Raw genomic sequence first — 107,703 nt, forward strand, 5'->3', positions numbered from 1 at the left:
TATCACGAACATTACACCGTTGAACTCGGTAACGTTGCAAGTGACATTTTCAAAGCCGTTGACAGCAGAAGAAGTGAATCTTGATAATGCATCGAAGAACTTCGTGTTCGATAATGATTTGAAAATTGTGAACGTTCCTCAGTTGAAGACAGGTGCAACGCAGACATACATCGTGCCAACGACAACTCAAAAAGCAGGAACAGCTTATACGTTGAAGTATGGCGATGAAAAGGCAGTTAGCTTTGCAGGAACAGCTGAGAAAATTCAACTAAGCAGTGTTCAACAAGTAACAAACGATACCGTTCAAGTTATATCGAACCGTGCGGATGGTGTTGTTGACTATGGCTACGTCATTGCAGCTTATCGTAATGGCCGCGGTGCATTGGCGATGCAGTTGGACGAGAATAACCATGTAGATGGTGTAACGTATGAAATCATTCCATCTTTGCGCAGCCGCACAGCAACATTGACACCAAACAATGGTGGTGCAGCAATCATAGCGAACTATGTGCCATTTACACAGTCTACTGATGGACGTCAAGCACCTAAGTTCCGCCTACCGCAAGGTACGACGCTTCAGCCAGGCGTTACTTACACCATTACATCTGACTGGATGGAAGTGAAGAATGCGACGTTTACGGCTAGTGAAGTAGCACCACTTGCGTTGCAATCTGCGAAGCAAGTATCTCCAACCTCGTTGGAAGTGACATTGACAGCTGATCCACAAGACGAGTTGCTAGCAGGTCGCAGCGTGACCCTTACAGCAGCAGATGGCAGCCAACTAACAGCAACGTACAAGTTCTCTTCCCGTAAGGGTGCAACAGGTACGTTCGATATCGCTAACAACGGCCAATTGAAGTCAGGTACAACATACACAGTAACGGCTGTGAATGGCTGGGCGACAGCGAATCAAGTAATACTAGCGGTGCAATAAATACAACATAGAATTAACTGGACGAGACTACACGTATTAGATGTAACCCCTTCCTTCATCTTATAAGTGACCGTTTTATATAAAGAGGCTATAGCGTTTTCCGGATCGATTTCGGGAAGCTTATAGCCTCTTTTTGCTTGGAGTCCTATGGTATGTCACGTGTGTACGTATGCCTTGTATGAAGTGACGTTTTATAAATGTAAGGTGTATGCAGCCAGAGCAGCGAGAGAATACACTATTAATCTGTGAATGTGGATGGATTAAACAAGAGAGTATATTCATAGAAGATAAATGTTAAAAGATAAACGCTGTGAAAGTATGTCTTAGAAGGAATAGGCTGAGGATCGTGAATTGGTGTCGTAGTTGACGACGACAACTTCATTGACACCGCCGCGAGCAGTACCTTTGGAGTTGATTAGGCGCTTGGCATGAACATGATGGATATGATAGTTGCGGTATAAGTCGGTGATGAACTCGGTAGCGTGGTTGGAAAGCATGACATATACACCTTTTTGGTCTAATTCTTGGTATAGCTCGGCAAGTCTGCGTTGTTCTTCTCGTGCAAATCCACCTTTGGCATAGGACGTAAAAGATGCAGTAGGTGAGAGGGTATCATAGGGTGGGTCGAAGTAAACGAAATCCCCTGCTTTTGCTTGGCTAACCGCCGCAGCATAGTCGCCATTGCGAATCTGGATCATATTGTGGTTTAAATAACGGGAGAAGGCGCGTACTTTATGTTCCTGCACGATGTTTGCCTGTTTGTATTTTCCATACGGCACATTGAATTTGCCACGGCTGTTCACGCGATAAAGTCCATTGAAGCATGTCCGATTCAAGTAAATCGTTCGAGCGGCACGTTCCACGGAAGAGAGGGACGCATAGGTATCTTCCTCTCTGTCCCAGCTGCGGACTTCATAATAATGAGTCTCTGAGTTGACATGCTCGCTGAGGGCGGTAATTAAGGCTTCTGGATCGTATTGGATTACTCGATACACATTGATTAAATCTTCATTAATATCATTAATTACGGCAGCCTGGGGCTTTAACGAAAGGAGCATGGCCGCTCCTCCTACGAATGGCTCGTAGTAGGTACATATGGACCAATCCAATTGTGGCAGTTGAGTGTGCAGATGATGAAGTATTTGCCGTTTGCCCCCGGCCCATTTTAGGATCGGCTTGAGCACGGGTTTTCTCCTTCCATAATGGCTTATATCGAGGAGCGTCCCTTAGCACGACTGAACATGCGCCAAGGGACGGACATCTGTTTACCTATTTTAACCAAGGGACTGCAAGGAATCAAGACATCGATAGACTTAAAAAGGAGCCCACTTCAATTGTCGTGCTTTTAGATAGCGTTCGTTCACCGCAGGCCAATACACGACGTTCCACCAGTCTTTAATATAGTCAGCCCGTTTATTCTGATGTTTCAAATAGTAAGCGTGTTCCCAAACGTCGAGCACGAGCAGCGGGATGACATCCCATTGTGATAGGTTCTGATGCTTCTCCGCTTGGAGAATTTCCAAACGACGGCTGCGAGGGCTCCAGACGAGAATGGCCCAGCCGCCTCCTTCCACCTTTTCTGCTGCTTTGGAAAATTGCTGCTTGAAAGCTTGATAGCTTCCAAAGTCCTGCTCGATTTGGCGTCTTAGATCGCCTTGTGGTTCACCTCCGCCTTTTGGATTCATGACGTCCCAAAAGATCGTATGCAAATAATGTCCTGCCCCGTTGAATGCCAGATCGCGCTCTAGCGCTTTGATCTGATCGAAGTTGCCGGTGCGGCGTGCTTCGACTAAGGCCAGTTCGGTTTTGTTCAAGTCATCGACATAAGCCTTGTGGTGGATGTCGTGATGGATTTGCATGGTTTTCGTATCAATATACGGCTCTAGTGCATTGTAAGGGTAGGGAAGCGGCGGTAGGCGATGCCCGCCTGGAGGTACGTATACGTTATCTGCTGGGCGTGCCTCTTCGGGTGCCGCTTGGCGCAGCTGCGGCTCCACAGCAGGCGCCTGTGGCTCTGCTGCTGCCATTGGCGGAGCGTTTGCTGTGCCTTGTGGAGCGTAAGGCGATCCGTGCTGGCTTGCAGCGGCTAGTGGTGCATAAGGCGAGCTGTGCTGGCTTGCCACGCCCTGCGGTGCATAAGGCGGGTCATGCTGGCTAGCCGCAGCTAGCGGCGCATAGGGCGAGCCATGCTGGCTAGTCGCAGTGCTGCTTGGCGGGCGCCCGCTCTGCGGCGGTATGGCTTCGCCCGCCGCAAAAGTCTGTGACAACGGCCTGCTGCCTATGGCCGCGGTCACATCATTGGGCCTAACAGCGGCTGAAGCGTAAGCCGCAGGGTGGCCTTGTTCATACGCCGCCGCGTTCGCTTGCGCTTCGGCGAGCGGAGTGCTCGTCAGCGACTTCGTCACGCTGACGAATACGTACGATTCGCGCACGACATGGGCGCATAGAAACGGTGCGGCTGACGTGTGCCGCACCGCTTGGCTGTACTGCTTAATATGTTCCAACTGCTGAATAAAATGCTCCGATTGGTGGACGGATGCACCTAGCAGCTGATCAATTTGAGTCAGCAAGGAGTTGTCCCATCGTCTATCTGAGCTTATGCAGTTGTGCAGCCAGCCACGTGCTGTCTCTTCCGTCTTAGCAAAGACATGCTCCCATTCAGTTAGCACTTGATGGAAGCTTGGTTCTAGCTCCGGAACAACGCTTCGAATGAGCACAGCATGTTCCTTCTCTTGGTTTTTCCAGTCTTGAATCGCTTCCAATATTCGAATCGGCATGTAAGGACCGTAAATAAGCAGCATGGCATTCCTCCTCCACCACACGTGATGCGTTCATGATTATACATATGAGGAGGAAAGGTTGGACTATAACAATAATAATGTTATCGATATGCTTGGGTGTTACATAGGGGTGATGGGGGGAGTGAAAGAGCTAGTATGGAGCAGCTTCTTATTCGCGCAATCCTCAAGATGAGTTCATAAATAGTGATGGTATGGACAAAAGTACAGTTATTTTTCTCGATTAGACACTTTAAACGAGCAAGGGACCAAAATAACTGCATTTTTGACGATAATAGCTCAAAAAAGCACATTTACAGATTAAATAACTGCACATTTGCGCAATTCAAACGAAGAGCTAGTAACTAACGCATGTTTGCCGCATTATGAAATTGATTCTATTAAATAAAATAAAAAATCCCCTTCCTACTTTAGGAAAGGGACTGTATACATATCAGCCTTTGATTAGCGTTTAGCCGTAAGCTGTGTATCGCGCTCAGCAGAGGTCTCCAGAAACTGTGCTACTTTGCGCAGATACGTTTTGCTATCTTCTCGATAGATGAGCTCATGGTGAGCACCGTCTACAATCCAAGAGCTTGAGAGTGCAGGATCCTGATTGCTAGCAATTTGCTCGGCAATTGTATAAGGCGCCTTTGTATCTGCTGTTCCATGAATGAAGAAGGTTGGGATTGTATACTGATGTGCCTTTACTTCATCATATGGAATCTGCTGCAAACTTGTATCATTCAACAGCGGGAACATCATGCGCAATACATTTAGCGACGGCTCTTTTGGAAGATTTACAAACTGCTGCAAATTATGATAGAGCGTATCCGGCTCTAATAAGAACATGCTATCCAGCACCATGGCATCGATATCATCGCTAATCAAGCTCGCTTGAAGTGCAGTACCAGCTCCCATAGAGAAGCCCCATACGACGATATGTTCCGAGCCGCGCTTTTTCGCTAACTCAACTGCTCCAAGAAGCTGTTCTTTCTCCAGCCTTCCGCCCGTTGCTTTTGTCTTATGGTTTGTTGAAGCAAAGCCATAATCAAACATAATGACGTTATAGCCGAGACGTTGAGCGAAGTGGGCTAAGTCATACATAGGTACCCAGTATTCTTCTCGATTTGCTCCATAGCCATGGCTCAATATAATCGTCTTCTTGGATGTAGAGCTTGCTGGAATGTACCATCCTTCTACGAGTGTATGCTGATCACGTGCAGGGAAGGTCACATTTTCATATTGAAGTCCTTTCGCTGTCATAGGATTAGCAAACAGCGGAGGAACTTGAGGGTTAGCGAACATCCAAGCGATAAAGCCATGCAGGGCTAAAAAGATGACAACTACTGTGAACATAGCGGATAACAACAAGGCGATGAGTATATGTTTCAACTTCACGCGCTTCATTCGAGCGGGTATTGCTGGCTCAATAGGAGCAATCCAATCGGGCTGGACGTTTGGGGTTGATATCATAGGTGAACTCATGGTGGATGCCTCCTTTATTCGCGATGTTTCACGGATGAGCTTTACATGTTCGAAATGTATAAATGTGGAACTAAAGTCCTGGTCGAGTATTGTCGAACAGTATAATCTACGTGCAACGTTCTAGTTCGTAGTTATTGAGTTGAAATCGTTTTCTGTTACTACCATCGTATGCGCATAACCCTGCTAAAACAATGGTATTGCACGATTTGTAAGGCGATTGTAATGCTCGTGTAATATAGTAAACTTCATGTAAAATTAGAGCGAATTATGGGACTAAAGTCTAGCGCAGAATTCCTCTTTAAAAATAAGTACGAAGCGTACGGAGTGGGGAATGAGATCGTGTCGGGGACTACATACAAGTCATAGCAGATGCCGTTGTGAAATAGAGTATGGATAAGCATGAATCTTATCAACTGGATCAAACGCCGCTTTCTTTTCTATATTAGCAATTTAGAACAACATCTCTTTACGCAAACAAATCTCGGCGTTATACTAGATGTAACAAAGTTCCATGTAATGGAACGAAAGAAGGTGATTTACCTATGGAAGAAAGCGGAGGTAAGTTGACGGTTCGTGCGGTCGAAAGAGCGCTTGATATATTGATGTGCTTCAAGGATGCTCATGATTTGAGTTTGACCGAAATCTCAGGACGAGTAGGCTTAAATAAAAGTACTGTTCATCGTTTGTTGGCCACGCTGGAGGAGAAGGGTTTCTTGCTGCGTGACGGAGATAAGTTCAGACTCGGATACAGCGTATGGGAACTGGCAGCGAACTTGACTCAAGTGGATGATGCTGCTCAGCTGCTGCTTCCAGAAATGGAGCGTTTGCGTGACCAGCTCGGAGAAACGATAAGCTTGTATGTCCGGGACGGCAATGATCGAATTCGTATTCAAGCAGTCCAGAGCAATCAGGCCATTCGCCGTGTAGCGCCGATCGGTGTGCGATTGCCTCTATATGTAGGTGCGTCGAGTAAAGTACTTCTTGCCTTTGCTGATGAAGCAGAACGTGCAGAGACGATGCAAAGCCCATCTTGGCCAGCTTCGATTGAGACGCAGGATTTTTTACAGCAGCTAGAAGAAGTTAGAAGAAGCGGATACGCATTAAGTGTGGAAGAGCGTGAACCTGGGGCGGCAGCAGTATCTGTACCGATACTGGATCGTTCTCATCGTATTTCAGCTGCGTTGTCCGTATCTGGTCCTGTTAGCCGCATGACTCCAGATACGATGCGGACGTATGCTCCTTTGCTAATGGAAGCTGCGTCTCGTATGGAGAAGATGATTCGTACTGTTAATTTGTAACGTTCATTTGTGAGGGTTATTTTCTGGTATTACTTGCATAATTAATCCTATTCCGTTATGGTTAGTGAGGAATAAGTTAACATTTACCATGCATGAACTGCATATTGTTACTGGGGGTGCCTCCGAGTGGAGGCTGAGACAAGATCGCGCTGAAGATCTTAAACCCTTTGCACCTGATCTGGATTATACCAGCGTAGGGAAGTAATCGGCACGATAAGCACTAGTAGACAAGGATGATGATCATTCTTTGTCTCGGTGTGTGGGTATATCGACTTCAGCCGGTTCCTTTACGGGACCGGCTTTTTGTATGTTTGAATCTATCGTTGAATCACATACAGTCGATATATACGCATTACAGCTGCGCAACTGACCCTTAACCCCTCTTATTTGAAGAGACATCTTTAATGGAGGGTCCTCTGTTAGGTATAACCGATAAATTTGCACATTTGCAGTTTTCGCCATGGCATGACCAAGGAGGAAATGAACATGAAGAAACCTACAACAACTGCACTACCCCAGACTAATCTTACTTCTAATAGCGTACCTACTGAATCATCAACCATTGACCAAGCGACAACAACCGTACAAATGGATACGGAGCTATCCGCAAACTCGCAATCAGGCTCGGAACGATCTAAGCCGATGATCGAACCCTTTCCAAGCAGCCGCAAGGTATATACTGAAGGCTCGCGCCCAGATATCCTAGTACCTGAACGCGAGATTAAACTGCATGATACGGAGACACCTGACGGTATCGAGCATAATCCACCATTGCGCGTATATGACACCAGCGGTCCGTACACGGACCCAGATGTCACGATTGATATTCGGAAAGGCTTGCAGCCGCTAAAGAAAAATTGGGTACTTGAACGCAATGATGTAGAGATTTATGATGGTCGAGAAATAAAGCCAGAAGACAATGGCTTCCGCACAGAACAAGGCGTGCGGGTTGCTGGTGCTGAGCAGTTCCCAGCTGTGAATGTGCAGCCGCTGCGTGCAAAGGCAGGTCAAAATGTGACACAGATGCATTATGCACGTAAGGGCATCATTACGCCTGAAATGGAATATGCAGCTATTCGCGAAGGCTTATCACCTGAGTTTGTAAGAGATGAGATCGCTCGTGGCCGCGCCATATTGCCATGCAACATTAATCACCCTGAGTGTGAGCCGATGCTAATCGGGCGCAACTTCCACGTAAAGATTAATGCCAACATCGGTAACTCTGCCGTAGCTTCGTCAATTGAAGAGGAAGTAGAGAAGATGGCGTGGGCGATTCGGTGGGGCGCAGATACGATCATGGACTTGTCCACGGGCAAAAATATTCATACGACACGTGAGTGGATTATTCGCAATACGCCAGTTCCGGTCGGTACGGTGCCGATCTATCAGGCACTGGAGAAAGTAAATGGCAAGGCAGAGGACTTATGTTGGGAAGTGTTCCGCGACACGTTAATTGAGCAGGCGGAACAGGGAGTTGATTATTTTACGATTCATGCGGGTGTGCTGCTTCGTTACATACCGATGACGGCTAAGCGAATGACGGGAATTGTGTCACGCGGCGGTTCGATCATGGCTGCATGGTGCCTTGCTCATCATAAAGAGAATTTCTTGTATACGCACTTTGAGGATATTTGTGAGATTATGAAACGCTATGATGTTGCTTTCTCGCTTGGTGATGGCCTGCGTCCAGGCAGCATTTATGATGCAAATGATGAAGCGCAGTTTGCGGAGCTGGAGACGCTTGGTGAGCTGACAGAGATAGCGTGGAAGCATGATGTGCAGGTTATGATCGAAGGACCTGGTCATGTACCTATGAATAAAATTAAAGAGAACGTCGATATTCAGCTAGAAATATGTAAGGAAGCACCATTCTATACGCTGGGACCGCTGACGACAGATGTGGCGCCAGGCTATGATCATATTACGTCTGCTATCGGAGCGGGCATGATTGGCTGGTTCGGTACAGCTATGCTCTGCTATGTAACACCGAAGGAACATTTGGGACTACCTAATAAAAATGACGTACGTGAGGGAGTTATCGCCTACAAAATTGCAGCTCATGCATCGGATTTGGCGAAGGGACATCCACGTGCTCAGAAGCGAGATGATGCGCTGTCCAAAGCCCGCTTCGAATTCCGCTGGCGTGATCAATTCAATCTGTCCCTTGATCCGGAGCGTGCGATGGAGTACCATGACGAGACGCTCCCAGCAGAAGGGGCAAAGTCTGCTCATTTCTGTTCCATGTGCGGGCCGAAGTTCTGCAGTATGAAGATTACTCAGGATATCCGCCAGTACGCGAAGGAGAACGGACTGGAGGATAATGCAGCGATTACGGTGGGTATGGAAGAGAAGGCGGAGCAGTATCGTAGTAAGCTATCAGCGACATCCTAATATATGTTGAGCGTTTGGATGATGACTTTTGTACAATATTAGAGAAAGAACCCTTCAAGCATGTACAAACAGCAATGGACATAAAAACACAAGAGACACAAGATATTATGTTTATAGCAGTAGAAGTTATTATTGTCCATTATTGAGTCTTTGGCGTTAGATTGCATTTTCTAGCATCTGAATTTAATTTAAAAGTTCATTTTAAGTGGTGCATCGTTTATGTTCATGGCTAAAAGAGTTCATCAGCGTCATGATTTATGTACTTAACGCTATAAATAATAACGTTCATTAAGGAAGGGTCGACAACTCGTCGATCCTTCCTTTTTCGCGCTGCATCCATATCTAGTGGTTGTTTACGGATTGTCAATGCGAACAAGCGAACTTTCTTTTTTTATTTTTTTGTGAACGAGGAGGATATGTGTTGAAGCACAAACATGCTTGTCCGCCGAACCTCTCAAAGACACGGAATGTCGATATCTCCGCAAAGGCCTGCAGGTCAACAGTTGGGCATTTTGTGCAAAGGAAACAAAGATTTGGAATGTGCGTAAGTCCATTGACAAACACTATATATTGATATAAATTTGATAATGCACTCTAGATATTGTTACGGATATACATTTCAAACGTATAGACAGCAGCGTTCCTGTCAGGAACAATGATCTATGCACGATCGCTTCGAATGGAGCCTGAAACACTCCGTGAGAAGACGGAAGGAGATACGATTAAGATGTTAGTTGCCTATGATTCCAGAACCGGAAACGTACGGAGATTTATAAATAAATTGAACCTGCCTGCGGTGCAAATCGACGATAAAATGACGTTGGACGAGCCGTTTGTGCTTATTACCTATACAACAGGATTCGGAGAGGTGCCAGCTAAGGTACAATCCTTCTTGAAAAATAACTATGCTCGTTGTGTTGCTGTTGCAGCCAGCGGTAATCGCAACTGGGGCGAGTGCTTTGGTCGCAGTGCGGACATTATAGCTCGTACGTATGGTGTGCCTGTATTGAGCAAGTTTGAATTGGCAGGTACGACACAAGATGTAGAACGGTTTAAGCAAGGTGTTTCCCGTTATGCGGGCTATCAAGAGGAGGTGAGTGCAGTTGCGTCATATTGAACTAAACAACTTGTTAATGCAGCGCGGAGCTGATGGCTTCTTCCGCTTGGAGCGAGATAAGGAAGCTGTACAGGCATTTATGGAGGAAGTATACGCGAAGAGTATTTCATTCGCCAGCTCAGCAGAGAAAGTTCGTTATATGATTGACAATGATTATTACGAGGATGTTTACGCGACGTACTCGTCGGAAGTTGTAAATGAGATTTATGAAATTGCACATAGCTATAATTTTCAATTTCAATCCTACATGGCAGCATCCAAGTTTTACACAGACTATGCGGTGAAGACGAATGACCGCTCTCAATACTTAGAACATTACGCAGATCGTGTTGCAATCGTTGCTTTGCACTTGGCACGAGGCGATGAAAATATTGCTCGTGAGCTGACAAGAGCGATGATGGAGCAGCGCGTACAGCCTGCAACGCCTACATTCTTGAACGCAGGAAAGAGCCGTCGCGGTGAGATGGTATCTTGCTTCCTATTGGAAATGGACGATGCGCTTAACTCGATTAACTTCGTGCTCGGCACGTGCATGCAGCTCTCGAAAATCGGCGGTGGCGTAGCAGTTAACTTGTCGAAGCTGCGTGGACGCGGTGAGCCAATTAAAGGCGTTGAGGGAGCAGCGAAAGGCATTATGCCTGTTCTTAAGCTGATGGAGGATGCATTCTCCTATGCGGATCAGATGGGACAGCGTAAAGGCTCTGGTGCAGCGTACTACAACATCTTTGGCTGGGATCTCATGGAGTTCCTGGACAGTAAGAAGATTAATGCGGACGAGAAGACACGCTTGAAGACGTTGTCGATTGGCCTAATCGTACCGAATCAATTTTATAAGCTAGCGGAACAGAACAGACCGCTTCATCTATTTGCACCATATTCCGTGTTTAAAGCATACGGCGTTCATTTGGACGATATGGATATGGATGAGATGTATGAGCAACTGCTTGAAGACGATCGTGTTCGTAAAAAAGAAGTGATGAGCGCACGCGAAATGCTAACGAAGATTGCGATGATCCAGCTTGAATCTGGCTATCCGTATATTATGAACAAGAGCAATGCGAACCATGCTCATGCACTTAAAAATATCGGTTCCATCAAAATGTCCAACCTGTGCACAGAGATCTTCCAACTGCAGGAGACATCGGAAATTACGGATTACAACCAAGAGGATATCATTCGCAGAGATATTAGCTGCAACCTGGCTTCTTTGAACATTGTTAACGTAATGGAGCATAAGAAAATTAAGGAATCCGTACATGCAGGTATGCTTGCACTGACTTCGGTTAGTGACATGACTCGTATCGAAAATGCACCAGGTGTTGCCAAAGCAAACAGTGAGCTGCATTCCGTCGGTCTTGGCGCGATGAATTTACACGGATTTTTAGCTAAAAATAAAATCGCTTACGATAGCGCAGATGCGAAAGAATTCGCACGTACCTTCTTTATGATGTTGAATTTCTATTCCCTTGAGAAGAGTATGGAAATCGCGAAAGACAGCGGCATTACGTTCCAAGGGTTTGAGCGTTCTGACTATGCAGATGGTTCGTATTTCGAGCGTTATGAATCAACAGATTACCGTCCGACTTCGGACAAAGTGAAGCAGTTGTTTGAGGGAATGGATATTCCTAGCGCAGCAGAGTGGCAGTCGCTTAAAGAAAACGTGCAAAAGCATGGACTGTATCATGCTTACCGTTTAGCAATTGCTCCAACACAAAGTATTTCGTATATTCAAAATGCGACTTCCAGTGTTATGCCGATTGTAGAGCAGATTGAGACTCGTACGTATGCGAATTCAACAACTTACTATCCGATGCCTTATATGAATTCAGAGAATTTCTTCTACTATAAATCAGCTTATCAGATGGATCAGTTTAAAGTGCTTGATCTTATTGCTGAAATTCAAGTGCATATTGACCAGGGTATTTCTACGGTACTGCACGTGAATAGTGACGTAACGACGCGCCAATTGGCTCGCTATTATATTTATGCGGCGAAAAAAGGCTTGAAGTCGTTGTACTACACACGCACGAATCGTTTGTCTGTTGAAGAGTGCATTAGCTGCTCCGTATAATAGAACGATCATTAAACAGGCAACGAATGAGAAGGGAGCAACGGAATTGAGCGTCATGAAAGCTGTCAATTGGAATCGTCCTGATGACGATTTTACAATTACATTTTGGAATCAAAATATTATGCAATTTTGGACGGATGATGAAATTCCCTTGTCTGATGATAAAATGTCTTGGCTGACATTGAACGCGGATGAGCAGGATTTATATATGAAGGTACTTGGAGGGCTCACGCTGCTTGATACGATTCAGGGCGGCGTAGGTATGCCAAAAATTTTGGACCATGTTGAAGGCTTACAGCGTAAAGCGGTGCTCGGGTTCATGGCGATGATGGAGCAGATCCATGCTAAGTCCTACAGCAGTATCTTTACTACGCTGGCAACGACTGAAGAGATCGATGGTGTGTTCCGTTGGGTAGAGGAGAATGCTTGTCTGCAGAAGAAAGCGGAGATGGTATCCGGCTACTACACGAACATTGAGACGAGCAAAGATTTGTACTTGGCAATGTGTGCTTCGGTATTGTTGGAAAGTTACTTGTTCTATAGCGGTTTCTTCTATCCGCTGTACTTGGCTGGACAAGGCAAGATGACAAGCAGCGGTGAGATTATCGACTTGATTCTTCGTGATGAAAGTATCCACGGACTTTACGTGGGTGTGTTGGCACAGGAATTGTTCGCGGAATTGAGCCCTGAAGAGCAAGATGCGGCTACAGCTGAGTTCCAAACGCTGTTGAAGGAATTGCATGCTAATGAAGAAAAGTACACGGAAGAGCTGTACACGACGATTGGTTTGACAGAAGAAGTGAAAACATTCATCCGCTACAATGCCAATAAGGCGTTGATGAACCTCGGCATGGAGCCAATGTTCCCAGAGGAAGAGATCAACCCAATCGTGTTCAACGGAATTAGCACGCGTACGAAGCAGCATGACTTCTTCTCGAAGAAGGGTAACGGATATGTGCGTGCGATGCATGTTGAACCACTAACAGACGACGACTTCCGCTTCTAGTTAAGAAGCGATATATAGCGATATATAGAAGTGATAATAAGCAGCTGTAAATACGAATCAGTTAAATAGTAAAAGCGTTAACGAGGCCACTAGAGGCTGATCTTGTTTGTGAGACAGGGATCAGTTCCATGGCAGGGCGTTAACGCTTTTTATTTATGTGTTTATATTTGTGTTTAGACCAAATAAATAGAGCTGCATGAGTGGACAGCGCCTAGTCTGTCTAGAATCGTGGCAATTATGCAGTTATTTTATTTGAAAATGTCCATATTCGGAGGATTATCGTCAAAAATGCATGTATTTAAGCGTCTTTCCCTATTTTAAGCGCATAATCGAGAAAATAACTGCACATTTGTCCTAATCTATCGCAAAATGACGTTTTCTACATAAAATAGATGCACTTTTGTCCGTACCGTGTAAGGTTTATTAGCTCGTTTATTACCTTTTATGTGTAGGATTAAAATCCAACGGTTATTTGTTCGCGCACATTATCTTCATCCCATGTGATTGTAAAAGTAACGTTTTTCTTGAAGGAGGCTAATTTCTCATCGGCGTCAAAGGCTACAAGATATCTCAATTCAGTCTCATCGTTACTCTTCAGATGAGAGCCTTTTATCCCGATGAAAGATGCATGAAAGTAGTTTAATGGAGTAGGTTCATTGATTTTTACGTCTAAGTTGGAAGCTTGTTTGATGCCTTCATTTTTTATTCGAACGATGATATCAAGAAGCTTGATGTCGCCAACGTTCTTAGACAATACAGACGGTTCGAGTTTCATAATCTCGTCTATATCTGATACTACTCTATAGTCGGGAGATATAAACAGCTCGGCGCCTTCTTTACTTTGTTCAATCCGATCTATTATTGTAGGGTGTTTCATATCATTCTGGGTGCATGCCGCGGTAACGAGTACTATTGCTAGCATCGATCCTAGTCGTAGGTATTTTTTAATAGCCAACAACCGCTATTCCTCCTCTATTTTGAACAAATCTATCACATCATTTGATCGATATTTAATCCTAAAATGGATGGGTATCAGCTTTTTCAACTTCCTTCAACACGTTAGAGGCATCTGAGATTTTTCGGAAAATGATGATCTTCTTCCCGCTACCATACTCCGCTATCTTTTGCTCAATTGCAGGCTTACTGTTTTTTCTAAAATTCCATACCCATTTTATAAACGCCCAATCCAGCTTTTCCTCACAGCCTTCATTCATATCCGTTCTTGTTTTTCCATGAAATTGGATACGTCTCTTAATGACTCGATAAGTGTTCAAAATGGGTGGGAGATCGAAAAATACGATGATTTCCGCTTCTTTCATTCTAATATCCAGCGACCTGTTATAGTTCCCGTCTATTATCCAGTCTTCCTCCTTCACAAGATTGGTCATAAACAAATTCCACTCTTCATTAGGTGTTGCAACCCAACCAGGTCGCCAGTAATAGGTATCCAAATGATAGATAGGTACATGTGTGAGAGTACCGAGCTTTCTGGCAAATGTGGATTTCCCTGAACCGGGAGATCCGATAATCATAATTTTCATGAGTAGGGCTCATCTCCTGTTCGGAAAAGGTAAGGGGTTTATATTCTATACTAGCTTCCATGGATGAACAATGTTTGTTTTTAACCTGAATTTAAACTTCAGGTTTCTCTTATTTAACTTTGGCCATCTAAACTTACATTATGGGAAGCAGAAAGAACAATTAGAATAAGCAGATAAATGAAAGAACAAATAATCGGATGAATGAAAGAACGATAGAAACCAATGATACATAACTATGAAAAAGGTGGGAATGAGAATGAACACAACGATGATGCAAGCTAATAATTCAAACAAAGTGTGGCGTGGACGCTTAAAGGCTATGCTGCTTACGGTAACGATGACGGCAACGGTAATGACTGCTTGGCTCGGTCCAGTTAGCTCTGTGCGGGCTCAATCAGCAACTGCGGGTGCAGTTGTCGCACAACAGGGAGTGGCTTCGGCGCAGCAAGTGACTGTACAGCCAGCTGCAGCAGACAAAGCACGCACTTATCCGCAAGCAATGGCGGATTGGACATCTTGGATCAAGGATAATGCTTATGCACTAGATTCCATTGAACCAGAAAAAATGGAGTTCGGCAGCGGTACAATTGCGAAAAAAGAGTTTGATGATTTACAAATGCTGAAGCCATTGCTGCAATCGAAACGAATTGTTTACCTTGGTGAAAGTACACATGGTGCGGCACAATTTAATAGTGTGAAAACAAGACTTATTCAGTTTTTGCATCAAGAAATGGGATATAACATACTTGCTTTTGAAAGCGGCTTAGGTGATGTTGCAGCTGCGCAAGGTAAGTTAACCAGCGGCACAGTAGAAGCAGCGATGAAACAATCCATTTTTCCAGTATGGTGGACAGAAGAAACATTGCCGCTCTTTCAATATATGAAAGATACACAATCCCAAAAGCAGCCGCTTCGTATGGCAGGCTTTGATATGCAGGATTATAAATTCAAAGTAGAAGATTGGCTACATGACGAGGCTCTCGTTAAAGAATTTAATGAAGCAGAGAAGCAGCTGCGTGAAGCGGGTGACGATCTGAAAGCCTATCAGAAGGTAAAGCCTAATGCGATCAAGACCTTTGAAAAGGTGAAGCAGCAGGTGAAACCGAGTGCAGAGCGCTTGAAGAAAGCATATCCAGATGAGCCTCATATTGTTAAGTTGATGGAGCGTGCGTTGAAGGTACAGATTGACGTTATTAACGAATATAATGAGCTGAGCATTCGTGGTCAGGTAGATGCGACGCAAGGTAAATACGATACGATGCTGCAATCATTCGCATGGCGCGATAAAATGATGGCGGCGAATCTGGTGTGGCTCGCAGAAGAAGTATATCCGACAGAAAAAATCATTGTATGGGCACATAATGATCATATCCGAAAAGCTCATTCCGAAGTCGAAGGCACGCCATTCACAGTGAAGTTTATGGGAGAATTGATGCCGGAAGATTATAAGAAGTACAGCTATGTTCTTGGACTTTATATGGCTAGCGGTGAGACGGCTGATAATGGTGGCAATAAGAAGGATGTTGTCAAATTTGAGCCAGGTTCGATGGAATCGATTCTGTCTGCATCCAATCAGCCATATACGTTCGTAGATTTGCGCTATCAGCGTGAGGCACGGGGGAACTCTTGGATGTTCGAACCTGTAACTACTTACAGCTGGGGATCAATGCCGGAGAGTATGAACGTGCGTGAGCAATACGATGGGATTTTGTTAATTGATAAAGTTAAGGCACCGAAATATGTGAAATAGATGAACTAGATAATTTGATAGCATCTAGGTAAAGTAAGCGCTGAATCAGATGAGATTCAGCGCTCTTTTGTGTTTAGTAGTGGATATAACAAGGATAAATGTTAGATACCACGTGGACAAAAATATGAGATAAGAGAGAGGTAAGTTGATATTCGTTAGTTGTTTGCTTTCTGCGAAGTTTGTGGTGTGAACACGTTACCTAGAACAGGCTGTTCTTGCTCAATTGCTTCTCGCATCCGCTCCAATGCTGCTTGTGTTCCCTCGTCTAGCTGCTCCCAGTTCGTATTTGCTTTGAAATACATATACGAATACAGTCTACGATAATTCAATAGGAATGGAATCTGTTCAAGCTGCTGCTGCGTTAATGGCTGATAGGTAGTGGCATATCCTTTGCTAAATGAGTCCATAAATGATACTATCCAGTGTGCTTTTTCTGCCGGATCGGAAATACACGCGAACTGCATAGAGTGATAAAGAGTGATGGCGATATCATAGCTGTACCAATGATAGAGACAGTCGCCAAAATCGAATAAGACGAGCTCTCCTTCATGTACATAGAAGTTATGTGGATGCAGATCATGATGGACAAGACCATAGCTGTTTGGATCAGTCGGCCAGCTTTTCAGCTTGTTCACATAGGTAGTCCATTGTGAAAGAACTGCGTTGCTAACAGGGGGAGGAGAATGAATGAACGCCTCATCATACCAATCTATTCGTCTACTAGCGCCTGTTACAGTCTCCATTTCTGCTGCTGCACGATGCATATTTCCCATTGCTTCTCCTATTTTGTAGAATAGAGCATTGTTCCATGCTTCCTCTTGCTCGTCTTGGAGCAGCTTGCCTGCTGCTTTCTCGTAAACGACAGCTAAATAATCCCCCACATCCAGCTGTATTTCCTCAACCCATAGATCTTGCCGTGAGTAAATAGGCATTGTAATCCGAATTCCCTGCTGCGACAAATAGGCCATCCATGTTAGCTCACCAACTAGCTGTGAGTGATCGTTAGGAGATGTGTACGTATACAATTTTAAGATTACCGTTTCTTCATTCCGCTCAAAAGAAAATACATTGTTAGCAAATCCGCCGAGCGCCTGAATGGAAGAAGGATCGCCGCCATATCGTCGACAAGCTTCTTCTAATAAAGATGAGGACCAATTGTTTTGTTCCAATACCATCCACCTCCATGGATGAAGCGTAGCATAGATGAATGATGGATATCAAAGGGTGGCGTTGCCCCTAGTTGTTCTAAATTCAAATGATGATTCTGTAGGTAGATGTGTCTCCTAGTTATATTTTTAACCTGAATTTAAACTTGAAGTATCTCCCATTTAACTTTGGGGGTCTAAACTTACATTATACGAGCAACAAGAACAAGATAGTTGAACTAGTAGATTAACGTAATGGTAGAAAACGATTCATACATACATCACTTTTAGAAGAGGGGATTGAAGATGAGCACGATGATGATGCAAACTAACAATTCAAATAAAGCATGGCGTAGACGCCTGCAAGTAATGCTCTTAACGGTAACGATGACGGCAATGGTTATGACGACTTGGCTCGGGTCTATTAGCTCAGCTCAGGCACAAGCATCAGCAGCGCAACCAGCACAGAAATCTGAACAAGCAGCGAAACAGGGTGAGCAAGCCAAAGGACAGGTTGAGCATAAAACAGATAGTAAAGCTCGTACCTATAAGGAGTCTATCGCAGATTGGAAGAAGTATGCGAATGACCATGCTTATGCTCTGAAATCGATTCAACCGGAGAAGCGGGTGAATGGCTCGATACCGGCAAGTAATTTTGAAGACCTCGATATGTTAATTCCTTTGCTAGCAGATAAGCGCATTGTTTACTTGGGTGAAAGTACTCATGGTGCTGCAGAATTTAACTCGGCGAAGACGCGTTTGATTCAATATTTGCATCAGCAGCTTGGCTATAACATGGTTGCGTTCGAAAGTGGTCTTCCTGATGCAGCTATTGCTCAAGGGAAAATGAAGAGTAAGTCGGCTGAAGATACGATGAAACGGTCTATTTTCAAAGTGTGGTGGACGGAAGAAACACTTCCTTTGTTCCAGTATATGAAGGATACGCAAGATAGCGAGCGGCCGCTTCGGTTAGTGGGCTTCGACATTCAATGGAACGCACCTCTCCTTAAGGATGCTGTATGGTTGAAGGACAAGCAACTTCAAGAGAAAGTAATAAAGGCAGAAACTGATTTACTCGAATGGAGAAACAGTAAAGATTTAGCGGGCTATCGTAAAGTGAAGCCAGAACTACTTAATTTGTATAAAAAATTATTGACGCAAGTGGCGGCTCACGAAGGCGCATTGAAGAAAGAATATCCGAACGAACCAAAAATTGTGGTACTGATGAAACGTGCGGTCGAGGATCGGATTCGCTTTATTAACGAATATGTTGAAATTAATATTGAAGGTAATATCGTCGTTGAAAAAGGAGACATGTTGGCCGTATTTCGTGCTACAGAATGGCGTGACCGTGCTATGGCAAATAATTTGATTTGGCTTGCGACAGAGGTATATCCAACGGAGAGGTTCATTGTATGGGCTCATAATGGTCACATTAGCAAGGCACAATCTCAAATTTACACTTTTGATGGCGCTCATAAATGGATGGGCGAGCTTATGCCGAAGGTGCTGCAGCGTCAAAGCTACGTGATGGGATTGTACATGGGGAGTGGAGAGTCAGCAGATAACGAGACTAGAGAAGCGATCCCTGTAAGTCCTTTGTTACCAGGGGCGTTAGAAGATATTTTATCAGGAGCGAAGCAGCCTTACACGTTTATGGATTTGCGCTACCGTGACAATGAGCGAGGAAACTCTTGGATGTTTGAGCGTGTATTTGCCTATGATTGGGGAAATATGCCGACTTTGATTGTACCGCGTCAACATTATGATGGTATTTTGCTTATCGATAAAGTAAAGCTGCCTCGTTATATTAAATAGTTGTGCAAGACATAGACAGTTAAATAGACAGTAAGATGTGGTAACTTGAATGGATAGAAATATCCTATTTCCAAATAAGAAAGCACAAAATGTCAAGACGGTCATCTTGTATAACTGCTAGGATGTAAGCAAGAAAAAAATACCGTATTTAGGGAGTTGAACCTTATGAAACCATCGAAATCAACTCACACATCCAAGCCGTTATCTACAAGATGTCGTCGTTTTGTTTTGCTTATGCTGACAGTGGCAGTAGCGTTAACATCCGTAAGTTATGCTGTAGCACCGAGCAATATTGCTTCTGCTCAAAGTAATCCGGAATCCAAGCAGGGAAAGCACAGTGAGCAGCAAGCAGATCAAAAAGCAGACCAAAAAGCCCGCATCTATCCGGAGGCTATTGCCGATTGGAAGAAGTATGTGAGTGACCATGCCTATGCTTTGAAATCGATTCTGCCAGAGAAACGAGTAGATGGAGCAATTCCAGAAAGTAATTTTCAAGATCTTGATATGTTGATTCCCTTGCTAGCGGATAAACGTATCGTCTATTTAGGTGAGAGTAGTCATGGAGCTGCTGAATTTAACTCAGTCAAGACGCGTCTGATTCAATATTTGCATCAGCAGCTTGGTTATAATTTTGTTGCCTTCGAAAGCGGTCTGCCCGATGCAGCAATAGCGCAAGGTGAAATGAAGAGCAAAACGGCTGAAGAGACGATGAAACGCTCTATTTTCAAAGTATGGTGGACGGAAGAAACACTTCCTTTGTTCCAATATATGAAGGATACGCAGGACAGCCAGCAGCCGCTTCGTTTGCTAGGCTTCGATATTCAACTACAGACTCCGCTCCTTAAGGACGCACAGTGGTTAAAAGATAAGAAGCTCCAAGAAGAAGTTATGCAGGCAGAAGCTGATCTGTCCAAATGGAGCCGTGGTAAGGATTTAGCGGGCTACCGTAAGGTGAGGCCAGAACTTCTTACTTTGTATAAAAAATTATTAGAGCAAGTGGAATCTCATGCAGACGAGCTAAAGAAACAATATCCGGATGAGCCCAAAATTACAGTGCTGATGAAACGTGCGGTCGAGGATCGTATTCGGCTTATTAACGAGTTTGTTGAAATCAATATTAACGTTAATATTGATACTGAAAAAGGTAATATGATGGCGATGTATCGGGCAACGGAATGGCGAGATCGTGCCATGGCGAACAATTTAATTTGGCTTGCTACTGAAGCCTATCCAGAAGAAAAATTTATTGTTTGGGCTCATAATGCCCACATTAGCAAAGCGCAATCTCAGACTTATGTTCCTTTCACCCATAAGTGGATGGGCGAGCTCATGCCGAAGGAACTCCAGCATCAAAGCTACGTCATGGGACTATATATGGCAAGCGGGGAATCTGCTGATAATACAAGACAACCGATTTCGGTATTGCCTTTAATCCCGGGTTCTTTAGAGGATATTTTATCTGGAGCGAAGCAGCCTTACACGTTTATGGATTTGCGCTATCGTGATAATGAGCGTGGGAACTCTTGGATGTTTGAACGCGTAGTGTCTTATATTTGGGGAAATGGACCGTCTTTGATTGTTCCGCGTCATCATTATGACGGTGTCCTGCTTATTGATAAAGTTAAATTGCCGAAGTATTTGCCTAATTCCCCAAAGTCTTAATCAAATTTAATAGAATGATGCATTTATAAGAAAAGCGATAAGAGTTTCCGCGGATCAGCGGTTTTCTCTTATCGTTTTTTGCATGATCATTCGTATTCATATGGTGAACATAAGTATCACGATTGCTAGCAGCGTCGTGGCAATGAGCCCAATGAATACGGGAATCAGATTGCGCCGCGCGAGCTCGAAGGGGCTGACGCCGCAGATCGCAGCCGCTGGAATGAGCGCCCACGGGATAAGCGTTCCGCCGCCAACCCAAATCGCGGTGACTTGACCTAGGGCGGTCAAGGTAGCAGTGCCTCCATCGATGGCAATGCCGAATACGCTGGCAACTGATCCTGCTAGCGAAATGCCAGAGAAGCCCGAGCCGTCCAGGCCTGTAATCGTGCCAACGGCGGTCATCGTGATGGCACCAACTGCGGGATGAACAGGTACATTGTGGGCCAGTGCAACGCCCAAGTCATTGACGATGCCATGCGAGCCGACAGGCAGCACCGAACCGTACAGTTCGATCAAAGCCGCATCACCAAGATAAAAGAAGGCGGCAATGGGAATAACAGGGCCAAATACTTTAAAGCCAAACAGGAATCCATCTATAAGATGTGTTGTTGTCTGTTCTAGCCCTTTTCCACGATAAGTGAGCATGCAGATGAGTAGAAGAATAAGCACAGCGGTACCGCCGACAAGTGCGGTCGCTTCACCACCTTGAAGCTTATAGCGAAATAGAATAATGACATCGAGCGTGAAAAGAAGAACGATAAATATGGCGGATAAACGTTTTAGCAGTGGAGTGAGGGCATAAGTCCCTTTTAAAGAGGTATCGGTAACATAAGGGGCGTTAGTATCACTATTAGCATTATTAGCTTTACAAGTAATGTTAGTATTACTAGCGCTACTTGTATTTCGAGTATTATTAGCAGCATTACTTGTAGCACTAGGGCTATCAGAAGGAGGCCCAGCTTCCTGAGGAGCCGTATTATTTGAAACATTCGTATAATCTGCATCGCCTACCGTTTCGGAAGAATCTACTTCTGCATCTGTCGTACCGCTAGCAGGATGCAGCCGCCCTGATCTTATGTCTCGTCGTATTAGCCAAAAGGCGGTTCCTGTTGTCACCGCCCCCATTACCAAGACGAGCGGTAAACTAGCGCTAATGACGCTCTCCACGGGAATGCCTGCGGCATCTGCTGTCAACTTCGGAGCGCCTTGGATAATGAAGTCACCGGACAAAGCAATGCCATGTCCGAACAAGTTCATCGCCATGGCGACTGCGATTGGTGGCAGTCCAACCCGAAGCGCCGCTGGCAGCAGTACAGCGCCTACGAGTGCAACGGCAGGCGATGGCCAGAAGAAAAGGCTAATCGTCATCATGACAAGGCCGATTGTCCAAAAGGCCATGACAGGACTGCGCATAAAGCGTGTAAACGGAGACACTAGCGCTTCATGTATACCAGAAGCGAGTAGAACGCGGCTCATGCCAACGATGATAGAGATTATAAGAATCGTTGGCATAAGCTCTTTCATCGCGTATATGAAAGTAGAAAATATGCCACTGACCGCTGATCCAAGAGAGGAGGTAGCGATCCAGCCCAGCAGTAATATACCTACGATACAAACGAGTGTTGTATCGCGACGCATAATGAGACAGACAATAATAAGCATGATGAAGATGAGATAAATCCCATGCAGCCAAGTTAATTCCAACACAATACTCATACCTCCTCTAATTTGAATAGGCTTACATTTGGGTAATCCATCATATGCAAATGCCTATCTTTTGGAACGTACAGTCATTTCAAACAAAGAGGTCCTTCTAAGCAGGAAGCTGCTCGGAAGGACCTCTTTCTATTTATAAAATTCAATTAAGCATGAGTGCGCATGTTAGCGATCATTTGACGAAGAACCGTTTGCAAGATACCGCCATTGCGATAGTAGTCAACGTCAACCATGCTGTCTAGACGTACAATTGCGTTGAACTCAAATGCTGTTCCGTCTTCACGTACAGCGGTTACTTTCACTTGTTGGCCTGGTAGTACTGCATTGGACAATCCTTCGATAGAGATTACCTCACGACCAGTCAAGCCAAGAGATGCCCAGCTTTGACCCGCTTCGAATTGAAGTGGCATTACGCCCATACCTACCAAGTTGGAACGGTGGATACGCTCGAAGCTTTCAGCGATAACTGCTTTGACGCCTAGCAAGTACGTACCTTTTGCTGCCCAGTCACGGGAGCTTCCTGTACCGTACTCTTTACCTGCGATAACGACGAGATTTTTGCCTTCTGCTTGATACTTCATGGAAGCATCGTAGATTGACATTACTTCGTCAGTTGGCAAGTACTTCGTTACGCCGCCCTCTGTACCCGGTGCAACTTGGTTACGGATACGGATGTTCGCGAATGTACCGCGCATCATTACTTCATGGTTACCACGACGTGAGCCGTAGGAGTTGAAGTCTTTGCGTTGTACGCCATTGTTAATCAAATATTCGCCACCAGGGCTGTCTGCTTTGATGTTACCAGCAGGGGAGATGTGGTCCGTTGTAACGGAATCTCCAAGCAACGCCATAATGTTAGCATCTTTGATGTCGGAAATATCATCAAGATCGTCGCTCAAGTTCTCGAAGAACGGCGGGTTCTGGATGTAAGTGGACTTCGGATCCCACTCATAAGATTCGCCTTTAGGCACTTCGATTGCATTCCAACGCTCATTTTGTGTAAATACGTTCTCGTATTTATCGATGAACATTTGCGGATTGATTGCTTGAGCAACAGCTTGTTGTACTTCTTCAGAAGTAGGCCAAATATCTTTCAAGTATACAGGCTCATTGTTCTGATCGTATCCGATTGGCTCACTGGACAAATCGATATTAACCGTTCCAGCTAGCGCATAAGCAACAACGAGTGGTGGAGATGCCAAGTAGTTAGCTTTCACTTGAGCATGTACACGGCCTTCGAAGTTACGGTTACCGGAAAGTACTGCTGCTACTGTCATATCGTTATCTGCGATTGCTTGGCCTACTTCGTCTGGAAGTGGACCGGAGTTACCGATACAAGTTGCGCAGCCGTAACCAGCTACATGGAAGCCAAGCGCTTCAAGCGGCTCCAACAGGTTCGCCTTCTTCAAGTACTCTGTAACGACGAGGGAACCTGGTGTCAAGCTGCTCTTGACATATTCAGGCTTAACCAAGCCGCGCTCGACTGCTTTCTTCGCAACGAGACCTGCACCAAGCATTACGCTAGGGTTGGATGTATTCGTACAAGATGTGATTGCTGCGATAACTACCGCACCAGTTCCCATCTTGCTAACTTTATTGTTAGGATGCTGAACTGTAACTTCTTCAGCGATCTTCTCATCGGACAAGCCGTAGCCGCCTTTATCCAATGGTGTACGCAAAATGTCGTTGAACTCTTTCTTCATGTTCGTCAGTTCAACACGGTCTTGCGGACGCTTTGGTCCAGCTAAGCTTGGTACAACGGAGCTGATATCAAGCTCGATTGTGTCGGAGAAGTCCGGATCTGCCATGTCAGCTGTACGGAACATGCCTTGTGCTTTGTAGTACTCTTCAACGAGTTGTACTTGCTCTTCTTTACGACCAGTTGCGCGCAAGAAGTTCAATGTTACGTTATCAACTGGAAAGAAGCCGATTGTAGCGCCGTATTCAGGTGCCATGTTCGCAACCGTTGCACGGTCTTCCAAGCCAAGCTGCTCAAGACCAGGACCGTAGAACTCAACGAATTTACCAACAACGCCTTTTTTACGAAGCATTTGTGTAACTGTCAAAGCCAAGTCAGTTGCCGTTGCGCCTTCTGCCAATTTACCTGTTAGTTTGAAGCCGATAACCTCTGGTGTAACGAAGTAAAGTGGTTGTCCAAGCATACCAGCCTCTGCCTCGATACCGCCAACACCCCAACCAACAACACCAAGGCCGTTGATCATCGTTGTATGGGAGTCTGTACCCACTAGAGAGTCAGGGAATACTTCTGTTACGCCGTCTACTTCTTTGGTAGCTGCTACAGAAGCAAGGTACTCCAAGTTAACTTGGTGAACGATACCTGTAGCCGGCGGTACAGCGCGGAAGTTATCGAACGCCGTTTGAGCCCAACGAAGGAAGCGGTAACGTTCTTCGTTGCGTTCGAACTCAATGTTCATATTATATTCAAGAGCGTCTTTACTACCGAATGCATCTACCATGACAGAGTGGTCGATGACGAGGTCTACTGGAACGAGCGGATTGATCTTCTTTGGATCGCCGCCTGCTTTTTTAACCGTGTCACGCATTGCTGCCAAGTCAACGACAACAGGTACGCCTGTGAAGTCTTGCAATACGATACGAGCAGGGATGAACGGAATCTCTTTGTTTCCATCACGCTCTTCAGCCCAGTTCGCGATTTGCTTAACGTGTTCTTGCGTAATTGCACGACCATCGAATTGACGAATTGCTGCCTCAAGAAGAACTTTAATAGAGAACGGTAGGCGAGAAATGCTGTTGAAACCTTGTGTGTTTAGTGCATCCAAGCTGTAGTAACGATAGGACTTGCCTCCGACTGTCAGCTCGCGCTGAGCGGAATATGCATTAGTTCTTGTCATGTAAAGGACCTCCTTCATGGTTGTGATTGCAATATCTAGTTAGTGGTAATCGTTATAAACTCCTCAAATCCTCTTTATCAAATGAATGTTTCATCTAATGAAACCCCATTTCATATTTACAATACAAGTATATCGTTTCTAGTGACGCTGGTAAAGATGTTTTGCTTCAAAAATATGCCTAAATGTTTCACATCGACATGTACAAGACAAGTTGTGCATACATATGAATTTAGATGAATAGGCGATGGACAGGAGGAGGCAGGAAGATGAGGCAGGCATGGAAGACGACATTATATGCTTATGTTGAGCAACATAACCGACACGAAGTAGACGAACGCCCTCAAGCACTTCTTACGCCAATTACGGATAGAAGATATGTGCTCATGATGAGTGAACGCAGGCAGCGGCTGCGCGAATGGTATCGGAGTCGTGAACTTGAGCCAATCAAGTCCCAAACGAAGGCCAAATTGAACCGTGTGCGTGAGGCAGAGGGAGAAGTACATGTTGACTTGGAGTTCCATGTTCAACGTGTCGGCCAGCAAAAAGGAAATACATTAATAGAAGAGCGGCTGGAATCGGAAAGGGTCGTGCTTGTAAAAGAAGAAGGTGATTGGGTCATTGCTCAGATCGAGCATGCTGCTCCAGAACGTAAACCGATGTCAACGCTCATACAGGATAAAAAGCTGCTGCAGGAGCATCGTTCTACGACACGTCCATTTCTGAATCGAAATGTACTTGGACAATCAAAGCCAACCAACTTGACGCCTTATCGCCGTGAAATGGCTGTAGAATATGCAGAATTGTATTGGAATGAACCTAACCCTCAATTTTTACACTTCGAGGTTGATTGTACGAACTATGTATCACAATGTCTCTTTGCAGGTGGAGCACCCATGAACTATACTGGTAAAAGAGAATTAGGCTGGTGGTACAGAGGGATGGTAGCCGATCGAGAAGCGTGGAGCTACAGTTGGGCGGTATCCAATAGCTTAGAGAGTTATTTCACACATAATCAGTCTGGATTGCGAGCAATTGCAGTGGATCACCCAAATGAACTCAAGCTTGGAGATGTTGTCCTTTATGATTGGGACGGCAACGGACATTATCAGCATAGTTCAATCGTAACTGCATTCGATTTGAATGGAATGCCACTCGTGAACGCCCATACGACGAACAGCCGTCACCGTTATTGGGATTATCAAGATTCTTACGCATGGACGGAAGCGACAGCGTATCGCTTTTTCCACATATCAGACGTATTCTAACCGCTTGAAGTTATGAATTGCATGTTGCCGGTATTTTGGTACAGTCAGCGAAGCCTAAGGTGCGTCATGAATAGACTAACTGCGCGAAGTGCGCTATTTGGAGGGGCTTATGGATAAACAACGTAAAATGCGCGTCGGCCTTGTGTACGGCGGCAAATCCGGAGAACATGAAGTATCGTTATCAACAGCGTTCGCAGTTATGAATGCTTTTGACTTTGACAAATATGAAATTATCCCATTCTTTATTACACAAGCAGGGGAATGGCGTGTAGGCAGCTTGATGAACGCACCATTTGCGGATAAAGAGCAGCTGAAATTGCTAGATTCCAAAGGTGGAACAGTTCAAGCAATGGATATGTTGTTCCGCAGCTTGGATCGCAGTGCAAGTACAGCCTCTGAACCTGCTATCGATGTCATGTTCCCGCTTATTCATGGAACGAATGGTGAGGACGGCACGATTCAAGGCTTGTTCGAAATGGCTAATGTACCTTATGTAGGTGCAGGCGTACTGGCATCGGCTGTCGGTATGGATAAGGCGTTTATGAAGCTTGTATTCGCAGATGCAGGTTTGCCGCAAGTCCAATATGTTCATTTTATCGGAGCAGAATGGAATCGTGATCAGGAGCAAATTTTGCGTCAAACGGAAGAGGAACTCGGCTATCCTTGCTTCATTAAGCCAGCTAATCTTGGCTCATCTGTAGGCATTTCGAAGGCGCGTAATCGTGCAGAGCTAATCGCAGCTATCGAGCTTGCTCTTCAATATGATCGCAAAGTCATCATCGAAGAATTTGTAGATGCTCGTGAGGTTGAGGTAAGTGTATTGGGGAATGACGAGCCACAAGCTTCTGTAACGGGAGAAATCATTTCTTCCAATGAATTCTACGACTACAAAGCAAAATATATCGATGGAAAATCCGGCATGCAGATCCCAGCTGAGATCGATACTGAGCTGGCTGCTAGCATTCGTGAAATGGCGGTTCGTGCTTATCGTGCGATTGATGGCTCTGGATTGTCGCGTGTAGACTTCTTCGTTCGTCGTTCCGACAATCAAGTGTTTATTAATGAAGTAAACACGATGCCAGGCTTCACGCCGTACAGTATGTATCCTTTGATGTGGAAAGAAACAGGCAAGCCGTATCAGGAATTGCTGGATGACTTGATTGAACTTGCATTGAATCGTTTTGCAGCGAAACAGAAGCTTCATTATGTAAATGCGTAATCGTAAACATGCATCATCGATAACTACAGGATCGTGAATAGATAATTAAGTAGGAGCGTGCTGCTCAGCTTACTTCGTGTAAGTTGTCGGCACGCTTTTTTTTTGTGAAAGAGATGAAATTTCCGTGGACATACTGATTTCTATATAAGTATCAACGGAGGGAAATCAATATGAAACGGAAAGCTTCAAGGTTTGCTATGTTGGGTGTTATTGTTGCTGCGAATATATTTGTAGCAATACATGTAGGAGCATTTACAAATGAAGAGGTATTTACCGCCTATACGGCTCCTTCAACTGGGGAGCATGACTCCATTCAAGAGCAGCGGGAGCGGCCTATCGGAAAAGAGCATATAGGTTTGAAAATGAAGCGGCTTCAGCTTAGTGAGGTACTCGTTGAACTTGGATTGGGGGCGGATGCTTGGCACAAGGCAACTGCGGAAGGTAAGTCACTTGTTGAGTATGCACATACGAAAGGGGTAGCACGGCAGACCATTGTCCAGAAGATGAGCGCTAGGATACATGAGAAGGTAGAGCAAGAGGTGCGGGTTCGTAAGCTGCCAGCGAAAAAACGAGATCGTTTGAAGAAGATGCTGCAGCTGCGCATCGAGAGGCTTATTGATCGTAAGTTAAATGAGAAGGAATTACTTCGCATTAGCTAATTCTTTGTTAGGATGAGCTGACGAGCTGCGCCTATCTCACATTGCCATCCCGTGGGGTTTCATGCTTCAATAGAAGTATCAGATGTAGGGAGGGGCGGTTATTATGGGGTTCCAGACAGAGTTCAATTCGGTATGCAAGTTTAAAAGCGAGCAAGAGCTGTATGAATTATTAGAATATGGACGCGGGAAGATGAAGAAATCTGGCTTGCGTATTTTCCCAACGGGTCAAAAAGTAATTGCGTATACGCCAGATAATACGGCAGTTGCCATTGTCAAAATCGTTGCTTCTATCGCGGAAATTAACTTCCAGGGAGAAGAGGTAACAGAGGTTGAGATGGAGTTAGTGCGCAAGCTGACGGATGAAGAGTCACGCATACAAACAGCGCTAGCTTTTGAGATGTTCTTTGGCGAGCAGAAAGTGTAAGTCGGTTCATTTTATTACAGTAACTTTTGAGTATATCAAAGGTCATTCCTTTCGGGATGGCCTTTTTTGCATGAAATTTCGTCACTATTACATGTGAAATTGATTCGTTATGAATAAATCGAGGATAAATCATGGAGCGTTCAAAGATGGATCAAAAAGACGTCAAAGATTATCCACTTAAGAAAACAAGAGATCGCATAAGAAACTCAATTATAGCGAAATGATTTAACGCAAAAATAAGAACAGACGTTCGTAATTAATTAATGGGAACTCCATCAAGCGTTTTGTTCTAGACATGTTAAATTGATATTACGAAATCAAACGCAAACGACACACCGGTTCCACAATGGAACAAAGGCGCGGGCAGGCGCAGAACATGTGTGATTCGGTTTGCGTTTGATTTTTTTGTGCCAACATATGTGTTCGAACAGTGGGGACGTTTTTACGACATCTCTACAAGTTGGTTAAGGAGGAGGGGGGAAACGATCTACGATGTGGGAAGCAAGCTATGAGGCGTTGCAAGCTCGGATGCGTTCGCTGCTGCCAGAAGTAACGGCGTGGTATGCAGGGCATTTGCCAGCTGCACCGCAGCGACCTGCTGTGTGGGTGCAGCTCTTAAAGGCTAAAGACGAGCGTGCGAGTGCTAGAACGACAGCGTCAGAAGTGACTTGGCAAGTGGTATATGTGCCACCGTTAATCGGGGATGTGCCCGATGGGCGAGCACAGCTAACCGCAGCTGAGCGTATTCGCAGTCATTTTACTGCTTTACATCAACTGAAAGACAACAGTGGGAACGTGTTCAATAGGGTGTCTGTAAAAGGTGGCACACGAGGAGCAGACACATTTGTCCGCATTACGTTAGCGGCAGAGCTTGAGGATCCGACTGTACAGCATGATCTTATTAAAAAAGTATCTGTTCATTATTAAGGAGGAATAATCGATGGGGTTGCCTAGTGTAGTAATTGAATTCAAACAAAAAGCAGCAAGTGCTGTAGAACAAGGTGCTGTTGGTGTACTGGCACTTGTATTGAAAGATGCATCAGTAAATGAAGTGAAGGAATATACGTTGTTCGGTATCGAGGATGTACCAGCTGGATTGAGTGTTGAAAACTTAGCTTATATTCAACAAGGGATGATTGGTCTTCCTAAGGAAGTGAAGTTGGTTGTGATCCCGGCTGCGGCTGTTGATTATAGCGCTGCATTGGATCGTTTGGAGACAATTACATTCAATGTCGTTGCTTTCCCTGGTGTTAAGGATACTGAAGTTGCGGCTCTATCCACGTGGGCGAAGACGATGTTTACGAATAAAGAGCGCCGTATTCTCGCTGTGCTGCCGCATGCAGCAGCGGATCATCCTGCTGTTATTAACTTTGCTACCGACAACATTGAAGTTGGTGCGAAGACGTATACAGCTAGTCAATATACGGCTCGTATTGCTGGCTTGGTTGCTGGCTTGCCTTTGACGGTGGCACCGACATTCCAAACACTCCCTGAAGTGACGAATGTACCGAAGCTGACGAAGGCAGATGCAGATGCAGCTGTTAAGGCTGGCAAATTGATTTTGTTCCATGACGGCGAAAAAGTGAAAATTGCTCGCGGTGTTACTTCTTTCTTAACGGTTACAGAAGCACTAGGTGCAGACTGGAAGAAGATTAAAGTCGTGCGCATCCTGAACAAGACGTACCACGATATGAAAGCAACGATCGAGGATCATTACGTTGGCAAGGTGCAAAACTCTTATATGAATAAGCTGCTGCTCATTTCTGCAATTAATGCGTATTACGAAGTGTTGGAGCAAGAAGGTATTCTTGATCCAGGTAAAAATATCATTGATATCGATCTAGCTGCGCAGCGTACGTACTTGAAATCGATTCTTGGCGCTGAGGAAGTTGCTAAGATGACAGAGCAGCAGTTGAAAGAAGCGAATACACGTGATCAAGTATTCTTGGCGGCAACACAGCGTCCGTTGGATGCAATCGAAGACGTGAAGATTAGTGTTTATTTGTAAGGAAAATGTTGTTCAAATTATAACTTGTAACGATACGATTAAGGAGGAATTATAGATGGCTTTTACTGGTGAACAAGTAATATCCGGGACGTTTGGTGAGGTATGGATGGCAGGGGATTATGTAGCGGAAGCGCTATCCCTTGAAGCAAAAATCGAGATTGAAAAGGAAGATGTACCTATTACCGGTAAGTTTGCAACAGATTCCAAATTTATGGGCTATAAAGGTACAGGCACGTTGAAAATGCACAAAGCGAATTCTCGTATGATCAAATTGATCAGTGAAAAGATTAAGCGCGGCATTAATCCTCGTTTCAGCATTATCTCCAAACTTAAAGATCCATCTGTTGATGGGGTTGAGATTATTGAGATTAAGGATGCTAGCTTTAATGACCTAAGCTTAATCAACTGGGAATTGAAGAAGAAGGGCGAGATTGAGGCGCCATTTACATTTACAGACTGGGTCGTAACTGCGTCAATTTAATGGTGTGGAATCGACTATGCGGCTTAACGTTTGCTGCAAAAATGAGTCAATGACAGGCGGTGTACAACGTATGCCGTCTTTTTGCTATTTTCATACTTTCATGGAATCAGAAAAGGGGTTATCAATATGAGTAAATCTACATTTGATCTTTTGCTAGGCTTGGGGCAAGGCAAATTGAGCCGTCCTTCTAAAGAAGTAGAGCTTAAGCGTCTTAGCCAGAACGCTGGTGAGCCGGTTGTTTTCAAGTGCCAAGCGTTAACGATGGATGAGTTTGAAGAAATCCAAGAAATCTCCATGTCTGTTAGTAAAAAGGGAGAGTTGGAAAGCTTCAGCGCGAGCCAAGTTCAGCTGTTTACGTTATTGAAAGGTATCGTGGAACCTGATTTAAAAGATAAGCGCTTGCTGGATGCATATGGGGTTTCTACACCGAAACAATTGTTGGAATCTTCGAAGCTTCTTTTGCCTGGTGAAATTACACAGCTTTACAACATCATTTCTTCGCTTTCTGGCTTTGGTGAAGGTTCCTTGGAAGAGTTAAAAAACGAATAAGGTCGGATGGCTATGGCGAAATGCTCTATTACTATTGGAGCCGAAAAGGCATCCGGCCTTCTATTATACAGTCGATGTCAGCGGGCGAGCGACACCTTATCCGTGCGTTTTTTGAGATGGAATTGGAAGAGCGCCATAAGGCCGCGAAGACAGGCAATGTGTTCGTTACGATGTCCGCTTTATAGAGGGGGTGAAGAAGGATGAGTACAGGTACAGGTGGAGCAGCAGCTGGAGGTTCAGGCAGTAGTGCAGGTTCGGCGGGGGCTTCAGGAACGCCGAGTGATGGTGGTGTGAGCAGTCTAGTTGGCTCGATTAATCAGGCTAGGAAGCTGCAGCGCGAGTTCAGAAAGATGCATGAGACCGTGAAAAATATCGGCAAGACGTTGGATGAAATTTTTGATAAGACTTATAAGTTGAAGGTCGACACATCTGCAATCAATGAAGCTAACCCGGATGAGAAGAAGAGGCAAAGAACTGTTGCGGTACAGCCTGCTATAAGTAATAGTAACTGGGGGTTATTCTTCCCCATCCATCTAGGAAATAAACCAATTCAAGTACCAATGACTGCTAATGCGCAGCCAATTGCGAACCAATTATCAGGGCTAGGTAAATTAGCACAAAATGTAGGTAGAATGTTGGCTCAGGGTATAACCTCGGCAGTTGGTAGTGCGATGGATCTGGAGCATCAAATGTTGAGCATGTCACGTACCGTAGGGGATACAAAAAATGATGGATCAGCTGGGCAAAAAACAACTGCATTTGTGAATGATATCCGTGAGCAGGGAGCTAAAGGTCCGTTTTCGGCAGATGAGATGATGAAGGCTGGCATGGATGCTATCAAGATCACTGGCGGTGACACTCAAGCTGCAAAGGACATGCTGACTGCAGCCCAAAATATTGCAGCTTTAAACCCAGGAAAAACAGTAGGGGATGCAGTGAATGCTTTGCAAGAACTTCAGGGTGGCAAAGCAGATGCTTTGGCAGACTTTGGCTTTACAGCAAGCAAAGATAGTTTGAAGGCTGCAAAGGAAGGTAAGTTTTCAGAAGTTAAAAATGACAAAGATATAAGTCTCACTGATACCTTTGCAAATGGAAAAAACGACTATGCGAAAACAGGCAAAGGGATGGCTAATACGCTCAAAAATTCATTAACAGCGGGTTTGCAGGATGCTGGTTCAGGGATGCTTACAGCAATCAAGCCAGGTCTAACCCAGTTAATTACTTTGGTGCAAGGATTCCGTCCTGTGTTTCAAACACTTGGAACATTTGCAGGGGCCGGTATTAGTGCTGTGGTAAGGCATTTGACTGCTTTTGTTAGTTGGATTCAACCTAAGATGCCAGAAATCATTAATGGGATTCAAACGACGGTTGGACAAGTTAGTGCTACGATGGGGCCTATCTTTGAACAATTTATGGGGTTATTTAAAAATGTGTTCACCTGGGTGGATGCGAATATGCCTATTTTCAAAGATGCACTTGGTTCAGTGTTTGCTACCGTTGCTCCTCTTATTAGTACGGTTATGGATGTATTTCAGAGGTTATGGAAGGTATGGGAGGAAGCTTGGCCGACGATTCAAAATATTTTAACGAAGGCTTGGGAAACAATGCAGCCTATTTTCACCTTTTTACAGGATGCCTTGACTTTGGCCGCTTTTGTTATTGAGCAGACGTTCAAGCCTGCTATTGAAATGTTGTGGGGCGTATTTGAGCCGCTTCTGGATGCGATTAAAAACACGATGAGCTGGCTCGGTGATCGATTCGGCAACCTCGTGGACTGGATAACGGGCGAGACAACACCGCCGCAAGACCGTAAAGATCCGCAAGCGAAGCCGCATGCGGCAGGTTTGCGTACGGTGCCGAGAGATAATTATCCAGCCTTGCTTCATAAAAATGAGGCTGTGCTTACTGCTCAGGAAGCGAATCAATATCGCAATGGCAGATTTGGTGGACGCGGCGTTACGATCAATTTAAATCACCCAGTAGCGCGTGAAGAAGCCGACTTTGCAAAATGGGCACAAGTGCTGCGCGCTGAGCTGGAAGGAGCCGTTGTTAACATGGCTTAAAGGAGGTGAACGAGTATGATTGAATTCTGGTTGTCTTTTCGGAACGGCGAGGAGCAGCTTAGACTAGCTGTTCCACCACAAACCTTTGAAATGCAGACGGGATCAACGTTGACTCCGGTTAACATTCATCAGCTTGGAGAAGTCAATGTGATAGGCAAGCGCAGATTAAAGGCTATTTCGCTCAGTTCTTATTTTCCGATTCGAGATGATGGCCTTTGTCAGTATACACATTTCCCTACACCGGAAGTAAGTGTGAAGCGTATCGAAAAGTGGCGCGACAGTGGAGAGCCGATTCGTCTTATTATTTATGGGCAGGGTTTGAGCATTAATGAGGCAATGGCGATTGAGAACTTTAACTATTCACAAAAGCATGGGCCTGAGGATGTCTATTTCACACTTGATTTAAAAGAGTATCGTTTCTTGGATTATCGAAACCCAAGTAATCAAGAGCTGAAGCAAAGAAAACTGCAATTGCTGAAGAATGGGCCTAAATCATATGTAGTGAAAAATGGAGATACGCTGTATTGGATTGCACGTAAGCTGCTTGGTAACGGCAAGAAGTGGCGGAGTCTTGAGAAGCTTAATGCTGATTTGTATTCGAATCATAATTTAGAGCCAGGCGATAAATTTGTACTGAATTGGGGTGCGCTTCGTGAAGCTGATTTATAAATCCCGTTCAGGACATACAGAGGATATTACATCGCTGGTAACTCGTATCACATGGAGCGGCACGTTGAGCGAAGCGGCGCGCAAGCTTGAGTTCTCTGTTCTTACTTCAAAAATGGATCGCAACCTGCCTTATGTAGCTATGGAGGTAGGTGAGGTCGTCATTTTATACGGAGATGATAAGCAGGAGTTGTTTCAAGGTTATATTTTCCGAAAAGGGAAAACACTTAGTGGTTTGGAAGTGAGCTACAGTGCGTATGATCGCCTCATCTATTTGCTGAAATCAAGTGTATCGATGAAGTTTAAAGATTTGCAAGCGGAAAAGATCGTGAAGATGATATGTGCAGATTTGGGTGTGCCTGTCGGAAAGTTACCTGATTCGAAGGTGCCGCTAAGTTTTATTCATATGGGGAAAACGGCTTATGAAGCGATTATGGTAGCTTATACGTTAGTATCAAAAAAGACAAAAGGAAGGCCGTTGTTTATTCCTCGTATGGACAAAGGCAAACTTACCGTTGTTGCCTCTGGAGAAGTCGTTGCGAAAAGAACACTTTCATCTGCTTCGAATTTGCTTGATGCTAGTTACGATGAAGATATCGAGAGTATGATCAATGTTGTTCGTGTTATAGACCAAGATGGCAAGCTTTTCGACACGGTTGAGAATAAAGGTTGGAAAGATAGATACGGTAAACTTCAAGCAACGGTGCAAAAAGAAGACAAGAAAGATGTAAAGACGACGGGTACAGCTCAGCTAATGGGAATGCAAAGAACGGCTTCCGCACAAGTGCAGGGAGGCCCCGATATGATCGATATGATCACAGGACATATGATCAAGATGAATCATGGCTTGTTCGGCAGAACAGGTCTATTTTTTGTTGGTGGGGACACGCATACGTTTGAGAATGGTCAGCATTCAATTCAGTTGGATTTGCAATTCCAGAAGATGATGGATGAGCGAGTTGCCGAATAAGGAGGTGGCGGAATGTCGCAGTGGTCGTGGTTGGTGGATTATATTCGCGAGCAAGGGGCGAAGCTGAATCCGCCTACCATGTTAATTGGAGAAGTAACAGCTTCAATACCCAACTTTAAAGTAAAGGTAATGGGGCTGGAATTAGATCGAGATGAACTATGGATTGCTGATTTTCTACAAGGTCGCGAGTTGTTAGTAGGCGAAAAAGTAGCGGTCATGCCGTTAGTGGATAATCAGCAATTTGTCGTGTTATGCAGGGTGGTGAGACCGTGATGGATACGAGCTTTCCATTTATGGAAGAGACATCGGACACTGCAATAGAGCAAGTAGAAGGACTGCCTTTGTTTCAAGAGTATGCCTGGGACTATGAACAAAATGATTTTGTCTTGCGAGATGGACAGCCTGTTATTTTAGCAGGAAATGAAGCCTTGAAAGTATGGGTATACAAGGTGTTGAAAACGAAGCGCTATCGATATCCGGCATATAGTTCGGAGTATGGCAGCGAGTTTGAAACACTAATCGGCAGCGCCTATACACCTGCTATCCAGCGCAGTGAAGCTGAACGATTTATTCGGGAGGCCTTGCTAGTGAACCCATATATCTCGGACATTGAGCCGCCAGATATCCAATTGATTGGAGACGAACTACGTATACATGTAGTCGTCAATACGATTTACGGGGAGGTGACAGTCGATGTATGAACAGCAAACATGGAGGAAGCTACTTGATGAAATGCTGGAAGGTTTACAAGCTTCGCAAGTAGCCAAACGGGAAGGGACTTTTGTCTATGATGTGCTATCCCCGGCAGCTCTTCAGTTGGAGCAAGTTTATGAGCAGTTGGAAGAGGTGTTAAGGCTAGGTTTCGCTGAGACTACGAATGGTCGTTATCTCGATATGAGAGCTGACGAGCATGGTTTGCAGCGTAAAGCCCCAGAAGCTGCACAAGGCAGCGTTCGATTCAGCGGCCGTGCTGGATCTGTTATTACGAAAGGCGCCATTGTAGCTACCGCAAGTGGGACACTGTTCCAGACAATGCAAGAAGTGATATTCGCAGATACTCAGCCCGTTCGAGTTGATATCGCCGCAGTGGAGTCAGGTGTTTCTGGCAACGTGCCCGCGGGCTTGATTAACGCGGTTATTACGGAGCTGGCGGGTGTGACGTCTGTAACGAACGATAGCCCTACATATGGGGGGTATGAAGGGGAGACAGATAGCGAATTGTTGGCTCGCTTGTTGGCGAAGGTACGTAATCCTGCAACGAGCGGCAATGTGGATCATTATATGCAATGGGCCATGGACATTGCGGGTATAGGGGATGCGAAGGTATTTCCCGTGTGGAACGGCCCTGGAACCGTAAAGGTTGTTCTATTGAGTACAGAAAAAAGTGCTCCAGCTCAGGGATTGATCGATGAGGTGAAGCAGCATATCGAGAAAATGCGTCCGATTGGCGCAGAAGTTACCATTGTTGCGGCTAAGGAAGTTCCTATTCATATCGAAGTGGATGTTTCCTTGACGCAAGAGGGAACTGATCTAGCTCTTGTTCGCGCTGAGATTGAGCGCGGTACGACGGATTATTTGGGCAAGTTAGCATTCCGCGATCCTGTTGTAAGGATTGCACGCATTGCGAATGCTGTGCTGGATTCGTCTTCGGTATTGGATTACACTAGCCTGCGCTTGAACGGCGGAACTCAGAACCTTGTACTGGAAGCTGACCAAGTCGCCGTACTAGGGACGGTGAAGGTTGTATGATCGCAGGCCGTATACAAGAAGGAACTATGAAGTTTGCTTCCAATTCGAATGAAGTTGCAATTGTAAGGGAGCAAATGCGGCAGTCGGTTCCAGAATTTCTACTCGAATCGCTGTTGTATCGGGAATTGTTAGATACAGAAGCGGCTCGACTTGGAAAAGCAGCTGGGGATACGGCGGAACTGCTGCGTCAGTTCTATGTCGATACAGCTACCTTCGGACTGGATAGATGGGAACGTTTTTGCGGCATTCCTGTACAGCCGACGAAGCCACTTGATCAGCGACGAGCGGTTATCAAGTCTAAATTGAGAGGGATTGGCACGGTAACAGCCGACGTCATTCGTAGTGTAGCCGAATCGTATTCGAATGGTGAGGTTAGTGTTCAAGAGTTTGCTTCTCAATATAAGATCGTGATTACGTTCATTGGCAAGATGGGCATTCCACCGAACTTAGAAGATTTACAGGCCTCTCTGCGGGCGTTAATTCCAGCGCATTTGAGTATTGAGTACGAATATACTTACTTGTCTTGGGCCAACTTGGACAAGTTGTTGTTAAGCTGGAACGATTTCGATGATTTGAAGCTGACATGGGCTCAAACCGAAGTATTCGACTACCGCCTGCCGATCGTGCGCTCAAGTATAGGCTTAACGATGGCGGAACAGTGATTAGAAATAAATTAAGGATAAGCATTTAAGGAGGGGATATAACGATGTCATTTACATTTCCAGTAGATGCGAATAACAAGGCTGGTGCTGTGAAACCGATTGGCACAAACGGCTTCACAGTTCCTTCCCAGCAGACAGGTTATGAATCAAAGGAAGTAAAGCGAGTCAAGCTGGAGGCGGGTAAGGCTGCTGTATTGACCTTTTCAACGTTGTGCGAATCATTCGATATCCAAAACTTCGGCGTGGGCGATATCTATATTAATGTAGGTGCTCCTGCTACTGTAGATGGCGCAGATTGTATTCTAGTGCCTGAAGGCATGGGGTACACATTGAATGTACAGGCGAAGGAAATACAGGTGATCTCGGCAGCGGCACCGACCGTGCAAATTGTGGGGGTGCGCTAATGGGTTTATATCCGTTGAACGGGGGTAATCAGCCGAACAAAGAGCCCCATGCGCTGGCACTTCGCGAAGGAACACAAATCGTTGATGTGAAAGAGGCAACACCACTCACGATCGATAACGTGGAGGGACGTACGCTCGTTAATTTGATGGGGATCTCGGGAAGATGCGAGGAACCGCATTTATTTACGAAAGTGCTGCCCCTTGAGGTGTCGCTTGATACTTCTCGTAAAGTTGAAGGCAATGGCTCTTTACTACTCGTATCTACAGTGTCTAATGACTCTTACTACGGTGTTAGTAGAACCATCAATATTAACGCTGATAGTCATTACATTGCGGTTGCCATGGCACACAACATCACAGCATCTGCGCTCCGACTACAAATTCACGGCATGGGTGGAGGCTCTAAGTTCGTAACTGCTGATTCGGAGGGATATGGAGAGTTTGAGCCATTAGCCGTTCGTTTCAAGCCATCGGACTTAGTTGCTACATCTCAAGTGGAAGTTCAGCTTTGGATTAAAACGGCTAGCACGAACGCAGGTGGCAGTTTCGATGCCATTCGTGTATATGAGATTAGTAGGAACGAGTATGACGCAATTGGTAGCATGACGCCGAAACAGATTGCTGCTCGTTACCCATATACGGATACCTTGACGCATGTTATCAATCCGTATGTAGAGGTTACGGGTATGAATTTATGTCCTGATTTCACGCGCTTTGACGTTCACAGTTCAAAGACTATGCAAGTTGTATCCCCGCAAGAGACGAGGATTGTCTTACAAACCGATAATCAAAGCGCGTACTCATTTGACTCGGAGCATTTCGCGGTAGTACCTGGACAAACGTATACGCTCTCCGCTGATATTGAAGGAATCGGGGTAGTGATGGATGTTTATACCAATGTTGCGGGTCAGCCCATTTTGGATACGCCGCAGGTTGGTCGTGACGTGAGGAGCACAACATTTACCGTTCCAGTCGGAGTTCGTTCTGTGCAAGTTCGTATTATTATTGAATCCGGGGCGAAGGCAGGGACTCGGACTGTAAAAAATCCGATGCTAGTCGTTGGTATAACGCCTAAGTCGTACCAACCTCAGAAACGAAGTCTATGGGCGCCTGAGGCTAAGCTCGCATCGCATCCGGTAACGGGTGCAGATGCTGATATATTGTATACGGGAGATGATGGCTCTCCATACGTACTTGAGAAGTGGGAGAAGGTCACTCTAGATGGAAATTTAACATATCGCCATGTTGATAAAGGTGCGGGATTTAAAATATTTTACACAGAAACATTGCCTCCAACGCAGAAGGATACAGCGTTCGTTACAAAGTACGACGGTACGATACTGGGACGCAAGTTGCAGGGGGAAATGCTAACCGCGGCTGATGCTCAGGTGTTAACGGATATTACCGATCCGAATCCTAACCTTCTAGTATTCAGCGTATCAAACGCTGAAAGTGGGTGGGGAGATATGTATTCGCCAACGTCTGAAGAAATTAAAGCTTATTTCTTGGGATGGAAAATGTTCGATGTATCCACGAATGGAGCAGACGGAAACGGAGTATACAATCGCACTGACAGTAAAGAAAAAGGATGGACGCCGTTGGACAGCTATAACGGTACTCGCTACTTCGGCGCTACTGTCACAGTTCCTAATGTAGCCCCTTCACAATTGATTAATGGTAATTACGCGAAGCACAGGGATATACATCCATACCGGTTGCAATATCTAAAATCAAAGCCGAAAATTGTTCGGGTTGAGACATACGATACTGGCGCGTCGCTTGTGTCTGGTGCGAATGTAGTGACGGTTGGCTCGGGCGTCATCTTCCGTGAAAAGGCGGCAGTCCTTACTAGTAAAACGGCTGTAGCTATTGGGGATACACATAGCCCGACAAAACAAAAAATTAAGAAGGCAATTCAAGTTTATAAGGGTGCTCGTAGAGACGGAGTGTGGTATAGGTCGTATATTAACCCACACGGTTTAGAGAAATTTAGAGCGGATATTAGCAATTATGATCCAAACGAAACATATTACATTACGTATGCGGCGTTCATTCCGGCTCTTGTGGCAACTATCAACGTAAAGGCCGCGGCGAACATGCGTGGCACACTTACAGCTCTCGTCGATCAGATGGGTGATGTGAATAGCCGTCTAAGTATGGTTGAGGCGCAGCAGGCAATGGAGGGAATAGAAACCTGGGTTGCACCAACGTTGATGAATGGATGGAAACCGTATGCCGACGGCTATCAAGTACCACGTTACAGTATCGATAACAATGGTATCGTACGACTAGAGGGGCTTATGACCGGAGGGGTTACGGCGGCTAATACGACATTGTTTTATCTTCCAAAAGGATACCGTCCAAAGGGAACACAATTATTTGAGTGCACGGGTGCCGGGAGTGTTGAAAATGTAGCAATAGCTGTACGTATAGATGTAGGCTTTGATGGGCGTGTGTTTATTAATCAAAGTAGTACGAATTTACACGCTGCGTACTTATCCATAAGTGGTATCTCATTTAAAGCAGAACAATAACGTAATAAGAAAAAGAAAGAAATTAACGGAAAATAACTATCAATGAACTTAATATTTCACTTAGTAAAAAGTCCAGCTAACTTCGCAGGGCTTTTTCTTTTATAGAAGGAGGTATAGCATGGCACGGAAATTACCGAATGGCTTGAATCGCTTTGATTCAAACGACTATGTTCGAATGGAACATTTCAATGAGCAATGGGAAATAATCGATAGTACCATCGGAACATTGAAAAAAGCCGACAGTACAGCACAGACTGCGATTAATACTGCAGCCGCTGATATGGAAAATACTCTATCCAAACAAATTTCATTGATTCCTAATGTTCAGACGGTGGCTGTGAAGCGTGATACGTCCCTAACGCTGCGGGAAATGCGTGGTCGTACGTTAATCAACTTGCTTGGGCGTGGAGGTGGATTTTACACCGATGGAGACGGGAACGGAGTCGCTGACGGATGGGGGACTGACTTTGGTCGTACGAACTTCTCGATCTATACGAACTCTGACGGTAGCAAAGTACAGGTCATCAATGCGGTAGCCAATGATGATAATCAGTACGGTCGACGTGTTGACTATATGGGCCGTATTCCGTTTCAACAAGGTGAGAAATACGTATTAATTGTTGAGCAGACGGTAGAGAATGCGAGTATGCAAGGACGTATCGTCGTAGAAAATGCCAACGGGGAAGTAATGATTGAAGAAATAGGCGGCTTAAGTAAGACTGTGGTACGAACGTTTACAAATACGGTTACAGGTCGCGGAAATCTACGATTATATAACTTCTCAACGCTTGGTGCAGTCGGCTGGATGTCTTATAAACAGCCTCGCATTTATCAAATTGATGATGATGCTATCGCAATGATCACGTCTATGACACCAGAACAAGTGGCTGCGAAGTATCCGTATGTTGATGGTATGGCTTTCGTAGATAGTCCGTATATCGAAACGATAGGTGCTAATCTTGTACCACTTTTATCGGAGTGGGAACTTTCTTCAGGCACTTTAATTGGCAATAATACAGTTGAAGTATATACAGATCAGGCTTGGGCAAGAGGGGCGACGTATACCTTTGACGCGCATCCTAATCAAGTATACTCTGGAAGCGTTGAACTAGCAGGCTATGTGTCAGCGGACAAGCATCCTTATACTTCGATAGAATTTTTTGACTCCGCTGGTAAATCGTTGGGCTTCAATAATCGAGTGCCGATGGATAATGGGCGATGCACATTCCAAGCAACATCTCCAGATGGAGCCGTGAAAGGTGCTATGATTATCGCCTGCGTGGGTACAGGCTGGTTTTATTGGACGAATCCTATGCTTACTTTGGGGAGTGAGTCTAAGCCATATACACCGCAGCAGCGTGGACTATGGGCGGCAGAGTGTAGTTTGGGCTCTTTCCCACACACGGGTCGACATAACGATGAATTGTTTACAGGTACGGATGGCAAACCGTACGTAACAGAGATGTGGGAGAAACTTGCTCTCGATGATTCCTATCAATATAAACTGGATTGGCTGGGTCCTTCCTATCACACGATTGTTTTAGATGGCAAATTAATTCCGTTGATTAATGGTGTTGTATACGGAATGAAGTACGACGGAACCATTCTGCGGCCATGGCACACGACAGTAGATACTGGTGACTTTGTATGGGGATTTGGTACAGGAGATAACTTCTACTTGACTATTTCTCATGAAGATAGTGGCTGGGGGCCAAATTATCAACCAACACAGGATGAGATTAAAGCATATTTCTTAGGTTGGCGCATGTACGATAATCGTCACGGGCGAGATTCCAAATACAACGTCACGGACGGTACGGGAAATTATAAAGCATTCAGCCGAATACTAAATAAAAATATCGATAGTGGTACAATAAACATTGTTCCACAAGAGTCTTACGAGGGCTGGACACCTTACCAACTGTCATATCTTCGTAAAAATCCGGTTGCTCGTCCAGTCAAGACGTATGAAACGGGAGCGACGCTGTCAAAGGGAAATAACATCGTAAGAGTTGGCAGTGGAATGGTTATTCGTGAAAAGGTAGTTCCACGCGGCGCAGATGCAGCTGATCCGAACGTACAGATCAACCGAGTAGATTTTGGTAGTGCTTTAAAACATAAAGTGGCTAAATTTAAAGGTGTATATGTGAACAATGCTTACGATTCCACACGTTGGAAGGTCATAACAGCTAATGATGGTACGAGTTATGGGCAGGAACGTTTAGTGACTAGTAGATATAATTTTGAACCGTCTCAAGCTTACTACATCACATACACGAAGCTAGCAACTAGCGCGCCCCCTATTTCGATAATTGCTGAATATGCTGATACACTAGGTGCCTCTACAGCACGTATTGCGCAAGAAGCAGCAGATCTTGCAGCACGTGTGAGCGTATTGGAATTTAGCAAGGGAGAAGCGCCAGTAGTAACGGAGTGGGTCAAGGCTACATTAATCAACGGCTGGACACCAGGAAACGATCGTGATCCAAATTTTGCACCGATGTATCGCAGAAACGGCGATTATATCGAATTTAAAGGATCGTTACAGGGCGGCGTAATCCCACAAGTGGCATTTCATTTGCCGACAGCATTGCAACCAAGATTTTTCCGTAACACACCATTAATATCCACTGCAAACGGTAAAGATGTTGCTTCTCCAGCATCAGCGTGTTATTTAAATGTATCCAAAGAAGGCGTTGTAGTTCGTGGAACGACGGCTAATAATTTTATCCCGCTGGATGGAGTACGTGTACCTCTTTAGAAATCGAGCTTTAAAGTGAGGTAAAAACGAGTCTGACACCTTTGAGTGTTTCAGGAACGAGTAAACAAGGAGGAGACAAAATGAAAGAAGCCATAAAAGTGAATCTTGATGGATTTTACATCGAACCTACGCTTGTTGCGGACTCCGTGACAGGCGTTTTTCCTATTACAGAACTACCGGAAAAGGAATCAGCAAGTACAGACTTTTCCAATACGGAGAAGTCTAACGAGCCAGTAACGGTAGGTTATATGGTGGCAGTAGAAGTGCCAACTGGATTATATAAACCGCGATGGAATTTTGACTTGGAGGAATGGGTAGAGGGGTTAACGCAGCAAGAGATTGATGCTTTGCATCAGAAGCAGCAGGAGCCAGCTTCTACCACAGAAATGATTGGACGTCAGCTCGTTGAACTCAAGCTCCAATCGATGCAGCAGAAAAATGAGATTGACTCCTTAAAGCAGCAGCTAGCCAATGCACAAACAAGCAAATAAATAAAAAAGCTAGCGTAAATAGCTGATAAAAGATTCGCGGCTGCTCAGAATGGTTTAATGACGATTAACAGCGATAAATAGAAGGGAGATAAGGACAATGGAATTTTGGAAATATGCATTCGATATGAATTGGATCAATGCGGAGATTCTTCGTAAAGCTGTGCAAACAACGAGCAATCCATCTGGAGAGATTACACCAGAACAATACCGTGAAATTACATCCATCAATTATGTGTAACACACGTCAACTCAGCCCCCGGACAATCCGGGGGCTTTATTTGTTTATAGGAGAAAATAATATTTCAATCATAGCTGTATGGCAAAAGAGATATATGAAAAAGAACTTGAATAAGAACATCTGTTCGTATATAATAAGAGTATAGATAGTGCAGATGTGAACAAAGGCGGTGCTACGATGCTTTGTGACGTATCTTTCGACCTTCCGGACCTAGACAAGGAAGCGACTCGTAGAAACGTTGAGGCGGTACTGGAGAAATACCGTATGTATAAGCAAATTGGTTATGAAGTGAAAGAAACAAGACTGACCTCTACCTACACGGTGCGTTCTCATGGGCCGACGAACCGAGTAACGGACCAGACGGGTGATATTGCTGCAGACAATGTTGATATTCCTGAGAAGATGCGTACATATTGTGAGCGAGTGGAGAAAGCTGCACAGCGCTTGCCTGAGAAGGAACGGCAGATTATCACCGAGCGCTATTTAAAGGAAGACGGTGTCTATGACTACCAAGTGTACAGCTTTACGTTCGATCCCCCTTTATCCGAATACAGTTACTACAAGCTAAAGTGGAAAGCCATTTCCAAGTTAGCCATCTCGCTTAATGTTCAGGTGTTTGTTGACACGCCTTCTTGATCGATTTCTTCCAAAATACACGCGCGCACATAGCCGGTGGTTGTCTATTTCTCCGGCTTCGTGCAGCATATTTTGTGTTTATGTTCTCTTTATACGCTCCAATCTTCTACCGAGTTTGAGCTGTCCGCATGCCTAAATTCCGAGCTCGGTCTTAATCCAGTGTATCTCCAAATCTCCAAGTATGATCCAATCTCTTGATTGGGATGCTATACAGTAGCAAATCACACATTGGAGGCTACAACTATGCTTGTCCGCTTCGGATATGTAGCGATGTCGGTACTTGTGGAGAATTGTTCGCCTTCACGTACGATGACGTATACGAGCTACTGTAAGATTGATGACCGCGAAGCCGCGATTCGCAAGCTGGAACGGTTGTCTGAGGAGAATTTGACCAATACGCTGCGGTTGTTGAAGCATAATCGTGCTCATCATATTGAGTTGTACCGCTGCTCCAGCAAGCTAATTCCACTCGCCACACATGAAGCGCTCGCAGATTGGGATCCCTTTATCGCTTTGAAAGAACCATTTGCAGCAATTGGTGCGTATGCCAACGAACATGGGATGCGACTGAGCTTCCATCCGGACCACTTTACCGTACTGAGCACGCCTCGGGAAGATGTGCTGCACAATTCGATCCGCGACTTAGGGCATCATCTTCGCATGCTTGAGGCGATGGGATTGGATGCACGAGCAAAGAACAATATTCATATTGGCGGTGCTTATGGCAATAAGAAGGCAGCGGCAGAGCGATTCAAGGCCAATTTTAAGTTGCTGTCAGAACCTATCAAGCAGCGTTTGACACTAGAAAATGACGATAAAACCTTTACCGCTGCAGAGACGCTGGAGGTATGCGAACAGCTTCAAGTTCCGATGGTACTTGATATTCACCATCATTGGGTTAATCATGAGGGGGAGCAGCTAACTGCGCTGTGGCCAAGAATATTGAAGACATGGGATACTGCTTATGCTCAGGCGGACGTCCCTGCTGATGATCCGCTTCCGCCTAAAATTCATGTATCGAGTCCGAAGAGTGAGAAGGATATTCGAGGGCATGCCGATTATGTAGATGTGAAGCCACTGCTAGCTTTCTTAAGGGATATCGCTCCGTATACAAACAGGCTGGACGTTATGATTGAAGCGAAGAAGAAAGATGATGCGCTCTTTAAACTGATGCATGACCTTACTCAGTATGAGGGCGAAGGGGTTTCGCTCGTAAGTCCTGCATCTGTGAGCATCCAATCTTAATGATGGTCGTCACTTGAAAAGATGCGCGAAATACGTTACCTTGTACAAAGAAAGCAAACCGTTTATTTGGAGAATCTTGCACGTGCAGAAATGTACAAGCTGGAGCTTGCCAATTGTTCAACGGTGAGAGGAGGATATGTAAAAGTATGTCCCAAGTATTAGCAGGTAAAAATATCGTCGTCATGGGTGTTGCAAACGATCGTAGTATCGCGTGGGCAATCGCGCAATCGTTGGCAGCTCAAGGCGCAAGACTAGCGTTTACATATGAAAGCGAGCGTGTAGAAGCTCGTGTCCGCAAGTTGGCGGAAACGATTGAAGGTTCTGTGATTCTTCCTTGCAATGTTACAGTGGATGAAGATATCGATCAGCTTGCTGTACAATTGAAAGAGCATTTCGGCACGCTGCATGGTATTGTGCACAGTATCGCATTCGCGAAAACGGAAGAGCTAACAGGCATGTATGTGGACACGTCCCGTGCAGGCTTTGCGCTAGCGCATGATATTAGCGCGTACTCCCTCGTAGCTGTTACGCAGCGTCTACATCCGCTTATGACAGAAGGCGGAAGTGTAATGACGATGACGTATCTAGGTGCTGAGCGTGCAATGAAGAACTACAACGTTATGGGTGTAGCGAAAGCTGCGCTAGAAGCGTCTGTTCGTTACTTGGCAAATGATCTTGGCCAACACAATATCCGCGTAAACGCGATCTCCGCAGGTCCAATTCGTACATTGGCAGCGAAGGGGATTGGCGACTTCAACTCCATCTTGAGACAAGTGGAAGAGAAAGCTCCGCTTCGTCGTACGACAGATGCTGCAGAAGTAGGGGATACGGCGATGTTCTTAATGAGCCCGTGGTCCCGAGGCATTACAGGTGAGGTCATCTACGTGGATGGCGGCTACAACATCGTATCTACTTAGTTGAATGATTGACGGCGGCGATCGAGCTTGTGCGTTTGCCTACCGATTACCACGCGCCTTGCACAGGTGTCTCCTAATGAGACGTTATCCTATGCAGGGCGCTTGTTCTATGTGCCGCTAATAATATGCGGTGCAATTGCGGAAGGCCGCCACTAAGGTTGTGGTTATATTCGAGGCGCTGCGACAATAAATAGAAGCTATGGGCTTCGTTAACACGAAAGAAGGAACTTGGCATGTGGCTTGAGATCGTGCTGCTCGGATTAATTGGATTCGTTGCAGCGACATTCGGCAGTGTGGTCGGTTTAGGTGGAGGAATTATTCTCGTTCCTGGACTGGTTTTTCTTGGACCATGGCTGCTTGGGGAAGCGGTTTCATCTCAGACAGCAGTCGCAACTTCATTAGCTGTCCTCATATTTACAGCGTTATCTTCCACGCTTGCTTACTCCAAAGTAAAGCGAGTAGATTGGAGAAATGGCTTGATCTTCTTCATAACGAGCGGCCCAGGGTCGATGGTTGGTGCACAGCTCGCACAGAATTTTCAAGATAGTTCATTCCAGTTGGCATTTGGCTTTTTTATGTTGGCGATGGCTGTTTTGATGATTGTAAAAGAAAGAATGAAGCCGCTTCAGATTCAATGGCGTCGTATGCAGTTGTTTACAGATGGAACAGGTGTGACGCATGAATATGGTGTGAATATCCCGCTTATGCTGCTGATAGGATTTATGGTCGGCTTAGTTTCGGGATTGTTCGGCATTGGTGGGGGCTCCTTGTTCGTGCCATTAATGGTCTTGTTATTTCGATACCCAGCCCATATTGCAACTGCAACTTCGATGTTTGTCATCTTCCTTAGCTCGATATTGGGCACGACTGTCCATGCATGGAATGGCTCTGTGGACTGGATGCTTGTACTCATCTTGGCTCCAAGTGCGTGGATTGGCGGTAAGTTCGGTGCCGCGATAGCCAATCGAATGTCAGGCAAAGGGCTGCTGTTGCTGCTGCGGCTGACTTTGCTTGTACTTTCTCTTCGTATGATTATAAGTGGATTTATGGCCGATTAGTGGAATTTGATTGATTACGGATATTTGGATGAAACTTCGGCAAGGAGGCAGCGTATAGTTAAGGATATGACATTTTTATACAGAAAGTAGTGAGAGAGGATTGAATCAGGATAAGACACCTTACGTTGTAACGGGGAAAAGTTTTACCGCTGTGGCGATTAACTGTGCTGCAAAAGCGGGTGAATGGATCAAAAGTCGACTCGGTCAATATAAATCGTTAGAAGTGAAATCTTCCATGCACGATGTTGTAACGGAAGTGGACAAAGGTGCGGAATTAATGATCCGCAAGCTGATACAAACTCATTTCCCGCATCATAGCATTTTGGGTGAAGAGGGAGCAGGGTGTGGACAGGCGGCTTCGGAAGAAGCACTAAAAGAAGCGCTGCAATCTGAATACCTTTGGATTATTGATCCGCTGGATGGGACGACGAATTATGTGCATGGCTTCCCATTCTTCTCGGTATCGATTGCGTTGGCACATAAAGGTGAAGTAATTGTCGGTATCGTGTATGACCCGATAAGGGACGAGTTGTTCGTCGCAGAGAAAGGAAAAGGCGCTTATGTCCGCGGTCAGCGGATGCAGGTAGCAGATGAAAAGAACTTACATGGCAGTCTTATCGCTTCAGGTTTCCCTACAGACTTCACTCGGGCACTGCCAGTGAATCTGAAAGGCATTCAGGCCCTTGCACCTAAAGTGCGAAATATCCGAACGGCAGGCTCTGCAGCCCTACATATGGCGTATGTGGCAGCGGGTCGTCTAACAGGATTTTGGGAGCTGAACTTGAATGCATGGGATTTGGCCGCAGGAAGCCTTCTTATCTCTGAAGCGGGCGGAAGTATTACAGATACACATGGTCAGCCGTATCATCTTGGAGTGAGAGATGTGCTGGGTTCAAATGGCCATATTCACGCAGATTTCATTCAAGTACTCAAAGATGCGGATGCACAAGGATAATGAAGTGAATAAAGTTCTCAGAGAGCTATTTAACCGATTATCTGATGTAGACAGGTATTATGAATGCGAGCAATGAGCAATGCTTTGAACAAAGCACAAGCGTACAGCTCTTGCTATTAATAGCCGTATATAAAGAAACAACCTGCATGCAGTTGAACTGCTTGCAGGTTGTTTTTACGTTGTTGGCGGCATGATGACAATGGCCTGAGACCCCATTTGCTCCCAGCCGCGGCGGAAGGCATCTATTTTGATGCGATCGGTGCGTCCGAGTGGATCTAGGACATACATGTATTGTTTATCGTAGCCTGTAACGAGCAAGGAGTGCTCGTAATAAGTAATGCGGACAGGTCCAGTCGGTGTTTGCCATTGATGCCAAGCCTTTTCAGGGACTGCATCATACAATGTGGTGTGAATGACCCATACGGGTGTCCCTTGACCGACCGTATACTTCAAATGCTCAAAAGTCGTACCTGTAATATCCGCTACTCGACCAGGTGCATACTGTTCTGCTAATTCAGCGATTGGCTCATGATACACACCAAGCCCAGGGTTATTAATATTATACATATCGCCTACAAATCCATCATGCGGATTGCCGAAGTAGATTGTATTTCCAACCTTCTTGTAAGGGGTTGGTTCTTTTTTTATCTGTTTGGCAAGTGTCATCTTATCTACCTGAATGTCATTTGCATATAACAGCATGGCGAGCGCAGTTACCTCACAACCGCGAGGTAGTTCAGGCAGCTGCATAATAGCCTTGGCTTTCTTATGTCGTGCCGTTATAGGAGGTGGCTTAGCAGGATCCCATAACACTTGATTGCTGCCACGATAAGTCACCTTGCGACCAGCATTTTTTCTTGCATAGGCGACAGCCTCATTCCACGTCTTAAATAATGCCTGACTATGATTCGATGCTTCCACTGTGAAAGAACCAAATGCTTCATAAGCAATATAGGAAGAGAGTTCTTCACGCCAAGCGGTCATCCGGTCAGAGTCTGGCGCATCTTTAGTGCGGGTTAACAGCACAACACCATCTTCAACATGAAGGTTGCGTCCAAATGCTTCACTCGCGGCTCGGAGTGGTACATAGGTGATTCCATCTCTTACGACAGGTTTGGTTTGGAGCGTGAGTGACTTGCCTTCTACTTTAGCCTGGGCTTTATTTAATGCGTATTGAATGCTTCCTTCTTCTGAAGTGAGCGTGATATTTCCTTGTTTATTGTCGTAAGTGAGCTCGGCATCGAAGTTGTCCGCTAAGAAGCGAGCAGGAATGAGTGTTTCGCCGCTATATTGATAGGGAGCAGCATTTTTCGTTTTCGAATCGATTGGTACTAAATAAGGCCCTACAATTGCAGTGTTGCTATACAACATGAGCACAATATCATCGGTAGGCATCTCGAATGAGAAGCGTCCTTCATTGATCTTGGACGATACCAGACGTTGTAATGGAAACACGCACAAGGTGATAATAATACAGAACAGCAGCCAGCGATTCGTCTGGCGAACAAGGCGTGACACCATTGCATCCTCCTACTAGTTACGTGGACATAGTTATACTTATTTATCGGATAGGAGGGGGAGAAATGTTAGTTCAAAAGTTGATTTGAATAATAGAAAAAGCCCTTTTGCGAGGGCTTTAGAAACAAAGTAGATAATATTACATTTTATAATAATTAGTCGTAGTCGGTACGACCCTTAACTAGATACTGCTTCGTTTGAGGCGAAAGCATATCTTCTAGTAGGATAGTCTAATTATTAAATTATGAATTTTATAGTGAGTACTTGTACGAGTACTTCTATGTTATCGATTTATTTAGATTGCTTCAGCATTTCATAAACTTGTTCCACATCTTTATCTCCGCGTCCAGAAATGTTAATGATAACAACCTCATCTTGCTTCATTTGTGGGGCCAGTTTTATGGCGTGTGCGACAGCATGTGAACTTTCCAGCGCAGGGATAATGCCTTCTGTCTTAGAGAGTCGCATAAAAGCTTCGAGCACTTCTTCATTGGAAACCGTGACATATTCTGCGCGGCCTGATTGTTTCAAATAACTATGTTCCGGCCCTATTCCTGGATAATCAAGTCCAGCTGCAATCGAGTAAGTAGGAGCTGGTTCACCGTTCTCATCTAGCAGCACGAGACATTTGAAACCATGAAGAACAGCAGGTACCCCTTGTGTTAACGCTGGCGCTTGGTCAGGTTCTACTCCAATAACTCGAACGCTAGGCTCGTCCAAATAATGTGCAAATGCGCCAATCGCGTTGCTGCCGCCGCCTACGCAAGCAATAATGGCATCAGGGAGCCTTCCCTCGGCCTGCAAAATTTGCTCTTTTGATTCCTTGCTAATGATCGCTTGAAAATGACGAACAATCGTAGGGAATGGATGAGGTCCAACGGCAGATCCGAGCAAATAAAATGTCGTTTCATAATTTATAACTAAGTCATTAAGAGCCTCATCGACAGCATCTTTAAGTCGGCCTTGTCCTTTACCTACAGATACGACGGTAGCGCCCAACATCTCCATACGGAACACATTAAGTGCTTGACGACGAATATCTTCAGCTCCCATATAAATGACGCAATCCATTCCGAACATCGCACAAACGGTAGCCGTGGCAACACCATGTTGGCCTGCCCCTGTTTCAGCTATTACGCGCTTAGCTCCCATTCGTTTAGCAAGAAGAATTTGACCTAGAACATTGTTGATTTTGTGAGAGCCAGTGTGATTCAAATCTTCACGCTTCAAATAAATACGAGCGCCGCCTAACTGTTCTGTTAAATGCTTCGCGTAGGTAAGAGGACTTGGTCGCCCGACATACTCACGTAAATAGTATTCGAATTCAGCTATAAATTCAGCGTCATCCTTGTAAGTCTCGAATGCTTCTGCTAAACGATCCAGCACCCCTTGTAATGCTGGCGGAACGTAACTTCCCCCGAATGAACCAAACATGCCTGAAGTAGATGTTGTGATAGTCATGGTTTGTCCCCCTGTTCGAGTAAATGGAATGGAAAAAGGTTGAAATACATTTATTTTAGCGGACACTGCAATGGAAAGTCTATCCTTTTTAATTGTGGTAGAGAAGACTTCGTTTCATCTTTATTTAGTGCTGCATACACATGATTTGCCCAATAAAGGGCTTATGTTTAATATTGGATTACAAAGCTATAAATGATATAATCAATATGTGTTGGAAGCGCTATCGTAAGACGATACTTTCCTAGCGACAGCGCTTCGTGTAGAGGAGAGAGCAGTACGAAGGAGCGGAGATACGAACATGACAGTACTGGGAGCTATTGAAGGCGGCGGCACGAAGTTCGTCGTCGGAATTGGAACATCGGATGGAACCATTATTGAAACGGAATCATTCCCGACAACAACTCCAGAGGAGACGATGGAGCGTACGGTGCAATTTTTCCTAAACAAAGGTGTGGAAGCGATCGGGTTCGGCTCATTTGGCCCTGTTGAATTGAATCGTGCTAGCGATACGTATGGTCATATTGCGAAGACACCGAAGCCGCATTGGAGCGGGTATGATGTCGTTGGGCATTTGAAGCGTCATTTCCAAGTACCAATTGGATTCGATACCGATGTGAATGCAGCGGCGCTCGGTGAAGCGACATGGGGCGCGGCACAAGGATTGAACAGCTGTTTGTATATTACAATTGGTACCGGCATCGGTGCAGGTGCTGTTGTAGAAGGGAAGCTCGTGCATGGACTGACTCATCCTGAGATGGGGCATATTGTAGTGCCGCGTCATGTAGATGATACGTATGCGGGCAAATGTCCTTACCATGGAGACTGCTTGGAAGGTATGGCAGCAGGACCCGCGATTGAAGAACGTTGGGGCGTAAAAGCTTATGAGTTGGGTGAAGACCATCAGGCGTGGGAGTTCCAAGCTCATTATATTGCACAAGCACTAATGAATTATATTTTGATCCTATCCCCTGAAAAGATTGTGCTCGGCGGCGGCGTATCTAAGCAGCGTCATTTGTTCCCTCGTATTCACGAGAAACTGCGTCAGCTATTGAATGGATATGTACAGCACCCGGCTATTTTGACGGATAGCGCTTCCTATATCGTATCTCCAGGCCTAGAGGATCGTGCAGGAATTACGGGCTCTTTGGCATTGGCAGTGCAAGCATTACGTGAGCAGTGTTAATTGGTTCACTCTAGGTAATAGATTAGTGACATTATTATATTTCTAATATAGCTCAGTAATAAGGGCTGTCCCACATACGTAGAGAATTGTGTTTATAGTTTAGTAGCATAAGCATTGCTTCAACAGAAGCCTCCAAACTTCCATTTATACAGTGGATGTTTGGAGGCTTTCTTTTGTATAGAACAAAAGTTAGCGCTTCATGAATCAGAGTGGAATTAGCTTTAGCAGTTGATGATTGAGATAGTTTCATATAAAATACAACTTGCAAGAAGTGTTAACCTATTTTAAATAAAAGAAGGTTAACAAATGAAAATTATTCTCAGTAACTAAGAGGTGAATGATGGCACTTCTTGAAGGACGTTTTGGCAAAGGGATATTTATATCAGCCACTGGAACAGAAATAGGGAAGACAGTTGTAGCTTCAGGAATTAGTCACTGGATGCATATACATAAGTCAGGTACAACCGCCTTGTGGAAACCGGTGCAAAGCGGAGTGGAGTTAGGGACTGTAGAGGCAGATAGTTACCGTTTGTTAAAAGGTTCTGGGTTAACAAATGTGGAAGAACGTGACCTCGTTACATGGACTTTTGACGAACCGTTGGCACCATGGGCTGCTGCTAAGCGAGAGGGTTTGGATATCGACATGGCCGAACTAATTGCAGAAGGAGAACGAAGACTGCGAGCAGTCGATAGGCTTGTTGTCGAAGGTGCAGGTGGTGTGGCTGTTCCTTTTCATGCTCGGCATACGATGGCGGATTTATCTGCTGCATTGCAATTGCCCATGTTAATCGTAGCTGCTCCGCTGTTGGGCACTGTAAGCCATACAGTAACAGCAGTGCAATACGCCCGTTCAAAAGGTGTAAAGGATGTTGCGGTTTTGTTTAGTGCCGCAGGGATAACACCAACTACCTATTTAAACAACAATGCTTATGAACAGCAGTTGCATGAAAATGCCGAGATGATTGAATCGTTAGCTGAAGTCTCGGTATTAGGCGCTGTGCCATATCTTCCGCATCCTAATAGGATGGATGAAGAAATGTGGAGCAACTGGCGCAAGGCATGGCTGCGTGAAACGGCACATATAACAGCTTTGTATGATTGGCTGAACGTTCGATTGTAAATGAACAATTCGATACATAGGTGAGAGGATGGGGAAGAAGATGTCTATGATGATGGTGGAGCAAGATTGGTTGGGGTTAGCACGTAAAGCAATTGCTGGGGAGCCCATTACAAGAGAAGAGGCGCTGCGTGTTATTCGAGCGGACGATGATGAAGTTTTGGCTATTATGGATGCTGCATTCCGCGTAAGAAAGCATTTTTACGGTAAAAAGGTAAAGCTCAATCTCATTATTAACGCGAAAAGTGGATTATGCCCAGAAGACTGCGGTTATTGCTCACAATCTCGTGTTGCGGACACGCCCGTCACAAAATACCCATTGCTTGAGAAAAATGTGCTCGTTGATGGTGCACGTAAAGCGATGGAAATGCAAGTAGGTACGTATTGTATTGTTGCGAGTGGACGCGGACCGACAAATCGTGAGCTGAATCAAGTGATTGAAGCGGTAGAAGAAATTAAGTCGACTATGCCGATGAAAATATGCGCGTGTCTCGGTATTTTATCTGAAGAGCAAGCTAAACGTCTAAAAAAGGCTGGTGTGGATCGTTACAATCATAATTTGAACACAAGTGCTGACCATTACTCTCATATAACATCTACCCATACTTATGAAGATAGAATTGAAACGGTTGAGACAGCGAAGTATGCTGGTATGTCACCTTGTTCTGGCGTCATTATCGGCATGGGAGAATCGGATGAGCAGCTAGTAGATGTTGCTTTTGCGCTTCGTGACATTGATGCGGACTCTATTCCTGTGAACTTTTTGAATGCGATTCCCGGAACGCCTTTGGAGAAGCTGTCTAATTTGGATCCTCGACGCTGCTTGAAGGCATTAGCATTGTTCCGATTTGTATGTCCGACGAAGGAGATCCGGGCTTCTGGCGGTCGAGAAGTTAATTTACGATCGCTGCAAGTATTAGCGCTATATGCGGCTAACTCGGTGTTTGTAGGCGATTATTTAACGACAGAGGGACAAGAGGCTTCTGCTGATCATGCGATGATTGAAGATATTGGTTTCGAGATTGAAAGATGCGCATTGTAAGGTATGCATGAAGACAGAGCGCTGCTGTAAGCGAGTAGAGACAGAGGTGCGGGGAGGTACTTCACCAAACAATGAATTCAAATAAGTACGATTGGATGCATCAAGAGCTGGGGCAATTGCAAGCAGGAGACCGTTTGAGAAATATGACGGAGAGCCATTGGTTGGACGATGGCTTTATGGAACGAGATGGTGTTCGTATGCTGAATCTTGCATCCAATCATTATTTGGGATTGAATCCGTGGTTGGATGACAGTGGCTGGGAGCAAGTGAAGGCATGGTGCCAGCAGTATGGGGAGACAGGTGTGCGTATTGGTTCGGGAGCTTCGAGACTTATATCTGGTCATGATGGTGTGCACGCTCAGCTAGAGCGGGAGATAGCAAAGTTCAAAGGACGGCAGGCCGCGCTCGTGTTCACGAGCGGATATATGGCCAACGTTGGTGTCATTGCCGCGCTAGTAGGACGGAATGATGCTGTTTTCAGTGATAGATTGAATCATGCCAGCATTGTAGATGGTGCGTTGTTAAGCCGGGCTCATATGTATCGATATCCGCATCTTGATATGAATAGGCTGGAGTATCAGCTGCAGCAATGGAATAAGACACTAGAGGGAAAGCGCAATCATGCTTTAATTGTAAGTGATGCTGTTTTTAGTATGGATGGCACAGTTGCGCCATTACATAATCTAGTGTTGCTGAAGGAGCGCTACAATGCGCTCCTTCTTATTGATGAGGCACATAGCGGTGGCGTATATGGTGCCGAGGGGCGCGGTTTATGCCATGAGTTAGGTCTGCATGGACGTGTCGATATTGTGATGGGCACGTTCGGAAAAGCATTTGGAGCAGTAGGGGCATACATTGCTGCCGATGACATTGTAATTCGCTATATGATTAATCGTGCTCGTACGTTGATATACAATACAGGATTGCCTCCGTTGATGGCAGCCCTCATTTTAATGCGCTTGGAACAGGTGAAGAGAGCAGACGAATCACGAACAACACTTATGAGAAATGCTTCAATAATACGTGATGGGTTGGAAAAATCGGGGCTGAATACAGGTGAGGGAAGCAGCCATATCGTTCCGCTCATACTCGGGACAGATGAGAGGGCAATGACGATTAGCCGCAAGCTTGCGCAATTAGGCATAGCTGGTATTGGGATTAGACCACCAACGGTTCCAGAAGGTACGGCTCGAATCCGATTCACGCCAATGGCATCTCAATCGGAAGATGAGCTGCGAAAAGCGGTTTCCATCATTGTGAAGGCGGTAGGAGAAGCTTGACGGAGAAGGGGCGTCGGAGTTAATGAGTAGAAGCCAACTGAGCGTTAGTGACAGTTATATATGGATTCACGGCTGGGGAGCCAGCGAACAGCTGTGGCACCAAGCTGCTCATGCGCTTCCTGATGCGGATCATCATTATGTTAATTTTATGGACTGTGGTTCATCGGATGAGATGGTAGCTGCGATCGTGGAAAGAATGGGTGTGGTTGCTGCAAGCTCGCAGCGATGCCACCTCGTCGGCTGGTCCATGGGCGGCATGCTGGCGATTGAAGCGGCTGCCATTTGGTTGCACGGAGCGGGCGGTGACGCGCGAAGCGTGGGAGATGTGAAGTTGTGTGGAGTGGCAAGCAATGTGCGGGCTGGCGGAGGCTTGGAGCAGCGGGAAGCGGGCAGTGATAGGCGAAGCGAGGATGATGTGAAGCTCCGAGAAGCTGTAAGCAACGCGATGAGCCGAGAAGATATGAGGCTTCGTCAGCCTAACGAAGGGCTGCTCGCGAGCCTTGTGCTGGTGGGCTCGACGCTGCGCTTCGTCGCGCCCACCAGCACGGAGGGGTGGCCGCCGCGCGTATTGCAGCGCATGCGGCAGCGGCTGGCCGCCGCGCCAGAGCAAACGCTCCACGAATTCGCGGTGCGCTTGCTAGCTCCGGCGGAGCGGCAGCAGCATGAGCCGTTGGAAGCGAAGCTCATTGAGCGCTTCCAACGGCCTGGCTTTACGCCCGCGGGATTGGACGCGGGCTTAGCCTACTTAGCATCCGCTAACTTGGCGGATGCGTGGGCGCAGCTATGCGCTGCGCAGCTCCCCGTGCTATGGCTTCACGGGGAGCAAGACCCGCTAGTGCCTATAGGCGCGCAAGCAGAAGCGCGCCGCCTAGCGGGTCCAGACGCCCGGTCCGTCGAATATCGACGACTGACCGGACAAGGGCATGTCCCATTCTTGACCCATCCAAGCGAATGGGCAGAGGAGGTGAGCCGTTGGCATGAACAATTTCAACTCAAATAACATAATGGAACGGCGATCCATACCACCCGAGATGAATAAAGTACTCGTCGGGCAACGATTCGATCGCCGTGCACATGAGTATGACCGCTATGCTGACGTTCAAACAAAAATGATTCAAACATTGCTGGATTGGCAGCCTGTGCAGCAGCATATGCAAGTGCTTAAAGAACAGAATGGCAATCATAATTTACGCATGCATGAGCCATCAAAGCTGCTCGACATCGGCTGTGGGACGGGAGCATTAACGCAAGCTGTGATTTCAGCTTTACCCTCAACATCAATCGAACTATCAATGTTAGATTTGTCACCACGGATGCTGCAAGAAGCACAACGCAAGCTGATGCTTGCAGGATATGACGTTGAGCAAATACAGCTTATTGCAGCGGACGCTGAGAAGTGGGCTGCTGTTGACAAAGTGATGGACAATGATAACGATAGCGGTACACGCACTATCACCCAAAGCCAAGACAGTTATGACCTCATCTTATCGAGTGCTGCGTTCCAATGGTTCAATCAGCCACAATTCACGCTGCAAGCACTCTATAAACGTCTGCGCACAAAAGGTATGCTGACATTCGCCACTTTTATGCCAGGAACGCTGCAGCAATTGCATGAAGCTTGTGCTTATGCAGACAGTCAGTTGAATTTTGACGTACATCCGCGTGGACAGGCATATGTGAATGCGGTGGACTGGCAAACATGGATGGGGAAATGTACATCTTCTTCAGCTTGGATGGAGCAAGAATGGACACTAACCTACGACAGCTTGGAGGACATGCTTCAACGTGTGCGACGAATTGGAGCGAGTAATGCGCTTCAACAGCGGTCAGCCCCTATTACACGAAAATGGATTCATTATATGAAGGAGTATTACTATGAGCATTATGGGATGGAAAATGGAAGTGTGCATGTAACCTATCGGGCAGGATTCGGGTACATCAGCAGCGAACAGATCTCAAACAAGATAAATGAAAGTAGCTTGAAATAAGCATACATAGCTGTATACGTTTCAATCGTTTCGCTGCAAGGTAAATTACTTCCGTATGCATATCCATCCATTAGAATAGACGTTGCCAAGCTGTATGAATTACTTGTTTGCAGTGCATCTTATAAGAGCGGCTATCGCTAGTGAGCAGCCGATTTTCAGCATATCTTTGGAAAATATGTTGCAGTGCCCTGCTTGCTTGCATCCGCTGATTCAAAATGTTAAAATGACTTATATAGTTTTTAAGTGGAATGCAATAGCGTGTTACTAGTACGACTAGGCATGAGCTAAGCAGCTGTTCATTAGGGTGAACTGCAGCTTCAGCTCGTGCCTTTTTTGACATTCAATGGTATATTTTCCAGCTTGATATGAATAAAAAGCCGTCTTAGACGGATCCATACAGTCAATACGCTGACAGCTAGATAACTTGAAGGAGGAATTTTCATGTTTGGTCTTTTTGGTAAGAAAAAAAAGCAAGTTTCAATCGCAGCTCCGATTACAGGTAAGGCAGTAGCATTGGATCAAGTTCCTGATGCAGCATTTTCACAAAAAATTATCGGTGACGGTATCGCAATCGAGCCGACTGAGGGCGTTTTCGTAGCTCCATTCGACGGAACAATCGTTCATTTGATCGATTCTCACCATTCTTTGGTTATGGCAAGTGACGAAGGTGTTGAACTTCTTGTTCATATCGGTATCAACACAGTATCCTTGCAAGGTAAGCCATTCACACCGCACGTGAAGTCTGGCGACAAAGTGAAAAAAGGCGATACGCTTATCGAATTTGACATCGCTCAAATTAAAGAAGCAGGTCTTCCAACAATTACACCGGTTATCATTGCGAATGGTGACATTGTAGCTGAATTGAAAGCACATGAAGGTAATGTAACAGCAGCTTCCAGCCCAGTTATTGAAATTACATTAAAATAGATATATTTATATTTTCGAATACAACGAATAAAGGAGCTATTTCATCATGGAAAAACAATTCACAGTTAAAAACCCACAAGGTATTCACGCACGTCCAGCAGGTGCAATCATGAAAAAAGCAAGCGAGTTCGCAGCAACTCAAATTTCTCTTGAGCTTAACGGCCGTAAAATCAGCGCGAAAAGCATCACAGGCGTATTGACGCTTGGAATGAAAGCTGGAGATGCAGTTACAGTAAGCGCAGAAGGCGATCAAGCAGAGCAAGCGGTTGAAGCAGTAGGCGCAGTTATCGAATCCGTACTTGACTAATTTTGTACATTATCGAAGCAACGTCTAGGCAATCGTAAAGGAGTGGAGAATCCTTCATGCTACTTAAAGGAATCGCAGCAGCATCTGGTTATGCAATCGGACCGGCGTTTATTATGGAAGAGCATCATACTGAAATTGAGCGTCGTGAACTGCCTGCTGGTGAAGTAGAAGCAGAAGCAGCCCGCCTGCAAGCGGCGGTACAGCAAGCGATGGCAGAGCTGGAACAGATCAAAGAAAAAACAGCAGCCAAGCTTGGTGAACACGAGGCAGAAATTTTTGCAACACATATCCTCGTTCTTCAGGACGAAGAGTTTATCGGTCAAGCGGTACAAAAAGTGCGTGACGAGTCTGTTAATGCAGAATTTGCAATGTCAGAAGTAACGCAAATGCTTGTTGATATTTTCTCCAGTATGGACAGTGAGTACATGCGTGAGCGTGCAGCGGACTTCCGTGATGTGAGCAAGCGTGTATTGACTGCTTTATCTGGCCAATCAGGCACATCTCTAAATGATTTCGAGGAAGCAGTCGTATTGTTCGCACATGATTTGACTCCTTCGGATACAGCTCAGCTTGATCGCAGCAAGGTAGCTGGATTTGCAACGAACATCGGAGGCCGTACATCGCACTCTGCAATTATGGCACGTTCTATGGAGATCCCAGCTGTCGTTGGTACGCAAAATGGTTCTGAAGCTGTAAAGACGGGTGATATCGTCATTTTGGACGGTTCAAGCGGCATTATTTTGGTTAATCCAGATGAAGATACAATCAAGACTTACCAAGAGAAGCAAGCGAAGTATATGAAGCGTCAAGAAGCGATGAAGCTTTATAAAGACAAACCATCGATTACAGCCGATGGTCATGAGGTTGAATTGGTTTCTAACATCGGTAACCCGCAGGATGCACTCGGCGCTCGCAACAACGGAGCTGAAGGTGTAGGTTTGTACCGTACAGAGTTCCTTTACATGGGACGTGACAACTTCCCGTCTGAAGAAGAACAATTCAACTCTTATGTTGCAGTGTGCGAAACATTGGGCGCTGAGAAGCCGGTTGTTATTCGTACACTCGACATCGGTGGCGACAAAGAGCTTCCATACTTGGAGCTTCCAAAGGAAATGAACCCATTCTTGGGCTACCGTGCAATTCGTCTTTGCTTGGATCGTAAAGATCTGTTTAAGACGCAGCTTCGTGCTATTTTGCGTGCAAGCGCTCATGGCAACGTCAAGTTGATGTATCCAATGATTTCTTCCATTGTAGAACTTCGTGCAGCTAACGAGTTGTTGGCTGAAACAAAGGCGGAATTGGATGCAGAGGGCATTGCATATAATAAAGAAATGGAAGTTGGTATGATGATCGAAGTTCCAGCGGCAGCGATTATCGCTGACCAGTTGGCAAAAGAAGTAGACTTCTTCTCGATCGGAACAAACGACTTGGTGCAGTATACGATGGCGGCTGACCGCATGAACGAGAACGTATCGCACTTGACACAACCATTCAACCCAGCAGTTATTCGTTTGATCAAGATGGTTATCGATGCTGCGCACAAAGAAGGCAAATGGGCCGGCATGTGCGGCGAGATGGCTGGTAACTTGAAAGCTGTTCCACTCTTGCTCGGTCTTGGCTTAGATGAGTTCAGTATGAGTGCAAGTTCTGTACTTTCTGTTCGCGTATTGTTGAGCCGCTTAAATCGTGAAGAGATGAAGCAATTGGCTGAAGAAGCGTTGAACTTGGAAACAGCAGAAGAAATTCAATATTTGATTGTTGACCGTGTACCTGCGATTCAGGAACTTACGATCTAGACACAACAATGCAGGCTGGGGGAGTGGAAATGTATCCTAGTCTGCATTTTTTTACATTTTTAGTATAATTATGATGTTGTTCTCTAATTTAGTGTAATAGTTGGATAAACGCGATAATATCGCATATCTTGATTGACAATTATCAAGGATTCTTCTAATATAATCATTAGATTGACCGCTGTGATGGCGAAAACGTTTTCAATCCGATGAGAGAGGAGTATACCGTTGTCCGACGAGCGTCGATTTGAAATCATACGCGCATTAAGCAACAATGTCGTGTTGGCGAACGATGTGTTGACGAACAAAGAGACTATTCTCATGGGCAAAGGGGTAGGGTTCGGGGCGAAGCCCAATGGACTACTAGCCGCTTCAGATGGTCGGATCGAGAAGACGTTTACGCTTGAAAGCCAGCAGCATCTATCCCAATATCAAATGTTACTGGATCAGATTGATCCTGATGTCATCACTATTTCTGAGCGCATCATTTCCATGGTGTCGGAGGAATTAACGCCGAATCTCAATGAGCATATTCACTTAGCTCTTCCGAGTCATATTGAGTACGCTTTGTATCGCATTCGTCATGATATTGCGATCGAGAACCCGTTTCTATGGGAATTGCAGACATTGAATCCGAAGGAATTCGAGATTGCCGCACGAGCTGCAGAGCTTATTGCGAAGAGCTTCGGTGTAGAAGTGCCTGAAGATGAGATCGGTTTCTTAACGATTCATATTCAGTCCGCTGCTGCACATGTTCCAGTAGGTAATGTTGTGCAGTATAATCACCTGCTGAAAGACTTAGTTGCGCTTATTGAGCGCAGACGAGGCGGGCCGATTCCGAAGGAAAGTGTTGATTATTTGCGCTTAATTACGCATTTGCGTTTTGCGATTGAGCGTATCAGGCAAGGCGAGCATTCACCGAATCCGTTCCGCGATAAGCTGAAGGATATGGTGCCTCATGAATACTCGGTTGCGAGAGAGGCAGCAGACCTAATGGAGAAGAAGCTCAACAAGCCAGTAACCGATGATGAGACAGCTTACATCGCGATGCATCTGTATCGTTTATTTAATAAAGAATTGGATTAACTTTAATCTTATACCTTAAGCGTGTTACTAGTTCGACTAGGCATGAGCTTGCCATGAGACACATCCTTGATTTTCAAGGATGCGACTCGTCGCAAGTTCATGCCTTTTTGGTTTTTATCATCCTTAGCGGTGATACAGGTAGGGAAGCACGGAATATTGCTCCCGCCTTTTATCCATACTTAATATATCTTTTAAAGGGGGATACCTCTCATGTTAGCCTTTTTGCAAAAAATAGGTCGCGCATTGATGCTTCCTGTGGCAACGCTTCCAGCGGCAGCAATTCTCATGAGGTTAGGTGCAATTGACTACGTTAATGAATTCAAGTTTGGCGAAACAGTCGGCGGATTTTTTAACAGCTATATCGCACCATTCATGGCTGCAGGTGGCGGTACGATCTTCGATCAGCTTCCACTTATCTTCGCGGTTGGTGTAGCGATCGGTCTTGCTGGTGATGCAGTAGCAGCATTGGCAGCAGTTATCGCACATGCGATTCTTATGAAAGTGTTAGCCATTTCTCCGGGCATATGGAGTTTCGTAGATGATTCTGTGAAGCTCGATATGGGTGTACTCGGTGGTATTTTGTCAGGTCTCGTAGCAGCAGGGTTGTATAAGAAATATCACAACATTAAGCTGCCAGATTGGTTAGGATTCTTCGGTGGTAAACGTTTTGTTCCGATGGTAACAGCAGCTGCAATCTTGCTGCTTGGTATTCCATTGGGTATGATCTGGGGTCCCGTTCAAGCACAAATCGATGCGCTTGGTAACTGGATTACAGGTTTGGGTGCAGCAGGTTCCGGTTTGTTCATTACGATTAACCGCTTGCTTATCCCAACAGGTTTGCATCACGTGTGGAACAACATTCCTTGGTTCCAGCTTGGTACTTGGGAAGTTGGCGGCGAGATTTATCGTGGAGACATTCAACGCTTCTTCCATGGCGACCCGACAGCGGGTATGTTTATGACTGGATTCTTCCCGATTATGATGTTCGCGCTTCCAGGTGCGGCTTTGGCGATTATCCATACAGCGAAGCCTGAGAAACGCAAAATGGTTTCTTCTATCTTTATCGGTACGGCATTTGCTTCTTTCCTTACAGGTGTTACAGAGCCGCTTGAATTCGCGTTCATGTTCGTAGCTCCGTTCTTGTATGTGATTCACGCGCTCTTGGCCGGTTTGTCTGGTGTCATTACGTACATGTTGGGCATTAAGCACGGATTCGGCTTCTCTGCCGGATTCATCGACTTCGGATTGAACTATCCGTTGGCAACGAAACCGCTGCTGCTCATTCCAGTAGGTCTAGTGTACTTTGCAGTGTACTACCTCTTGTTCCGCTTCATTATCGTGAAGATGAACTTGAAGACACCTGGACGTGAAGACGATGAAGCTGCTGAAAGCTCTGCTGGTACTACGAATGCAAACTCTCCGTTGTCAGAGAAGGCGCAGAAGGTACTTGGCATGATCGGTGGTAAAGACAACATCGTTTCCAACGAAGCATGTATTACTCGTCTTCGCTTGACGTTGAAAGACGACCAAGTAGTAGATGAAGCTGGCTTGAAAGCTCTAGGTGCAGCAGGCATCATGAAGCTTGGCTCTGGTAACGTACAGATCGTATTCGGTACACAATCTGAGCTTCTGAAGGAAGAGATTAATAAGCTTTAAGAGCTTTAAGTTATGTTTTAATAAATAGAAATAGCGGTGCAGGATTTCTTCCTGCCCGCTATTTTTATTGGAGGTTTTAAAGTGTTATTGTAATTCACTCTAAGTAGTCAGTTGTTTTCATATCAAGGAATTTATATTATTATGGCTGGGTAGAAACTAGTTTGATTCCTGTAAGGTTTAAATCGGTAAATGTTGTCCAAATAGGATCATATACTTTATAGGTTCCGGGGGGGATTGTACTTACGGTGCTGGTGAGAGTTACAACTCCTGTATGAATTCCTGCTAGATCAAAAGTCCAGCCTGTTAGGGCATTATTATAAGTATAGTTGGTTAAAATAGGTCCCCCACTGTCACCTCCCATTGAAGTATATCCCGTTGCCAAAATTTCTGAGCGCTTGTAACCATACCCACTTCCGCCCCAATAAATGTCGACGTTTGAGTATGCAATTTTACCTGTGGTTGTTGTTCCGCTATTTGCGCCTCGTAAATAAATAGTATCGCCTGGTGTATCACTTACATAAACTCCTGTGACCATAGCCATGTTTGATGTTGATGGATAAGGTACTCTTGGACGACCAGCATAATTGGAATTTAACGTAATATATCCGGCATCAGCAACTTTGTTTGAGCCGTCTGCAGCAGATTCAGTTCTAAATGCAAAGTTCCCGATAGTTGTATTATTCCATGTAGGTTGGTACCAGGAAACATTTGTTCTTGCATTGTCTTGACAATGACCAGATGTGACTAAAACCTCTTGGCTATTATAGACTCTGCCAAAGTATCCAGCAGTGCAGACACTATAGTTATATGAATTTTGTCCAGCAGGGACATAATCACCGCCTATTTTAGAGCCCATAGGAAATGGAGTTCCATAATGCGTATTATCTGTTTCAACCGTGAGTGAGGACGCTGGTATAGTAGTATAATCAAGCATTTCTGATTGGGGAATAAGTGATGAAACAGTCTTTTCATATATAAGCTTCTGATTAACAAATGTTTCTTCATCGAATGCAATGACAAGTTTGTTGTTTTTTATATCTGGGATAAGTGCACGAACTGTTCCGGGCTTTACGTTTTTAATAATTGTTTCTTTCGCCTTTTCAATATCAGCCCAAGAAAACTTAGTAACCTCAAATTCGACTTTATCATCGTGTTGTATTGATTGTCGAACTTTTTCTTTTAGGGCCTCCGAATTTTCTGTGATTTGAACGATTACAGTTCCCTTGTCAGCCTCATAATAATGACCTGAAAAAGATTTAGGATCGCTTTCAATTAATTTTTTTATGTTAGGAAAATCCTGTTTGATTCTTTGTTTTTCAATATAACTGTCTAATAATAATTTATTAGTTAATTTATCAGGGGGAGTATTTAGATCTAATGGATAAGGTATTTCATTGATATTACTTTTTTGAGTTATTTCGGCGATTTCTGAAATGCTCCCATTGATTGTTATCCATTTGAATTTGTCTTCATTAATTTCAGCAGCACTAATACTTGAGCCAATTAATAGGGTACTAGCAAGAGTTGCCAGTAAAATCCATTGTTTAGTCTTCATTAACATACGCACCTCTTTCATTTTTTATTTTTTAAGTACACATTAATGAATGGCGAGCTTTTATTCCTCACCTCCTGTCATGCGATTTGAGCTGACGATTTAATGTGTGAAATGAGTAATTGCTTGAATTTTAAAAAAACTAAAGATGATAAATAAGGGATAAATGGGATTTGTATGTATAAATACGACGTCGTGTTTGATTTTCCTTCAATTGTATTTTTTGATTGATTTGATATTGATGTAAATCCTCACATATTTTCGAAACAAATAAGTAAACATGGACGTCTGATGTATAGAGGAGGTAGGTTAAAATTGGAAAAATGTATTATAGCGATTATTTTTTTGTTTTTTTTCAGCACAGATTCTTTAAAGACAGAACAGCCTATAGAAGTAAGTAGAGGAGAAGTCATTGTGATTGAAAAAGCTGAGGAAAAATTGTTTTCGGGAACGATACTGTTGCCACAAAAGGTTGGGATTAACGAACCATTTACAATTAGGGCAGAATTAAAAAAGGAAGTTGAGCAAGAAATTAGTGTAATGGGAAGAGAGAAGCTATTCAGTTTTGAAATTAAAGATATAAATGGTAGGCAGATTAACTCCTATACGATTACAGATGGAGGAAAGATGCGGGTGCTAACGGGGGAGGGTATTGTATCTGAAGATTACAAATATAAAATTAAGGAAGCTGGTATCTACGAAGTTAAGGCAGTTGCCGATTTTACAGTAATAAAGGAAAGTCACAGCGTAAGTTATAAAATTGAGACGAAACCTAAAAAACTGTACGTATCTGCAGATGAATGAGGTCGATTTATATCAACTCGTTTTCGTTCACTCATTATATAGTTATATCGATATGTTCGACTGCTCTCTTTTTTGCAAATATTTTGATTAAGTATTCTCTTCATTTGGACATTCATTCAATTATAAACCGCTCCCCGTAGACAAGCACTTTGTATATTGATTGTCTACGGGGGTCGGTGTTTATACTATTATTTCGCCATGCGGCGGAAGCTCTCATGCGCCGCCTCGATCGTACGATCAATATCCACTTCTGTATGCTCTGTCGTTAGGAACCAAGCTTCGTATTTAGATGGAGCAAGGTAGAATCCTTGATCAAGCATATGACGGAAGAACTGCGCGAACGCTTCCGTGTTTGTGTCCTGAGCCTCTTCATAATTCGTGACCGGATGATCGCAGAAGTGAGTGGAAAACGCACCGCTAATGCGATTAATCGTTAATGGAATACTATAACGTTTCGCACCTTCTTCAATACCAGCTGTCAGGCGAACTGCAAGCTCTTCCATGCGTGGATATACGCCCTCACCCTGCAGCACTTCCAAGCAAGCGATACCTGCTGAAATGGAGGCAGGGTTACCTGCCATCGTTCCTGCCTGATAAGCAGGTCCGAGTGGTGCAACTTGCTCCATAACGTGCTTGCGTCCGCCGTACGCGCCAATCGGCAAGCCACCGCCGATAACTTTGCCCAAGGCCGTCAAGTCAGGCTCGATAGCCGCTTGATTCGGGAAGGCGCTGAACGTTTGCGTGGAGCCGTAGTGGAAGCGGAACGCACTAATCACTTCATCATAGATAACGAGCGAGCCATTGGCGCGTGTCATCTCGCATAGCCCTTCAAGGAAGCCTTCTGCTGGCATAACCATACCGAAGTTACCTACGATTGGTTCAACCATTACAGCGGCGATATCGTCGCCCCAACGCTCTAGAGCAAGCTTTAAGCTGTCCAAGTCATTGAATGGCACCGTAATAACTTCTTTTGCAATGCTTGCCGGAATACCCGCGCTGTCTGGGATGCCAAGTGTGGATGGGCCAGAACCAGCTGCAACGAGTACAAGATCAGAGTGACCGTGGTAACAGCCAGCGAACTTAATGATTTTAGTGCGGTTCGTATAGGCACGAGCTACACGAATTGTGGTCATAACCGCTTCCGTACCTGAGTTAACGAAGCGAACTTTATCCATCGAAGGAATCGCTTCTTTCAGCATGCGAGCAAGCTGAATTTCCAGCTCAGTAGGTGCGCCGTACAGCGTACCATTTTGTGCTGCACGCGTAATCGCTTCGGTTACATGCGGATGGGCATGTCCGGTTATAATAGGGCCGTATGCGGCAAGATAATCCACATATTGATTACCATCTACATCCCAGAAATAAGCTCCTTGAGCGCGCTTCATAAATACAGGCGCTCCGCCGCCTACTGCTTTGAACGAGCGTGAAGGGCTGTTAACACCGCCTACGATATGCTGTAACGCTTCTTCATATAGCTCAGATGAGCGCGGTCTATTTTGGTGAGTCATGTAAATCATCTCCTTGTTTGTCATGGGTGGTATTCATTTGTGAACTGTCGTTCTCTCTGACTACTCGAAATCGTATCGTATGGAATCTCATATGGAATTTCATATGTAATCCTTGATCGAACCAATCTATTGCGATTTTTCTGGTGATTAATCAATCACAGTACTAGCCGAACCCTCAAGGATTCGTTTCACATAAGTTGGTACGTCATAACCTTGCCGCAGATCAATCACAGAGCTGGAACCAATCTTTCTGTCGTAGATCATATCTTGCCCAGGAACTTGATGCGTGGTTCCCACCTTCATATCAAGTGCTAATGACCCAAGCTTCAGCATATCGCTAACTTCTAAGTTGGTGTCAATGTAAGGTGAAATACTCTCGATAAGTTGAGGTAGGTTCATAATCGACCATACGGACTTCATCTTATTGGCGACGGCTACCATCAAATCTCGTTGTCGCTGCGTTCGGGAAAAGTCAGACATCGCATCATGCCGAAAGCGAACATATTGAAGTGCACTTTTGCCATCAAGCATTTGGAGTCCTTTTTTGAGATTGATGTCATACTCAGGTCCATCTGCTTTGCTGCGATACTTCATATCCTTCTCTACATTGAATTCAATGCCGCCTAGCTCATCAATAAGCGAGATGAAGCCTTGAAAATCGGTATAAATATAGTATTGGATATGTAGACCTGTATAATCACCTATCGCCTTCATCGCTAATTCGGGTCCGCCAAATGCCAGGGCGGCATTTGCACGATCGTTACCATGTCCGGGAATCGGAATGTACACATCCCGCAGCAAGGACATTAGTGTCGCTTGTTTGGTAATCGGGTCAACAGAGGCAATAAGCATCGTATCTGATCGAGGAACCTCGCCAGTTTCTATGCCGCGGGAGTCAGCTCCAAGCAGCAGGATATTAACTCGTTCTGTACCTTCCCATTTTGGAGGCGTATAGATGGGCTGAGCAGGATCTTTCGGTTTAGGCAGCAAGCTGCTGTCAGGCGGTTTATTTAAACCATCCAAGCTGCGATAGAGCGACCATGTGTACAAGCTGGCAGTTGCAAAGATGACAATGAGTACCCCGAGCAGGATCCATTTCCATTTTTGTTTCAACCATGTCATTTCATTTCTTCCTTTCTGCGATCGGAGAAAAAGAGTCTGTTCATGGTGAATTCCGATATTGAGTTGTGTCAGTTGCTTGTTATCATTATAGGTTGAATCTAGAGCCTTATCAATGAATGTGCTCACAGCTGAACCGTCATGTCTTCCCTGACAAGCCCAGTTGCGTTACACTGTTAAAGGTTAAGCAGAAAGGTGGTTGTTTCAACGTATGAATGCAATCGAAGTAGACAAACTGCGCAAGACATTCAAAGTGCAGCGCAATCGTGAAGGCTTGAAGGGTGCGATGCTGGACCTGTTCAAGCGTGAATATAACGAAGTTATGGCTGTAAAGGATATTTCTTTCACCATTCCTCAAGGTGAAATCTGTGGATACATTGGAGAAAATGGTGCTGGCAAGTCAACGACGATTAAAATGCTAACAGGCATCCTCGTACCTACTTCGGGTCATCTGAAGGTAGGCGGTTATGTGCCTTATGCAGAGCGTGAGAAGTTCGTTCAGCATATCGGTGTTGTGTTTGGACAGCGGAGTCAGCTGTGGTGGGATATCGGTGTCATTGAGTCGTTCCGCTTGCTCCGTAAAGTGTACCGAGTAGGGGAACAGGATTTTAAGCGCCGCTTGGATGAATTGGTGGAGCGTCTTGAGCTTCAGGATTTGCTCAATCGTCCTGTACGAAAATTAAGCTTAGGGCAGCGGATGCGCTGTGAGCTAGTTGCTTCCTTGCTTCATCAACCGTCGATTCTGTTTTTAGATGAACCTACAATCGGTCTCGATATCGTCGTGAAGTCAGAAATTCGTGAATTCCTCCTTCAACTTAATAAGGAGCATGGTACGACAATTCTATTGACGACACATGACTTGCAGGATATCGAAGCATTATGTTCACGCGTTGTCATGCTGGATGATGGGAATATTATTTACGATGGAAGCCTTGATCATTTAAAAATGACATGGGGCAAAGGTCGTGAAGTGAAATTCCAATTCGCTGAACAGGTATCTGAGGAGAAGCTTAGTATTCTGACAGCCGGCCTTCCTGTTGTACTGGAAGTACAGTCTGAGTATGAAGCGAGTGTTATCGTGCCACAGGACGCTAATGTTTCTGATGTAATAGCGAGAGTGGCGAGCGGTGTTTCGATCTCCGATTTGAGCATCGAAGAGACGAACACGGATGATATCGTACGCGAAATTTATCGCACAGGCAATGCGGACCAGCCATCCAAGCAAGGAGTATCATAACATGAGAAACAGTGCTTATTTGGACCTCATTCGCATGCGGTTCCTCATGATGCTTGCGTACCGCGTGAATTACTATTCAGGCATATTAATTTATACGCTCAATATCGGGGTTTACTATTTTACATGGCAGGCCATATACGGCTCGCAGGAGACGCTGGCGGGTTTTACCGTTGGACAAATGACGACATATATTGCGGTATCGTGGATGGCACGCGCCTTTTATTTTAACAATCTCGATCAAGAAATATCACGGGAAATACGGGATGGCAGCGTTGCGATTCAGTTTATTCGTCCGTACAACTATCTACTAGTCAAGATGATGCAAGGATTCGGAGAAGGGATTTTCCGATTGCTGCTGTTTATGGGGCCAGGTATGGTCTTAGCTTGTATCTTGTTCCCGGTACAGCTACCAACGGATCCGAAGCTATGGTTCGTATTTGCATGGATGTTATTTATGAGTTTCCTTATTAACTCACAGATCAACATTATTACGGGGCTTACGGCCTTCTTTATTGAAAATAATCAAGGGATGATGCGATTGAAGCGGGTTATCGTCGATTTATTCTCCGGCGTCATCGTGCCGATCTCTTTCTTCCCTGGTTGGCTTATTACTTTAAATGAGTGGCTGCCATTCCAAGCGATCACTTATCTTCCAAGCTCGGTATTTACAGGTCGTATACCAGATGGGGAACTGCTCGGCGTATTAGCGATTCAGCTAATTTGGTTCGCTGTGCTGATCGTGCCTATTATGCTGTTGTGGCGAGCAGCGCGTCAGCGCTTGTTCGTGCAAGGAGGGTAACGAATGTATTATGTAGGGCTTGTATCAGAATATTTGAAAAACTACGCCAAAACCCGACTGACTTATCGGGCGGACTTCTGGATCGAGGTCATCTCAGATTTAATGTTTCAAGTTACGAACTTAATTTTTATCTTCGTCGTGTTTATGCATACACCGACTTTAGCAGGGTGGACACGGGATGAGATGGTGTTCGTATATGGGTACTTTATGATACCGTACGGTATTTTTAGCTGCTTCTTTAATATGTGGGGATTTAGTGAGCGTTATATTGTTAAAGGAGAAATGGACCGTGTGTTGACGCGTCCTGCACATAATCTGTTTCAGATCCTGTTGGAAAATGTCGATCCTCCTTCCATTATCGGTTCTTTTGTTGGAGCCATATTGATGATCAGTGCTGGTTCGCAGATGGGGATTGATTTTGGCATGCTGGACATGGGTCTGCTTCTCATTATGATTATAGGTTCTGTACTTATTTATTTCGGTATTTACACAGCTCTAACGTCCATCTCGTTCTACTCGGATGCACCGACGGGAATTTTGCCGCTCGTGTGGAACATTCAGAACTATGGTCGTTATCCGCTTACGATCTATAACCGATTTATCCAAGTGTTGCTGACGTGGATTCTTCCGTTCGCATTTGTGGGCATTGTGCCGGCATCTCGTTTCTTAGAAGACAAGGGGATGGAGCAAATGGCGTTGCTAACACCTGTCGTCGGCATCATTGCCTTTACGATTGGTTTGACGATGTGGAATGTTGGTGTGAAGCGATATCGCGGGGCCGGATCATAGGTTGGCGATATTTCAGTGGCCATATCCAATTACCATCCGTTATAATAAGATTCCATCACAACGGGTCAGACAGCGAAGAGGCTGCCTGACCCGTTTTTTTATATGTCTATAATCGTGGAGGGATATGGATGAAACATCTTGCAGAGAACATGTACGACTATAATATATGGGCTAATAAAAGAATGTTGAACCATCTGCTGACACTGCCCGAAGGAGTATTACAGCAAGAAATACAAAGTGTATTCAAAACGATACATGAGGTTGTCGTTCATATTTGTGTTGTTGATAAGGTTTGGTCGGAATTTTTAACAGGACAATTAATCTCTAGTGTCAGAGAGAAGCTTGAAATATTGAATAATGAACTATCACAGCTTACGCTTGAAGAGCTGCAGCTTCACTATGAGCAGTTGGCGGTGCAGTATCGCAATCATGTGGAGGCACTAAATGACTTGGATGAATCCCGTGAGTATGCTCACCCTGCATTGCCAACCTTGAAAGCTTCTTATGCCGAATTGATTATGCATGTAGTCAATCATGCAACGTATCACCGTGGGAATATAACAGCGATGCTTCGGCAGTTAGGGTATAAAGGTATTTCGACTGACTATGTGCACTATCTTGTTGAAAATAAATAATAAATCGTTTATCCGGTATGACGGTTTGTCGCATATGATTCGGCATGATAAGCTAAGGTTATATGATGGTAAAGAGATAAGAGGTGTATCACAATGACAGAACAAGCTCAATTGGGTCAGCTAATAGACTTTACACTTCCGGCATCGAACGGGGAGCAAGTAAGTTTGCAGGACTATCGTGGCAAGAAGGTCGTTATTTATTTTTATCCGAAAGATATGACACCTGGCTGCACGCAGGAATCTTGTGATTTCCGTGATTATCATGGTGACTTCGAGAAGTACAATACAGTTGTGCTTGGTATCAGCCCTGATGATCTAAAATCCCACAACAAATTTATTGCGAAGCATGAATTGCCGTTCTTACTGTTGTCGGATACGGAACAAACGGTAGCAGAACAATTTGGAGTATGGCAGTTGAAAAAAATGTATGGACGCGAGTATTTCGGTATCGTTCGTTCTACTTTCTTAGTGGATGAAGAAGGAAGACTTGTGCGTGAATGGCGCAATGTTAAAGTAAACGGACATACGCAGGATGTGCTGGAAGCGATACAGGCAGCGCAGGTGTAGGCGAGTATTGTTGTATTGAGACTAAATAGCTTGCGAAGTTTGCATGAGTTCATGCGATTTATGGGGAAGGTCGAATATAGGGTCATATATGATCCTGAATTCGGCCTTTTTGCTTTGTATTAGGGTAATCATTGGTCCGCTCCTATTTACATTTAGCTACTGGAATAAAAAGGTTTGTGAAAATAATGATGAAACTATACTTCATTTACATTCATTTTCCGATAATTAATCAGGAGATATAGAAAGAAAAAGACATCTTAGGGGGCCCAAATGAATATTTTCTCATCTGTAAAAGTGCGATTGATCGTGTCATTCGCATTTATTTTGCTTGTTCCAAGCATTTTAATTGGAGTCATTTCCTATAATAGCGCGAGTTCGATCGTGAAGAAGGAAATAGAGACAGCCATTGCTCAAAGTATTAAGCTGTTAAATGATCAGATTGATGGGGCCATTGATGAAAGTGATGCAAACATCAAATATTTATCTAAAATTATTAACGCTAAAGGCGATAACGGGGCAGATAATTCTCCTGTCCGTGAATTGCTGAATGATTTCCAGGAGCTTCATCCAAACTTGGCGAGTACATTCGTTGGGACTACGGACGGAGTCATGATTCAGTCCCCGAAAATGAAGCTGCCTGAAAATTATGACCCAAGAAAAAGCGTTTGGTATAAAGACTCGATGGCGAACAAAGGCAAAGTCATTATTACAAATCCTCGTATGACGGACTCGACTAATGAAATGGTCGTGACGATTGCACGCTCCTTGGAAGACGGTTCTGGAGCAGTTGCGATGAATTTAAGGCTTAAGCATTTAATGAACATCGCAAAAGATGTGAAGATTGGTCATGAAGGCTACATTATTATGTTAAGCAAAGATAAACAAATTATGGTGCATCCAACGCGTAAGCTAGGGTCTGATGTAAGTAAAGAGTCATGGGTTGATCCTATGTTTAAGGACAAGCAGGGGATGTTTACGTATGAGTTTGAGGGAGATTCCAAGGAAATGGGCTTCCTTACAAATGAAGCAACAGGCTGGAAAGTAGCAGGTACGATGTACTCTGAGGAATATGGCAATGCATCGCAGCCTATTTTGAACACAACGATCATCGTTGTTGCTGTAGCGGTTGCAATTGGGACGGCTATCGTATTTTTCATTATTCGTTCCATTCTAAATCCACTTAATCGTTTGAGAGATGTAGCTCATGCGGTAAGTGGCGGTAATTTGCAGATGCGCTTAAATGCTTCGTCCAAGGATGAGTTTGGTGAGCTGAGCCGCAGCTTTGATGTGATGACGGACTCATTGCGTTCGGTCTTAAATGAAGTGACAGACGCTTCTCTGCATTTGTCCTCTTCCTCCCAAGAGCTGGCGGCTGCTTCTGAACAGTCTGCGCAAGCTTCTCAATATACGGCGGAGAGTATGATGCAGCTATCTGCAGGGTCAGAACAGCAAGTTAATCAAATGAAACAAGCGGATACGATTGTTGGAGAATTGGCTGTAGGCGCTCGTCAAATTGCAAACAGCTCGCAATCTGTTGCAGAAGCAGCGACGCTTTCTGCCGATGTAGTTGTGGAAGGAAATCGCTTCATCCAGCAAGCGGTTCAGCAAATGGAATCGATTAATAGCAGTGTAACTCAGCTAGGCCAATCCATGAGCGGATTAAGCGAGCAAGCACGCAGCATTGATGATATTGTAACAGTCATTACTGGTATTGCCGGACAGACCAACTTGTTGGCGCTAAATGCATCGATTGAAGCTGCACGTGCTGGTGAGCATGGCAGAGGATTTGCTGTAGTAGCAACCGAGGTTCGTAAATTAGCTGAGCAGTCTTCCTTGATGGCCAAGCAAATAGCGGAGACGATCCAGCATATTCAAGCTGAAATGCTGAAGTCAGCAAATGATACAGAGAGTAGTGCCGCTGAGGTCAAACTTGGCATTAAAGTAATTCATGAAGCGGGCTCTGCGTTCCAACGTATGGAGAGTGCTGTTCATGTTGTAGCTACACAAATTCAAGAAGTATCTGCATCTTCTGAGCAGATGGCTGCTGGTACGGATGAGATGAGCGGCTACATTAATGAAATGAAGGCTGTGACGGAACAATCTGCGGATCATACAAAAGACGTATCGGCAACAGCGGAGGAGCAGTTGGCTTCTATGCAGCAAATCAGTTCGTCGGCTGAAGAGTTATCTCGAATGGCGGAGCGATTAGGTGTTGTCATCTCAAAGTTTAAGCTATAATCCATAATTTTATAAAATGTAATAATGAATTCGTAAAAAGCTGCCTTTTGTCATGAAAATGATGAGGCGGCTTTTTTAGGTAATTCGATCCATTTTCCAGCAAATTTATCGGAAATTATGACAATATATTCGTGTGTAAACTATAATATTAGTGATACATAATTTTAATAAAATTCGTACATAAGCTAGATTCAACATCGCGAGGTGAGTCAATGAGCAGAGAGAAATAAGGTGCTAAACGATTGATTTAGGGGGAGAAAGGTTAGGCTGCAAGCTACTAAAGGTTACATCATTTCATGAGGTGGGGGACTACATGAGAATCACATGGTCAGTACGTACACGTCTTATTTTGGCTTTTGCACTTATTTTGATCGTTCCGAGTTTGTCTATTGGTCTATTTTCTTACGATCAGGCTAAAGTGATCGTGCAGGATGAAATTGTCGATGCTGCTAGAGAGAATGTAATGCTGCTGAACGATAAGGTCACTTCATTGATAGAAGATGGCAAGAGTGACGCTCAATTTCTAGCAAGGCTTGTTCAGGCAAGTGGAGATAAAGGGGGAGAGGGATCCCCTACTAGGAAACTAGTTACTCACTACCAAGCACAGCACCCAGATCTTGTGAGTACTTATGTAGGTACGAAAGATGGGGTTATGATTCAGGCACCTAAGCTTGCATTGGCTCCAGACTATGATCCGAGAAAACGCGATTGGTACAAGCAAGCGATAGAGAACAAGGGGAAAACTATTGTTTCTGCACCCTACCATACGGCTTCAACAGGGGCGGAAGTAGTCACGATATCACGTATGACCGATGATGGGTCTGGCGTTGTAGCGATGAACTTGAATTTGAAAAGTATCGTAGATATGACGAAAGAGATGCATATTGGTGAACAGGGATATGTAACGATTTTGGATGAAACACATAAATACGTAGCCCATCCAACGCAGAAGCTAGGCTTCGAATCGAAGGAACCATGGGTAGATGAGTTATACAGTAAAGAATCAGGAAGTATCAGCTATATATTTGAAGGCCAACAGAAAGATATGGAATTTACTACGAATAAGCTTACAGGATGGAAAATACTTGGGACGATGTATACGAAGGAGTACGAGGAAGCATCGGCACCTATTTTCAGAACAGCGGTTATTGTTATCGCTATCTCGATCCTGCTAGGATCAGCTGTCGTATTTGTCATCGTTCGTTCGATTACGAATCCATTGAAGCGACTAATGCAGTCTGCGCAATTAATTAGCGCTGGCGACTTGACTGTACGAATTAATGCGAAGTCGAAAGATGAACTTGGCAAGCTAAGTGACAGCTTCGACGCGATGACAGAGTCACTGCGCACCGTGCTGCATGAAGTGTCTGACACCTCGATGCACTTGGCTTCCTCCTCGCAGGAGCTTGCGGCTGCTTCAGAGCAATCCGCGCAAGCTGCTCAGTATACAGCCGATAGTATGGGACAATTGGCTGAAGGATCGGACAGTCAGGTGGCGAGTATGGATGCTGCGGAGATGATTGTGCAGGAAATTACAGTTGGAGCTAGGCAGATTGCTAGCAGTTCCAGCACGGTTAGTGAAGCAGCTATGCAATCGTCAGAAGTGGTTGGCAGCGGTAATCATTCCATCCGACGAGCGATTAAGCAGATGGAGTCGATCAATAGCAGTGTTGGCGAGCTAGGTCAGTCGATGCGCGGCTTAAGAGAGCAAGCGCGGAGTATTGACGATATCGTTAAGGCAATTACAGCGATTGCTGGGCAGACCAATCTATTGGCGTTGAATGCTTCTATTGAAGCGGCTCGCGCTGGAGAGCATGGCAAAGGATTTGCTGTAGTAGCAAGCGAAGTACGCAAGCTGGCAGAGCAATCATCCGCGATGGCACAACAAATTGCAGAGACGATTCATCATATTCAATCCGAGATGGAGAAGTCGGCAGCTAATTCCGAGCAGAGTGCAGTTGAGGTCGCGCTCGGTATTGATGTCATTCATGAAGCAGGCACAGCGTTTGAAGAAATTGAGCAAGCTGCGCAAATTGTGGCGACCCAGATTCAAGAAGTATCTGCAGCTGCCCAGCAGATGTCTGCGAGCACGGAAGTGATGGCGGGTAATATGCAGTCAATCAAAGCAGTTACCGTACAAATGGCAGACGGTACACAAAGTGTATCTGCAACGACGGAAGAGCAGTTGGCCTCCATGCAGGAAATTAGCAACTCAGCAGAGGAATTGTCCAGCATGGCAGAGCGTTTGGAGTCCTTGATTGCGAGGTTCAAGGTGTAGCCTAGTTTTGAGCAGTGAGCTTGTTTAAATAGCATCAGTAAATAGGAAAGAGCCCATTGAATCATCAATGGGCTCTTTCTGCTGTTAATATTTATGCATGTATTTTCAGGTCCAAATTGCCGATATGTAAGAGATATAGGGTAAACAATTTGTTAAAAGGTGGGAACAATATGAAGTGGAAATTGTCCGTGCGGGCGCGCCTTATTTTAGCGTTTGTATTAATATTGTTAGTGCCGAGTTTGTCGATTGGCATGTTTTCTTACGATACGGCTAAAGATATCGTAAAAGAAGAAATATACTCTGCAACCGAAGGTAGCGTAATGCTGTTGGATGATAAAATAAGCGGGATGGTTTCCGACAGCAAGAGCAATGTTGAATTTTTAGCTGGATCTGTGCTGGATTTTGTAGAGAAAGGTCAGGATCATTCTGAAATCTTTGATTTGTTAAATCGATTCCAGTTCACTCATCCTGAATTAGCTTCTACGTATCTCGGTACGAAGGACGGAGTTATGATACAAGCTCCAAAGTTTAAAACTGCAGTAGGATATGACCCTAGAGATCGTGAGTGGTATAAGCTCGCAATGGAGAAGAAGGGTGATGTAGTTGTAACCCCGCCGTATCGTGATGCTTCGACAGGGAAAGAAGTCGTTACGATTTCTCGAGCTATCGATAACAATCTTGGTGTTGTTTCCGTTGACTTGGATCTTAAGAAACTGATGGCGATGACGAGTCAGGTCAAGGTTGGTACGAACGGATATATCATCATTCTCGATCAGACTCGCAAATATGTCGTGCATCCAACATTGCCGCTAGGCAGTGAGGCTAAAGAAATATGGATGGACGAAGTATATGGTCAAATTTCTGGGCGCCATCATTATGTGTTAAACGGTGAACCGAAGGATATGGCCTATACGACGAATGAAGAAACAGGCTGGAAAATTGCGGGGATGATGCTTACCGAAGAGTATGGTGAGGCTTCACAGCCTATTTTCCGGACGACATTCATTATTGTGACTTCCGCGATCATTATTGGTGCTGTCGTTATCTTCTTTATTATTCGTTCTATTTTCAATCCGTTGCAGCGATTAATGAGAGCTGCGAATCGAGTGAGCAAAGGCGACTTGACCGTAAAAATTGACTCTCGCTCGAACGATGAATTCGGTAAACTAAGCTACAGCTTTGATACGATGACCAATTCATTGCGCGGTGTCATCAATGAAGTATCAGATACGTCGATGCACTTGTCTTCTTCTTCGCAAGAACTTGCGGCTGCTTCTGAGCAATCTGCTCAGGCATCTCAATATACAGCGGAGAGCATGAACCAATTGGCAGTAGGTTCGGAAACGCAAGTATCGAACATGAATGAAGCAGAGGGAATTGTTCAAGAGATTACCGTTGGTGCGAAACAAATTGCCAGCACTTCGCAGACAGTCAGTCATGCGGCGCTAGAGTCCTCAGACATCGTGGAAGAGGGCAATCGTTCGATTCAGCGCGCTGTTCAGCAGATGGAGTCGATTAATAGCAGTGTGAGCGGCATGGGTCAGTCCATGAAAGGGCTTAGCGAGCAAACGCATAAGATCAATGATATCGTTAAAGCCATTACAGGGATCGCAGAACAAACGAATTTGCTGGCACTTAATGCTTCCATCGAGGCGGCTCGTGCTGGTGAGCATGGCAGAGGCTTTGCCGTTGTTGCAAGTGAGGTACGTAAGCTAGCCGAGCAATCTTCAACGATGGCGAAGGAAATTGCAGAGACGATCAAGCATATTCAGTCTGAAATGCATAAGTCGGTTCGCAACTCCGAGCAAAGCGTTGCAGAAGTATCCCTTGGGATTGAAGTTATCCATGAGGCAGGAGCGGCATTTGAACGTATTGAGCAAGCGGTGCAAATTGTGGCGACACAAATTCAAGAAGTATCCGCCTCGGCTCAGCAGATGTCTGTAGGTACAGAAGAAATGTCCGGCTACATGCAAGAAGTGAAGTCTGTTACGCTGAAAATGGCAGATGGTACGCAAACGGTATCTGCTACAACAGAAGAGCAGTTGGCTTCCATGCAGGAGATTAGCAATTCAGCGGAAGAATTGTCCCGTATGGCTGAGCGATTAGAGGAGAGCATTGCGAAGTTCAAGCTGTAACTATGATCGCATCGCAGCCAGTTAATTATAAAAGGTAGCTGCTTGCTTCCAACGGCTTAGTTCACCCGCTTCGTTATCCTTGTTATAATAGAAGGAGAAACCGAGGTGAATAGGATGGCTAAGAAAAGAAAACAGCAACCAACGCCTTCTTCCAACCTATCCGCGGATAAGCCAGCTACATTGAAAGACTTATTGAGTGCGGATGTGCTTAGCAAACTGAAGGCGCAAAGCGAAGACTTGAAGACAGCAGAAGCTGAACGCAAAGAAGTAGAGAGCAAGAAGGAAGAAGAGGCACGCAAGGCGGAACAGAAACGTCTTGATAATGATTTTGAGTATTTATTAAACAATGACAAGATGGATTGGCGTAAATATAAATCGTAATTCATTTACGCTTCATTAACACAAACAATGGATAGAGTTATCGGTGGCTGCGTGCCCTGATTCGCTATCCATTGTTTGTGTTATTTGCTTTTTTTGTTATCCGCGGCTTCAAGCGAAGCGAGCTTGCCTTCTTTGAATTGGTGTATTTTTCATATTTTTATGTGGAAAATACCTAATTTAGGATATATAATGTGTTTTACATAAAAACATATGTACATACATGGAGGACATCATGGAGAAATTAGGACAATTTGTAGGAAAAACATTTGCGATTTGGGTAATGATCGCAGCGTGCTTGGCATTCATTTGGCCAGAACTATTTAAATGGATCGGCGCATATATCACGCCATTGCTCGGTATCATTATGTTCGGCATGGGGCTGACGGTATCTTTAGGGGACTTCAAGGAAGTACTCCGTCGCCCTGTAGCGGTTATTATCGGGGTTGTTGGCCAGTTTCTTATTATGCCGTCGCTAGCTTTCTTGCTTGCGAAGGGACTTCAGCTCCCGCCGGAAATCGCAGTAGGTGTTATTCTCGTTGGCTGTTGTCCTGGAGGAACGGCATCCAACGTTATGACTTATATGGCAAAAGGAGACGTGCCGTTATCCGTAACGGTTACATCGATTACAACGTTATTGGCACCTATGGTCACACCAGCACTTATTTTATTTTTAGCTAGTGAATGGGTTCCTGTCGATGCCTCGGCATTGTTATGGTCCATCGTACAGATCGTAATCCTTCCAATCGTGCTAGGTATCATTTTCAAAACATTGCTCAAGAAGCCTGCACAAGTAGGGGTTAAAGCCTTGCCGCTTGTCTCTACAGTGGCAATTGTCGCAATCGTAGCTGCAGTAGTAGCGGGAAGCCAACAGAAGATTGCAGAGACAGGGCTTATTATTTTTGCTGTCGTTATTCTTCATAACTGCTTAGGGCTTATGTTAGGTTACTTGTTTGCAAAGCTATTCAAGCTGGATCTTGCAGCACGCAAAGCAGTTTCCATCGAAGTTGGTATGCAGAACTCGGGACTAGGAGCGGCCATTGCAACGGCACATTTCTCTCCACTCGCTGCTGTACCAAGTGCAATATTCAGTGTGTGGCATAATATATCCGGCCCAATCGTGGCGATGATTTATAGTCGAATGGAGTCTAAGTCGGAGATAAGGAAATAAAATGGCCAGTTAATCTATTTTAAATAGGGGTGTCCAAATATGGCGCAGATTCGCAGTATGAATGCAGCCGATGTAGATCAGGTTTCTCGCTTTATTGCGGAGTTGAATCAGATCGAGGAGTCACATATCGGCTATTGTGGTAAAGACCATCAAGAAATCGCACATTCTTTTATGGAGGATGTAACCGATGTTCCATACAATGAAGGTTTCGTACTCGCTTATGAAAATGATAAATTGATTGGTGTGTTGGGCTTCGACGCAGATCTAGAGCAACACTGCGCTGAATTATGGGGGCCATTTGTGAAGGCAGACAAGTGGGAACATATTGATAAATTGTGGGGCCAGATGGTTGAGCTGCTGCCTCCAGAAATTCACTCGCTAAGCTTGTTCCCGAATAAAAAGAATGCACCTGTCATTCAACTAGCTGAATATCTTGATTTCTCTAAAAAAAGTGAAGAAGCCATTCTCAAGTTTCAACGGGCGGATTGTTGCAAGTTAACAGAAGCGGGAGCTGCCGAATTAACAGAATCCTATTATTCTGAAATGATCGAACTGCATGATCGTGTTTTTCCGAACACGTATTACAGCGGTCAACAAATTATAGAACGTGTAAATGAACACAGAAAAGTGTTCATCATCAACAATGGAACGGATTTATCCGGATACATTTATGTTGAAGCTGAGCCAGAGTTTGGAGAAGCTAACATCGAGTTTTTCGGAGTGACAGAATCGGAGCGAGGAAAGGGCATAGGCAGTCGGTTGTTGATGGCTGCACTAACTTGGTTGTTTGCCTTTGATACAATTGAAGCGATTACGCTTTGTGTAGGTGCAGACAATGATAAAGCTATTCAACTGTACAAAAAGGTCGGTTTCCAGCACGTCCATGACTTATGCTTTTATTACAAAGAATAATTAACATCGTTTACTAAATAATAAAGGGTTCGGCATATTGGGGATGAACAATATGCCGAACCCTTTATTTTATCCATGAACTCGCTTGTGTTGCTTACCAGTATGTGTCCTTTTATGTTTCATGTAATATGTTATTCGCCTGCTATTTTAAATCCATAACGCTTAAAAATTTGCTGCGCCTCGGGCTGTTGAACATATGCCATCCATAGCTGAGCAGCTTCTAAATTACGTGTCTGCTGGATGATGCCAATCGGATAGATGATTGGATCATGATGCTTGGGACTCACAAAGTGAACGATTTTGGAGTTTTTCGCTACTAATGCGTCTGTACGATAAACAAAGCCAGCGTCGACATTTCCGGTATCTACATAGGAGAGAACTTGGCGAACATCTTTTGTGAATACCGCTTTATTTTTAATGTCATTCCAAAAATGTAAGCGTTGTAACGTTTGTTCCGTATACATACCTGTGGAATCGGTCTCAGGGTCACCGATAGCAATGCGCTCCATTTCGCTTGAAGTTAGCTTCTCCAAGCTTGACCAAGTTTGTTTGTTCGTTGTGTTCACGATAACAACAAGCTCATTGCTTAGCAAATTACGCTGCTGGTTGTCAGTGACGAATCCAGACTTGATTAGACTGTTCATATGCTTGCTGCTAGCAGGCATAAATATATCCGTTGCTGCGCCTTGTTCAATCTGCTTCTGTAAAGCTCCGGAAGCTCCGAAATTGAGCTGTACCTCTACATGTGGGTATTTTCGCTCGAAGTTATCTTGTATCTCTACTAGAACGGTTTGCAAGCTAGCATCTGCCGATACGACTAATGTCCCCTGTGCAGGATCGTTGTCACTAGACGGTGTTGAGGGTAACAGATTGCAGGAATGCAGCAATAACACAGGCAGTAATAGATATGCGATTAGCGCACGGACTTTGCTGCGCTTCAGAATCGATTCCTTCATTCGTTTATTTCCTCACTCATCCTTAATCATAGTAAATTCGAATTGATGCCCAAGCATATCCATTTTATTATAGAAGGAACGGTTCATACTTTCAATTTAAGAAGTATAGATGAAATGGAATTATTAAATATCGCTTGAAAATAAATACAAGCTTGGTTTCTTGTATTTATCTCGGAAATCGTCATGAAACATAGCAATCTATCATAAGCTGAACTACATATTTAGATCCATGAAATATGCATAAGCTAGTTTGTTAATCCTACATTACCATTTGATTCGCCGCTGAAGGAGGATGCTAATCATGAGAGTTTCTGAGAGAAGGAATCTACACGCGCTAAGAAAGAGTTGGTCCAATACAATAGGTAAGATGCTTGTGTTGATGTTGACCGTAGTGTTCGTATTTGGAACGGCGGTCGATCCTATAGGAGCAAATAAAGCGGAGGATAGTGGACTCCAATTGTGGACAAAGCAAGTAGGTGATGCTGGAACTGCTGACGATTTTCTGGACAAGCCTTTCCGGCTAAGTGAGCGGGAAGCTCCACAATTACCGAAGCTCACTGCCTTCGATGAAATGGCTAATTCAGCTATTGCTGCCAAGGAACCTGTTCCTTCCTCTAGCAAAGTGGTCTATTTAACATTTGATGACGGTCCTAGCAAGCATACCGCCGATGTATTGGATATTTTGGAGCGAGAGAATGTGAAGGCTACATTTTTCGTTTTAGGCAAGCAAGTAAAACAGCATCCGGAGCTATTGAAGCGAATAGATAAAGAAGGGCATGCGATTGGTAATCATTCTTATAATCATGCTTACAAAAAGCTGTACAGCGACTTTCGTCATTTCTGGCAGCAAATCCGAGATACAGGTCAAGTGATCAAAGAGGTTGTTGGCTATGAACCTCGTCTCGTGCGCGCTCCGGGAGGCACGTATTTGAATTTCGACCGGCAGTATTTTCAGCTGTTAAGCCAAGCTGGTTATATCGTACATGATTGGCATGTGGACAGTGGGGATTCCAAGCGATCGGGTGTTCCAGAAAGCGAGATTATGAAGTCGATCCGAGCTGGCGTGAGATTGCCGCATACGGTTGTGCTTATGCATGATAGTGCGGGGCATGGTGAGACGGTTAAGGCGCTGCCAGATATCATTAAATTTTACCGTGATAAAGGATATACCTTCGAGATAATGACGCCAGACTTGGAGCCTGTTCAATTCAAAGTTTCAACACGCAAGCGTTGGGAACGTAAGTCTGTTACACAGGCTTGGATCGATCAGCATGTGAAAGCTGTAGATGTACGAGGTGAGAAGCAGCCAGAACGCCAAGGGGAACAACAATCAGGGAAGCAACCTGCAAAACAACCTGAGAAACAAGTTGAGCGACAAAATGATAGTTCGCTGCGCTTCAAAGCAACAACCGAAGTAGGAATGCTCAATTTGCAGCCAGGGCAGTACAAGCGAACACAACAGAATACGTATATTCCTGCACGTATACTGACTACTCATTTAGATGGAAACATTATCGTTTCTGATAATCACTCAACTCAGATTGAGCTTCAATTTAAGCAAGGGACGATTACCGTGAATCGGGCGACAGGAGCTGCTGTTTGGCAGACTGATACGAGTGAACGTGAGCGCTTAATTTGGAAAGGGATCGAAGAAGACGGGGTGCTGTGGGTACCGCTTCGTCCGGTTCTGGATACGATAGGTGTTCCGTTGTTAAAGTATGAGTTCATCCCTTTGGAAATGGGGAAGATTGACGCTTAGCCATACTTAAAGAAACTTTATTACGTATACTTTACATGCAAACATCAAACCTTCTATTTCACAAATAAGATACAACAACTGATAGAAGATGCTTAAACATAAGCATCTTGTTCCCAGCTTGCTGATCTTCTCGTGACGTAGAAGGTTTTTTGCTATTTTGAGCTCCTGTGCCTCCTAGTCTAGCTGTCTATTTGTTTACAATTCATAGAATTGGGCGAGACTGAGACTAGCAAGCTAGCAGGCTTGGTAGGCCATGTCTAATCTATTCCCAATCGATACATGGAGTTATTGATCGTTACAGTCAGGTGCGTGGAGTAGGTGAGGAAATCTTGTTGAAGGTAGATAGGGAGGTATCACTGCAATGATAGATTGTTATGAAAATATAAAGGACAAGCCGAACTGGACGTCGAGCTTTGTTCAACATGATTTTCCACAGCTGTTGGAACAGCTCCAGCAGATCGTAGTGGGCAAGCCGGAGGTATTTCGACTTGCTTGCATTACGATGTTGTGTGGCGGGCATTTGCTGCTGGAGGGTGCTCCAGGTGTAGGAAAGACGCTGTTTGCTCGTACATTAGCGCAAGTTACTGCCGCTGATTATCGTCGCCTACAGATGACGCCGGATATGCTGCCGGCTGATGTAACAGGCAGTATGGTATTCGACCCTAATGGAGGAGAGCTGCGTTATAGCGGAAGTCCATTGGAAGCTCATATCGTGCTTGCAGATGAGCTGAATCGAGCTTCAACACGTACACAGGCAGCTTTGCTGGAGGCGATGGAGGAAGGAACTATTTCAATCGATGGCGTGACACGTAAGCTGCCAGAGCCATTTATGCTTATTGCGACCCAAAATCCGCTATCGTTCGAAGGTACGTATCGCTTGTTGGAAGCTGAGTTGGATCGCTTCCTGATGAGATTGACGATGGAATATCCAGATCCGGAGATGGAGTCCAATATGCTTATTCAGCAATTGGCGTATGAAGGCTGCACGCGAAGAGTGCGCGCTGTCTTAACGCCAGATGAGTGGCTTTTGATACGGAAGCGAATCCGCAATCAGCATGTGGATGCGACCGTTTGTCGCTATATCGTGGAGTTGGTACAGGCGACGCGCAGCCACGCCGAGGTAGGGCTTGGCGTAAGCCCGCGCGGCTCTGCAGCGTTGCTGCGGGCGAGCCAAACGGAAGCGTTTCTGCACGGACGGGACTATGTTATACCCGCGGACGTGCAGGCCGTGGCGGTGCCGGTGCTAGCGCATCGGCTGCAGCTCCGCGGTGGGGAGGATGCCGTCGAGCGGCAGGCATCGGTTATCCAGGAGCTGCTGCTGTCTACACCGGTGCCGACATTCGGCCACAAGCTGCCGCGCACGCATGCGAGTGCGGGCGGGAGCGGCAGCGAAGGAGGCCGCAAGGCGCGCCGAGCAGCTAAGCTGCTCCGACGCCCGGCCCATGCAGGCAGCAGCATGCATGAGCCGCTGCCTGCTTTGCTGCGCAAGCAGCGCCGAGCCAACGATTCGTGGCTCGGGGGTCTGTTCCGATGAAGCCGCAGCTATTGCGGCTCAGCCTTGAGCAGCCTCACCGCAAGCAGTTCCGCCTGAAGCGGTCGAAGCCGCTCGAGGCAATCGGAGCAGACCTAGGCGCTGCATGGCTGCGCCCAACAGCAGCCGGCCTGCTAGCGCTATTCCTGCTCGCATGGGGTGTAGCTGAGCGGCATGGAGCGCTTAGCTTCATGGGAGCCGCGCTGCTCGGCTATTGGCTCTTCGCCGCATGTAGCTGTCTGACCGCACCGCTGCGGCATATTCAAGCTGCTACAACGCGGTGCGGCCGCAAGATTGGTCCTGTCGAGACAGAGCTCGTCTGGACAACCACGATTACTTCGCGGTCACGGCTGCCGCGAATTTGGCTGCAAGTCACAGAGGTGTGGCTGCGGGTAGACGAGCAAGGTGAGGTGCTGGACCAACTGTCCTGCACCCGTATGCTCTACCCAGGCAGCCAGCGCCGCCTTTCCTGCAAAATGAGCTTGCCTGCCGGGACAATGGGCATTTATCATCATGGAGGCACGTATATCGTAACCGCCGATTTGCTTGGCTGGTGGCGTAGAGGACGGTTAATTCCCCCTATAGATCAGGAGGAACAGATACTAACTAAACAGCACGCTGACTCCGAATTAGAACTGCATGCAGTCGGACAAAAACCTATAGATATAGAGCGGAGCTATGCGATTGTCGTCCCTTCTGCTGCTCAATGGGATAGCACTGACGGCTTGCAGCAGCTTCTCATGCAAATGTTGCGGGCTGAAGAAGCGTCCAAGGGAGTTTTCGATACGGAGGCCTATAACGAATCCGTAGATAAACTGCGGCAGCGGAATGCTTCACAAGGTATGATGGCCTCGATGGAGCTTCGTCCCTATCAGAAGGGAGATGCTTGGCGCTCCATTCAATGGCGGAACTATGCAAAGAGTCGTCAACTAGTTGTGCGTCCTCATCAAGCAATGGAGGTTAGCGACATGATTATCTTGTTCGATGATAGTTCAGTACAAGGGAATCTATTAAGCAAGGCTGCCTTTGCGGCATTAATAGACACAACACTAGAGTGGGTATGGAGATTACAAAAGAGCGGTTATCGTGGGCGAATACAACTATTTCGAACATCAACAGAAACGTGGATACGAGGCTATGAATCGATCATCGTCCATCTTGCAGCGGGTAGGAGGCCAGGAGAAGAGGGGGCAAGTATAGGAAATGCAGTTCAGTCACCAATAGCATTACAGCGATATTTTTCTGCTCAGTCAGCCGTAGTAGTCATTAGTCCTTATGACTCAACCTCACGGCTAGCATCGATTCAGTTTCATTATCAGATATCCAGCATTGCATGTTGGATTCAATCCTCAACCCAGACGAAGATAACTGTACGAGATCTGGTCCCAAAGCTGGAATCACAAACAGAAGCAACAGCATGGCACTCGTCAGAACGAATACCTATTGGGAGTCCCTTAAATAAGCATTCGGGAGGAAACGATGATGTTTCACTTCACAACTGAGCGACAAGCGTTATCGTTTCTATCCAATAACAACCGTTCTACAAGCATTATCCATTGGTGGAGCTGGCTAGGCTGCAACTTGCTGCTGATGGGATTGTTTGTAGAATGGCTTCTCCCTTTCTATCATTCACCCTATTTAAACATGTCCGTTCATTTAGGCACGTGGCTAGTACCTGTAGGTGCAGCTCTGTTGATAGGTTTATGCTGTTCATCCAAATGGCTGAAGGGTGGACTTGTATGTTCGACCGTTCTGCTAGTCAGCACATGGGCAAGTTTAGAGGATGAAACGTGGCTGGGAAGCGTAGTATCCATGCCGTTGCAGCTTGTAAAAACGATTCAAGCGTGGGCTGTGGATGTAGAAGGGATGGTCATGTTCTTTATAAAAGGGGATGACTACCGCTATTCAGATGTTGGTGAGCTCGCGCTAATATTGATGTTTATCATGTTGTTAAGCTTGCTTGTTCAATCGTTGATGATTTCTTCTTACTCCGTCAGTTTGTTCGGTTCAGCGACTATCGTATATTTGCTGCTGATGGAAAAAATCATGGGTATCGACACAGGGGGTGGTCTTGTTCGTGCATTCCTATGGACGATAATTGCCATCTCATGGCTGCAATTGCAGCGTCAGCGTGAAGAAAGCGATCAAAACACGGCGTCATGGCCTGCTCGTTGGTGGGGGGCGACGATGTTACTGGCTGTTGTGTTAGTCGTGGGATACACACTATGGGCGATGACGTTTACTAGCAGAAATCCTACTGTGTGGCCTGCACTTGAGTCATGGGTTCAAGAAAAATTCGAGAAACTAACAGACAGTGGCGATCGATTACAAGGGCGGACAAACAAAGATGGCCGGCCCATCGCAACGGTTGGATTGACAGGATACGGACAGGATGATCGTCAGCTTGGAATGCCAATTCGAATGAACAAAGCAGTGTTGTTTCGTGCAACCACCCCGCAGTCAACTTATTGGCGTGCTGAATCTAAACAATTGTATACAGGGCAAGGCTGGGATGTTCGAGATGATGGGGAGCGAGAAGAGAGTGTTCGCACGGCTTTGCCGTATAACAGCAATCCGTCCGGCCTAATGGCAGATGCATGGTCAGAACCATTTGAACAGCATTTGCGCTTTGAGCAGTTTCCTGCAGACATGCCCTTGCTGCATGGTGGGCGGCTCATTCAAGCTAAGTCGGGCAGCGATCAGCCGGAAGCCAATATCCAGTCACTTGCAGCTGCTCGTCAGCAACACGCAAAACTGTCACGGGAAGCAGTCACTATTAGTGATACAAAAGCATTAGCTTACACCGTTAAAGTAAGTCATTTTATCGGTACTCCAGCGTTGTTTGCTGGATTAACAGCTGCTGATGATCCGGAAGATGTGAAGCGTACATACACAGAGCTTCCAGAGAATTTGCCAAATAGAATCACGGAACTTACAGCGAAACTGATAGAAGGTGCTTCTAACCGATATGAACGTGTTGAGCGTGTTCAACGCTACTTATTGGAGAACTATGTCTATACAACAGAAGCCACATCTGTTCCAGAGGGAGAAACCGACTTTGTAGACCATTTCTTATTTGAGCAGCGGCAAGGTTACTGCGTGCATTTCTCCACGGCGATGGCGGTTATGCTGCGGACACAGGGTATTCCTACTCGATGGGTCAAAGGTTTTGCGCCAGGAGAGCCGGAAGCAGACGGCACCTACACGGTTCGTCATTCAGATGCACATGCGTGGGTGGAAGTATATATGCCAGAAGTGGGATGGGTGCCATTCGATCCAACACCTGCGAGAGGTATTGTTCCGGATGCGGAGCAGGCAGTGACGATTCCAGCAAGAGCAGATGTTATTCAAGGTGAAAATGGATCGTACGAGCTGAATGCACAGTTGTACAATGGAGCACTCGGAGGTACTGCAATGACAGTAGATGCGATACTGACAAATATGCAAAAGTGGATTCATCCACTATTGGAATCAGCTTATACAGCTATGAAAGTGGGCGGGGAATGGCTAATAACGACGACTTCTTCCTTCTGGAAACAGATGCTGACAGAGCTTGAAGCTTGGCAGGATCAAACATTTTGGGCAGATTGGCAAGCGATGCTAGTTACATTCTGGCAGATGGATGGTTGGATGCGACTGTGGTCGGCTTATCCGATATCTATGAGCATAGCAGCAGTTGTACTGCTTGTCGTGATAGGATGTATAGCACAATGGCTGATCGCAAGCATTTCGCGTAAATATCCACTATGGACATTGCGACGCTTGCTGCGCAAGCAGCAGCAAGATTACAACAGGAGCCGTGCGCTTCGTGTAGGTGAGCTGGCATGGTCTATCCTTCAACGTCGCCTAGGCGAACGGTTGCCAGGAATGACATTGGAGCATTATGTACAGGCCGGTTGTGAGAAAATGGGCAGTCAACTTACGTCTAGTGAGCGGGATGCTTTAGAAAGATTGATTGCATACAGCAATGAAATGCTATATGCAGTCGCAAATGAGCGTCCGAAGCAAGCAGATGAATTTGGGCGTATCTGTTCTGAATTATTTCCGAATAAAAGGCAGAGAGCAGCAGACTTTTAATGGCGTCTGCTGCTCTATTTTACGTATTTATCCGATACACACTAGACCGATGAATCATACGAAACGGTAGCTCATGTCGTTCAGGTGGATCATCAGGCTGATCGAGCTGGTGCTTGAACAGCTCAAAAGCTTTTCGCCCGATATCATAGCTCGAAAGATCAAACGTAGTCAGGCCGAGCACTTTGGCAATTGGTAAGTTATCGAAACCGATAATAGAAAAGGATTGCACGTCTGCTTCGCTATGGTTGCGCAGTTCCAGCATCATGCCGGCTGCTGACTGATCGCCTGCAACCAGCAGTGCAGTTGGACGTTCTTTCATTTGCAGCAATGTGCGGATAACCTCCGCACCATCTTCAACATTGTAACAATGATGGAATCCCCACTCAGGGCGAAACGGCTCGCCAAGTTGATGCAGCGCTTCGCGATAGGCACGTATGCGCTTATCGCTGTTGTAGCTATCTGGGCGACCGAGGCAATATCCGATCCTTCGATGCCCATATTCCATGAGTACATCCAACGCATGCTTCATCGTCTGATAGTGATCCATATAAATACTCGAAAAACGTTGTACATCTGTATATTCACAAGCAACAACAGGGCCATATACTTTATACGGCTCGATATCATGCCAAGACGATTGTCGTGAGCAAATAATAACGCCATCGACCAGCTTATCGCGCAGCAACTGAAGTGCACGCTCTTCTTCACTTATACTATAGTCGGTTTGGCACAGGATGACCCGGTATTGGTGCTGCAGCGCTTCATAAGCAATGCCGTCAACAAGTCCTGAGAAGTAAGGATGATTTGCAAAAGGAAGCATGACCGCCACCATAAATGTTCGTCCTTTTGCCAAGTGAACTGCATTTCGGTTTGGGGTATATTGCAACTGCTCCATCGCCTCTATAACTGCTTGGCGCTTGTCCTCGCTCACATAAGGATGGCCATTAAGTACACGTGATACCGTCGTCACCGATACACCTGCTTCTTTTGCAATTTGACGAATGTTAGCCAATTCGTTCACCTCTGCTATGTATCGTTTACACTACTATCCTTTGACCGTCATCGTTGTTTCTTCTACTCATTGTATACCAATTTTAGCAAAAGCCTCAAACTATGAGCTGTAATCGTAATTATCGTCAATCCTATCTTTCAAAAAAATATTATGAAAAATACTTGCTCTGAAACGCGTTTCATCCTTTATCTTGAATATGTAAGACGAGAAGAGCGAGGTCGGCGTTACCGTGTGGACGTTTTCGTCTGCAGCTCAGATGGGCGTGACGACCTTGTTTTTCTCTTGGCTCGTGGTATGAGAGATAAAGGAGGCACTAATAATGTACAAAGTTGTATTTTTTGATATAGATGGGACGCTGTTGAATCCGGAAGGAAGCATTCCGCAAACGGCCAAGGATAGCATTGCACGACTGCAGGAGCAGGGCGTAGAGACGGTTATCGCAACGGGACGCACTCCATATGCATTCGAATGGATAAGAGAAGAATTGAATATTCATTCGTACGTAAGTATGAATGGAAGTTATGTTGTTCGAAATGGGGATGTTATTATTAATGACCCAGTTCCAGTTGATATGTTAGATAAAATAAGCCGTTCTACTGGTACAAGAGGGCATGCACTTGGTATGGTTGGAACCGATAATACCGCGGTATCGCTTGCTAATGACCGTGTAACGGATTCGTTTACGGAATTCGGTATTGATATCCCTTTGGTAATGCCGGAATACTATCGAGAGCATGCTGTATATCAAGGATTGTTATTTTGTGAAGAAGCGGAAATGAGTGACTATGTGGATGAATTCCCACAGTTGCGCTTCATTCGGTGGCATCCTCTAGCTGTAGATATTCAGAATGAGGGCTGCTCGAAAGCATCAGGTATCGCAGCATATTTGCAAGCAGCTGGATTGCAACCTGATCAGGCCGCAGCATTTGGTGACGGATTGAACGACTTGGAAATGCTTCAGTTCGTAGGAGCGGGCGTAGCAATGGGAAATGCCAAGGATGAAGTAAAACAGATCGCGCACCGTCTTACAGCTGCTGCTCACGAGGACGGTATTCGCAAAGGTCTAATCGACTTACAACTTATCGAAGCGTAGGAGCCTTAGTATTGTGCGCAAAATGGTTGGCTATCCCTTGCTCAGTTATTGATGAGCATAAGCTTCAAAACAAGCTTCAAATCGTGGGCTCTACAATGTGCTCAAATTTCCTCTTTGCAAGATGGTTGTTTGTAATGTTCTATAGGTTGCTTTCTAAGTATTGTTCGGTGTCCTCTGTGGAAGGAAAATGACGATAAATGTCCTTCCGAAAGTGGACACTTTTTTTAAAAGATATATATCTTCTTCATAGGGGAAAATAGCATATTTAGTTTTTTTTTGAAATTTTATTGCACTATATATTGTGTTTTTCGTCCTGGAGGAGAAGTGTTGTCAATTGGTTCCTAGATGTCCACTTTTGCGTGGACAATTTAGAATAATGTCTTTCTGTAGTGTACAAATTATGCTATGATTTATGCAGTATTTTAACAGGCAAATCGTAGTTGTCGGCATCATCTTTGTATACTCGAAAGTTATCGTCATTTTGTATATTCGTAGTGTCCAAATGACTCTAATTAGTTATCGGTAACTCAACAAACTTAATAATGAAAATAACGGAATAACTAACAGCACTGCAATTCGATAAGGTGAGTGGAATCCCTAAATTCATTCGAACAGTAACTGGCTATGTGATGGTTCACTCTATGACTGAATTACCTTGTTTATGGAAAAGGTGTGGCTGTCATTTTTCAACAGGACATTTATCTTTGACGAATGAAAGAAGAAAGAGTACCATACAACATAATGCAGGGAATGCGAACGGGTAAGTTATGGCATAGTAACTACTGGAAACATATCGCGTCACAGGACAAACAATTGACGCTGGTACCGGCATTTTATTATAATAGTAAACATTATTTTTGAGGGGGCACATGAATGAGCAGCAAGCCACAAGAGATGATTATCGTTCTTGACTTCGGTGGTCAGTACAACCAACTTATCGCTCGTCGTATTCGCGATCTAGGCGTATACAGCGAGTTGATGCCGTTTAACACTCCAGTAGAAAAAATCAAGGAATTGAATCCGAAAGGTATCGTTTTCTCCGGTGGTCCGGCGAGCGTTTACTTAGAAGATTCTCCAGTCGTTGATACGGCGATTTATGACTTGGGTATTCCGATTATGGGGATTTGCTACGGCATGCAGCTGATGTCTCATCAGCTTGAAGGTAAAGTACAGCGTGCAGGGAAGCGCGAATATGGTAAAGCAGATGTCGTGTTCCAACCGGAAAGTGCGCTTGTTAAAGGTTTGGAATCCAACCAAACGGTGTGGATGAGCCACAGTGATCTCGTTGTTGAAACGCCAACAGGCTTCCGTGTTGATGCAAGCACAGAGCATGCGCCAATCGCTGCGATGAGTCATCCTGAGAAGAATTTCTATGCTGTTCAATTCCATCCTGAAGTGCGTCACTCTGTGTACGGAAATGAAATGATCCGCAACTTCTTGTACGAAGTATGTCAATGTGAGGGCAACTGGAGCATGGAAACTTTCGTTGAGGACAAAATCCGCGAAATCCGTGATACAGTTGGCGACCGTAAAGTACTTTGCGCATTGAGCGGCGGTGTAGATTCCTCTGTAGTTGCTGCGTTGATTCACCGTGCTATCGGCGATCAGCTTACTTGTATGTTCATTGATCACAATTTGCTGCGCAAAGGCGAAGCAGAAGGCGTTATGGAGACATTCACAGGCAAGTTTGATATGAATGTTATCAAAATTGACGCTCGTGAGCGCTTCATGAGCAAATTGGCAGGCGTCTCTGATCCTGAGCAAAAACGTAAAATTATCGGTAACGAGTTTATTTACTGCTTCGACGAAGAGTCTGCTAAGCTTGGAGACTTCGATTTCTTGGCGCAAGGTACGTTGTACACGGATATCGTAGAGAGTGGTACTGCTACTGCTGAGACGATCAAATCTCACCACAACGTTGGCGGTTTGCCAGAAGACATGAAGTTCAAGCTTATTGAGCCACTTAACGCACTCTTCAAGGACGAAGTTCGTAAAGTGGGCGAGGAGCTTGGTCTTCCTCGTGAAATCGTATGGCGTCAGCCGTTCCCAGGTCCTGGTCTTGCTATCCGCGTATTGGGTGAAGTAACAGAGGACAAGCTTGTAATCGTTCGTGAATCTGATGCGATCCTTCGTGAGGAAATCGCAAAAGCAGGTCTTGATAACGAGATCTGGCAGTACTTCACAGCATTGCCTGACATGAAGAGTGTCGGCGTTATGGGTGACTCCCGTACGTATTCCTACACAGTAGGTATTCGTGCAGTAACATCTATCGACGGTATGACAGCTGACTGGGCACGTATTCCGTGGGATATTCTTGAGAAAATCTCCGTACGTATCGTTAACGAAGTTGAGAACGTTAACCGTATCGTGTACGATGTAACGTCCAAGCCACCTGCTACAATCGAGTGGGAATAGGAATAACAAAAATAAAACCGCTGGATGCCTATGCTAGGTATTCAGCGGTTTTTTGTGTTTTTCTAGAAGTGTCACGGTGTGTGCACGGATTATTAGTGTTCCTTTCAATGATATTTAAGCGTTGAAAAAGTGTAGAAACTTGTCAGTTTAACGAATAAGTAAATCTAAAACACGAACGTAAACGTAATTAAATATAATAATGTTCGGATTTTACGTTGACAGCAAGCCTGAACGCTCGTACAATAGAAATAGATAATTTCATATCTTTTTTCGTATAATTTCGGGAATTGGCCCGGAAGTTTCTACAAGATTACCGTAAATGATCTGGCTACGAAAGATACAGGTGTACGCGTCATGCAGCTTCACATGATGTGGATGCAGCGTTAGTTCACCTCACCTTATTTTTTGGCTCCTTTGTCTATTCCTATGATTTTGAATAGGCGAGCTGCTTGTACATGCATGCTAACTATCATACATGTACAGGATGCACACAAATGTATGTTTTTCATATATTTGCGTAGCATGGGAGTGGATAAGTGTATCTGTTGCGTAGTCAGAACTTGAGAGCTTAATCTCAAGTTCTTTTTTGTTTGTCAGGGGAGCATTACAAAGGGGCAGTACACAAAACAGGGGTATTATGGGGAGGATGTAACTCGGATGGAACGCTTCTTCAAGATCAAGGAGCACGGCTCAACGGTTAGAACCGAGATTATGGCAGGTATTACGACGTTTATGACGATGGCTTATATACTCGTCGTCAATCCAAACATTTTAACGGCATTCGGTAAGACAGGCATGGAATGGTATCCGGTCTTCTTGGCAACCGCGATTGCAGCAGGGGTATTTACGATTGCGATGGGGATCTTCGTTAACTTCCCAGTAGCAGTTGCACCTGGTATGGGCTTGAACGCTTACTTTGCTACTATCGTAGTGTCGACCGCGTCGACGGGACAGCCTGTTACGTGGCAGATGGCGCTAACCGCCGTATTTATTTCGGGAATTATCTTCTTCTTACTGACGATTACGCAAATTAGACAGATGTTAATTGATGCAGTACCAGATGGTTTGAAACATGCAATTACAGTTGGTATTGGATTATTTATTGCTATAGTTGGCTTGAAAAACAGTGGATTACTAACTGTGTCCGTTGAAGCAGTGAAAGATATACCGGCAGGAACATTCACCCCTGTATTAGGGTTTGAAACGGTATTCGGACTTGGGCAGTTTACTTCGGGTCCAGTGTTACTTACGATAATTGGTTTGGCACTCATTTCGATTCTTATGGTAATTCGTGTGCCTGGTGCTATTCTTTTCGGAATATTAGGTACTACTGTAGTTGGTATTTTCATGGGTGAGGTAAATCTCAGCAGTCTTTCAGATACTTCGCAGACGCCATGGATTCCTAACTTAGCTGAGCTGCAAATGTTCCAGTTTGATTTTGCAGGCATTATGGGTGTAGGTATCGTCTCTATCATTTTGACATTCACATTCGTTGAATTATTTGATACATTCGGAACTTTGATTGGAACAGCTAACCGTGCTGGATTTATGAAAAATCCAGTAGAAGGAAAGAAACGCGTCGGCAAGGCGATGTTCGTAGATTCCATCGCAGTGAGTGGTGGTGCAATGTTGGGTACTTCAACGGTAACGGCATATGTAGAAAGTTCTGCTGGTATCGCTGAAGGCGGACGTACAGGTCTAACAGCGGTATCGACGGGTGTGTGCTTCTTGCTAGCATTGTTCTTGGCACCTGCGATTGCGATTATTCCAAGCTCTGCTACAGCTGCTGCTTTGATCGTTGTTGGTGTACTCATGATGCAGTCTGTAAATGAGATTAACTTCAAAGACTTGGTTATCGGTATTCCGGCCTTTTTGACAGTTACATTTATGCCTTTCACATACAGTATCGCAAATGGTATTTCGTTCGGAATTTTGTCCTATGTGCTGCTTGCATTCGTTGCGAACGTTTCAGGCAAAGGCGAGCAAAAATACAAGATTCATTGGTTGATGTGGGTATTGTTTGTTCTCGTCTTGGCGCGCTACGTATTTATGCAGGGTGGTCATTAAGAACGGGAAGCGGGGTTGCAACTTTAGGTCTAAAGCTGCAATCTCACTTTTTTCGCTAGTGTGATATCGATAACATAATCTATCATTCCGTATGAGTAACATCGTTAACAAATTCCACTACATCCAGGAGGGGTTCTACTCATGAAAAAAATCGCTTCTATTCTTGTTCTTGTACTTGCGTTAAGCACGATGCTGATGGCTTGTTCCAATGATTCTGCTGCGGATAAGCCGACTGAGCTGGTCATTTCGACATGGGGCTTCTCAGAAGATGTAATGAAGAAAAATGTGTATGAGCCATTTGAGAAGGAACATAACGTCAAAATCGTTGTGGAAACGGGGAACAACACTGACCGTTTGAATAAAATTCGTCAAGGCAGTTCCAAAGTAGACCTTATTTATTTGTCCGATTACTATGCACTACAAGGAATTGAAGAGGGACTTTTCGAGAAGATCGATCGCAAAAACATTCCAAATATCGATCAACTGTACAACATTGCTCAAGCTCCCCTTGGTGAGGACTGGGGACCAGCACACACTGTTGCGCAGTTAGGTTTAGTAATAAACATGGAAGAAGTGAAAATGAAAGTAGAATCTTGGAGTGATATGTGGAAGCCGGAGTTCCAGAACAAGATTGCATTGCCAAACATTACGATTACGAGTGGACCGATGTTGATGGATATGGCGTCCAAGCATGCAGGTAGCGCAGATATGAATGCAGATGCAGCGTTTAAGGCGCTAAAAGAAATTAATCCAGGGGTTGTGAAGTATTATTCGAAATCGGCTGACTTATCTAATATGTTCGCGCAAGGTGAAGTAATAATTGCTCCTATGCAGGATACGTTCTTCGGCAGTGCTAAGGAGGCTGTGCCAAGTGCAGCGTTTATTACACCAAAAGAGGGCGCTTACGCACTATTAAACACGGTTAACGTAGTTAAAGGCTCTAAAAATAAAGAGCTAGCTGAGAAGTTCATCAACTGGCATATGAGCGAGGAAGTCCAAAAAGCAAATGCGCTCGATAAAGTCGACGCACCTTCTAATAAAAATGTAAAGCTTACTGAAGAGCAAGCATTTGGCATGACGTATGGAGCAGATGTTGTTGAAAATTTAAAGACACTTGATCTAAAAATGGTCAACGAGCAGATGGCATCTTGGATCGATCGTTGGAATCGCGAATTAGAGTAACTATCAGCGCATCTATTAGAGTAACTATATAGTAAATATTTTCAATTCGTTGGTCACGAGCCTCTTTTCCATGTATAATCATCGCGACCGTGCATGGTCGAATGACAGCGAAAGTTGTCGATAGAGACACGACATAGGAGGCGAAACAAAATGAACGAACAAATGACGGAAACACGAGCAGAAGAAATCGCAACGGGAGCTGCTGAGACAGGAAGCTTGCAGCCGCGTACGCCGATTTTCCTTGATGTTGATACAGGTGTGGATGATGCGCTTGCAATTATGTTGGCAGTAAAGAGTGGTGCATTCGATCTGCTCGGTATCACGACTGTGAATGGTAACGTATCACTGTCTCAAGCGACATTGAACACTCGGAAGGTGCTTCATGTGCTAGTGGAGGAAGCGAAGCAGAAGGGACGCGCTGAAGAAGCAGAACTCATCGCGAACATTCCTGTTATTCCAGGAGCCGATCGTCCATTGCGTCGTCCTCAATATTTCGAACATCGCGTGCATGGCAATGACGGTATTGGTGGCGCGTTGGCTGATCTAGAGCTGCCGCCGATGCGTGCTTCGAAGCAGGCTGCACTTATTATGGTAGAAACGATTAAGGAACGTCCGGGCGAAATTACACTCATTATGACAGGGCCGTTGACCAATTTGGCATTGGCACTGCGTGCATGTCCTGAGCTACCAACGCTTGTGAAGGAAGTTATCTTCATGGGTGGCGTCGTTACTTCATTTGGCAATGTTACGCCTACAGCAGAATATAACATCTACGTTGATCCTGAAGCGGCGCGCAACGTTCTACAAGCAGGTTTCAACATTACGATGGTTGGCCTTGATGTAACACGTCGAGCACTGTTGACTCGTGATCATATTGAGTCAATGGGCGATGCTCCGTTAGCTCCGTTGGTGTATGACTGTACTCGTGATTACATGGACATGTATGCGAAGCGTTACGGACATCCTGCTTGCGCGATGCATGACCCGTTTGCGGTAGCCGTGGCAATTGATCGTGCTGTAGCTACTACAGAGCATTTGTATGTTGATGTTGAAGTGAACAGCAACTTGTGTGATGGACAGACGGTAGCTGATTTCCAAGGGCGCTGGAATAAGGAACCTAACGTGCATGTCTGCATGGACCTTAACCAAGAAGCATTTATTGAGCGTTTCTTACATGTCCTACAAAGATAGCAGCGATCGAAACGCAGTAACGCGTTGTTCGAAACGATTATCCGCAACTAAAAAATAGAATAAGAAAAGAAGAATAGAATAATAGAAGAGGTAGATTTGTCATCTTAAGCAACTTACTATGATAGCAAATGGGAGATAAGCAGCGATGAAGAAAGTACACCTCTGGCTTTTACTACTGCCAGGACTGTTGTTTTTGACAATCTTTATGATTGTTCCGATCTTTATGACGATTGGCTCGACCTTCTATCATGAAGGCGAGTTTACGGTTGATGGATATGTGAAGCTGCTCAGCGATCCCTATATGCTGAAAATTCTCGGGACAACCTTGCAAGTGAGCTTCGTGACGACGCTTGTTTGTATTTTGCTAGGATTCCCGACAGCTTACTATATCTCGAAGACGAAGGCGAGAACGAAAGGCATCTTATTGATGCTCGCGCTGTTCCCACTCTTAACAAGTGCAATTGTGCGTTCATTCAGCTGGATGGTTATCCTCGGGAAAAATGGCTTGGTGAATCAATTCCTGCTTGGCATCGGGTTGATCGATGATCCACTCAAAATTTTGTACACGCCGACAGCGATGATGATTGGCATGATTCATTTATTCCTTCCATTAATGATTATTTCGCTCGTTGGTGTGATGGAGAATATTGATGGCGACCTGCTGCAAGCATCTGAATCACTCGGGGCTTCGCGTTGGAAAGGTTTTATGAGCATTATCGTTCCTTTGTGTGTGCCAGGTCTCATTGTAGGCAGCATTCTCGTATTCGTGGGCAGCTTGACGGCCTATACGACACCACAGCTGCTGGGGGGCAAGCAGCGAGTTATTGCGACGTTCCTTTATCAAAATGCAATGACGCTGAACGATTGGTACATGGCTTCGGTTATAGCGACCGTTATGATCGTGATAACGTTCATCATTATTGGGCTCATGAATCGTCTTGCCCGCAAATTGAATCCGAAGGGGTAGCGCAACATGAAGGACAAACATCGCGGTCTCGCTCTGTTTACGACACTCGTCTTTATCTTTTTGCTCGGACCGCTCGTCATTATTATCGGAACATCATTTGGAGAAGGCTCTGTGTTGAAGTTTCCGCCAGAGGGGTTCTCGCTGAAATGGTATAAAAATATTTTCGAAGTCGACATGTTTATGGAGACATTCAAAGTAACGGTGGGCGTTGCCTTGCTGGGCAACTTAATCGCCCTCTTGCTAGGAGTTCCAGCAGCATATGCATTAAGTCGCGGTCAATTCCGTGGCAAAGAGTTTCTGAATTCGATCTTTATTTCCCCGATTTTAATTCCGGGTGTAGTCATGGGCTTCGCGATGCTGAAGTTTTTGGTCGTACAGTTCAATCTACCTATTTATACAAGCTTGCTGATTGGCCATATTGTGCTGATGATGCCTTTTATTATTCGTGTCATCGGTTCGAGTCTATCCAACTTTGATTATTCGGTAGAAGAAGCAGCAATGAGCTTGGGCGCGAGCCGCTTGAAGACGTTCTTCACGGTTGTGCTGCCGAACATCCGCTCAGGTTTGATTGCAGGAGTGCTGCTCGCTTTCTTGGAATCGTTCAACAACGTGGATATTTCCGTGTTTATGACCGGTCCAGGGGTGAGTACTTTGCCGATTCAGATGCTGACCTACGTCGAGAACTATTTCGACCCAACGATAGCGGCGATATCGGTACTGCTTATGGTACTGACTGGATTGTTTATGGTCATGATCGAGCGTTTGATGGGATTGTCTTATTTTACGAACAAATAACGGCTCAACATCGGAGGGACTACGGACGTGGAATTGTTATCGCTTAATGATATATCGGTTGCTTATGAAAAGAATCTCATTTTAAAAAACTTCAATCTTCATATCGAAAAAGGTGAGCTCATCTCGCTGCTCGGTCCATCTGGCTGTGGAAAGACGACAACACTGCGACTCATTGCAGGTTTTCTGGAGGCGAAAGACGGCCGCTTTATGTTCGATGGCAAAGACTACACACGTGTGCCGGTGAACAAGCGCAACTTCGGCTTCGTGTTCCAAAGCTACGCGTTGTTCCCACATATGACCGTATTTGATAATGTCGCTTACGGTTTGCGTTTGCGTAAGGTTAGTAAGGATGACATCGCTAAACGTGTAACGGATATGCTGAAAATTGTTAGCTTGGAAGGGTTCGAGAAACGCTTTCCAGGTGAACTATCCGGCGGACAGCGTCAGCGTGTTGCGATTGCTCGTGCCTTGGTTATCCAGCCAGACCTGCTGTTGTTTGATGAACCACTTAGCAACTTGGATGCGAATCTTCGGGTGAATATGCGAGTAGAGATTCGCAGAATCCAGAAAGAGTTAGGCATAACGACGGTATATGTCTCTCACGATCAAGAAGAGTGCTTCTCGATTTCTGATAAAGTTGCGATTATGAATCAAGGTGTCATCGAGCAGTTGGATGCGCCAGCCGTTATTTATAAATATCCGACGACAGAATTTGTTGCTCGCTTTATCGGCTTCCATAACTTCATCGATGTTAATGGGCTGAAGGTCGATGGTGAGCAAGTAACAGCGGATTGCCCGCAAGGGTTAAAGGTAAGTCTTGTTCATCGTTCGGGACACCCGATCGTGGAGCAGATGAAAGCAGCGATTCGTCCAGATGATCTGTTGATCGCTTTGCAAAGTGAGCTATCGAATGGACTTGCTGGATTGACGGCAGCGGAGCTAGAGTCAGGCTGGAATGTGATTGCTGGTCGAGTTAAAGTAAGTACCTTCCTCGGTCGCAGTTATCAATATGAAGTGGAGACCGCTCTAGGCACGTTTACGGTCAACCGTGAAATGGATGCGCCATTCGCAGCGAATGAAGCTGTCCAGCTCGTACTGCCAAAAGATAAGGTCGTACTTGTACGTACGGCGGTTTAGAATTACATGTTGATCTGCACTTGCGGTATGAACATGTGCGTTTGATATCAATTTCTAGGGGAGAGCTTGCTCTTCCCTTTTTTCTTAGCGTGAGTTCGGAAGACTGTGTTCAAGTGTATTCCTGAAAATCATTCAGTAGATAGGGCATGTAGTTGCAAAATTAATGCATGTAAGCAGGAGGCAGCGTAGATGATGGTGGAGCGTATGCAAATAGATTTACTAATCACTGATGTGCATGTATTCAATATATATATGAAGCGATTTATTGCAGGTAATGTTGCTGTGCTGGATGGGCGCTTTTTGTATATAGGTGCTCGTGGAAAAGAGACATTCGAAGCGAAAGAAATTGTAGAAGGAAATGGACAACATCTGATTCCAGGATTAATCGATATTCATTTGCATATTGAGAGCTCTATGATTACCCCGGCAACATTCTCTCACGGCATTATTCAAAATGGAGTGACGACAGTTGTGTCCGAACCACATGAGATGGCCAATGTATTTGGACTTGAAGGGGTACAGGAGATGATTCGAGCTAGCGAGGGATGCGCAGCTGATATTCTCTATGCCATTCCTAGCTCAGTTCCAGCAACACCGTTGGAAACGACGGGCGGTTCCATTGAGATTTCTGATATCGATAAACTACTGCAGGATGAACGTGTTGTTTGCTTAGGTGAGATCATGAATTCTGTAGATGTGCTGCGTGATCCGGATTGCAAAACCAATCAGATATTGAATCATATCCGTACGAACCATCCTCATCTTGTCATTGAGGGACATACGCCGAAGAAGCTCGTTGATTTGGAGTTGGCTCGCTTTATGTTCGCTGGTGTTGATTCAGACCATACGGAGCAGGAAGTCGACAGTATGCTCGATAGGATGAGAAACGGTATGTTCGTGGAAATTCAAGAGAAGGCGATGCGACCGGAAATTATGCGCATTCTTATTGAAGAAGATATCGCGGACTTATTCTGCTTCGTGACAGATGATGTGATGGCAGACTCGTTCGTGGCGGATGGACATCTGAATCATCTAGTTCGTAAGGCGATAGCAATGGGGATGAGTCCAGAGCGGGCCATCTATTGCACGACATATACACCTGCACAGCGCATGCGTCTCTATGATCGCGGCTCTATTGCGCCGAACAAGTTGGCAGACTTCGTTTTACTTTCTGATTTGAGCACATTCCATATTGACGCTGTATACAAACGAGGACGCCGTATTTATGATGCGAATCATCTCGTTAAACAGGAGCGAGTAGAAGGGCAATTCCCATCACATTTCTATCAAAGTGTAAAGCTATCTCCTTTACAGGAGGGTGATTTCACAGTAGTTGTAACTGGAGCTAATGGTAGTGCTGGTGCCGATAATGCGGCTGGAGCTAGAACTGAGCAAGTGGCTAATGGGGTTCATAAGTGTCGTGTCATGGAAGTATCCAATGGAACGACAACAACGAAGGAGCTGCACCGCGAAGTTGAGGTACAGGATGGTGTGCTGCAATGGGAGCGGGCCGAAGGATTAGGACTTGTCGCTACATTTGAGCGTTACGGTCGCAATGGCAATCGCGCCTATGGTTTGATTACAGGCAGTACCATCAAGCGCGGCGCTATCGCGACAACTTATTCGCACGACAATCACAATTTGCTCGTCGTCGGACACAATGCCGCAGACATGACGCTTGCGGCGAACACCGTTATCGCCGACCAAGGCGGCTTCTGCGTCGTGGCGGATGGCCACGTCTTGGCCCGTGTGCCGCTGCCGGTTGGCGGCATCCTTTCAGAAGAGCCGCTCGACACGTTCGGCTTAGCGGTCAAACGCCTTCGCGAGGCGATGGAATCGCTCGGCTACGATCACTACAACCCGATCATGTCCATCAGCACGCATTCGCTGCCAGTCAGCCCAGCCTTGAAGCTGACTGACTTGGGACTGATCGATGTACATGCCGGCACGATTGTACCCTTGCTCGTCGAATCGTAGTAAGCGCCGCGATGATGTGTAATGGCTCAAGTTCCATTGGCCTTTAGCCAAAGTAGCCTATTATTATTCACGTGCTTAATTATCAATGCATACAATAGGAGATGGAATAGTGCACTTGCTCTTCCGTATCTTGCTATGCTAAAATATGTTTAACTTTTAGAGAACGGAGGGTTCCTGATGATTAACAAGGCAGGCTTCCAATTTGGAAGAACTCGATTGAACGTTTGTGACACTAACTGAATAGTGCTCAATGGCTCTGCCTAGGTGCAGAGTAATCGGGATTGGTCTGCCTATTTTTAAGGAACCCTAATCGCTTTAACGCAAGAAGAGGGTGGGACGAATGTACCCTCTTTTTTTATACCCTTAACTATAGATTGAATATCTGGTGTTGAGCATACTGCCTCTTGCCTGCATGTCTTTGTAGATTACTATGAAGAATTATTGCATGGTGAAGTGGATCTATTGTGTGTGCGTGCGAACCATATACAATGAGACTCGTATGTTCTCCCTAGAAGACCAGCGTCTTCGCTAGGCGATTTCTTGCTGCCCGCTCATGGTCATGATCATGGTGTGAGGCAGAGGAGCTTGTCTGCGTTGTCGTATATATTCCGTTTACTCCAATCACAGGCATATGCCTGTGTTTTTTATTTGCTCATAAAGCGTGAGTAGTTGGGAAAGCTTCTATCTGAACTACTTGCTTATATTGAAAGTAACGGGAGATGATTATATGAAAGAACTTATAGAACAGCAGCAAAAAGCAGTGATCGTCGGTGTGAACCTGAACCACCAAGCAGATTTTGAATATTCCATGGAAGAGCTGGCTAACCTTGCAGCGGCATGTAATGTTGAAATTGTAGGCAGCATCATTCAAAATTTAAGCCGAGTAAATACGTCTCACTATATTGGAACAGGTAAGTTAGAAGAAGTACGGGCTCTCATGGAACAACAAGATGGAAATCTCGTCATTTTCAATGATGAATTATCTCCATCCCAAATCCGTAACCTTGAAGCAGATTTGGACTGTAAAGTCATCGATAGAACGATTCTTATTTTAGATATTTTCGGCGAACGTGCGCGGACGAGAGAAGCACAGCTTCAAGTCGAAGTAGCGCAATTGCAATATATGCTTCCTCGATTGGTTGGTTTGCGTGAGTCACTTGGACGCCAAGGCGGCGGAGTAGGCACAAAGAACAAAGGTGCTGGTGAGAAAAAGCTTGAGCTGGACCGTCGTAGAATTGAAGAGAAGATCAGCATTTTAAGTAAAGAGCTAGAAGTGTTGGTTGCTCATCGTCAGACGCAGCGCAAAAAGCGTAGAAAGAGCGAAGTTCCAGTTGTGGCGCTTGTTGGTTATACGAATGCAGGCAAATCAACAGTTATGAATACGATGGTGGAACTGTTCACGGAAACGAAAGATAAGTTTGTATTTGAAAAAGATATGCTGTTTGCTACGCTCGAAACGTCTGTCCGCAATATTGAGCTTGAGGACAATAAGTCATTTTTGTTGACGGACACAGTTGGCTTCGTAAGCAAGCTGCCGCATCATCTAGTGAAAGCTTTCCGTTCTACATTAGAAGAAGTAAAAGAAGCGGATTTGCTTATTCATGTTGTTGATTTCTCTAATCCTGAGTATGAGCAGCATATCCGTATTACTAATGAAACATTGCAAGCGATCGGTATTGAAGATATTCCGATGATCTATGCTTACAATAAAATTGATCTTCGTGAAGGAGATACTCCAAGTACAAGTGAAAACAACATCTATATGTCTGCGAAAAAGAAGCTTGGTGTTGAAGAGTTAATTCAAGCGATCCGCCAAAATGTATTCAAAGACTACGTTCGTTGTGAAATGCTCATTCCTTATGATCAAGGCGGCGCGGTATCTTACTTGAATCAAAATGCTACTGTCATCACAACAAGTTATGAAGAGGAAGGTACGAAACTGACATTGGAATGCAGACAAAGTGATTATAATAAGTTTCTGAGCTTTGTTGTTAGTGAGTAATTAAGGGGTTCATTATAATTGAAGTTTCCAAGTTGAATGACTCCAGTATATCTATAGAAGGAAAATAGTTAATGGATTGCAGCCGCCTCCGTTTAGTGATGGTGTTTGCAGCATGTGAGTTATATCTCAAATGCTTGCTAGCTCATTCTAGATGGGGCGGCTCATTCTTTGATTTATTAAAATGTAATAATGTGGTTTTATAAAAGGGGTTGCCTTTCTATTGTGAGCGTGATATATTTGTATTCCGCCACCGAGAGGCAGCGGTTGAGACAAGCTTACATAGAAACGGATTGAAGTTAAGTTCGAAACTAAGCTTCAAAAAAGTTTTAAAAAAAGCTTGACTCGAAAGAAACGAAGTGATATATTATAAGAGTTGCCGCTGAGAAACACGGCGGACGAGAGCGAAAGAAAACGAATCGAAAGATGAGTGATCTGAGCCGAATTGTTCTTTGAAAACTGAACAACGAGTGAAACGTTTGATATAAGAAATTCAGCAATGAATTTCGTCAGCATTACAAATG

87 protein-coding genes and 2 riboswitches (1 of these 89 running past the window's edge) are annotated in these 107,703 nt (G+C 45.0%); of the genes, 72 read left to right on the plus strand and 15 right to left on the minus strand.

All coding sequences use genetic code 11. The features are described from left to right. Positions 1-934, plus strand: partial view of an S-layer homology domain-containing protein gene (locus tag FPZ44_RS20780; protein ID WP_186786164.1) — the 3' portion only. The gene continues 581 nt to the left of window position 1, outside the view; 934 of the gene's 1,515 nt are visible here — the last part of the coding sequence; its start codon lies beyond the left edge, outside the window; it ends in the stop codon at positions 932-934. A gap of 323 nt (positions 935-1,257) precedes the next feature. Here FPZ44_RS20780 and FPZ44_RS20785 read toward each other — a convergent pair whose 3' ends face one another. The 3 genes from FPZ44_RS20785 to FPZ44_RS20795 all read right to left on the minus strand — a co-directional run bounded on the left by FPZ44_RS20785 (position 1,258) and on the right by FPZ44_RS20795 (position 5,199). After that, positions 1,258-2,118: a DNA adenine methylase gene (locus tag FPZ44_RS20785; RefSeq protein WP_144993510.1), complete on the minus strand. Its 861-nt coding sequence runs from the start codon at positions 2,116-2,118 to the stop codon at positions 1,258-1,260. Between the two features lie 129 nt (positions 2,119-2,247). Beyond that, entirely contained in the window at positions 2,248-3,735 is a 1,488-nt protein-coding gene (locus FPZ44_RS20790; RefSeq protein WP_144993512.1) for a Fe-Mn family superoxide dismutase, read from the minus strand. A gap of 441 nt (positions 3,736-4,176) precedes the next feature. Then, the gene (locus tag FPZ44_RS20795; protein WP_144993514.1) at positions 4,177-5,199 is read right to left on the minus strand and encodes an alpha/beta hydrolase; all 1,023 of its coding nucleotides are present in this window, start codon (positions 5,197-5,199) and stop codon (positions 4,177-4,179) included. Between the two features lie 542 nt (positions 5,200-5,741). Between FPZ44_RS20795 and FPZ44_RS20800 the strand changes: the two genes are divergently transcribed. From FPZ44_RS20800 to nrdF, 5 genes are all read left to right on the plus strand, one after another. Beyond that, positions 5,742-6,497, plus strand: a complete 756-nt coding sequence (locus tag FPZ44_RS20800) for an IclR family transcriptional regulator (RefSeq protein WP_144993516.1) — start codon at positions 5,742-5,744, stop codon at positions 6,495-6,497. Between the two features lie 102 nt (positions 6,498-6,599). Then, positions 6,600-6,714: riboswitch (TPP riboswitch) on the plus strand. A 425-nt stretch (positions 6,715-7,139) separates the two neighbouring features. Further along, entirely contained in the window at positions 7,140-8,888 is a 1,749-nt protein-coding gene (gene thiC, locus FPZ44_RS20805; protein ID WP_186786179.1) for a phosphomethylpyrimidine synthase ThiC, read from the plus strand. 727 nt (positions 8,889-9,615) lie between these two features. Continuing rightward, a complete protein-coding gene (nrdI, locus tag FPZ44_RS20810) occupies positions 9,616-10,005 on the plus strand; it encodes a class Ib ribonucleoside-diphosphate reductase assembly flavoprotein NrdI (protein WP_144993728.1) in 390 nt (129 codons plus the stop codon). Further along, positions 9,992-12,076 carry a class 1b ribonucleoside-diphosphate reductase subunit alpha gene (nrdE, locus tag FPZ44_RS20815; protein WP_144993518.1) on the plus strand — a complete coding sequence of 695 codons (2,085 nt, stop codon included), beginning with the start codon at positions 9,992-9,994 and terminating at the stop codon, positions 12,074-12,076. Before nrdI ends, nrdE begins: the two co-directional genes overlap by 14 nt. 55 nt (positions 12,077-12,131) lie before the next feature. Next, positions 12,132-13,082, plus strand: a complete 951-nt coding sequence (gene nrdF, locus FPZ44_RS20820) for a class 1b ribonucleoside-diphosphate reductase subunit beta (protein ID WP_144993730.1) — start codon at positions 12,132-12,134, stop codon at positions 13,080-13,082. A 454-nt stretch (positions 13,083-13,536) separates the two neighbouring features. On the opposite strand, the gene FPZ44_RS20825 is transcribed toward nrdF, so the two are convergent. Together FPZ44_RS20825 and FPZ44_RS20830 are read right to left on the minus strand one after the other, a co-directional pair. Then, positions 13,537-14,037, minus strand: coding sequence for a hypothetical protein (locus FPZ44_RS20825; protein ID WP_144993520.1), 501 nt, complete (start codon positions 14,035-14,037; stop codon positions 13,537-13,539). Between the two features lie 61 nt (positions 14,038-14,098). Then, positions 14,099-14,623 (minus strand): DNA topology modulation protein, encoded by a 525-nt coding sequence (locus FPZ44_RS20830; protein WP_144993522.1) that lies wholly within the window; start codon positions 14,621-14,623, stop codon positions 14,099-14,101. Positions 14,624-14,879: 256 nt separating this feature from the next. Here FPZ44_RS20830 and FPZ44_RS20835 point away from each other — a divergent pair, with 256 nt between their 5' ends. Continuing rightward, positions 14,880-16,373 carry an erythromycin esterase family protein gene (locus FPZ44_RS20835; protein ID WP_261378451.1) on the plus strand — a complete coding sequence of 498 codons (1,494 nt, stop codon included), beginning with the start codon at positions 14,880-14,882 and terminating at the stop codon, positions 16,371-16,373. A gap of 155 nt (positions 16,374-16,528) precedes the next feature. On the opposite strand, the gene FPZ44_RS20840 is transcribed toward FPZ44_RS20835, so the two are convergent. Then, complete coding sequence (locus FPZ44_RS20840; protein ID WP_186786166.1) at positions 16,529-17,542, minus strand: phosphotransferase enzyme family protein; 1,014 nt, start codon at positions 17,540-17,542, stop codon at positions 16,529-16,531. Positions 17,543-17,824: 282 nt separating this feature from the next. Here FPZ44_RS20840 and FPZ44_RS20845 point away from each other — a divergent pair, with 282 nt between their 5' ends. Together FPZ44_RS20845 and FPZ44_RS20850 are read left to right on the plus strand one after the other, a co-directional pair. Further along, positions 17,825-19,336, plus strand: coding sequence for an erythromycin esterase family protein (locus FPZ44_RS20845; protein WP_144993526.1), 1,512 nt, complete (start codon positions 17,825-17,827; stop codon positions 19,334-19,336). Positions 19,337-19,501: 165 nt separating this feature from the next. Beyond that, the gene (locus tag FPZ44_RS20850; protein ID WP_261378452.1) at positions 19,502-20,998 is read left to right on the plus strand and encodes an erythromycin esterase family protein; all 1,497 of its coding nucleotides are present in this window, start codon (positions 19,502-19,504) and stop codon (positions 20,996-20,998) included. A gap of 96 nt (positions 20,999-21,094) precedes the next feature. Here FPZ44_RS20850 and FPZ44_RS26555 read toward each other — a convergent pair whose 3' ends face one another. Beyond that, positions 21,095-22,714 (minus strand): hypothetical protein, encoded by a 1,620-nt coding sequence (locus FPZ44_RS26555; RefSeq protein WP_186786167.1) that lies wholly within the window; start codon positions 22,712-22,714, stop codon positions 21,095-21,097. Between the two features lie 146 nt (positions 22,715-22,860). Next, positions 22,861-25,587, minus strand: coding sequence for an aconitate hydratase AcnA (acnA, locus tag FPZ44_RS20860; RefSeq protein WP_144993528.1), 2,727 nt, complete (start codon positions 25,585-25,587; stop codon positions 22,861-22,863). 266 nt (positions 25,588-25,853) lie between these two features. Here acnA and FPZ44_RS20865 point away from each other — a divergent pair, with 266 nt between their 5' ends. The 26 genes from FPZ44_RS20865 to FPZ44_RS20985 all read left to right on the plus strand — a co-directional run bounded on the left by FPZ44_RS20865 (position 25,854) and on the right by FPZ44_RS20985 (position 49,541). Further along, positions 25,854-26,852 (plus strand): amidase domain-containing protein, encoded by a 999-nt coding sequence (locus FPZ44_RS20865; RefSeq protein WP_144993530.1) that lies wholly within the window; start codon positions 25,854-25,856, stop codon positions 26,850-26,852. 109 nt (positions 26,853-26,961) lie between these two features. Beyond that, positions 26,962-28,071, plus strand: coding sequence for a D-alanine--D-alanine ligase (locus FPZ44_RS20870; RefSeq protein ID WP_144993532.1), 1,110 nt, complete (start codon positions 26,962-26,964; stop codon positions 28,069-28,071). Positions 28,072-28,241: 170 nt separating this feature from the next. Continuing rightward, the gene (locus FPZ44_RS20875) at positions 28,242-28,730 is read left to right on the plus strand and encodes a hypothetical protein (protein WP_144993534.1); all 489 of its coding nucleotides are present in this window, start codon (positions 28,242-28,244) and stop codon (positions 28,728-28,730) included. A 103-nt stretch (positions 28,731-28,833) separates the two neighbouring features. After that, a complete protein-coding gene (locus tag FPZ44_RS20880; RefSeq protein ID WP_144993536.1) occupies positions 28,834-29,154 on the plus strand; it encodes a hypothetical protein in 321 nt (106 codons plus the stop codon). 492 nt (positions 29,155-29,646) lie between these two features. Next, positions 29,647-30,081 carry a hypothetical protein gene (locus tag FPZ44_RS20885; RefSeq protein WP_144993538.1) on the plus strand — a complete coding sequence of 145 codons (435 nt, stop codon included), beginning with the start codon at positions 29,647-29,649 and terminating at the stop codon, positions 30,079-30,081. 13 nt (positions 30,082-30,094) lie between these two features. Further along, a complete protein-coding gene (locus FPZ44_RS20890) occupies positions 30,095-31,162 on the plus strand; it encodes a phage tail sheath subtilisin-like domain-containing protein (protein ID WP_144993540.1) in 1,068 nt (355 codons plus the stop codon). Between the two features lie 55 nt (positions 31,163-31,217). Further along, positions 31,218-31,643 (plus strand): phage tail tube protein, encoded by a 426-nt coding sequence (locus FPZ44_RS20895; RefSeq protein ID WP_144993541.1) that lies wholly within the window; start codon positions 31,218-31,220, stop codon positions 31,641-31,643. Positions 31,644-31,769: 126 nt separating this feature from the next. After that, on the plus strand, positions 31,770-32,192 hold the full coding sequence (locus FPZ44_RS20900) for a phage tail assembly chaperone (protein WP_144993543.1): 423 nt from the start codon (positions 31,770-31,772) through the stop codon (positions 32,190-32,192). Positions 32,193-32,212: 20 nt separating this feature from the next. Further along, positions 32,213-32,377 carry a hypothetical protein gene (locus FPZ44_RS26560; protein ID WP_186786168.1) on the plus strand — a complete coding sequence of 55 codons (165 nt, stop codon included), beginning with the start codon at positions 32,213-32,215 and terminating at the stop codon, positions 32,375-32,377. Between the two features lie 15 nt (positions 32,378-32,392). Then, a complete protein-coding gene (locus tag FPZ44_RS20905; protein WP_144993545.1) occupies positions 32,393-34,255 on the plus strand; it encodes a phage tail protein in 1,863 nt (620 codons plus the stop codon). 15 nt (positions 34,256-34,270) lie between these two features. Beyond that, positions 34,271-34,924, plus strand: coding sequence for a LysM peptidoglycan-binding domain-containing protein (locus FPZ44_RS20910; RefSeq protein ID WP_144993547.1), 654 nt, complete (start codon positions 34,271-34,273; stop codon positions 34,922-34,924). Further along, positions 34,908-35,891 carry an XkdQ/YqbQ family protein gene (locus FPZ44_RS20915; RefSeq protein ID WP_144993549.1) on the plus strand — a complete coding sequence of 328 codons (984 nt, stop codon included), beginning with the start codon at positions 34,908-34,910 and terminating at the stop codon, positions 35,889-35,891. Before FPZ44_RS20910 ends, FPZ44_RS20915 begins: the two co-directional genes overlap by 17 nt. Positions 35,892-35,903: 12 nt before the next feature. Then, a complete protein-coding gene (locus tag FPZ44_RS20920) occupies positions 35,904-36,164 on the plus strand; it encodes a DUF2577 family protein (RefSeq protein ID WP_144993551.1) in 261 nt (86 codons plus the stop codon). After that, entirely contained in the window at positions 36,164-36,592 is a 429-nt protein-coding gene (locus FPZ44_RS20925) for a DUF2634 domain-containing protein (protein ID WP_186786169.1), read from the plus strand. Before FPZ44_RS20920 ends, FPZ44_RS20925 begins: the two co-directional genes overlap by 1 nt. Continuing rightward, positions 36,585-37,640, plus strand: a complete 1,056-nt coding sequence (locus FPZ44_RS20930) for a baseplate J/gp47 family protein (RefSeq protein ID WP_144993555.1) — start codon at positions 36,585-36,587, stop codon at positions 37,638-37,640. The genes FPZ44_RS20925 and FPZ44_RS20930 overlap by 8 nt, the downstream gene beginning before the upstream one ends. Further along, on the plus strand, positions 37,637-38,302 hold the full coding sequence (locus FPZ44_RS20935) for a putative phage tail protein (RefSeq protein WP_144993557.1): 666 nt from the start codon (positions 37,637-37,639) through the stop codon (positions 38,300-38,302). Before FPZ44_RS20930 ends, FPZ44_RS20935 begins: the two co-directional genes overlap by 4 nt. Positions 38,303-38,346: 44 nt before the next feature. After that, positions 38,347-38,706, plus strand: a complete 360-nt coding sequence (locus tag FPZ44_RS20940; RefSeq protein ID WP_144993558.1) for a hypothetical protein — start codon at positions 38,347-38,349, stop codon at positions 38,704-38,706. Next, on the plus strand, positions 38,706-41,240 hold the full coding sequence (locus FPZ44_RS20945) for a hypothetical protein (RefSeq protein WP_144993560.1): 2,535 nt from the start codon (positions 38,706-38,708) through the stop codon (positions 41,238-41,240). Before FPZ44_RS20940 ends, FPZ44_RS20945 begins: the two co-directional genes overlap by 1 nt. A gap of 118 nt (positions 41,241-41,358) precedes the next feature. Then, on the plus strand, positions 41,359-44,001 hold the full coding sequence (locus FPZ44_RS20950; RefSeq protein WP_144993562.1) for a hypothetical protein: 2,643 nt from the start codon (positions 41,359-41,361) through the stop codon (positions 43,999-44,001). Between the two features lie 80 nt (positions 44,002-44,081). Beyond that, positions 44,082-44,492 carry a hypothetical protein gene (locus tag FPZ44_RS20955; RefSeq protein WP_144993563.1) on the plus strand — a complete coding sequence of 137 codons (411 nt, stop codon included), beginning with the start codon at positions 44,082-44,084 and terminating at the stop codon, positions 44,490-44,492. A gap of 97 nt (positions 44,493-44,589) precedes the next feature. Continuing rightward, complete coding sequence (locus tag FPZ44_RS20960; protein WP_144993565.1) at positions 44,590-44,730, plus strand: XkdX family protein; 141 nt, start codon at positions 44,590-44,592, stop codon at positions 44,728-44,730. Positions 44,731-44,907: 177 nt separating this feature from the next. After that, entirely contained in the window at positions 44,908-45,366 is a 459-nt protein-coding gene (locus FPZ44_RS20965; protein ID WP_144993567.1) for an ArpU family phage packaging/lysis transcriptional regulator, read from the plus strand. Between the two features lie 243 nt (positions 45,367-45,609). Then, positions 45,610-46,611 (plus strand): UV DNA damage repair endonuclease UvsE, encoded by a 1,002-nt coding sequence (gene uvsE, locus FPZ44_RS20970; RefSeq protein WP_144993569.1) that lies wholly within the window; start codon positions 45,610-45,612, stop codon positions 46,609-46,611. A gap of 146 nt (positions 46,612-46,757) precedes the next feature. Then, entirely contained in the window at positions 46,758-47,528 is a 771-nt protein-coding gene (fabI, locus tag FPZ44_RS20975; protein ID WP_144993571.1) for an enoyl-ACP reductase FabI, read from the plus strand. Positions 47,529-47,761: 233 nt separating this feature from the next. After that, positions 47,762-48,586, plus strand: a complete 825-nt coding sequence (locus FPZ44_RS20980; protein WP_144993573.1) for a sulfite exporter TauE/SafE family protein — start codon at positions 47,762-47,764, stop codon at positions 48,584-48,586. 100 nt (positions 48,587-48,686) lie between these two features. After that, the gene (locus FPZ44_RS20985) at positions 48,687-49,541 is read left to right on the plus strand and encodes an inositol monophosphatase family protein (protein ID WP_144993575.1); all 855 of its coding nucleotides are present in this window, start codon (positions 48,687-48,689) and stop codon (positions 49,539-49,541) included. Positions 49,542-49,715: 174 nt separating this feature from the next. On the opposite strand, the gene FPZ44_RS20990 is transcribed toward FPZ44_RS20985, so the two are convergent. Continuing rightward, positions 49,716-51,062: a C39 family peptidase gene (locus FPZ44_RS20990; RefSeq protein WP_261378453.1), complete on the minus strand. Its 1,347-nt coding sequence runs from the start codon at positions 51,060-51,062 to the stop codon at positions 49,716-49,718. Positions 51,063-51,350: 288 nt separating this feature from the next. Beyond that, positions 51,351-52,520: a tryptophan synthase subunit beta gene (gene trpB / locus FPZ44_RS20995; protein ID WP_144993577.1), complete on the minus strand. Its 1,170-nt coding sequence runs from the start codon at positions 52,518-52,520 to the stop codon at positions 51,351-51,353. 298 nt (positions 52,521-52,818) lie between these two features. On the opposite strand from trpB, the gene FPZ44_RS21000 reads away from it, so the two are divergent. The 11 genes from FPZ44_RS21000 to FPZ44_RS21050 all read left to right on the plus strand — a co-directional run bounded on the left by FPZ44_RS21000 (position 52,819) and on the right by FPZ44_RS21050 (position 64,899). Beyond that, a complete protein-coding gene (locus tag FPZ44_RS21000) occupies positions 52,819-53,703 on the plus strand; it encodes an ROK family protein (RefSeq protein WP_144993579.1) in 885 nt (294 codons plus the stop codon). A gap of 337 nt (positions 53,704-54,040) precedes the next feature. Then, positions 54,041-54,823, plus strand: a complete 783-nt coding sequence (bioD, locus tag FPZ44_RS21005) for a dethiobiotin synthase (protein WP_144993581.1) — start codon at positions 54,041-54,043, stop codon at positions 54,821-54,823. Positions 54,824-54,863: 40 nt separating this feature from the next. After that, positions 54,864-55,862 carry a biotin synthase BioB gene (gene bioB / locus FPZ44_RS21010; RefSeq protein WP_186786170.1) on the plus strand — a complete coding sequence of 333 codons (999 nt, stop codon included), beginning with the start codon at positions 54,864-54,866 and terminating at the stop codon, positions 55,860-55,862. A gap of 71 nt (positions 55,863-55,933) precedes the next feature. Next, a complete protein-coding gene (locus FPZ44_RS21015; RefSeq protein ID WP_144993585.1) occupies positions 55,934-57,142 on the plus strand; it encodes an aminotransferase class I/II-fold pyridoxal phosphate-dependent enzyme in 1,209 nt (402 codons plus the stop codon). 22 nt (positions 57,143-57,164) lie between these two features. Beyond that, complete coding sequence (locus FPZ44_RS21020) at positions 57,165-58,142, plus strand: alpha/beta fold hydrolase (protein ID WP_144993587.1); 978 nt, start codon at positions 57,165-57,167, stop codon at positions 58,140-58,142. After that, positions 58,120-59,130, plus strand: coding sequence for a methyltransferase (locus tag FPZ44_RS21025; protein WP_144993589.1), 1,011 nt, complete (start codon positions 58,120-58,122; stop codon positions 59,128-59,130). Before FPZ44_RS21020 ends, FPZ44_RS21025 begins: the two co-directional genes overlap by 23 nt. Before the next feature lie 441 nt (positions 59,131-59,571). Continuing rightward, a complete protein-coding gene (locus tag FPZ44_RS21030) occupies positions 59,572-60,057 on the plus strand; it encodes a PTS sugar transporter subunit IIA (protein WP_144993591.1) in 486 nt (161 codons plus the stop codon). A 46-nt stretch (positions 60,058-60,103) separates the two neighbouring features. After that, positions 60,104-60,364, plus strand: a complete 261-nt coding sequence (locus FPZ44_RS21035) for an HPr family phosphocarrier protein (protein WP_144993594.1) — start codon at positions 60,104-60,106, stop codon at positions 60,362-60,364. Positions 60,365-60,420: 56 nt separating this feature from the next. Next, entirely contained in the window at positions 60,421-62,160 is a 1,740-nt protein-coding gene (ptsP, locus tag FPZ44_RS21040; RefSeq protein WP_144993596.1) for a phosphoenolpyruvate--protein phosphotransferase, read from the plus strand. Positions 62,161-62,385: 225 nt separating this feature from the next. After that, positions 62,386-63,243, plus strand: a complete 858-nt coding sequence (locus FPZ44_RS21045; protein ID WP_144993598.1) for a PRD domain-containing protein — start codon at positions 62,386-62,388, stop codon at positions 63,241-63,243. 210 nt (positions 63,244-63,453) lie between these two features. Next, complete coding sequence (locus tag FPZ44_RS21050) at positions 63,454-64,899, plus strand: PTS transporter subunit EIIC (protein ID WP_144993600.1); 1,446 nt, start codon at positions 63,454-63,456, stop codon at positions 64,897-64,899. 139 nt (positions 64,900-65,038) lie between these two features. Here the strand turns inward: FPZ44_RS21050 and FPZ44_RS21055 are convergent, their stop codons facing one another. Further along, a complete protein-coding gene (locus FPZ44_RS21055; RefSeq protein ID WP_144993602.1) occupies positions 65,039-66,454 on the minus strand; it encodes a chymotrypsin family serine protease in 1,416 nt (471 codons plus the stop codon). A 312-nt stretch (positions 66,455-66,766) separates the two neighbouring features. On the opposite strand from FPZ44_RS21055, the gene FPZ44_RS21060 reads away from it, so the two are divergent. Continuing rightward, positions 66,767-67,255, plus strand: a complete 489-nt coding sequence (locus FPZ44_RS21060; RefSeq protein ID WP_144993604.1) for a hypothetical protein — start codon at positions 66,767-66,769, stop codon at positions 67,253-67,255. A 188-nt stretch (positions 67,256-67,443) separates the two neighbouring features. On the opposite strand, the gene FPZ44_RS21065 is transcribed toward FPZ44_RS21060, so the two are convergent. Both FPZ44_RS21065 and FPZ44_RS21070 read right to left on the minus strand, forming a co-directional pair. Next, a complete protein-coding gene (locus tag FPZ44_RS21065) occupies positions 67,444-68,763 on the minus strand; it encodes a glutamate-1-semialdehyde 2,1-aminomutase (protein ID WP_144993606.1) in 1,320 nt (439 codons plus the stop codon). A gap of 147 nt (positions 68,764-68,910) precedes the next feature. Beyond that, the gene (locus tag FPZ44_RS21070; protein WP_144993608.1) at positions 68,911-69,885 is read right to left on the minus strand and encodes an LCP family protein; all 975 of its coding nucleotides are present in this window, start codon (positions 69,883-69,885) and stop codon (positions 68,911-68,913) included. 208 nt (positions 69,886-70,093) lie between these two features. Here FPZ44_RS21070 and FPZ44_RS21075 point away from each other — a divergent pair, with 208 nt between their 5' ends. The 11 genes from FPZ44_RS21075 to FPZ44_RS21125 all read left to right on the plus strand — a co-directional run bounded on the left by FPZ44_RS21075 (position 70,094) and on the right by FPZ44_RS21125 (position 83,021). After that, positions 70,094-71,119, plus strand: a complete 1,026-nt coding sequence (locus tag FPZ44_RS21075) for an ABC transporter ATP-binding protein (protein WP_144993610.1) — start codon at positions 70,094-70,096, stop codon at positions 71,117-71,119. A gap of 1 nt (position 71,120) precedes the next feature. Beyond that, entirely contained in the window at positions 71,121-71,918 is a 798-nt protein-coding gene (locus FPZ44_RS21080) for an ABC transporter permease (RefSeq protein ID WP_144993612.1), read from the plus strand. Positions 71,919-71,921: 3 nt separating this feature from the next. Beyond that, on the plus strand, positions 71,922-72,707 hold the full coding sequence (locus FPZ44_RS21085; RefSeq protein WP_144993614.1) for an ABC transporter permease: 786 nt from the start codon (positions 71,922-71,924) through the stop codon (positions 72,705-72,707). Between the two features lie 128 nt (positions 72,708-72,835). After that, positions 72,836-73,342 carry a DinB family protein gene (locus tag FPZ44_RS21090; protein WP_144993616.1) on the plus strand — a complete coding sequence of 169 codons (507 nt, stop codon included), beginning with the start codon at positions 72,836-72,838 and terminating at the stop codon, positions 73,340-73,342. A 93-nt stretch (positions 73,343-73,435) separates the two neighbouring features. Further along, positions 73,436-73,909 (plus strand): thioredoxin-dependent thiol peroxidase, encoded by a 474-nt coding sequence (bcp, locus tag FPZ44_RS21095; protein ID WP_144993618.1) that lies wholly within the window; start codon positions 73,436-73,438, stop codon positions 73,907-73,909. Between the two features lie 270 nt (positions 73,910-74,179). Then, complete coding sequence (locus tag FPZ44_RS21100) at positions 74,180-76,147, plus strand: methyl-accepting chemotaxis protein (RefSeq protein ID WP_144993620.1); 1,968 nt, start codon at positions 74,180-74,182, stop codon at positions 76,145-76,147. A 313-nt stretch (positions 76,148-76,460) separates the two neighbouring features. Beyond that, the gene (locus FPZ44_RS21105) at positions 76,461-78,425 is read left to right on the plus strand and encodes a methyl-accepting chemotaxis protein (protein ID WP_144993622.1); all 1,965 of its coding nucleotides are present in this window, start codon (positions 76,461-76,463) and stop codon (positions 78,423-78,425) included. 170 nt (positions 78,426-78,595) lie between these two features. Then, on the plus strand, positions 78,596-80,560 hold the full coding sequence (locus FPZ44_RS21110; protein ID WP_144993624.1) for a methyl-accepting chemotaxis protein: 1,965 nt from the start codon (positions 78,596-78,598) through the stop codon (positions 80,558-80,560). Between the two features lie 114 nt (positions 80,561-80,674). After that, a complete protein-coding gene (locus FPZ44_RS21115; RefSeq protein WP_144993626.1) occupies positions 80,675-80,941 on the plus strand; it encodes a YqkE family protein in 267 nt (88 codons plus the stop codon). A 220-nt stretch (positions 80,942-81,161) separates the two neighbouring features. Continuing rightward, the gene (locus FPZ44_RS21120; RefSeq protein WP_186786171.1) at positions 81,162-82,109 is read left to right on the plus strand and encodes a bile acid:sodium symporter family protein; all 948 of its coding nucleotides are present in this window, start codon (positions 81,162-81,164) and stop codon (positions 82,107-82,109) included. A 39-nt stretch (positions 82,110-82,148) separates the two neighbouring features. Beyond that, entirely contained in the window at positions 82,149-83,021 is an 873-nt protein-coding gene (locus FPZ44_RS21125; protein ID WP_144993630.1) for a GNAT family N-acetyltransferase, read from the plus strand. Positions 83,022-83,152: 131 nt separating this feature from the next. On the opposite strand, the gene modA is transcribed toward FPZ44_RS21125, so the two are convergent. Next, complete coding sequence (gene modA / locus FPZ44_RS21130) at positions 83,153-83,977, minus strand: molybdate ABC transporter substrate-binding protein (protein ID WP_144993632.1); 825 nt, start codon at positions 83,975-83,977, stop codon at positions 83,153-83,155. 301 nt (positions 83,978-84,278) lie between these two features. Here modA and FPZ44_RS21135 point away from each other — a divergent pair, with 301 nt between their 5' ends. From FPZ44_RS21135 to FPZ44_RS21150, 4 genes are all read left to right on the plus strand, one after another. Next, complete coding sequence (locus tag FPZ44_RS21135) at positions 84,279-85,736, plus strand: polysaccharide deacetylase family protein (protein WP_186786172.1); 1,458 nt, start codon at positions 84,279-84,281, stop codon at positions 85,734-85,736. 361 nt (positions 85,737-86,097) lie between these two features. Next, positions 86,098-87,270, plus strand: coding sequence for an AAA family ATPase (locus FPZ44_RS21140; RefSeq protein ID WP_144993636.1), 1,173 nt, complete (start codon positions 86,098-86,100; stop codon positions 87,268-87,270). Beyond that, positions 87,267-88,769, plus strand: a complete 1,503-nt coding sequence (locus FPZ44_RS21145) for a DUF58 domain-containing protein (protein ID WP_144993638.1) — start codon at positions 87,267-87,269, stop codon at positions 88,767-88,769. Before FPZ44_RS21140 ends, FPZ44_RS21145 begins: the two co-directional genes overlap by 4 nt. Further along, a complete protein-coding gene (locus FPZ44_RS21150; protein ID WP_144993640.1) occupies positions 88,747-91,344 on the plus strand; it encodes a transglutaminase-like domain-containing protein in 2,598 nt (865 codons plus the stop codon). The genes FPZ44_RS21145 and FPZ44_RS21150 overlap by 23 nt, the downstream gene beginning before the upstream one ends. Positions 91,345-91,363: 19 nt before the next feature. On the opposite strand, the gene FPZ44_RS21155 is transcribed toward FPZ44_RS21150, so the two are convergent. Further along, complete coding sequence (locus FPZ44_RS21155; protein ID WP_144993642.1) at positions 91,364-92,356, minus strand: LacI family DNA-binding transcriptional regulator; 993 nt, start codon at positions 92,354-92,356, stop codon at positions 91,364-91,366. Positions 92,357-92,675: 319 nt separating this feature from the next. On the opposite strand from FPZ44_RS21155, the gene FPZ44_RS21160 reads away from it, so the two are divergent. The 10 genes from FPZ44_RS21160 to hflX all read left to right on the plus strand — a co-directional run bounded on the left by FPZ44_RS21160 (position 92,676) and on the right by hflX (position 107,182). Further along, positions 92,676-93,449 (plus strand): Cof-type HAD-IIB family hydrolase, encoded by a 774-nt coding sequence (locus FPZ44_RS21160; protein ID WP_144993644.1) that lies wholly within the window; start codon positions 92,676-92,678, stop codon positions 93,447-93,449. A gap of 873 nt (positions 93,450-94,322) precedes the next feature. Further along, positions 94,323-95,864 carry a glutamine-hydrolyzing GMP synthase gene (gene guaA / locus FPZ44_RS21165; protein ID WP_144993646.1) on the plus strand — a complete coding sequence of 514 codons (1,542 nt, stop codon included), beginning with the start codon at positions 94,323-94,325 and terminating at the stop codon, positions 95,862-95,864. Between the two features lie 250 nt (positions 95,865-96,114). Beyond that, positions 96,115-96,215: riboswitch (purine riboswitch) on the plus strand. Between the two features lie 306 nt (positions 96,216-96,521). After that, positions 96,522-97,931 (plus strand): NCS2 family permease, encoded by a 1,410-nt coding sequence (locus FPZ44_RS21170; protein WP_144993648.1) that lies wholly within the window; start codon positions 96,522-96,524, stop codon positions 97,929-97,931. Positions 97,932-98,072: 141 nt separating this feature from the next. Then, a complete protein-coding gene (locus FPZ44_RS21175) occupies positions 98,073-99,113 on the plus strand; it encodes an ABC transporter substrate-binding protein (RefSeq protein ID WP_144993650.1) in 1,041 nt (346 codons plus the stop codon). A 150-nt stretch (positions 99,114-99,263) separates the two neighbouring features. Continuing rightward, positions 99,264-100,304, plus strand: a complete 1,041-nt coding sequence (locus tag FPZ44_RS21180; protein WP_261378454.1) for a nucleoside hydrolase — start codon at positions 99,264-99,266, stop codon at positions 100,302-100,304. A 145-nt stretch (positions 100,305-100,449) separates the two neighbouring features. Then, a complete protein-coding gene (locus FPZ44_RS21185; protein ID WP_144993652.1) occupies positions 100,450-101,271 on the plus strand; it encodes an ABC transporter permease in 822 nt (273 codons plus the stop codon). 6 nt (positions 101,272-101,277) lie between these two features. Next, complete coding sequence (locus tag FPZ44_RS21190; RefSeq protein WP_144993654.1) at positions 101,278-102,066, plus strand: ABC transporter permease; 789 nt, start codon at positions 101,278-101,280, stop codon at positions 102,064-102,066. 27 nt (positions 102,067-102,093) lie between these two features. Then, positions 102,094-103,203, plus strand: a complete 1,110-nt coding sequence (locus FPZ44_RS21195; protein WP_144993656.1) for an ABC transporter ATP-binding protein — start codon at positions 102,094-102,096, stop codon at positions 103,201-103,203. Positions 103,204-103,407: 204 nt separating this feature from the next. Continuing rightward, positions 103,408-105,180, plus strand: coding sequence for an adenine deaminase (locus FPZ44_RS21200; protein ID WP_144993740.1), 1,773 nt, complete (start codon positions 103,408-103,410; stop codon positions 105,178-105,180). Positions 105,181-105,907: 727 nt separating this feature from the next. Further along, positions 105,908-107,182, plus strand: a complete 1,275-nt coding sequence (gene hflX / locus FPZ44_RS21205; protein WP_144993658.1) for a GTPase HflX — start codon at positions 105,908-105,910, stop codon at positions 107,180-107,182. Positions 107,183-107,703 lie beyond the last annotated feature (521 nt).

Source organism: Paenibacillus agilis (assembly GCF_007786455.1).
Classification (GTDB): domain Bacteria; phylum Bacillota; class Bacilli; order Paenibacillales; family Paenibacillaceae; genus Paenibacillus_B; species Paenibacillus_B agilis.

Bases quoted from the DNA above. Each gene is read 5' to 3' on its own strand.
- FPZ44_RS20910 (WP_144993547.1), top strand. From the start codon at position 34,271: ATGATTGAATTCTGGTTGTCTTTTCGGAACGGCGAGGAGCAGCTTAGA.
- FPZ44_RS20875 (WP_144993534.1), top strand. From the start codon at position 28,242: ATGAAACGGAAAGCTTCAAGGTTTGCTATGTTGGGTGTTATTGTTGCT.
- FPZ44_RS21015 (WP_144993585.1), top strand. From the start codon at position 55,934: ATGAATTCAAATAAGTACGATTGGATGCATCAAGAGCTGGGGCAATTG.
- bcp (WP_144993618.1), top strand. From the start codon at position 73,436: ATGACAGAACAAGCTCAATTGGGTCAGCTAATAGACTTTACACTTCCG.
- FPZ44_RS21055 (WP_144993602.1), bottom strand. From the start codon at position 66,454: ATGAAGACTAAACAATGGATTTTACTGGCAACTCTTGCTAGTACCCTA.
- FPZ44_RS20895 (WP_144993541.1), top strand. From the start codon at position 31,218: ATGGCTTTTACTGGTGAACAAGTAATATCCGGGACGTTTGGTGAGGTA.
- FPZ44_RS21100 (WP_144993620.1), top strand. From the start codon at position 74,180: ATGAATATTTTCTCATCTGTAAAAGTGCGATTGATCGTGTCATTCGCA.
- FPZ44_RS20940 (WP_144993558.1), top strand. From the start codon at position 38,347: ATGTCATTTACATTTCCAGTAGATGCGAATAACAAGGCTGGTGCTGTG.
- modA (WP_144993632.1), bottom strand. From the start codon at position 83,977: ATGAAGGAATCGATTCTGAAGCGCAGCAAAGTCCGTGCGCTAATCGCA.
- hflX (WP_144993658.1), top strand. From the start codon at position 105,908: ATGAAAGAACTTATAGAACAGCAGCAAAAAGCAGTGATCGTCGGTGTG.
- bioD (WP_144993581.1), top strand. From the start codon at position 54,041: ATGATGGCACTTCTTGAAGGACGTTTTGGCAAAGGGATATTTATATCA.
- FPZ44_RS21070 (WP_144993608.1), bottom strand. From the start codon at position 69,885: ATGACATGGTTGAAACAAAAATGGAAATGGATCCTGCTCGGGGTACTC.
- FPZ44_RS20955 (WP_144993563.1), top strand. From the start codon at position 44,082: ATGAAAGAAGCCATAAAAGTGAATCTTGATGGATTTTACATCGAACCT.
- FPZ44_RS21020 (WP_144993587.1), top strand. From the start codon at position 57,165: ATGAGTAGAAGCCAACTGAGCGTTAGTGACAGTTATATATGGATTCAC.
- FPZ44_RS20850 (WP_261378452.1), top strand. From the start codon at position 19,502: ATGAAACCATCGAAATCAACTCACACATCCAAGCCGTTATCTACAAGA.
- FPZ44_RS21085 (WP_144993614.1), top strand. From the start codon at position 71,922: ATGTATTATGTAGGGCTTGTATCAGAATATTTGAAAAACTACGCCAAA.
- FPZ44_RS20795 (WP_144993514.1), bottom strand. From the start codon at position 5,199: ATGAGTTCACCTATGATATCAACCCCAAACGTCCAGCCCGATTGGATT.
- FPZ44_RS20980 (WP_144993573.1), top strand. From the start codon at position 47,762: ATGTGGCTTGAGATCGTGCTGCTCGGATTAATTGGATTCGTTGCAGCG.
- FPZ44_RS21190 (WP_144993654.1), top strand. From the start codon at position 101,278: ATGAAGGACAAACATCGCGGTCTCGCTCTGTTTACGACACTCGTCTTT.
- FPZ44_RS21050 (WP_144993600.1), top strand. From the start codon at position 63,454: ATGTTAGCCTTTTTGCAAAAAATAGGTCGCGCATTGATGCTTCCTGTG.
- FPZ44_RS21115 (WP_144993626.1), top strand. From the start codon at position 80,675: ATGGCTAAGAAAAGAAAACAGCAACCAACGCCTTCTTCCAACCTATCC.
- FPZ44_RS21160 (WP_144993644.1), top strand. From the start codon at position 92,676: ATGTACAAAGTTGTATTTTTTGATATAGATGGGACGCTGTTGAATCCG.
- FPZ44_RS21065 (WP_144993606.1), bottom strand. From the start codon at position 68,763: ATGACTCACCAAAATAGACCGCGCTCATCTGAGCTATATGAAGAAGCG.
- FPZ44_RS20930 (WP_144993555.1), top strand. From the start codon at position 36,585: ATGTATGAACAGCAAACATGGAGGAAGCTACTTGATGAAATGCTGGAA.
- FPZ44_RS20870 (WP_144993532.1), top strand. From the start codon at position 26,962: ATGGATAAACAACGTAAAATGCGCGTCGGCCTTGTGTACGGCGGCAAA.
- thiC (WP_186786179.1), top strand. From the start codon at position 7,140: ATGATCGAACCCTTTCCAAGCAGCCGCAAGGTATATACTGAAGGCTCG.
- FPZ44_RS20960 (WP_144993565.1), top strand. From the start codon at position 44,590: ATGGAATTTTGGAAATATGCATTCGATATGAATTGGATCAATGCGGAG.
- FPZ44_RS21090 (WP_144993616.1), top strand. From the start codon at position 72,836: ATGAAACATCTTGCAGAGAACATGTACGACTATAATATATGGGCTAAT.
- FPZ44_RS21180 (WP_261378454.1), top strand. From the start codon at position 99,264: ATGAACGAACAAATGACGGAAACACGAGCAGAAGAAATCGCAACGGGA.
- bioB (WP_186786170.1), top strand. From the start codon at position 54,864: ATGTCTATGATGATGGTGGAGCAAGATTGGTTGGGGTTAGCACGTAAA.
- ptsP (WP_144993596.1), top strand. From the start codon at position 60,421: ATGCTACTTAAAGGAATCGCAGCAGCATCTGGTTATGCAATCGGACCG.
- FPZ44_RS20950 (WP_144993562.1), top strand. From the start codon at position 41,359: ATGGCACGGAAATTACCGAATGGCTTGAATCGCTTTGATTCAAACGAC.
- FPZ44_RS20965 (WP_144993567.1), top strand. From the start codon at position 44,908: ATGCTTTGTGACGTATCTTTCGACCTTCCGGACCTAGACAAGGAAGCG.
- FPZ44_RS21170 (WP_144993648.1), top strand. From the start codon at position 96,522: ATGGAACGCTTCTTCAAGATCAAGGAGCACGGCTCAACGGTTAGAACC.
- FPZ44_RS21140 (WP_144993636.1), top strand. From the start codon at position 86,098: ATGATAGATTGTTATGAAAATATAAAGGACAAGCCGAACTGGACGTCG.
- FPZ44_RS20935 (WP_144993557.1), top strand. From the start codon at position 37,637: ATGATCGCAGGCCGTATACAAGAAGGAACTATGAAGTTTGCTTCCAAT.
- FPZ44_RS20845 (WP_144993526.1), top strand. From the start codon at position 17,825: ATGAGCACGATGATGATGCAAACTAACAATTCAAATAAAGCATGGCGT.
- nrdF (WP_144993730.1), top strand. From the start codon at position 12,132: ATGAAAGCTGTCAATTGGAATCGTCCTGATGACGATTTTACAATTACA.
- FPZ44_RS21035 (WP_144993594.1), top strand. From the start codon at position 60,104: ATGGAAAAACAATTCACAGTTAAAAACCCACAAGGTATTCACGCACGT.
- FPZ44_RS26560 (WP_186786168.1), top strand. From the start codon at position 32,213: ATGCTCTATTACTATTGGAGCCGAAAAGGCATCCGGCCTTCTATTATA.
- FPZ44_RS21105 (WP_144993622.1), top strand. From the start codon at position 76,461: ATGAGAATCACATGGTCAGTACGTACACGTCTTATTTTGGCTTTTGCA.
- FPZ44_RS20890 (WP_144993540.1), top strand. From the start codon at position 30,095: ATGGGGTTGCCTAGTGTAGTAATTGAATTCAAACAAAAAGCAGCAAGT.
- FPZ44_RS20900 (WP_144993543.1), top strand. From the start codon at position 31,770: ATGAGTAAATCTACATTTGATCTTTTGCTAGGCTTGGGGCAAGGCAAA.
- guaA (WP_144993646.1), top strand. From the start codon at position 94,323: ATGAGCAGCAAGCCACAAGAGATGATTATCGTTCTTGACTTCGGTGGT.
- trpB (WP_144993577.1), bottom strand. From the start codon at position 52,520: ATGACTATCACAACATCTACTTCAGGCATGTTTGGTTCATTCGGGGGA.
- FPZ44_RS21125 (WP_144993630.1), top strand. From the start codon at position 82,149: ATGGCGCAGATTCGCAGTATGAATGCAGCCGATGTAGATCAGGTTTCT.
- FPZ44_RS20990 (WP_261378453.1), bottom strand. From the start codon at position 51,062: ATGGTGTCACGCCTTGTTCGCCAGACGAATCGCTGGCTGCTGTTCTGT.
- FPZ44_RS21025 (WP_144993589.1), top strand. From the start codon at position 58,120: ATGAACAATTTCAACTCAAATAACATAATGGAACGGCGATCCATACCA.
- FPZ44_RS20830 (WP_144993522.1), bottom strand. From the start codon at position 14,623: ATGAAAATTATGATTATCGGATCTCCCGGTTCAGGGAAATCCACATTT.
- FPZ44_RS20920 (WP_144993551.1), top strand. From the start codon at position 35,904: ATGTCGCAGTGGTCGTGGTTGGTGGATTATATTCGCGAGCAAGGGGCG.
- FPZ44_RS21150 (WP_144993640.1), top strand. From the start codon at position 88,747: ATGATGTTTCACTTCACAACTGAGCGACAAGCGTTATCGTTTCTATCC.
- FPZ44_RS20945 (WP_144993560.1), top strand. From the start codon at position 38,706: ATGGGTTTATATCCGTTGAACGGGGGTAATCAGCCGAACAAAGAGCCC.
- FPZ44_RS21110 (WP_144993624.1), top strand. From the start codon at position 78,596: ATGAAGTGGAAATTGTCCGTGCGGGCGCGCCTTATTTTAGCGTTTGTA.
- FPZ44_RS21080 (WP_144993612.1), top strand. From the start codon at position 71,121: ATGAGAAACAGTGCTTATTTGGACCTCATTCGCATGCGGTTCCTCATG.
- FPZ44_RS21135 (WP_186786172.1), top strand. From the start codon at position 84,279: ATGAGAGTTTCTGAGAGAAGGAATCTACACGCGCTAAGAAAGAGTTGG.
- FPZ44_RS26555 (WP_186786167.1), bottom strand. From the start codon at position 22,714: ATGAGTATTGTGTTGGAATTAACTTGGCTGCATGGGATTTATCTCATC.
- FPZ44_RS21185 (WP_144993652.1), top strand. From the start codon at position 100,450: ATGAAGAAAGTACACCTCTGGCTTTTACTACTGCCAGGACTGTTGTTT.
- FPZ44_RS20880 (WP_144993536.1), top strand. From the start codon at position 28,834: ATGGGGTTCCAGACAGAGTTCAATTCGGTATGCAAGTTTAAAAGCGAG.
- FPZ44_RS20835 (WP_261378451.1), top strand. From the start codon at position 14,880: ATGAACACAACGATGATGCAAGCTAATAATTCAAACAAAGTGTGGCGT.
- FPZ44_RS21000 (WP_144993579.1), top strand. From the start codon at position 52,819: ATGACAGTACTGGGAGCTATTGAAGGCGGCGGCACGAAGTTCGTCGTC.
- FPZ44_RS20885 (WP_144993538.1), top strand. From the start codon at position 29,647: ATGTGGGAAGCAAGCTATGAGGCGTTGCAAGCTCGGATGCGTTCGCTG.
- FPZ44_RS20925 (WP_186786169.1), top strand. From the start codon at position 36,164: ATGGATACGAGCTTTCCATTTATGGAAGAGACATCGGACACTGCAATA.
- FPZ44_RS20800 (WP_144993516.1), top strand. From the start codon at position 5,742: ATGGAAGAAAGCGGAGGTAAGTTGACGGTTCGTGCGGTCGAAAGAGCG.
- FPZ44_RS21175 (WP_144993650.1), top strand. From the start codon at position 98,073: ATGAAAAAAATCGCTTCTATTCTTGTTCTTGTACTTGCGTTAAGCACG.
- FPZ44_RS21075 (WP_144993610.1), top strand. From the start codon at position 70,094: ATGAATGCAATCGAAGTAGACAAACTGCGCAAGACATTCAAAGTGCAG.
- acnA (WP_144993528.1), bottom strand. From the start codon at position 25,587: ATGACAAGAACTAATGCATATTCCGCTCAGCGCGAGCTGACAGTCGGA.
- uvsE (WP_144993569.1), top strand. From the start codon at position 45,610: ATGCTTGTCCGCTTCGGATATGTAGCGATGTCGGTACTTGTGGAGAAT.
- FPZ44_RS21120 (WP_186786171.1), top strand. From the start codon at position 81,162: ATGGAGGACATCATGGAGAAATTAGGACAATTTGTAGGAAAAACATTT.
- FPZ44_RS20905 (WP_144993545.1), top strand. From the start codon at position 32,393: ATGAGTACAGGTACAGGTGGAGCAGCAGCTGGAGGTTCAGGCAGTAGT.
- FPZ44_RS20790 (WP_144993512.1), bottom strand. From the start codon at position 3,735: ATGCTGCTTATTTACGGTCCTTACATGCCGATTCGAATATTGGAAGCG.
- FPZ44_RS21145 (WP_144993638.1), top strand. From the start codon at position 87,267: ATGAAGCCGCAGCTATTGCGGCTCAGCCTTGAGCAGCCTCACCGCAAG.
- nrdI (WP_144993728.1), top strand. From the start codon at position 9,616: ATGTTAGTTGCCTATGATTCCAGAACCGGAAACGTACGGAGATTTATA.
- fabI (WP_144993571.1), top strand. From the start codon at position 46,758: ATGTCCCAAGTATTAGCAGGTAAAAATATCGTCGTCATGGGTGTTGCA.
- FPZ44_RS20865 (WP_144993530.1), top strand. From the start codon at position 25,854: ATGAGGCAGGCATGGAAGACGACATTATATGCTTATGTTGAGCAACAT.
- FPZ44_RS21030 (WP_144993591.1), top strand. From the start codon at position 59,572: ATGTTTGGTCTTTTTGGTAAGAAAAAAAAGCAAGTTTCAATCGCAGCT.
- FPZ44_RS21200 (WP_144993740.1), top strand. From the start codon at position 103,408: ATGCAAATAGATTTACTAATCACTGATGTGCATGTATTCAATATATAT.